Source organism: Marinobacter fonticola, assembly GCF_008122265.1.
Lineage (GTDB): Bacteria > Pseudomonadota > Gammaproteobacteria > Pseudomonadales > Oleiphilaceae > Marinobacter_A > Marinobacter_A fonticola.
The window spans coordinates 3,679,575-3,794,917 of record NZ_CP043042.1; the positions used below are offsets into that span (position 1 = coordinate 3,679,575).

At 58.7% G+C, this 115,343-nt stretch carries 106 protein-coding genes and 1 tRNA gene (1 of these 107 only partly in view); 68 read left to right on the plus strand and 39 right to left on the minus strand.

All coding sequences use genetic code 11. The annotated features are described in order from the left end of the window. Window positions 1-92: 92 nt before the first annotated feature. The 3 genes from FXO11_RS16385 to FXO11_RS16395 form a co-directional block, all read right to left on the minus strand. A complete protein-coding gene (locus FXO11_RS16385; RefSeq protein WP_148864028.1) occupies window positions 93-551 on the minus strand; it encodes an ATPase in 459 nt (152 codons plus the stop codon). 256 nt (window positions 552-807) lie between these two features. Continuing rightward, a complete protein-coding gene (locus tag FXO11_RS16390; protein WP_148864029.1) occupies window positions 808-1,110 on the minus strand; it encodes an ArsR family transcriptional regulator in 303 nt (100 codons plus the stop codon). Between the two features lie 147 nt (window positions 1,111-1,257). Then, window positions 1,258-1,569, minus strand: coding sequence for an antibiotic biosynthesis monooxygenase family protein (locus tag FXO11_RS16395; RefSeq protein WP_148864030.1), 312 nt, complete (start codon window positions 1,567-1,569; stop codon window positions 1,258-1,260). A 252-nt stretch (window positions 1,570-1,821) separates the two neighbouring features. On the opposite strand from FXO11_RS16395, the gene FXO11_RS16400 reads away from it, so the two are divergent. Next, window positions 1,822-2,679 (plus strand): PA4780 family RIO1-like protein kinase, encoded by an 858-nt coding sequence (locus FXO11_RS16400; protein ID WP_148864031.1) that lies wholly within the window; start codon window positions 1,822-1,824, stop codon window positions 2,677-2,679. A gap of 79 nt (window positions 2,680-2,758) precedes the next feature. Here the strand turns inward: FXO11_RS16400 and FXO11_RS16405 are convergent, their stop codons facing one another. Next, on the minus strand, window positions 2,759-3,064 hold the full coding sequence (locus tag FXO11_RS16405) for an antibiotic biosynthesis monooxygenase family protein (protein ID WP_148864032.1): 306 nt from the start codon (window positions 3,062-3,064) through the stop codon (window positions 2,759-2,761). 43 nt (window positions 3,065-3,107) lie between these two features. Next, window positions 3,108-3,848 carry a 23S rRNA pseudouridine(2604) synthase RluF gene (gene rluF / locus FXO11_RS16410; RefSeq protein ID WP_148864033.1) on the minus strand — a complete coding sequence of 247 codons (741 nt, stop codon included), beginning with the start codon at window positions 3,846-3,848 and terminating at the stop codon, window positions 3,108-3,110. A gap of 270 nt (window positions 3,849-4,118) precedes the next feature. Between rluF and FXO11_RS16415 the strand changes: the two genes are divergently transcribed. From FXO11_RS16415 to FXO11_RS16425, 3 genes are all read left to right on the plus strand, one after another. Beyond that, the gene (locus tag FXO11_RS16415; protein ID WP_148864034.1) at window positions 4,119-5,096 is read left to right on the plus strand and encodes a transposase; all 978 of its coding nucleotides are present in this window, start codon (window positions 4,119-4,121) and stop codon (window positions 5,094-5,096) included. Window positions 5,097-5,804: 708 nt separating this feature from the next. Beyond that, window positions 5,805-6,596 (plus strand): PEP-CTERM sorting domain-containing protein, encoded by a 792-nt coding sequence (locus FXO11_RS16420; RefSeq protein WP_148864035.1) that lies wholly within the window; start codon window positions 5,805-5,807, stop codon window positions 6,594-6,596. Window positions 6,597-6,714: 118 nt separating this feature from the next. Next, window positions 6,715-7,233 carry a transposase gene (locus FXO11_RS16425; RefSeq protein WP_168203190.1) on the plus strand — a complete coding sequence of 173 codons (519 nt, stop codon included), beginning with the start codon at window positions 6,715-6,717 and terminating at the stop codon, window positions 7,231-7,233. Between the two features lie 510 nt (window positions 7,234-7,743). On the opposite strand, the gene FXO11_RS16430 is transcribed toward FXO11_RS16425, so the two are convergent. The 3 genes from FXO11_RS16430 to FXO11_RS16440 all read right to left on the minus strand — a co-directional run bounded on the left by FXO11_RS16430 (window position 7,744) and on the right by FXO11_RS16440 (window position 9,365). Beyond that, entirely contained in the window at window positions 7,744-8,496 is a 753-nt protein-coding gene (locus FXO11_RS16430; RefSeq protein ID WP_148864037.1) for a hypothetical protein, read from the minus strand. A gap of 139 nt (window positions 8,497-8,635) precedes the next feature. Next, window positions 8,636-9,001 (minus strand): Rap1a/Tai family immunity protein, encoded by a 366-nt coding sequence (locus tag FXO11_RS16435; RefSeq protein ID WP_148864038.1) that lies wholly within the window; start codon window positions 8,999-9,001, stop codon window positions 8,636-8,638. 91 nt (window positions 9,002-9,092) lie between these two features. Continuing rightward, window positions 9,093-9,365 (minus strand): antitoxin, encoded by a 273-nt coding sequence (locus tag FXO11_RS16440; RefSeq protein WP_148864039.1) that lies wholly within the window; start codon window positions 9,363-9,365, stop codon window positions 9,093-9,095. A 637-nt stretch (window positions 9,366-10,002) separates the two neighbouring features. Here FXO11_RS16440 and FXO11_RS20675 point away from each other — a divergent pair. Both FXO11_RS20675 and FXO11_RS20680 read left to right on the plus strand, forming a co-directional pair. Continuing rightward, window positions 10,003-10,488 (plus strand): phage integrase N-terminal SAM-like domain-containing protein, encoded by a 486-nt coding sequence (locus FXO11_RS20675; protein WP_406565632.1) that lies wholly within the window; start codon window positions 10,003-10,005, stop codon window positions 10,486-10,488. 115 nt (window positions 10,489-10,603) lie between these two features. Further along, window positions 10,604-10,963 carry a tyrosine-type recombinase/integrase gene (locus FXO11_RS20680; RefSeq protein ID WP_406565633.1) on the plus strand — a complete coding sequence of 120 codons (360 nt, stop codon included), beginning with the start codon at window positions 10,604-10,606 and terminating at the stop codon, window positions 10,961-10,963. A gap of 16 nt (window positions 10,964-10,979) precedes the next feature. On the opposite strand, the gene FXO11_RS16455 is transcribed toward FXO11_RS20680, so the two are convergent. The 4 genes from FXO11_RS16455 to osmF form a co-directional block, all read right to left on the minus strand. Beyond that, window positions 10,980-11,723, minus strand: a complete 744-nt coding sequence (locus tag FXO11_RS16455; protein ID WP_148864041.1) for an ABC transporter permease — start codon at window positions 11,721-11,723, stop codon at window positions 10,980-10,982. Beyond that, on the minus strand, window positions 11,723-12,670 hold the full coding sequence (locus FXO11_RS16460) for an ABC transporter ATP-binding protein (protein ID WP_148864042.1): 948 nt from the start codon (window positions 12,668-12,670) through the stop codon (window positions 11,723-11,725). Before FXO11_RS16460 ends, FXO11_RS16455 begins: the two co-directional genes overlap by 1 nt. Before the next feature lie 84 nt (window positions 12,671-12,754). Then, window positions 12,755-13,942: an ABC transporter permease gene (locus FXO11_RS16465; protein WP_227545942.1), complete on the minus strand. Its 1,188-nt coding sequence runs from the start codon at window positions 13,940-13,942 to the stop codon at window positions 12,755-12,757. Window positions 13,943-13,946: 4 nt separating this feature from the next. Then, window positions 13,947-14,870: a glycine betaine ABC transporter substrate-binding protein OsmF gene (osmF, locus tag FXO11_RS16470; protein WP_148864044.1), complete on the minus strand. Its 924-nt coding sequence runs from the start codon at window positions 14,868-14,870 to the stop codon at window positions 13,947-13,949. Between the two features lie 764 nt (window positions 14,871-15,634). Between osmF and FXO11_RS16475 the strand changes: the two genes are divergently transcribed. The 5 genes from FXO11_RS16475 (at window position 15,635) to FXO11_RS16495 (ending at window position 21,857) form a co-directional block, all read left to right on the plus strand. After that, window positions 15,635-17,557 (plus strand): PrkA family serine protein kinase, encoded by a 1,923-nt coding sequence (locus tag FXO11_RS16475; RefSeq protein WP_148864045.1) that lies wholly within the window; start codon window positions 15,635-15,637, stop codon window positions 17,555-17,557. A 247-nt stretch (window positions 17,558-17,804) separates the two neighbouring features. Continuing rightward, on the plus strand, window positions 17,805-19,097 hold the full coding sequence (locus FXO11_RS16480) for a YeaH/YhbH family protein (RefSeq protein WP_148864046.1): 1,293 nt from the start codon (window positions 17,805-17,807) through the stop codon (window positions 19,095-19,097). Next, window positions 19,094-20,635, plus strand: a complete 1,542-nt coding sequence (locus FXO11_RS16485; RefSeq protein ID WP_148864047.1) for a SpoVR family protein — start codon at window positions 19,094-19,096, stop codon at window positions 20,633-20,635. Before FXO11_RS16480 ends, FXO11_RS16485 begins: the two co-directional genes overlap by 4 nt. A 114-nt stretch (window positions 20,636-20,749) precedes the next feature. Then, complete coding sequence (locus FXO11_RS16490; RefSeq protein ID WP_148864048.1) at window positions 20,750-21,118, plus strand: CidA/LrgA family protein; 369 nt, start codon at window positions 20,750-20,752, stop codon at window positions 21,116-21,118. Then, the gene (locus FXO11_RS16495; RefSeq protein ID WP_148864049.1) at window positions 21,111-21,857 is read left to right on the plus strand and encodes an LrgB family protein; all 747 of its coding nucleotides are present in this window, start codon (window positions 21,111-21,113) and stop codon (window positions 21,855-21,857) included. The genes FXO11_RS16490 and FXO11_RS16495 overlap by 8 nt, the downstream gene beginning before the upstream one ends. Window positions 21,858-21,873: 16 nt before the next feature. Here FXO11_RS16495 and FXO11_RS16500 read toward each other — a convergent pair whose 3' ends face one another. Together FXO11_RS16500 and FXO11_RS16505 are read right to left on the minus strand one after the other, a co-directional pair. Beyond that, entirely contained in the window at window positions 21,874-22,332 is a 459-nt protein-coding gene (locus FXO11_RS16500; protein WP_148864050.1) for an EVE domain-containing protein, read from the minus strand. Between the two features lie 189 nt (window positions 22,333-22,521). Further along, window positions 22,522-24,039 carry a ShlB/FhaC/HecB family hemolysin secretion/activation protein gene (locus tag FXO11_RS16505; protein ID WP_148864051.1) on the minus strand — a complete coding sequence of 506 codons (1,518 nt, stop codon included), beginning with the start codon at window positions 24,037-24,039 and terminating at the stop codon, window positions 22,522-22,524. Window positions 24,040-24,164: 125 nt separating this feature from the next. Between FXO11_RS16505 and FXO11_RS16510 the strand changes: the two genes are divergently transcribed. Together FXO11_RS16510 and FXO11_RS16515 are read left to right on the plus strand one after the other, a co-directional pair. After that, window positions 24,165-25,139: a FecR family protein gene (locus tag FXO11_RS16510; protein WP_148864052.1), complete on the plus strand. Its 975-nt coding sequence runs from the start codon at window positions 24,165-24,167 to the stop codon at window positions 25,137-25,139. Between the two features lie 25 nt (window positions 25,140-25,164). Continuing rightward, window positions 25,165-27,951 (plus strand): EAL domain-containing protein, encoded by a 2,787-nt coding sequence (locus tag FXO11_RS16515; protein ID WP_148864053.1) that lies wholly within the window; start codon window positions 25,165-25,167, stop codon window positions 27,949-27,951. A gap of 73 nt (window positions 27,952-28,024) precedes the next feature. Here FXO11_RS16515 and FXO11_RS16520 read toward each other — a convergent pair whose 3' ends face one another. Both FXO11_RS16520 and FXO11_RS16525 read right to left on the minus strand, forming a co-directional pair. After that, window positions 28,025-28,354: an antibiotic biosynthesis monooxygenase family protein gene (locus tag FXO11_RS16520; protein ID WP_148864054.1), complete on the minus strand. Its 330-nt coding sequence runs from the start codon at window positions 28,352-28,354 to the stop codon at window positions 28,025-28,027. Further along, on the minus strand, window positions 28,347-28,952 hold the full coding sequence (locus tag FXO11_RS16525) for a DJ-1/PfpI family protein (RefSeq protein ID WP_148864055.1): 606 nt from the start codon (window positions 28,950-28,952) through the stop codon (window positions 28,347-28,349). Before FXO11_RS16525 ends, FXO11_RS16520 begins: the two co-directional genes overlap by 8 nt. A gap of 320 nt (window positions 28,953-29,272) precedes the next feature. Between FXO11_RS16525 and FXO11_RS16530 the strand changes: the two genes are divergently transcribed. The 14 genes from FXO11_RS16530 (at window position 29,273) to gntR (ending at window position 43,797) form a co-directional block, all read left to right on the plus strand. Further along, window positions 29,273-30,046, plus strand: coding sequence for an ABC transporter ATP-binding protein (locus FXO11_RS16530; protein ID WP_202980241.1), 774 nt, complete (start codon window positions 29,273-29,275; stop codon window positions 30,044-30,046). Then, the gene (locus FXO11_RS16535) at window positions 30,036-30,755 is read left to right on the plus strand and encodes an ABC transporter ATP-binding protein (RefSeq protein WP_148864056.1); all 720 of its coding nucleotides are present in this window, start codon (window positions 30,036-30,038) and stop codon (window positions 30,753-30,755) included. Before FXO11_RS16530 ends, FXO11_RS16535 begins: the two co-directional genes overlap by 11 nt. Window positions 30,756-30,831: 76 nt before the next feature. Further along, window positions 30,832-32,094: an ABC transporter substrate-binding protein gene (locus FXO11_RS16540; protein WP_148864057.1), complete on the plus strand. Its 1,263-nt coding sequence runs from the start codon at window positions 30,832-30,834 to the stop codon at window positions 32,092-32,094. A gap of 77 nt (window positions 32,095-32,171) precedes the next feature. Then, window positions 32,172-33,050, plus strand: a complete 879-nt coding sequence (locus FXO11_RS16545; RefSeq protein WP_168203234.1) for a branched-chain amino acid ABC transporter permease — start codon at window positions 32,172-32,174, stop codon at window positions 33,048-33,050. A 7-nt stretch (window positions 33,051-33,057) separates the two neighbouring features. After that, on the plus strand, window positions 33,058-33,969 hold the full coding sequence (locus FXO11_RS16550) for a branched-chain amino acid ABC transporter permease (RefSeq protein WP_148864059.1): 912 nt from the start codon (window positions 33,058-33,060) through the stop codon (window positions 33,967-33,969). A gap of 84 nt (window positions 33,970-34,053) precedes the next feature. Next, on the plus strand, window positions 34,054-35,814 hold the full coding sequence (locus FXO11_RS16555; protein ID WP_148864060.1) for an ABC transporter transmembrane domain-containing protein: 1,761 nt from the start codon (window positions 34,054-34,056) through the stop codon (window positions 35,812-35,814). 70 nt (window positions 35,815-35,884) lie between these two features. Beyond that, the gene (locus FXO11_RS16560; RefSeq protein ID WP_148864061.1) at window positions 35,885-36,817 is read left to right on the plus strand and encodes a cation diffusion facilitator family transporter; all 933 of its coding nucleotides are present in this window, start codon (window positions 35,885-35,887) and stop codon (window positions 36,815-36,817) included. A gap of 73 nt (window positions 36,818-36,890) precedes the next feature. After that, window positions 36,891-37,280, plus strand: a complete 390-nt coding sequence (locus FXO11_RS16565; protein ID WP_168203191.1) for a DUF2946 domain-containing protein — start codon at window positions 36,891-36,893, stop codon at window positions 37,278-37,280. 121 nt (window positions 37,281-37,401) lie between these two features. After that, window positions 37,402-38,796 carry a PepSY-associated TM helix domain-containing protein gene (locus FXO11_RS16570; RefSeq protein WP_148864063.1) on the plus strand — a complete coding sequence of 465 codons (1,395 nt, stop codon included), beginning with the start codon at window positions 37,402-37,404 and terminating at the stop codon, window positions 38,794-38,796. A 207-nt stretch (window positions 38,797-39,003) separates the two neighbouring features. Next, entirely contained in the window at window positions 39,004-40,017 is a 1,014-nt protein-coding gene (locus FXO11_RS16575; RefSeq protein ID WP_148864064.1) for a TRAP transporter substrate-binding protein, read from the plus strand. A gap of 95 nt (window positions 40,018-40,112) precedes the next feature. After that, the gene (locus FXO11_RS16580) at window positions 40,113-40,691 is read left to right on the plus strand and encodes a TRAP transporter small permease subunit (protein WP_148864065.1); all 579 of its coding nucleotides are present in this window, start codon (window positions 40,113-40,115) and stop codon (window positions 40,689-40,691) included. Then, window positions 40,691-42,007: a TRAP transporter large permease gene (locus FXO11_RS16585; protein WP_148864066.1), complete on the plus strand. Its 1,317-nt coding sequence runs from the start codon at window positions 40,691-40,693 to the stop codon at window positions 42,005-42,007. The genes FXO11_RS16580 and FXO11_RS16585 overlap by 1 nt, the downstream gene beginning before the upstream one ends. Before the next feature lies 1 nt (window position 42,008). Next, on the plus strand, window positions 42,009-42,524 hold the full coding sequence (locus tag FXO11_RS16590; protein WP_148864067.1) for a gluconokinase: 516 nt from the start codon (window positions 42,009-42,011) through the stop codon (window positions 42,522-42,524). Window positions 42,525-42,798: 274 nt separating this feature from the next. Then, window positions 42,799-43,797 carry a gluconate operon transcriptional repressor GntR gene (gene gntR / locus FXO11_RS16595; RefSeq protein WP_148864068.1) on the plus strand — a complete coding sequence of 333 codons (999 nt, stop codon included), beginning with the start codon at window positions 42,799-42,801 and terminating at the stop codon, window positions 43,795-43,797. A 12-nt stretch (window positions 43,798-43,809) separates the two neighbouring features. Here gntR and FXO11_RS16600 read toward each other — a convergent pair whose 3' ends face one another. The 3 genes from FXO11_RS16600 to sodC form a co-directional block, all read right to left on the minus strand. Continuing rightward, the gene (locus tag FXO11_RS16600) at window positions 43,810-45,462 is read right to left on the minus strand and encodes an FMN-binding glutamate synthase family protein (protein WP_148864069.1); all 1,653 of its coding nucleotides are present in this window, start codon (window positions 45,460-45,462) and stop codon (window positions 43,810-43,812) included. Window positions 45,463-45,574: 112 nt separating this feature from the next. After that, window positions 45,575-46,174 carry a superoxide dismutase family protein gene (locus FXO11_RS16605; protein WP_148864070.1) on the minus strand — a complete coding sequence of 200 codons (600 nt, stop codon included), beginning with the start codon at window positions 46,172-46,174 and terminating at the stop codon, window positions 45,575-45,577. A gap of 100 nt (window positions 46,175-46,274) precedes the next feature. Beyond that, complete coding sequence (gene sodC, locus FXO11_RS16610) at window positions 46,275-46,805, minus strand: superoxide dismutase family protein (RefSeq protein WP_148864956.1); 531 nt, start codon at window positions 46,803-46,805, stop codon at window positions 46,275-46,277. Between the two features lie 452 nt (window positions 46,806-47,257). Between sodC and FXO11_RS16615 the strand changes: the two genes are divergently transcribed. Next, a complete protein-coding gene (locus FXO11_RS16615) occupies window positions 47,258-48,682 on the plus strand; it encodes a DHA2 family efflux MFS transporter permease subunit (RefSeq protein WP_168203192.1) in 1,425 nt (474 codons plus the stop codon). A 45-nt stretch (window positions 48,683-48,727) separates the two neighbouring features. Here FXO11_RS16615 and FXO11_RS16620 read toward each other — a convergent pair whose 3' ends face one another. Beyond that, entirely contained in the window at window positions 48,728-50,314 is a 1,587-nt protein-coding gene (locus FXO11_RS16620; RefSeq protein ID WP_148864072.1) for an ABC-F family ATPase, read from the minus strand. Between the two features lie 231 nt (window positions 50,315-50,545). Here FXO11_RS16620 and FXO11_RS16625 point away from each other — a divergent pair, with 231 nt between their 5' ends. From FXO11_RS16625 to FXO11_RS16675, 11 genes are all read left to right on the plus strand, one after another. After that, complete coding sequence (locus FXO11_RS16625; RefSeq protein ID WP_148864073.1) at window positions 50,546-51,505, plus strand: sugar-binding transcriptional regulator; 960 nt, start codon at window positions 50,546-50,548, stop codon at window positions 51,503-51,505. 151 nt (window positions 51,506-51,656) lie between these two features. Next, window positions 51,657-52,982 (plus strand): ABC transporter substrate-binding protein, encoded by a 1,326-nt coding sequence (locus FXO11_RS16630; RefSeq protein ID WP_148864074.1) that lies wholly within the window; start codon window positions 51,657-51,659, stop codon window positions 52,980-52,982. Window positions 52,983-53,096: 114 nt separating this feature from the next. After that, complete coding sequence (locus FXO11_RS16635) at window positions 53,097-53,987, plus strand: carbohydrate ABC transporter permease (protein ID WP_148864075.1); 891 nt, start codon at window positions 53,097-53,099, stop codon at window positions 53,985-53,987. 13 nt (window positions 53,988-54,000) lie between these two features. Further along, window positions 54,001-54,819: a carbohydrate ABC transporter permease gene (locus tag FXO11_RS16640; protein WP_148864076.1), complete on the plus strand. Its 819-nt coding sequence runs from the start codon at window positions 54,001-54,003 to the stop codon at window positions 54,817-54,819. Window positions 54,820-54,895: 76 nt separating this feature from the next. After that, window positions 54,896-56,041 (plus strand): ABC transporter ATP-binding protein, encoded by a 1,146-nt coding sequence (locus tag FXO11_RS16645; RefSeq protein ID WP_148864077.1) that lies wholly within the window; start codon window positions 54,896-54,898, stop codon window positions 56,039-56,041. Window positions 56,042-56,048: 7 nt separating this feature from the next. Beyond that, the gene (locus tag FXO11_RS16650) at window positions 56,049-56,744 is read left to right on the plus strand and encodes an HAD family hydrolase (protein WP_148864078.1); all 696 of its coding nucleotides are present in this window, start codon (window positions 56,049-56,051) and stop codon (window positions 56,742-56,744) included. Then, window positions 56,741-57,394, plus strand: coding sequence for a nucleoside triphosphate hydrolase (locus FXO11_RS16655; protein WP_148864079.1), 654 nt, complete (start codon window positions 56,741-56,743; stop codon window positions 57,392-57,394). Before FXO11_RS16650 ends, FXO11_RS16655 begins: the two co-directional genes overlap by 4 nt. Before the next feature lie 48 nt (window positions 57,395-57,442). Next, window positions 57,443-58,918 (plus strand): mannitol dehydrogenase family protein, encoded by a 1,476-nt coding sequence (locus tag FXO11_RS16660; RefSeq protein WP_148864080.1) that lies wholly within the window; start codon window positions 57,443-57,445, stop codon window positions 58,916-58,918. Between the two features lie 68 nt (window positions 58,919-58,986). Next, on the plus strand, window positions 58,987-60,483 hold the full coding sequence (gene xylB, locus FXO11_RS16665; RefSeq protein ID WP_148864081.1) for a xylulokinase: 1,497 nt from the start codon (window positions 58,987-58,989) through the stop codon (window positions 60,481-60,483). Between the two features lie 54 nt (window positions 60,484-60,537). Further along, the gene (tal, locus tag FXO11_RS16670; protein ID WP_148864082.1) at window positions 60,538-61,494 is read left to right on the plus strand and encodes a transaldolase; all 957 of its coding nucleotides are present in this window, start codon (window positions 60,538-60,540) and stop codon (window positions 61,492-61,494) included. A gap of 217 nt (window positions 61,495-61,711) precedes the next feature. Further along, entirely contained in the window at window positions 61,712-62,599 is an 888-nt protein-coding gene (locus tag FXO11_RS16675; protein WP_148864083.1) for an AEC family transporter, read from the plus strand. Between the two features lie 15 nt (window positions 62,600-62,614). On the opposite strand, the gene FXO11_RS16680 is transcribed toward FXO11_RS16675, so the two are convergent. The 4 genes from FXO11_RS16680 to FXO11_RS16700 form a co-directional block, all read right to left on the minus strand. Next, window positions 62,615-63,313, minus strand: a complete 699-nt coding sequence (locus FXO11_RS16680) for an aspartate/glutamate racemase family protein (protein WP_148864084.1) — start codon at window positions 63,311-63,313, stop codon at window positions 62,615-62,617. After that, on the minus strand, window positions 63,310-67,917 hold the full coding sequence (locus FXO11_RS16685; RefSeq protein ID WP_148864085.1) for a CHASE domain-containing protein: 4,608 nt from the start codon (window positions 67,915-67,917) through the stop codon (window positions 63,310-63,312). Before FXO11_RS16685 ends, FXO11_RS16680 begins: the two co-directional genes overlap by 4 nt. Before the next feature lie 441 nt (window positions 67,918-68,358). Then, window positions 68,359-69,291 (minus strand): DMT family transporter, encoded by a 933-nt coding sequence (locus FXO11_RS16695; RefSeq protein WP_202980242.1) that lies wholly within the window; start codon window positions 69,289-69,291, stop codon window positions 68,359-68,361. 126 nt (window positions 69,292-69,417) lie between these two features. Beyond that, on the minus strand, window positions 69,418-70,110 hold the full coding sequence (locus tag FXO11_RS16700) for a Crp/Fnr family transcriptional regulator (protein ID WP_148864087.1): 693 nt from the start codon (window positions 70,108-70,110) through the stop codon (window positions 69,418-69,420). 99 nt (window positions 70,111-70,209) lie between these two features. On the opposite strand from FXO11_RS16700, the gene FXO11_RS16705 reads away from it, so the two are divergent. The 3 genes from FXO11_RS16705 to FXO11_RS16715 all read left to right on the plus strand — a co-directional run bounded on the left by FXO11_RS16705 (window position 70,210) and on the right by FXO11_RS16715 (window position 73,654). Continuing rightward, complete coding sequence (locus FXO11_RS16705) at window positions 70,210-70,995, plus strand: class II aldolase/adducin family protein (RefSeq protein WP_148864088.1); 786 nt, start codon at window positions 70,210-70,212, stop codon at window positions 70,993-70,995. A gap of 30 nt (window positions 70,996-71,025) precedes the next feature. Then, window positions 71,026-71,622 carry an HD domain-containing protein gene (locus FXO11_RS16710; RefSeq protein ID WP_148864958.1) on the plus strand — a complete coding sequence of 199 codons (597 nt, stop codon included), beginning with the start codon at window positions 71,026-71,028 and terminating at the stop codon, window positions 71,620-71,622. A gap of 544 nt (window positions 71,623-72,166) precedes the next feature. Next, window positions 72,167-73,654: a WS/DGAT/MGAT family O-acyltransferase gene (locus FXO11_RS16715; protein WP_148864089.1), complete on the plus strand. Its 1,488-nt coding sequence runs from the start codon at window positions 72,167-72,169 to the stop codon at window positions 73,652-73,654. A 26-nt stretch (window positions 73,655-73,680) separates the two neighbouring features. On the opposite strand, the gene FXO11_RS16720 is transcribed toward FXO11_RS16715, so the two are convergent. Both FXO11_RS16720 and FXO11_RS16725 read right to left on the minus strand, forming a co-directional pair. Continuing rightward, entirely contained in the window at window positions 73,681-74,148 is a 468-nt protein-coding gene (locus FXO11_RS16720; protein ID WP_148864090.1) for a hypothetical protein, read from the minus strand. Next, a complete protein-coding gene (locus tag FXO11_RS16725; protein ID WP_148864091.1) occupies window positions 74,145-74,786 on the minus strand; it encodes a TetR family transcriptional regulator in 642 nt (213 codons plus the stop codon). The genes FXO11_RS16720 and FXO11_RS16725 overlap by 4 nt, the downstream gene beginning before the upstream one ends. Window positions 74,787-75,071: 285 nt before the next feature. On the opposite strand from FXO11_RS16725, the gene FXO11_RS16730 reads away from it, so the two are divergent. The 3 genes from FXO11_RS16730 to FXO11_RS16740 all read left to right on the plus strand — a co-directional run bounded on the left by FXO11_RS16730 (window position 75,072) and on the right by FXO11_RS16740 (window position 78,706). After that, window positions 75,072-76,175: a ferredoxin reductase gene (locus tag FXO11_RS16730; protein ID WP_148864092.1), complete on the plus strand. Its 1,104-nt coding sequence runs from the start codon at window positions 75,072-75,074 to the stop codon at window positions 76,173-76,175. A gap of 66 nt (window positions 76,176-76,241) precedes the next feature. Continuing rightward, entirely contained in the window at window positions 76,242-77,324 is a 1,083-nt protein-coding gene (locus FXO11_RS16735) for a fatty acid desaturase family protein (RefSeq protein ID WP_148864093.1), read from the plus strand. Window positions 77,325-77,491: 167 nt separating this feature from the next. Further along, complete coding sequence (locus tag FXO11_RS16740; RefSeq protein ID WP_148864094.1) at window positions 77,492-78,706, plus strand: transporter substrate-binding domain-containing protein; 1,215 nt, start codon at window positions 77,492-77,494, stop codon at window positions 78,704-78,706. Window positions 78,707-78,761: 55 nt separating this feature from the next. Here the strand turns inward: FXO11_RS16740 and FXO11_RS16745 are convergent, their stop codons facing one another. From FXO11_RS16745 to FXO11_RS16755, 3 genes are all read right to left on the minus strand, one after another. Continuing rightward, entirely contained in the window at window positions 78,762-80,402 is a 1,641-nt protein-coding gene (locus FXO11_RS16745) for an HAD family hydrolase (protein ID WP_148864959.1), read from the minus strand. 106 nt (window positions 80,403-80,508) lie between these two features. Further along, a complete protein-coding gene (locus FXO11_RS16750; RefSeq protein WP_148864095.1) occupies window positions 80,509-81,072 on the minus strand; it encodes a DUF2845 domain-containing protein in 564 nt (187 codons plus the stop codon). A gap of 134 nt (window positions 81,073-81,206) precedes the next feature. Further along, a complete protein-coding gene (locus FXO11_RS16755; RefSeq protein WP_148864096.1) occupies window positions 81,207-82,127 on the minus strand; it encodes an AEC family transporter in 921 nt (306 codons plus the stop codon). Between the two features lie 112 nt (window positions 82,128-82,239). Here FXO11_RS16755 and FXO11_RS16760 point away from each other — a divergent pair, with 112 nt between their 5' ends. From FXO11_RS16760 to FXO11_RS16795, 8 genes are all read left to right on the plus strand, one after another. Further along, on the plus strand, window positions 82,240-82,680 hold the full coding sequence (locus FXO11_RS16760; protein ID WP_148864097.1) for a hypothetical protein: 441 nt from the start codon (window positions 82,240-82,242) through the stop codon (window positions 82,678-82,680). Between the two features lie 396 nt (window positions 82,681-83,076). Continuing rightward, a complete protein-coding gene (gene sufB / locus FXO11_RS16765) occupies window positions 83,077-84,525 on the plus strand; it encodes a Fe-S cluster assembly protein SufB (protein ID WP_148864098.1) in 1,449 nt (482 codons plus the stop codon). Window positions 84,526-84,603: 78 nt separating this feature from the next. After that, a complete protein-coding gene (sufC, locus tag FXO11_RS16770; RefSeq protein WP_148864099.1) occupies window positions 84,604-85,371 on the plus strand; it encodes a Fe-S cluster assembly ATPase SufC in 768 nt (255 codons plus the stop codon). Between the two features lie 12 nt (window positions 85,372-85,383). Then, window positions 85,384-86,670: a Fe-S cluster assembly protein SufD gene (sufD, locus tag FXO11_RS16775; RefSeq protein WP_148864960.1), complete on the plus strand. Its 1,287-nt coding sequence runs from the start codon at window positions 85,384-85,386 to the stop codon at window positions 86,668-86,670. A 5-nt stretch (window positions 86,671-86,675) separates the two neighbouring features. Then, window positions 86,676-87,920 (plus strand): aminotransferase class V-fold PLP-dependent enzyme, encoded by a 1,245-nt coding sequence (locus tag FXO11_RS16780; protein WP_148864100.1) that lies wholly within the window; start codon window positions 86,676-86,678, stop codon window positions 87,918-87,920. Between the two features lie 74 nt (window positions 87,921-87,994). Then, window positions 87,995-88,348, plus strand: a complete 354-nt coding sequence (locus FXO11_RS16785) for a HesB/IscA family protein (RefSeq protein WP_148864961.1) — start codon at window positions 87,995-87,997, stop codon at window positions 88,346-88,348. Between the two features lie 29 nt (window positions 88,349-88,377). Then, window positions 88,378-88,920 carry a putative Fe-S cluster assembly protein SufT gene (sufT, locus tag FXO11_RS16790; protein WP_148864101.1) on the plus strand — a complete coding sequence of 181 codons (543 nt, stop codon included), beginning with the start codon at window positions 88,378-88,380 and terminating at the stop codon, window positions 88,918-88,920. Between the two features lie 82 nt (window positions 88,921-89,002). Next, on the plus strand, window positions 89,003-89,461 hold the full coding sequence (locus tag FXO11_RS16795; RefSeq protein ID WP_148864102.1) for a SufE family protein: 459 nt from the start codon (window positions 89,003-89,005) through the stop codon (window positions 89,459-89,461). A 37-nt stretch (window positions 89,462-89,498) separates the two neighbouring features. Here the strand turns inward: FXO11_RS16795 and FXO11_RS16800 are convergent, their stop codons facing one another. Both FXO11_RS16800 and FXO11_RS16805 read right to left on the minus strand, forming a co-directional pair. Then, window positions 89,499-90,707, minus strand: coding sequence for a flagellar assembly protein T N-terminal domain-containing protein (locus FXO11_RS16800; protein ID WP_227545947.1), 1,209 nt, complete (start codon window positions 90,705-90,707; stop codon window positions 89,499-89,501). A 12-nt stretch (window positions 90,708-90,719) separates the two neighbouring features. Beyond that, window positions 90,720-91,253 (minus strand): LPP20 family lipoprotein, encoded by a 534-nt coding sequence (locus FXO11_RS16805; protein ID WP_148864103.1) that lies wholly within the window; start codon window positions 91,251-91,253, stop codon window positions 90,720-90,722. A gap of 349 nt (window positions 91,254-91,602) precedes the next feature. On the opposite strand from FXO11_RS16805, the gene traF reads away from it, so the two are divergent. The 6 genes from traF (at window position 91,603) to pntB (ending at window position 99,991) form a co-directional block, all read left to right on the plus strand. After that, window positions 91,603-92,835, plus strand: a complete 1,233-nt coding sequence (traF, locus tag FXO11_RS16810; RefSeq protein WP_148864104.1) for a conjugal transfer protein TraF — start codon at window positions 91,603-91,605, stop codon at window positions 92,833-92,835. A 516-nt stretch (window positions 92,836-93,351) separates the two neighbouring features. Further along, a complete protein-coding gene (locus FXO11_RS16815) occupies window positions 93,352-94,497 on the plus strand; it encodes a multifunctional CCA tRNA nucleotidyl transferase/2'3'-cyclic phosphodiesterase/2'nucleotidase/phosphatase (protein ID WP_148864105.1) in 1,146 nt (381 codons plus the stop codon). Beyond that, the gene (locus tag FXO11_RS16820; protein WP_148864106.1) at window positions 94,490-95,233 is read left to right on the plus strand and encodes a pteridine reductase; all 744 of its coding nucleotides are present in this window, start codon (window positions 94,490-94,492) and stop codon (window positions 95,231-95,233) included. Before FXO11_RS16815 ends, FXO11_RS16820 begins: the two co-directional genes overlap by 8 nt. Window positions 95,234-95,335: 102 nt before the next feature. Beyond that, window positions 95,336-96,514 carry an acetyl-CoA C-acetyltransferase gene (locus FXO11_RS16825; RefSeq protein WP_148864107.1) on the plus strand — a complete coding sequence of 393 codons (1,179 nt, stop codon included), beginning with the start codon at window positions 95,336-95,338 and terminating at the stop codon, window positions 96,512-96,514. Window positions 96,515-97,013: 499 nt separating this feature from the next. Beyond that, window positions 97,014-98,582 (plus strand): Re/Si-specific NAD(P)(+) transhydrogenase subunit alpha, encoded by a 1,569-nt coding sequence (locus FXO11_RS16830; RefSeq protein WP_148864108.1) that lies wholly within the window; start codon window positions 97,014-97,016, stop codon window positions 98,580-98,582. An 11-nt stretch (window positions 98,583-98,593) separates the two neighbouring features. Next, a complete protein-coding gene (gene pntB, locus FXO11_RS16835; protein WP_148864109.1) occupies window positions 98,594-99,991 on the plus strand; it encodes a Re/Si-specific NAD(P)(+) transhydrogenase subunit beta in 1,398 nt (465 codons plus the stop codon). An 84-nt stretch (window positions 99,992-100,075) separates the two neighbouring features. On the opposite strand, the gene FXO11_RS16840 is transcribed toward pntB, so the two are convergent. From FXO11_RS16840 to FXO11_RS16850, 3 genes are all read right to left on the minus strand, one after another. Continuing rightward, a complete protein-coding gene (locus FXO11_RS16840; protein ID WP_148864110.1) occupies window positions 100,076-100,540 on the minus strand; it encodes a tRNA (cytidine(34)-2'-O)-methyltransferase in 465 nt (154 codons plus the stop codon). Window positions 100,541-100,639: 99 nt separating this feature from the next. Beyond that, window positions 100,640-101,140, minus strand: a complete 501-nt coding sequence (secB, locus tag FXO11_RS16845) for a protein-export chaperone SecB (RefSeq protein WP_148864111.1) — start codon at window positions 101,138-101,140, stop codon at window positions 100,640-100,642. Between the two features lie 169 nt (window positions 101,141-101,309). Then, window positions 101,310-101,726 carry a rhodanese-like domain-containing protein gene (locus FXO11_RS16850; RefSeq protein ID WP_148864112.1) on the minus strand — a complete coding sequence of 139 codons (417 nt, stop codon included), beginning with the start codon at window positions 101,724-101,726 and terminating at the stop codon, window positions 101,310-101,312. A gap of 222 nt (window positions 101,727-101,948) precedes the next feature. Between FXO11_RS16850 and gpmI the strand changes: the two genes are divergently transcribed. From gpmI to FXO11_RS16870, 4 genes are all read left to right on the plus strand, one after another. After that, window positions 101,949-103,496 carry a 2,3-bisphosphoglycerate-independent phosphoglycerate mutase gene (gene gpmI / locus FXO11_RS16855; RefSeq protein WP_148864113.1) on the plus strand — a complete coding sequence of 516 codons (1,548 nt, stop codon included), beginning with the start codon at window positions 101,949-101,951 and terminating at the stop codon, window positions 103,494-103,496. 104 nt (window positions 103,497-103,600) lie between these two features. Beyond that, window positions 103,601-104,725, plus strand: coding sequence for a murein hydrolase activator EnvC family protein (locus FXO11_RS16860; RefSeq protein WP_227545948.1), 1,125 nt, complete (start codon window positions 103,601-103,603; stop codon window positions 104,723-104,725). A gap of 150 nt (window positions 104,726-104,875) precedes the next feature. Beyond that, window positions 104,876-106,306: a S41 family peptidase gene (locus FXO11_RS16865; protein ID WP_148864114.1), complete on the plus strand. Its 1,431-nt coding sequence runs from the start codon at window positions 104,876-104,878 to the stop codon at window positions 106,304-106,306. Continuing rightward, a complete protein-coding gene (locus FXO11_RS16870; protein ID WP_227545949.1) occupies window positions 106,303-107,139 on the plus strand; it encodes a divergent polysaccharide deacetylase family protein in 837 nt (278 codons plus the stop codon). The genes FXO11_RS16865 and FXO11_RS16870 overlap by 4 nt, the downstream gene beginning before the upstream one ends. A gap of 149 nt (window positions 107,140-107,288) precedes the next feature. Here FXO11_RS16870 and hisF read toward each other — a convergent pair whose 3' ends face one another. The 5 genes from hisF to FXO11_RS16895 all read right to left on the minus strand — a co-directional run bounded on the left by hisF (window position 107,289) and on the right by FXO11_RS16895 (window position 110,733). Next, window positions 107,289-108,062 (minus strand): imidazole glycerol phosphate synthase subunit HisF, encoded by a 774-nt coding sequence (gene hisF, locus FXO11_RS16875; RefSeq protein ID WP_148864115.1) that lies wholly within the window; start codon window positions 108,060-108,062, stop codon window positions 107,289-107,291. 2 nt (window positions 108,063-108,064) lie between these two features. Next, complete coding sequence (hisA, locus tag FXO11_RS16880; RefSeq protein ID WP_148864116.1) at window positions 108,065-108,805, minus strand: 1-(5-phosphoribosyl)-5-[(5-phosphoribosylamino)methylideneamino]imidazole-4-carboxamide isomerase; 741 nt, start codon at window positions 108,803-108,805, stop codon at window positions 108,065-108,067. 36 nt (window positions 108,806-108,841) lie between these two features. Beyond that, entirely contained in the window at window positions 108,842-109,486 is a 645-nt protein-coding gene (hisH, locus tag FXO11_RS16885; protein ID WP_148864117.1) for an imidazole glycerol phosphate synthase subunit HisH, read from the minus strand. Window positions 109,487-109,560: 74 nt separating this feature from the next. Next, the gene (gene hisB, locus FXO11_RS16890) at window positions 109,561-110,154 is read right to left on the minus strand and encodes an imidazoleglycerol-phosphate dehydratase HisB (RefSeq protein WP_148864118.1); all 594 of its coding nucleotides are present in this window, start codon (window positions 110,152-110,154) and stop codon (window positions 109,561-109,563) included. A 117-nt stretch (window positions 110,155-110,271) separates the two neighbouring features. Beyond that, complete coding sequence (locus FXO11_RS16895; protein ID WP_148864119.1) at window positions 110,272-110,733, minus strand: SRPBCC family protein; 462 nt, start codon at window positions 110,731-110,733, stop codon at window positions 110,272-110,274. 323 nt (window positions 110,734-111,056) lie between these two features. On the opposite strand from FXO11_RS16895, the gene FXO11_RS16900 reads away from it, so the two are divergent. From FXO11_RS16900 to hsdR, 5 genes are all read left to right on the plus strand, one after another. Beyond that, window positions 111,057-113,279, plus strand: coding sequence for an AsmA family protein (locus FXO11_RS16900; RefSeq protein ID WP_148864120.1), 2,223 nt, complete (start codon window positions 111,057-111,059; stop codon window positions 113,277-113,279). Next, a complete protein-coding gene (gene mutY, locus FXO11_RS16905; protein WP_148864121.1) occupies window positions 113,276-114,340 on the plus strand; it encodes an A/G-specific adenine glycosylase in 1,065 nt (354 codons plus the stop codon). Before FXO11_RS16900 ends, mutY begins: the two co-directional genes overlap by 4 nt. A 103-nt stretch (window positions 114,341-114,443) precedes the next feature. Further along, entirely contained in the window at window positions 114,444-114,722 is a 279-nt protein-coding gene (locus FXO11_RS16910; RefSeq protein WP_148864122.1) for an oxidative damage protection protein, read from the plus strand. 137 nt (window positions 114,723-114,859) lie between these two features. Continuing rightward, window positions 114,860-114,935: transfer RNA gene (locus tag FXO11_RS16915), tRNA-Phe, on the plus strand. A 186-nt stretch (window positions 114,936-115,121) separates the two neighbouring features. Further along, window positions 115,122-115,343, plus strand: the 5' end (the start) of a protein-coding gene (gene hsdR, locus FXO11_RS16920) for an EcoAI/FtnUII family type I restriction enzme subunit R (RefSeq protein WP_148864123.1). The gene runs 2,199 nt beyond the window's last position; 222 of the gene's 2,421 nt are visible here — the first part of the coding sequence; its start codon is at window positions 115,122-115,124; its stop codon lies off the right edge, out of view.

Below are 115,343 nucleotides of genomic sequence, written 5' to 3' on the forward strand. Positions count from 1 at the left end.
TAAAGCTCAATGACAAATGAGGCAATTCCGGCACTAACGGCGCCGCTAGACACGCCTGGATGACATCGCGATGATGTGTCCCGGTTGGGCGACTAGACGTCGTCCATGCTGCGCACCTGGCGGGCCAAACGCATGGATTCGTTTTCCTCCATGTCCAGCAGCTCTTGCACCAGGTCCGACGCTTCGCGTAATTCGGCCTTGCGCAGCAGTGATTTATAGAGCTCCATCAATTCATCGTGGAAGCTGAAAATTTCCCGGGCTATCTCGTCGAAACCCAACTGCGCATAGTGCGTATCGCTCTTACGGCGAGAATCGATAGGCTGGTGGTTGAAGAAATCGTAAAGGCGGGTCTTCAGCACCTTCGGATCGGCCTGCTTTTCAAATTCGGCCGTAATCCGAGCCAGCTCCGACTCGTGCTCGGACAGGTAGGTCAGCAAAGCGCTGGCCCGTTCATTCTCGTTGGTCTCGGCCGAATCCTGCAGCGAGCGCGAGAGGTGGGCATGGAGCTGTCGGGCCCAATCGATGAGATCTTCAAAGGTCTTAATTTCCATTCGCTGGCCTCCTTACCGGATTCAATATTCGCACATCCGACACGTCGCTGACCCTCGCTTGGGATGTCGAACGGGGCCGCTTGCACGGACAGTAAACGCGAAATTCGTTCGACACGCCTCGTCTCGGTCATCCCTTCAAACCGTCGAATGTGCATCGTTCCTTTACTCATACTGTAGTTCTTTGGGGAGAGAGACAACAGAAAACCGAAGAACCTGAACGAAAATTAAAGCGCTAAAAACCCGGGGAGGCGGTCAATCAGGAGACGGCGGTGAATCGGGGCGGATCGATCCGGGTCGACTTACAGCGCGGACATTTGCCGGGCTTACGAGCCTTACGCCGATCCTCGAAGCGATAGCCACAGGCATTGCACGCGGCGGGAATCGTCGCCACGCGCCCGGACTTTTTCAGCTCATCCAGATGCGCATAGATGTCTTTTTCCGTCAGGCGCACCCATTTGGAGAGATCGCTGGCATTGCACTCGACCTCTTCCAGGATGGCAAGAATGTCCTGTCGAATCGTAATCGTACGCTCAGCGGGTACTCTCTCAGGTCCTGTCATAACCAGTTTAGTTCCAGCTATCAACACGTCGTCAAAGCCCGGCACGGCTTATCGCACCGGATGGTCGCACTAGTGTGGACGAACTGGCGCCTTGGCCGGACACTCGTGCCCTAGGTGTTAGCAAGCACTACTAGGTGTTAGCAAGCACTAGTTGTTAGGAAGCACCACCCATTCAGGTTCGTCGAACTCCCCGATAGCTCTAATCTCGCAAAACGGCGCCGCGCTTTTGATGATGTCTGCCACTTCGGGATTATGCTGTCCTTCCATGGCGTCGCGGCTGGCTTTGGTATCCCAGTGGGCGATGGCGATCAACTTTTTCGGATCGTCTATCTTGCGATGCAGCTCGGTACCACGGGCCCCAGCCGCCTGCTGGATCAAACGGCTGGCCCTGACCCAGGCGTCCGCATAATCCTCCGCAGTGTAACCATCCTTGATGTGGACTTCGAAAATGTATTTCATAGTCGGCTCCGTCAACACTTGAACACTGAATAATGCAAACCTGAAACTCTTGTGCTCATCGCAAGCCTAACGTGAATGCGGGGTGCCGCGCTAATACCCATGATGGGCCAACCGGGCTTGAAACAGGCGTAAGAATTTCTACCAGCTTGTTTCCGTGATGAAACCACAGCAAATTGCCCGTCATTCTGCGAAACTGGGCAACTGTATTTGGCTTTGCGCGGTTCAGGCCGCTCTACTGACACTTAAGGATTTATGAAGACACCGAAGAGATTGCAGCCCCTAGTCGATGATGGGCTGATTGACGACGTCGTCGCGCAGCTGATGAGCGGCAAAGAAGCGCAAGTCTATGTCGTGCTTAGTGGCGACCAGCGGCTTTGTGCCAAGGTGTTCAAAGAGGCTAGCAAGCGTAGCTTCAAGCAGGCTGTGCAATATCAGGAGGGCCGTCAGGTTCGTAACAGCCGCCGCGCCCGCGCCATGTCGAAGAAAACCCGCTACGGCCAGAAGGAGCAGGAAGACGCCTGGCTGAACGCCGAAGTCGACGCGCTATATCGGCTCGCGGCAGCGGGCGTGCGCGTCCCCAAGCCACACGCATTCGTCGACGGTGTACTGCTGATGGAACTGGTAGCGGACAGCGACGGTGCCGCCGCCCCGCGCCTCGACGACGTGTCCTTCAGCCCGAAGCAGGCAAGAGACTACCACGACCGCATTGTCAGAGAGGTGGTGCGCATGCTCTGTGCCGGTCTGGTTCATGGCGACCTATCCGAATTCAATGTACTGGTGGACGAGAACGGGCCCGTCATTATCGACCTGCCCCAAGCCGTCAATGCCGCTGGCAACAACAACGCCGCCCGCATGCTGGAACGGGACGTGGACAATATGCGCCGCTATTTTGCCCGCTTCGACCCTGAGCTGCTAAAAACCGACTACGGCAAAGAGATCTGGTCCTTGTACGAGAGCGGCGACCTCTATCCCGATAGCCGACTCACCGGCTGCTTCGAACACGATTCCGCCAGTGCCGACATGGAGGAGCTGATGGCCGTCATTGAGGCCGCGCGGGAAGAAGAGGCAGAACGTCTGGAACGGGAGCGGTTAAGGGACAGCGAGGACTGAGGGCCCGGTCCAAGTTTGGAAACCAACAACCTCCCGAACGGGCTCGACAGAAGACGAACTGGCGCTAATTAATAGCAATCTACAGGGCAACAACGTCGTGATGGAGGGCGATTGCCTCGTAGCGCACCATAAGCGCCTTTACTGGGTCGGGAACCACGGCTTGCTCGAAGTTTGGGCCCGCAAACATCTTTACGGCTTCGAGAGATTCGAACCAGAATATGGTTGTGAACTCGACCTCTTCGCCAGCCTCGCGCCGGAGTAGATTGGTGTCGATATAGCCACTGACACCCTGCGTGACTTTCGGCAGAACAACATCCCGGAAAAGCTCTTCATAGGCCGCAGCATTATCCGGGGTGGTCCATCCTTTCCATATTCGAGCAATCACCTCGACGTCTCCTTGCTTGTAAAGTCTTAGGGTGGGCGTCCTTTTAGTCGTTACTTTTGGATGATGAACCCTGCTTTCGTTTATCCGATCCGGCAATAGACTGATTGATTTCAGCCATTTCTTTCGGCGTCAAATTACGCCATTGCCCAGGCTTTAGGGCATCCAATGAAACGCTCATAATACGGGTTCGCTTCAGCCTTGTTACTTCATAACCAAAATGGTCACACATTCTCCGTATCTGGCGATTCATTCCCTGCGTTAGAATAATTTTAAAGACAAAGCGGCTAAGAACTATCACTTTGCATGGTTTGGTAACGGTATTTAGAATAGGGACGCCCTTCGCCATTAACTCTGCAAACTGCGCATTCAACGGCTTGTCTACAGTGACAATATATTCCTTTTCATGAGCATTTTCCGCGCGCAGAATTTTATTGACGATATCCCCGTCACTAGTCAGAAAAATTAGCCCTTCAGAATCCTTATCCAAACGGCCTATCGGGAAAATGCGTTTTTTATGGCGAATGGCATCAATAATATTGCCTTGCACCTTCGATTCTGTGGTGCATGTAATACCCACCGGCTTGTGATAAGCGATATAAACCCGATCAGATTTATCAGCGGCTCTATTGCGGATGCGCTTACCTTCCGCCATAACGACATCACCAGGCAAGACTTTAGTCCCCAACGCCGGACATTTGCCATTAATGGTCACCAGTCTTTGTTCTATTAATTTGTCTGCCTCACGGCGGGAACAATAGCCTGACTCGCTTATAAATTTATTCAAGCGGCGTCCGTCATTCGCGCTAACGTTTCTGCTCTTATGCTTGCCTGCGTTCCTACTCAACCAAGTACCCTGTCTATGCTCTGAACCATGGGAAGCTACTCTGACATAGAGACACGAAGCGGTCCAAGGAAATGAGCAAAAGCGCTGGGGCGAAAGCCTTAAGAAGAAAGGGAAGTCTTAAAGTCTTAAGGACACCCAACGAAACCATAGCCCCGCCCAACAACTTCTGATACTGTCTATCCATACAGCTACCGAAAGAAGGGAATGCCAATGCCCCGGGCAAGGAAAGCCCAAGTCGCCGTCGAAGCGACGCCGTACTACCACTGCGTCAGCCGCTGTGTCCGACGCGCCTTTCTCTGTGGCCAGGATCCTCTGACCGGTCAGGATTTCTCACACCGGAGGGCCTGGATAGAAACCCGCCTGCTCAAACTCGCTACGGTGTTTGCACTGGACGTCTGTGCTTATGCGGTGATGAGTAACCATGTCCATCTGGTCCTGCATATCAATCAAGCGGAGGCCGACCAATGGTCCTTGCGGTCAACCATCGAACGATGGCACCACCTGTTCAAGGGCACGATCTTCAGTCAACGCTATCTCCAGGGTGAGTCCCTACGAGACATCGAGCAGCAGATATTGGAGGAGCAAGTCGAGATTTGGCGGGCGCGGTTGCAGGACATCAGTTGGTTCATGCGTTGTCTGAACGAAGACATCGCCCGGCGGGCCAACCTTGAAGATAATTGTACCGGCCGATTCTGGGAAGGTCGTTTCAAATCCCAGGCCCTGCTTGACGAGCAGGCCCTGGCCGCCTGCCTGGCCTACGTCGATCTCAATCCCATACGCGCCGGCATCGCCAAGATGCCAGAGACGAGCGATTTCACATCAGTCCGAATCCGGGTGCGGCAGTATCTGAACGATACCGATAACCTGCCTGGCCTGTTTCCGTTTGCAGGCTACCCACGACAGGACATGCCGGTGGGCCTACCCTTCCGGCTGGAGGACTACCTGGAACTAGTCGATTGGACGGGCCGCCAACTCAGGGCCGGCAAAAAAGGCCACATCCCCGAAAACGTACCCCCTATCCTGGACCGCCTCGCCATTGAACCCAAACATTGGCTCTACATGAGTCGCAGCTTTGAAAGCCAGTTCAAAGGACTGGTTGGCACAGCGTTCAATCTGAAGGCGGCCTGTCAGCAATTGGGCTACCGACGGACCGTGGGCCTGGGCCGTTGCCAAATGCTGTTGGGGTAGCCCCGCTCAACCTACCTTCCTTCGCATCCAATACCTGCTCTCCTCGAGCGGCGGCAGCCGCCTTTTGTTCAGAAAGCCGCATTGCTTGGTTGAATAGCCCTACAAGACGCAAAGCCGTGACGATTCTCCATTTCGCCGGGTCAAACCGGAAAGTTAAGGCAAATTTTGCTGTAAAGACTGAGCGAGGCCTCCGGCTTAGAGTGGGTGTCCTTTTAAGAAGGGTGTCCTTTTAAGTAAATACGCGAATCTCCACTGCTTGCTCCTGGGTCAACATAGATGCGGCTCAAAAAAAGCCGCTATTGTCGCCCAGGGGGCCAGTTTTACTTCGACGTCAGGGGTCATTTTTACATCGGCGGTGACAGCCAAACAGGAAGTAGCGCTGATTCTTCATTTCGCTGGGCCAAACTGGAGAGTTTGGGCGGGATGTGTGCGCGGTCTTGGAGCGGGCGCCCTTTTAAGTACTTTTAAGCACGGTCTTTATCTTTTTAAGTACTTTTAAGTATTTAAGTAAAACCTTTAAGCAGGACTCTAGTTTTCTAATTAGACAGGGCTAATAATTTGCGCTATCAATTCACATTACGGCAGTAAGTTGGGTTTTTTATAAGGTTCTGAAGCCAAGCTGTCTCCCTCCTTTCGTTTGTACCCTCCTTCGCTACCTGCATTTAAGAGCTTCTTATTACTAGGTTATACTTATACGGAGACAAAATAATGAAAAGCATCGTTCTATTTCTCGTCTTTAGCTTTTTTTGCACCTTCTCTCATGCAACTGCAATCTTTTCCTGGTTCCCAAACTTCTCTGTTTTTTCTCTGCGTGTAGCAAACGCCATTCCACCAGCTGGCCCATACGCGTCGGGAGCGAAAGTTATTACTGCAGTGGTTGATCCTGATCCTTCCACTATCTATTCAGGGCGATTTAACCTCAACTACGACCCAAGTCAGCTCCAATTTATCCCCGTGGCAGGCCAGAGCTATGGCTGGCTCGGCGATTGGGGCAATGATCCCTCAGCTACACCAGCACCACCGCTTCCAGAAAATCCCGAGCAGTTTGTCTATGCCGACACACTCGAGCCTGATCTTCAGGCCCCAAATAGCGGCCTGACCAGTTCTGTAGAGACGAGTGCGTCTGGATCAATCGTAGTTGAATTTGATTGGGGCGATTTAGGGTTTGAATCAGATGAGCCCTACAATTTCTTTGCGATCAACTTCGCGCTTCTAGATAACAGCCTGAGACCCGTCGCAGTCCCCAATGGAACCTTCGGCGCTGCGCTGAGTATGGGTCTCAGCTCAGCCACGCCTGATACGTCTGCTCCCAACTATGCTATTTGTCAGCCACAGTCTCAGGTTGGCGAGCGAGAATTCTGCTCAACCGACCAGCGCTTTCCGGATTTCGCTCTTGTGCCGGAACCCTCAACGGTTGCTCTCTTAACTACTGCTTTACTGGGCCTACTATGGCGTAAAGGGAAACTTAGGGCCGGCGTCCTTTTAAGACATTCCTTTTAAGTATTTTAGAGTGGGTGTCCTTTTAAGGGTTTTTGAGTTCAAGCCGATTCCAGACAAAACATCCCAGAAGATTAAAGACTTGCTGGCCCGACGCAGCCAGCTTCTGGAGATGTCCACGATGGAGAAAAACCGTCTCCAGATACTCCCGAAAGCGCTGCATCGTTCCATCAAAAGCGTGCTCAGGATGCTTCAGAATCAGATTGAGACCATCACCCGACAGATCGAACAGGAGGTGGCCAAAGTCGATCACTGGCGAATCAAAACGGAGATCATGACCAGTGTGCCGGGCGTCGGCAAAGTCCTTGCCTACACCCTGCTCAGTGAGCTTCCAGAACTCGGTTCTTTGAACCGAAAAGAGATTGCTGCACTGGTTGGTGTCGCGCCCATCAACCGGGACAGCGGCAAGCTTAATGGCAAACGACGAATACGGGGAGGACGTCACAGAGTGCGCACGGTGATGTTCATGGCCATGCTCTCATCCATCCAGTGCAACCCGGTTTTCAAACGCTTCTACGAGCACTTGAAGGCCCAGGGGAAACTGCCCAAAGTCGCCCTCATTGCCTGTATGAGAAAGATGATTGTGGTGCTCAATACGATGGTCAAAAATCAGGAGGCGTGGCGTGAAAAAATGGCTTAATTTATCGGATTGACACCACAGTCACTTGTTAAATTATTGATATGATTGAACCATATAACATTAAAGCTACCACGAACAGGCTTAGTATTCCGAAATAAAGGAGAGGCGTTTTCATCTTCTTGAGCTGAAGTTCCGCGTACGCATGCTCAATCATTTGACGCCTAGTCTTCTGCGAGTTTTCTCTCAGCGCCAAAAGCTCGGCTGGGAAGTGGTGCGCGCCCAAATCAATGGCTCGAAATGAGATGTATATCGAGATCACGCTAGCAACGAGGGCTATGTAGTCATTGCTTATACCAGCGCAACCAACTGCCAGTCCAAACGCGAGAGTGCCCACTACCACCTCGAGATGCATCTCCCAGTTTCGCAATTTCTTCACGAGTTGCTCTCGATCCACACTCTACCCCTCAAGCAAGAATCTGTTGCCGACAATTTAACGCTTGAGTTGAGGGGCGTTTGTGGAGCACGCGCAGCGTGCGGAAAAAACGTCCCTCTCCAACGATTTGTTGGGCGTCATTTGAACTCCTCCAATACCTTTCTAGCCAGATGCAGATAATGCCGGTGATCGAATAGCAATTGCTTGGGTATATTGTAGACCTTGATTCCGCTTTCCGAGTTCACACAGAAGACGGGCTCGAACGATGCGACCTGCTGAGCCTCGATCATGATTTCGATGCGCCTCTTCCCTCCAAGCTCGCTCTCCGGCGCTCCTGACAAGTGATCCAAGCGACGAAATTCATCAACTTGGTCCTGGGAGGTGATGATGCCTGGGGGAACGTACAACGGAATTCGATGTGCGGCTGGATCCCTTAAGACCGCCAAATCTAGGCCCCACGATTTCATCGCTGATAGATGGTTCGCATGAGGAGTTGACCGGTCTCCGACGGCTTTAAGAAATTTATCGCCGAAAAGGTGGACTTTCATTCTGGCGCCAGAATCTTCTGTTGTACCAGGGAAGACTTGAAGCTCGAATTGAAGGATCCACGCCAAGTTATCTAGAGCGCCCCTCAAATTCAGGTAGTATCCATTCAAATGAAGCGCTGCCTCTGTCGCCACATCGGCTGAAAGTGCGTCCCGCTTTGCGGCAAAGCAAGTGCGCTCCAAATATTCCCGGCAGTGGCGAAGAACATAATGTCTTGCTCCCAGCCCGCTTTTCAGATGCGTTAGGGCTTCGGGGGTCGAAAGCCAGTCGCGGGCATCGAATATTCGAGTTTCCAAATTTGACTCAAGAAATCGAAGACGCTGAAATTTCTCTGGCTTTAGCACGATGCTTTCCTATGACGCTCAACGCCATGCTCAGCTGCGCGCGTAAGCGCGTCCGGTGTAGGCCCGTAGGGCCGGAACGAACTGCAGCTACTGGTTATGACCTGCTTCAGCTCGACAGAATAGACGCAGAGCACCCCAGTCACTCGCACGGATATGCTTCTTGGAAGGCTGTCATGGCCAGCAAAGTTTCTGGATAATGAAGCTTTGCGGGATTATCACGCAAAAACGACGTGACTATTCGAATAGCCTGACCGTTATCGATGCCTCCTTCTGGGAAGCATACTATAGAGCTACTGCTCCCCATAAGTTGCATTGTGTTTCTTACCCCTTGAACCATCCCCATACACACTCCCACATTGAATGGGCTCTGCACATTCTTGGTATCAAGAAATCTTTCTGCGCTTAGACATTGCTCCAGTAGTCTATTGCCATCAGCCTGAGCAAATGTTGAAAAGAAGAAAAAAATAATAGCCATTGCTGCAAGATTCAGGTTTCGAAAGGCCATTTTTTCTCCTTGTATTCATAACGCCCGCCATCACCGGTGACAAAACCAGAGCGAAGCGGAGGTTTTGGCATCCGGTGCATGGCCTGGTTAGCTATCGATCCTCGCGCAAGCGGCCTTCCACATATTTATGAAGGATGCTGGCAACAAGTGTCTGGTAGGGGATGCCTTCTGCCAGGGCTTTCTTCTGGAGCCCCCTAAGATCCTTTGAGGATAGTCTGATGTTAATGCGGGCATCTTTCTTGAACATGGCCTCGGCGTACTGTTGATGCCGCAATTTCCTGTCTTCACTGGCTGGCGACCGCTGCAGCTCTCCTGCATCGAATGCATCCAGAATTTCCTGCTCTTCTTTATCCAGCCTACTCATTTTGGACCTCCCAAATAGGTTCTGGTCGCTTTCCGGCTCGGGATGATCGTTTTCAGAAAAACCTCATCCTCTGACTCCACAAAGGGCACCAAATACGCATACCCCTCGATCTCAATCACATGAATTTGTTGCCCCGGATATCGCTCCTGATTCGGATGCTCGAACGTATCCAGGATGCCTCCAACCGAGATATGCAAAACCACATCCTCGAAAGAGACGCTCCTTTCTGCTTGGAGAAGCTTGTTCTTCTCTGGGTTCCATGTGATAGGTTTCATGGGTCAAAAGATAGCACATTGTGTGCTTTCTGTACTCACTAGCTAACATTTGTATATGAGTTCCGAAGACCGATATCCCCGCGACCGATATCTCATTTCCAAATTTCGCTTCAAACTAGTCTGCGGCCCTTGGCATGTCAACGTTCCAGACACACCTAGGAAAACATTCATTTCCGACAAAACGGTCGTCACGACCGATATCCCCGTTTTTCACGCACCGTCCAACCTATTGAAACAACTGGCAAACATGGCCATTTCACTGTACCTCTCAAAAATCACGGTCGCGACGACCGTTTTTCCAGTTGCTCATGCTCGCCGAGAACCCTAAGCTGTACATACATACAGCCAAAGGACTAGCCATCATGGAAGATGTCGCACCTCCCCTCCCCGCTCAACCAAAGCGATTCATGGATCGCTTACGCGCGTTCATGCGAGCACGCCACCTCGCTTACCGAACCGAGAAAACCTACTGCCTATGGATTCGCGACTTCATTCGCTTTAGTGGGCGCCGTCACCCGGAGAGTATGGGACCAAAGGATGTCGATACTTGGCTCAGCTACCTGGCAAATGAACGGAACGTTTCCATCAATACCCAAAAGACGGCACTGAACGCTGTTGTCTTTATGTATCAGCAGTTCTTGCAGATTGAGCTCGGCTCCCTTCAATTCCAGAAAACGTCTTGTGGACGGAAGCTGCCCGCCGTCTTTACTCACGACGAAGCCATGGCCGTGCTCAACAATATGAGGGGCGTTCACTACATGCTTAGTGCGCTGATGTATGGGGCGGGCTTGCGAGTAATGGAAGCGGTAAGACTGCGCGTTCAGGATATCGACTTTAGCGAAGGCTGATAAGTGGCGCCGGACTTTACTGCCGCAATCCCTGATTCAGCCACTGAAAGCCCAGGCCGATTACGCGCTGGCTCTGCACCAACAGGATTTGCAGGATGGGTTTGGAGAGGTCTACATGCCCTTTGCCTTGGACCGAAAGTATCCAGCTGCCGCCAAAAGCCCCGCCTGGCAGTATGTTTTTCCAGCCCCGAGGCGCTCTGTCGATCCTCGGTCGAGCATAATCCGACGTCATCATATGGGCGAACAACAGGTCCGCCGGGCAGTCTCCACGGCACTCAAGGAATCAGGCATTCTCAAGAAAGCCAGCTGCCATACGTTTCGCCACAGCTTCGCAACCAATCTGCTTAAGGCCGGCACGGATATTCGCAATATTCAGGAATTGATGGGGCACAACGATATCAGCACCACTATGATTTACACGCACGTGATAGGAAGCCATGAGCGTTGTGTTGCAAGCCCGCTTGACATAGGTTGATCAGCAACGAAGTGTGTCAGGCCGCAACCTGCAATGAAAACCGCCGATCCCAAACCCGCTCAAGCGCTTCGAACAGACTATCCGTCGTCAGGGCCAGCAACCCGATCAGAATCGCACCCTGCAACACATAGGCGGTATTCCCATTGACCAGCCCCGCAATCACCGGATCGCCCAGCGTACGCGCGCCGATGGTCGAGCCTATAGCGGCAGTGGCAATGTTGATGGTGACGGAGGTGCGGATACCGGCGAGGATCACCCGGCCAGCCAGCGGCAACTCCACCTGAAACAGCACCTGCATGGACGACATACCCATACCCCGACCGGCCTCGCGCACGGCTGGATCGATACCCTCCAGACCCGCCAGTGTATTACGCAGAATGGGGAGCAGGCCGTAGAGGATCAGGGCGACGAGGATCGGCGCCTCGCCGAAGCCCAGAACCGGTACGGCCAACGCGAGCACGGCAACAGGCGGAAAGGTCTGGCCAATGGAGGCGATCTGGCTGACCAAGGGTAGGAAATCCCTGCCCGAGGAACGGGTGGCGAAGATGCCGCCAGCTACAGCCGCGAGGGTGCCGATGGTGGCTGAGATAAGCACCAGCACGAGATGGTTCTGCAATAGGAACAGAAAGCTTTCGCGCTCGTAGATCACGCGTTGCTTGTCCGGCTGAATCCAGTGGAATAGCGGCTCCAGCACCGGCATGGCAGCGCTCAGACCGATCAGAAGAACAGCCAGCAGTAACGGGGACAGCCAGGTGCGCATCAGGCGCCTCCCTGGATGACGCGCTCTCTCGAGATAATGCCGGTCTCCTCGCCGCGGGCATTGAACACGGCGACCTGCGGCAGATCCTGCCAGAGCATCACCGACAAGGCCAGGCGGACACTGTCGTCTTCCTTGATACCATCGGCGCCCGGTTCGCTCGCCTTGGGTTGGGCGTGAGGCGTCATCAACTCGCTGACCGGGCGCAACCCCATGAGCTTGAGGCCGCGGTCCTGCTTGCCGACGAGGTTCTCGACAAAGTCGGAGGCCGGCCGGCGCAGGATGTTTTCGGGGGTGTCGTGCTGGATGATACGGCCCTGATCCATGACTGCGATGCGGGTGGCCAGTTTCAGAGCCTCGTCGATATCGTGGGTGACGAAGACGGTCGTCTTGCGCACCTGTCTCTGGATACGCAACATTTCCAGCTGCAGATTTTCCCGTGTGATGGCGTCGAGCGCACCGAAGGGCTCGTCCATCAGCAGAATGTTGGGATCGGCCGCCAGCGCCCGCGCCACACCGACACGCTGCGCCTGCCCGCCGGAAAGTTGCTGCGGATACTTGTTGCCGTAGGTGGCCGGGTCCAGTTCCAGCAGCGACAGCAGCTCGTTGACGCGTTCGTCGATACGCTCTTTCGGCCATTTCAGCAGCTGCGGCACCAACGCGATATTGCGCGCGACGGTCCAGTGGGGGAATAGTCCGGTACCCTGAATGACATAGCCCATGTTGAGGCGCAGCTTCTGCAGGTCCATGCCGGTGATGTCTTCGCCGTCAACCAGGATTTCGCCGGCGCTGTGCGGTAACAGGCGATTGATCATCCGTAGCGTGGTGGATTTACCACAGCCCGAGCTGCCCACCAGCACACACACCTCGCCAGTTTCGATGGTCAGGTCGATCCTGTCCACGGCGACGATATCGCCAAAGCGCCGTGTGACATTTTTCAGTTCGATCATCCGGACAGTTCCTTTTCGTTGTCGGACAGCCGCAAGTCGTTATCAGACAGCCGCAAGTCATTTTCGGGCAGACATAGGCCGTGTTCAGGCCGTGGCAGGTGTACGTTTAAGGCTGTTGCCCAGCATGGTGAGCAACGCATCGGCCGCCAAGGCCAACGCAATGGTCGGCAGCGCTCCCAGCAGCACCAAATCCATCGCCGCCTGTCCCAATCCCTGGAAAATGAAGCCACCAAAGCCACCGGCGCCGATCAGCGCTGCCACGGCGGTCAGACCGATAGCTTGGATGGTGGTGATGCGCACACCTTCAATGATCACCGGCAAGGCCAGGGGCAGCTTGACCTGGCGGAACAGCTGGCGTTCGGTCATACCCATGCCCCGGCCGGCATCCACCAGGGATTCGGGCACTTCGGTCAGGGCGACGAAGGTATTGCGCACCATCGGCAACAGGCTGTAGGCAATCAGCGCCAGCAGGGCCGGTGCCCAGCCGATGCCGCGAATACCCATATCCTGCAAAACCGGGAAGGCCGATGACAACGCGCTAAGCGGCGCGATCAGGAGACCGAAAACGGCCAGACTTGGTATAGTCTGCAGGAAACTAACGACACCCAGGATGGGCCGCCGCCAACGTGGGCTGCGGATCATCTTCAGCGCCAGCAGGAAAGCCAGGCAAAGACTGATACCCACGGCGCCGAGGGCCAGCGTTAGATGGGTCCAAAGCGCCTGCTCGAACTTGGCCGGTTGCGCATTGAACTCCCGGACCAGCGACAGACTTTCCAGCCCGTCGCTGGTAAAAATCGCCAGCCAACTACCCACAATAAACAGCAGTAGGACAAGCTGAAGCCCGCGGCCCGCTCTGAGCCGCCCGAGGACTTCAACCAGCATCAGCGATAGGAAAAATAACAGACACCACAAGCCCGCCCCGATCGACGAGCGAGCATAGGGCGCGTCCTCAGGCAGATGGCGCGCAGCGAAGGTCTCGAGCAGCGCGGGCAGCATCGCCAAGGCAAGGCCGATGATGCCGGCCAGCAACACGAAACGATTGCGTAACGGCATGACCGAAAGCAGGATGGCACCGATCAGAGTGCCGGACACCAACGCCGCACCGACCCAGCCGACGGCGGACAGCAAGCCATGCCCGGTACCCGGCACAATGCGGTTGGGCTGAATGGTGCCGAAATCGAGGCCCCAGACCAGCACCAAGGCTAGAAGCCCCAGTGCTGGTATGACGCGATTCGGCAGGATACGGCTCGAAAAAAGCTTGATAGCGGGCAAATCCTCAGTCCTGAGGCAATGAATCCAGATAATCCCGGGCCACTTTCTCGGCTGGTACGCCATTGACGGCGACCTGGCCGTTCAGGCGCTGGAGGGTTTCCAGGTCGAGGGATTCGAAGATGGGCGCGAGCACGTCGCGGATCTTGGGATAGGTGTCCAACACGTCCGCCCGCACGATCGGAGCGGGCTGGTAGACCGGCTGAACACCTTTGGTGTCTTCCATGACTTTGAGGTCGAGCGCATTGAGGCCGCCGTCGGTGCCGTAGGTCATGGCGCCGTTGACGTCGTTATTGTTTAACGCCGCAGCGCGCAGTGTCGCAGCGGTGTTGCCACCGGAAAGGATCAGCAACTGGTCGGAGCCCAGCTTGAAACCATAAGCGTCCTGAAAGGCCGGTAAAGCGCTGGCGGATTCGACAAACTCGGAGCTGGCCGCAAATTTGAAGTCGCCGCCATCGTTAATATAGGCCGCCAGATCCTCCAGGGTCTTCAGCGCGTGCTCTTCCGCCAGGTCGCCACGGACGCTCATCGCCCAGGTGTTATTGGCGTCGGCCGGCTTCAGCCAGATGATGTTGTGCGCCTCCTTATCCAATTTGGCGGCCTGTTCATAGGCTTTGCCGGCGTCCCTCCAAATATCCCGGTCGGCCTGGTCGTGGAAGAATGCCGCATTACCGGTGTACTCCGGATAGAGATCTATTTCGCCCGCCTTGATCGCGTTACGCACAATATTGGTAGCGCCGAGCTGAAGGCGGTTTTCCACGGGTATGCCCGCGTTTTCCAGGCTCTGCAGAATCATCTGGCCCAGTACGGCGCCCTCGGTATCGATCTTGGAGGAGACGACCACAGGATCGGCAGCCAACACAGGCCCGGCGGTCAGCATCAATGCGAGTGCCGCGACGCGGCGAAAACGGGAGATAAGGGACACGGCCATTCCTCTTGGTCGTTAGAATTTTTCAGTCGTTAGGACTTTTCAGTCGTTAGACTTTTCAGTTGTTTGGGCTGTCTCATTCGTTAGGACTTTTTCGGTCGTTAGCACTTGTCCACGCGTTAGAACTTCTGGTTTTCAGAGCTTTTCATTAACCGACTCGATCGCCGGAACGGCCTTCACTGTCACAGAGACCCCGGCCATCAAGTCCGTTCGTTCACTTTTGTACCGGGCTTGTACTCTTTTGTACTGCTTTGTACTGCACCAGTCCTTAGTCTATTGGACACATCTACGAAGGCAAGGCCGAATTGGCTTTAGGCATACGCTCGTTCGAAACAACGGCAAAAGCCCATTGGAAACGGCGTTAAAAGAGCGATTGTCCGCCATTTTTCGCCCTCTTTCGCTATTTTTAAAAAACCCAATTGGCGCTTTGAAACGCCAACTTTCTGCCCTAGTATCGAGGTGGCCAGTTCAAAATAAGCGGCCTTGGAGGCTGCCTCCAAAGTTTCTTAGAAACGAAATGAACCCGAAACAAATACGCTTTGTAACTGTCCAAGTTTTTGAGTCTGAACTAAGCTGAAATTAGTCTTGAACGAAGCGCAAGACCGTCTGACCGGAATTTGACCACCGGCGTATTCGGGTTCAGACAACTCCTAACTTCCATTTTCCAACGACCAACCTGGGACGCCGGTGCAAGGCGACTCTGAGATCTAGATCGGAGAACTTTTTAGTGTAGTTTTTTGCGATAATCATGCGAGCGAGGGGCTTATATGAGCATTCTGCAGCACTTCAAGGATAGGTATGAATCTACTCAGGAGGAGGAATTTTCCCTTGAGGAATACCTGGAGATCTGCAAAAGAGATCCATCCGCTTATGCGACTGCCGCTGAGAGAATGTTGATGGCTATCGGCGAGCCAGAAAAGATAGACACCGCCCGAGATCCGCGCCTTTCACGTATATTTTCCAACAAAGTCATCAAGCGCTATCCGGAGTTCTCCGAGTTCTACGGCATGGAAGAGGCCGTGGAGAATATTGTTTCCTTCTTTAAACACGCAGCCCAGGGCCTGGAAGAAAAGAAACAGATCCTATATCTGCTGGGTCCGGTGGGCGGCGGTAAATCCTCCCTGGCGGAAAAGCTTAAACAACTGATGCAGAAGGTGCCGTTCTACGCGATCAAGGGATCGCCGGTGAACGAGTCGCCGTTGGGCCTGTTCGATCCCCAGGAAGATGGCCCTATCCTGGACGAGGAATTCGGCATTCCCGCTCGCTACCTCAAGTCGATCATGTCGCCCTGGGCGGTGAAACGGCTGCATGAGTACGGCGGCGATATCGGTCAGTTCCGGGTGGTTAAGCGCTATCCGTCGGTACTGGACCAGATCGGCGTCTCCAAAACCGAACCCGGCGATGACAATAACCAGGACATCTCCGCCCTGGTGGGCAAGGTCAACATCCGCATGCTGGAAGAGTTCTCCCAGGATGATCCGGATGCCTACAGCTTCTCTGGCGGCCTGAGTAAGGCCAATCAGGGGCTGATGGAATTCGTCGAGATGTTCAAGGCCCCCATTAAAGTATTGCATCCGTTGCTGACCGCCACTCAGGAAGGCAACTACAACACCACCGAAGGCATGGGCTCAGTCCCGTTCGACGGCGTTATCCTGGCCCACTCCAACGAATCCGAGTGGCAGACCTTCCGCAACAACAAGCACAACGAGGCGTTCCTCGACCGGGTCTACATCGTCAAGGTGCCTTATTGCCTGCGGGTGAGCGAGGAAATCGACATCTATGGCAAGCTGCTACGCCATAGTTCGCTGAAGGGCGCGCCCTGCGCTCCGGACACGCTGGATATGCTCGCCCAGTTTTCGATCCTCTCGCGCCTGAAGGAGCCGGAAAACTCCAGCATCTTCTCCAAGATGCGGGTCTACGATGGCCAGAACATCAAGGACACCGATCCCAAGGCCAAGTCGATCCAGGAGTACCGCGACTCAGCCGGCGTCAACGAGGGGATGGACGGTCTTTCCACCCGTTTCGCCTTCAAGATCCTGTCCAAGGTGTTCAACTTCGACACCACGGAAATCGCGGCCAACCCAGTGCACCTGCTCTACGTGCTGGAGAAGCAGATCGAGCAAGAGCAGTTCCCCAACGAAGTGCAGGAACGCTACCTGCGGTTCATCAAGGAATACCTGGCGCCGCACTATGTCGAATTCATCGGCAAGGAAATTCAGACCGCGTATCTGGAAAGCTACAGCGAGTACGGCCAGAACCTGTTCGACCGCTACGTGACCTATGCCGACTTCTGGATACAGGATCAGGAGTATCGCGACCCTGAAACCGGCGAAATCCTCAACCGCTCTGCCATCAACGACGAGCTGGAGAAGATCGAAAAGCCGGCCGGCATCAGCAACCCGAAGGATTTCCGCAACGAGGTGGTCAACTTCGTCCTGCGGGCACGCGCCAACAACCAGGGCCAGAACCCATCCTGGCTCAGCTACGAGAAGCTGCGCGCCGTGATCGAGAAGAAGATGTTCTCCAACACCGAGGACCTGCTTCCGGTCATCTCCTTCAATCCGAAGGCGTCGCAGGAAGACCAGAAAAAACACAAACAGTTCGTCGAAAGGATGGTCGAACGCGGTTACACCGAAAAGCAGGTCCGCCTGCTTGCCGAATGGTACCTGCGGGTAAGGAAGTCCCAGTAACAAAGTGGCCGCTGGCTGCCTAAAGACACGCAACAGCGGCCCTTAACCAGGTTAGGAGTCAAGAAGAGACTCAACGAGGCTCCTTGAAACTGACTCGAGGCCGGGGACGCACCAGGATGCATGAAGTGCAAGGCGCCCGGAGCGCAGCCAGCGAGGCATACCTACTTGGTAGGAGAGCTGGTGAGTTCCTCGCAACGCCGCAAGTCTTGTATCCAGGGGCGTCCTCCACCAGAAGCTGGAGAGTGTTATGGGGATGACCCACATCGTCGATCGCCGACTTAACGGCAAAAACAAGAGCGCCGTCAACCGCGAGCGGTTCCTGCGGCGCTACCGTCACCACATCAAGAAAGCGGTGGCCGAAGCCGTTCAACGGCGCTCGATTACCGATATTGAACGTGGCGAGAACGTCAGTATCCCATCCCGGGATATTGAAGAACCGATTTTCCACCATGGCCGGGGCGGCAATCGCGAGATGGTGCACCCGGGCAACAAGGAATTCGTCACCGGCGACACCTTACCCAAACCTCAGGGCGGCGGTGGCGGCCAGGGTCAGGGACAGGCCAGCCCGGACGGGGAAGGCATGGACGAGTTTGCCTTCCAGATCACCCAGGACGAGTTCCTCGATTTTCTGTTCGACGATTTGGAACTGCCCAACCTCGCCCGCAAGAAACTCAAAGATACTGAGGCCTTCAAGTACGAACGCGCCGGGTTTAGCTCCCAGGGTATCCCGGCCAAACTCGATGTGGTCCGCTCCCTGCGCGGCGCCCATGCTCGCCGTCTAGGCCTGGGCGGCGCCCGCAAACGCAAACTGCGCGAACTTGAAGCACAGCTGGCCGAACTGAAAGCCCAGCCCCAGGAACCGGACCCCGCGTTCAGTCCACAGGACCAGATTGAAGCCCTGGAGGCCGAGATCAAGCGCCTGAAGAGCAACCTGCGCCGGATTCCCTGGATCGATGAAATCGACCTGCGCTACCGTCAGCACATCAAGAAACCGAAGCCGGCCACCAGCGCCGTCATGTTCTGTTTGATGGATGTATCCGGGTCTATGACCCAGATGCATAAGGACATCGCCAAGCGCTTCTTCATCCTGCTTTACCTGTTCCTGAAGAAGAACTACAAGCGCATCGATGTGGTGTTCATTCGTCATCACACCAGCGCCAAGGAAGTCGACGAGGAGGAGTTCTTCTACTCCCGCGAAACCGGCGGCACCATTGTCTCCAGTGCATTGAAAATGATGAAACAGATCATCGACGCGCGCTATTCCCCATCGGAATGGAACATCTACGCGGCCCAGGCGTCGGATGGCGATAACTGGAACGACGACTCGCCCATCTGCGGCAAGATTCTGTCCGAACAGATTCTCCCGCTGGTGCAGTACTACTCTTATGTGGAGATCACGCCCCAGGATCACCAGATGCTCTGGTACGAGTACGAAAAGATCATGGAGAAAGACCCGCATAGCTTCGCCATGCAACAGATCGCGGACCCGGGCGATATCTATCCGGTGTTCCGCCAGTTGTTCGAGAGGAAAGCGGCATGACCGGAACCGTCGACAAACCACCCGTTGCCAACGAACCGATTTCCACCACCTCCGAATGGACGTTCGACCTGGTACGGCGTTACCAGGAAGAGATCGACAAGTGCGCCGAAGAATTCGGTCTGGACACCTACCCGAACCAGATTGAGGTCATCAGCGCCGAGCAGATGATGGATGCCTACAGCTCGGTGGGCATGCCCGTGGGCTACCATCACTGGTCCTTTGGCAAACAGTTCCTGAACACGTCCAAGGGCTATCAGCGCGGGCAGATGGGGCTGGCGTACGAGATCGTCATCAACTCCGACCCCTGTATCGCGTATCTGATGGAGGAAAACACGCTGCCGATGCAGGCGCTGGTCATTGCCCATGCGTCTTACGGGCACAACTCCTTTTTTAAGGGCAACTACCTGTTCCGCACCTGGACCGATGCCAGCGCGATCATCGATTACCTGGTCTTCGCCCGCAATTACCTGGCCGAATGCGAAGAGAGGCATGGGCTGGAGGCGGTGGAGCAGATTCTCGACTCCTGCCACGCGTTGATGAATTTCGGCGTCGACCGCTACAAGCGTCCGGCGCCGATTTCGGCCACCGAGGAACAACGGCGCCAGCAAGAACGCGAGGAATACCTGCAACGCCAGATCAACGACCTGTGGCGCACCATTCCGAAGATGGGGGACGACGACGAAGAGAGTAACCGGCGCCAGCGCTATCCGTCTGAGCCGCAGGAAAACCTGCTTTACTTCATCGAGAAGAACGCGCCGCTACTGGAAACCTGGCAGCGGGAAATCATCCGCATCGTGCGCAAGATTGCGCAGTACTTCTATCCCCAGCGCCAGACCCAGGTGATGAACGAGGGCTGGGCCAGCTTCTGGCACTACACCCTGCTCCACCGGCTGTACGAGAAGGGTCTGGTGACCGATGGGTTTATGCTGGAGTTCCTGCAGAGTCATACGGCAGTGATCTACCAGCCACCTTTCGACAGCCCCTGGTACTCGGGCCTGAACCCGTACACCCTGGGCTTCTCCATGTATACCGATCTGCGCCGTATCTGCGAGAACCCGACAGATGAAGACCGGGAGTGGTTCCCGGACCTGGCGGGCACCGACTGGGTGGAAACCCTGCATTTCGCCATGCGCAACTTCAAAGACGAAAGCTTCATCCATCAATTTCTCTCACCTAAGGTGATGCGCGATCTCAAGCTGTTCGCCATCTCCGACAACCAGGAAGAGGATGTTTACCGCATTACCGCCATCCACAACGAGCCGGGCTACCGCGAGCTGAGAGAAAAGCTGGCGCGACAGTACAACCTCAGTTATCGCGAGCCCAACATTCAGGTCTGGAACGTCGATGTTCGCGGCGACCGCTCGCTGACCTTGCGGCATGTACCGTCGGACAGCATTCCGCTGGGTGAGAGCACCAGCGAGGTTTTACGCCATGTGCATCGCCTCTGGGGCTTCGACGTGCGCTTGGAAAGCGTCGAGGATGGCGCCGTCGTAAACGAGTTCCACTGCCCGCCACGCAAGCTCGACAACGAGGAGTAACACGTCCCTGCAGCTCATCCCGGTCATCGGGCCGGGGTGACATTCCCTGCCAGGGGTGATGTCATAGTCCGAGACGGAAACCATCGATCACAACCCATTGGACTTGAACCATCCATGCATTTTCTCAATGGCATCACCATTCTGCTGGTTTACCAGCTGGTGGGCGAAGTTACCGTTCGCCTGTTCGGCCTGACCATTCCGGGGCCCGTGCTGGGCATGATTCTGTTATTCGTGACCCTCATTATCCGCGGCCATGTGGGCCAATCGCTGGATGCCTCCACCAGCGCCCTGCTCGGTCACCTGTCGCTGCTGTTCGTGCCCGCCGGCGTGGGCATGATGGTCTATTTCAGCCGCATCATGAACGAGTGGCTGCCTATTGCCATGGCGCTGGTGCTCAGCACGGTCCTCACCATGGTTGTGACCGCCTTGACCATGCTCGGCATCCAGCGCCTGGCCGCCAGGCGGAGCCGTGACAATGGTTGAAACAGGCCTGACCCAAATCTGGGTTTATCTCTCCACGTCGCCCCTCCTGGGACTGACGGCCACCTTGGTCGCCTATGGCCTGGCCCACCGGCTGTATGTGTGGGCCAACAGCAATCCGCTGCTCAATCCGGTGATCACCACCATCGGCATGCTGATCGTGTTCCTGCTGTTGACCGGGACAAGTTATGAGGAATACTTCGAGGGCGGCCAGTTCATTCATTTTTTGCTGGGTCCGGCTACGGTGGCGTTGGCCGTTCCCCTTTACGAACAGCTTTCGCGATTGCGCGCGGTCTGGATTCCCGTGCTGGTCGCGCTGTTGGCCGGGGTGATCGTAGGTGCGCTGAGCTCTATGGCCATCGCCTGGATCTTCGGCGCCTCGCCTGAAACCATTCTCTCTCTGGCGCCCAAATCGGTGACCGCACCGGTGGCCATGGGTATCTCAGACGCCATTGGCGGTTTACCCTCGTTGACGGCGGTACTCGTGGTTGTGACGGGGATTATCGGCGCGTTGCTCGGCACCAAACTGTTCGAGCTCCTGCGCATTGGGGACGATGGCGTGAAAGGCATTGCCATGGGCGTCTCGGCCCACGGCATTGGCACCGCCCGGGCGTTTCAGGTCAGCCCGATGATGGGCGCTTTTTCAGGGCTCGCCATGGCCCTGTCGGCCTTCGCCACGGCGGTGTTGTTGCCGGGAATGATTGACCTGGTGCGGGCTATTTTTCCCGGGTGGCTATCGTAAAGCCCCCAAAAAGCCACTAACCGGCCATAGACAAGATGTGCTCCCACTGCGCTTCGGTGACCGGCATCACCGAGAGCCGGGCGCCTTTTTTCACCAACGGCAGATCGGCCAGCGCCGTTTCTTGCTTCAGCCGCTGTAGCGGAATCACGTCATCGAATTTGCGCTCGAACACCATATCCACGGCTTTCCAGCGCGGCTTGTCCGGCGCACTTTTGGCGTCGAAATACGGTGACTGCTCGTCGAACTGGGTCGGGTCAGGATAGGCGGAGCGCACCACACGGAGCGTGCCCGCCACACCGATCAGCTTGCAGCTGGAGTGGTACATAAAGACGTGGTCGCCGGTTTCCATCTCTGCCAGGAAGTTCCGAGCCTGGTAGTTGCGCACACCGTCCCAGGCAATCGGTTTGTCCGGCGCCCTGGCAAAATCATCGATACCGCACTCATCGGGTTCGCTCTTGACCAGCCAATGCGCCATCGTCCGTCCCTCTAATAGAAAGCACCTAACACTAGCAGATACATAAAGCTCGAAAGCTCCTAAAACTTGAGAGCACCTAAAGTTTGAAAGTACCTAAAACCAAAAAATATCGGAAGCTGGGAAGTACGGAAAGCCGGAGAGTACTGAGTACTGAAGCGACAAAGCACCGAAAACTAGAGGCACCAAAAACTAGAAAGTAACCGAAAGCCGCCCCGTCAGCCGGGCATCGTTGTCGCGGTACTCGGACTCCACCGTCAACGGTTTGCCGTATTCGGCGTAGGCGGCGAATTGACGCCCCAAAAAGCGCAAGCCTATACCGGACGCAGCGGCCGACTCGGTTTCATCGTTTGCGTTCTGCCGGGCGGCCGCCAGACCATAGTAGATGTACGGCACCAACCGGCTACCTTGCAGGATGCCGTCAGCGGCATAGGCGCGACGCAATTCGAGCTTGCCACCGGCACCGGAATCCCCGCTGAACTCCCCCGGCTCGTAGGCTCGCGCAAAACGGGTACCGCCGATGGAAAAGCGCTGGGAGTATGGCAATTCGTAGGGCGAGTACTGGACAGCAATATCCCCCCGCAGCGAGAAATCAGCCGGCAGCCCCCGCCAGTAGGTGTACTCGGCCAGCAACACCTGGTAGCTCAGATCGATATCGCTACCCGCATCTGTGCCCGTGCGTTTCGCGCCGAACGCATCGACCCCGAAGCGGGTTTCGATCTCTATTCGGGAGGTCTGGCCCCGTCCGCGCAGATAGGTCTGAACGCCCAGCAAAGCCATCCGCAGGCTTTCGTCGATCTCGGTCTCGCCCTCATGACGCCGGGTGTAGTCGCGGACGATCGCACTGCCGTATAGGCTCAAATCCCGCGTACGTTCATCGACCAGCGTCTGCCACCACAAGAAACGCCCCCAGTTGCGTCGATAGACCGGCGCCTCCACATCCCCGTAGTCCTGCGGCACCGACTTGGCGTTGCTGAAATCGAGGTAGATGGACGCAACCTCCGAAGTGGGCAAGCGCATACCGGCGCCCACGCTGCGATAGCCATCCGAATCGGCGGTGTGCAGGGCCGATACGTAGAGTTCGCTGATATCTTGCGACAACCCGTAGACAGAAACCGTACCGCCGATCAGGTGCTGCCCGAGCCGCTGACTGCCCTCGGCGCTATAGGTTAAGCGCCCGCCGATGCGTGGCCCGATCTTCGCTCGCAGCGTATGGGCCGCACTGTCGCTTTGCGAGGGCTCGACGGCCGAGGACAGACCAATCGACAGCCGGCCCTCGATATCCCTGACGATAGCGTCAATGTTGGCCTTTGATACGGCCGGTCGCTCCATCAGCGGGCTCAGCCGGTCCCGGACTTCACGCTGGATCTCAAGACTCCCGCCTTCGACCTCGATCCGGCCAATGTAAGGTTCGTCCACGGCCAGGCGAACCACCTGCGCCGTGTCCTCATGACGCTGGGCGCGAATCACCGGGCGTAGATAGCCCTGACGCACGTAATAATCGGAGACGCGCTCGCGTAGCTGGTCGTAGCCGTCCGGTCCGATGTTCTGGCCGAGATGGTCCAGATAGGTGGGAAGTAGCTGGCCAACATCGAACGCACTGACGCCCTCAAAAACCACCGCCCCAATAGCTGCACTTTCGTGGGCCCGCGCAAACGGCACACCGGCAACCAGGCATAGGCAGATACAAAATATGACGTTATTTAGCACAGCTTACGTCGCCTTCGAATAATGATTATGTAAAGCTTTGCAGTCTAACGGCACTCGCTAATTTGAGATGTAAAGAATTGTTGAATGTTGCTAACTTAGAAATATGACGTCGGGGGTAAATCGACATGCTGGGATGTAGTAGCACGGGCCGGGTATTCGGCCCGTTCTTTCTTGGCGTTTTCCTTCTTTTGAACATGCTTACGGCGTTCGCGGCGGAATCCGTACGGGTGACTTCCGTTACCGGCGATGTGGAGTTTCGTCCCACCTCGGACGCACCTTGGCAGACAGTCACCACAGGCATGTCCCTACCGGTACCTGCGGACATTCGAACCCAACCAAACGGCGAGGCCATCGTCGAACAGGCGGGCTCGACATTCCAGGTCAAGAGCAACTCTCAGGTCTCCCTGCAGGCAACGCCGAACAACCGCGATGGACTGGTATCCAAAGTCAAACAGTGGTTTGGCACGGTCTTTTACTCGGTTGAGCGCAAGCCCGACGAGTTCAGCGTCGAGACGCCCTTTCTGGTGTCTACCGTCAAAGGCACGCGTTTCGTCATCGTCTCCGGCGAATCGGCCTCTTTCGTGACGCTGGTGGAAGGCTCTCTGGAGGTGATGGACATCGACAGCGGCCAGCGCGAATTGCTGATGCCCGGCGATGTGGTAAGTTCCGGGTCGGAACGGGCCGGCGTCCAGTCTTTTCAATCCGAGACCCGCACCCGGACCACATCTACGGCCGAGACACCAAGCCTAAACGGACAGCCGCAAGGTGATGACACCGAGGCCGAGCGGGCGTTCGAGGGCGCCCTGGGCAATCTGGCGGAGATCGCCACGGAGCAACAGGTCGTCGAAGACATGGCGCAGGACGACATGACCGGCCCCGACGACGATATACCGGGCCGCGATGACAGTATGGATCCCCTGCCGCCGCCTGTCGACGGTGGCGATGATGACGTTCCCCCGCCAGAAGCTCCCGGTCCCGAAGAGCCAAGTCCTGGCCCCGGTCCTGAGCCTGAGCCTGAACCTGAGCCCGAGCCTGAACCTAGTCCAGGGCCGGGCCCAGGAAAGCCGGGCGATGACGACGATGACGATGACGACGACTAAACATCATTTACCACTGTGAAATCGTATGCGCCATGACCATCGTTCGGGCCGGTTCCGAATCCTCCTGGCGACGCTTGTCGCCGGGGGAGTCTTCTTTGCATTATGGGCCTCCGGTAGCTTGCACCGCGCGGACCTTGTGCTGCGAGACAACCTCGTTCAATGGACGTTGATACAGCGCGTTCAAACTAACCTGACGCTGGTCGAAATTGATGCCGAGAGCTTGAGAGCCGTTGGCCAGTGGCCCTGGCCACGATCGATATACACCGAAGCCATCCGCCAAATGGACGATGCCGGCGTCCAATCGCTGGTTCTCGACATCGACTTTAGCGCACGGTCCACCCCCGATAACGACCGGGCGCTCGCCACCGCGCTTGACCGGATCAAAGACAGCACCGGCGTTTACCTACCGGTTTTTCTCCAGCGCCGCTCCCATGGCGACCAGACTCTGCTGCTGAGCCAGCCGTTGCCGGCGTTCCGCGACTACGTGGATCAGGTATCGGTCAACATGTACCCTGAAGGAGACGGACTGGTACGCCACTTATCCACGGGCTTTCACTGGAATGGCACGTTCTATCCGGGCGTGTGGAATGCATTGGCGACACAGAACGACGCCGCAACCTGGATCGATTTCAGTATCGATCCGCAATCCTTTCACTATGTCAGCTTTGTCGACCTGATCGAGGGCAAGGTTCCACACCGTTTCCTTGAGGGGCGGGACGTCATTGTCGGGGCGACGGCAATCGAACTGGGAGACATCCTCGCGACGCCTATCCATCGCGCGCTACCGGGCGCCGTGATACAGGCCCTAGGCACCGAGACACTAAGACGCGGCGGGTTATACACGCTGAACCCCGTGCCGCAGGTGCTATTCCTGGTGCTGGTTTGGCTATTGTCGGCGCTGCTATTCAACCGCACACGCTGGCATCTCGGTCTTCAGGTTATCGCTGGCTTCTCACTGCTATGGGCAGGCCTGTTTATTGTCCTGTACCGTCAGGCCGGACTGATGCTGCCGATTATCGAACTGCCGGTGCTGACCGTCTTGGTCTATATCGCCATCAATCTGGCCAAGCTCGACAAGGCCACGCTAGAGGGCTTCTGGCTCCAGATAACGCTGCGTGACAATCAGGCCTTGCTGGACAGAATCGTGGCTACCACCAACGACTGCATTCTCTGTGCCGATCCCTCCGGCAGCATTATCCGGGTCAACCATTCGTTTCTGCATTTGTGCGGCATGGATGAATCCGGGCTACTGGAGACGCCCATTGCCACCCGCTTACCCGATGCCCGGCACGGGCTGGTGACGCTACCGGACAAGCCCTTCGATACCCACCTGGTTGACGAGTCCGGCCGTCACATTCCCGTGGAGGCCACCGTCAGCCGGGTGGACTTGTCGTCCAGCCCCATCTTCACGGTGGTACTGCGGGATTTGCGTGAACGGGTGGCACGCGAAAACGAGTTGAAGTACCGCGCCACATACGACGCGCTGACAGGCCTGTTCAAGCGGTCGGCCTTCTTTGAACGTGTCAACGCGAGTGTTGGCCGGCATGACACCGGTTGTCTGATCACTCTGAACATCGATTACTTCCACGAGGTCAACGATACTTACGGCCACGCGGTGGGTGACCGATTGCTGAAAGCCGTCGCCGAAAGACTCCAACTGGAAATGGGCGAAATCGCTCATGGTGCGCGGGTCGATGGCAACAGCTTCGCACTCTGGCTTCCGGGCCTGCGGTTTGCCGCCGGCGGGGAGCAGTTCTGCATCTATCTACTCCAGGCGCTGGAAAGACCGTTCCATATGAACTCGTCGGAGACGATCACGATTCAGATTACCGGTACGTTGGGCGTCGCCGAATACCGCGCTCCGTCTAACACGGCGTCTACAACGGCGAAAGGTCAAGCGGGTCATGAGGACAATCTCGCTGAAGAGCTGTTGCGGCATGCGGGCGACGCCATGCGCCTGGGCAAGCAAGAAGCCGTGGCCATCCGCTGCTACAGCGAGGATGACGGCGAGGCAGCGATCAAGCGTCTGAAGCTGGTGCCCGCCATCCGCAAGAACATCCAGGACGATGCCTTCCAACTGGTCTATCAGCCCAAACTCGCGTTGCCGAATCTGGTGCCAATCGGATGCGAGGCCTTGCTTCGCTGGCCCTCGAATAGGGACGAGTTCGTGCCGGTGCCCACCATTATTGAAGTGGCGGAAAATTCCCGCCAGATTGCGCCACTCACTCAGTGGGTTGTGGAAACGATCCTCAAACAGGAGTCGGCGTGGGAGGCAGCCCAACGCCCTCGGAACGTGGCCGTCAACCTGTCCGCCCGGATTTTCCAGGATGCCGGTTTCGTCTATGATTTGAAGGAACTTCTGCTGTCCGGCAGTGGCTACTTTCAGTTTGAATGCGAATTGACGGAGACGGCCTTACTATCGAACAAAGACCAGGCTTTAAAACTGATCCACGAGCTAGTGGATGCCGGGATCACCCTCGCCATCGACGACTATGGCACTGGTTTTTCCTCACTCAGCTACCTGCAGGAATTACGGGCCAACGTGCTGAAAATCGACAGGCAGTTCGTCACCCATATCCAGCAGCATCCGAGCAATCAGGTTATCGTCCAGTCCACCATCAATATGGCCCATGAGCTGGGCATGCACGTGGTGGCCGAAGGCGTGGAGACGGCCGAGGACGAAGCCTTCCTACGAGAGGCCCGTTGCGATCTGGTACAGGGCTACCACTATGCCCGCCCGCTGCCGCTGAATGAGTTCGACGCCTGGCTGGAACAACGGCGCTCACCGCTCGCTCAGTCTCAGACTTCTTGATTTAGGCCTTACCAGCGCTTGTCTTACCAGCCCCTGTCTTACCTTGCCAGCCCTTGTCTTGCCAATCCTTATCTTACCAACTATAGGCGCGCTCGACCCGGGCGATACGCACTGAATAATGGGCGTACCAGACATCCTGGCCTCGGCGCTGCGCAATCCGGTGCTGGGCATGCTGTTTCCAGTTGCGGATAGAGTCGAGGTCGCGCCAATAGGACACCGTGATCCCCACGTCTTCACGAGCCGACTCCACGCCCAAGAACCCGGGCTGCTCGGCGGCCAGCTCGACCATGCGCTGGGCCATGGCATCATAGCCGTGGTCGCCTTCGGCTCTTAGAGACGTGAAAATCACCGCGTAATAAGGGGGTTCGGGCGTTTCGGCAATCAGGGGTAGATCGTCAGCCATTTTCAGTCCAATCGAATTCCATCTGTCGTGCGGTTTTGACGGCCAGCTCGCGGCCGGCAAGGCGCTCCACCAAGTGTAGACTCATATCGATACCGGCGGAGATGCCGCCGGAGGTTACCACGCTGCCCTGGTCGATCCAGCGGCGGCCCGGTAAGACGTTCACCCCGGGAAAAGCCTGTCGCAAATCGTCTAAATCTTCCCAATGCGTGGTCGCTGTGCGCCCGTTGAGCAAACCGGCTTCTGCCAGCAGGAAGGCGCCGGTGCAGACCGAGGCGGTGAGCGGGGCTTTATTGGCCGTCTGCTCGATCCAGCGAATGACGGCAGGCTTTTCCAGCTCCGCAGCGACCACACCGCCAGGAACGATGAGCAGATCGACATCCGGATGCTCTGCGATCGTATGATCGGCTTCGATGCGCAAACCGGCGCGCGTCGTAACCCGCCCCCCGTACCGGGAAATGGTGACGACCGAGAAAGGTTCCGGCCCCACGGGCTGGGTCCGGCGATGCACGCGGGAGGCTGTGGTGAAGACCTCGTAGGGTCCGGCAAAATCCAGCACTTCGACCTCATCGAAAACGAACAGCCCTACTCGCGTTGTCATGGCGCCTGCTCCTCGAATGCCTCATCTATAGCTATGAATGCCCTATCCATAGCTATGACAGTACCGCTCGGAAAGACCAGGCACCAGATAGCGGCAAAAAAATTTGCGCCCCCGAAAGCGGTAGTGCTCAGCGCAGCATTCAAGCACACGATGCAAACGTCTAACATCGTCCGCTTGACAGCTAACCCACTGACCGTCTTAACTCAAACGACGCGGCGCTGGTAATTGTGGCAGCGCAGCGCTAGGATTTTTTTCAATAACAATAACAACCTGGGCTCGACTGATGCCGGACCCAGGCATGACATTTGGAACCGCAATCCGTGAGCGACGCAGCCCAGGCGAGCCGGTATATTCTTGAGACCCGTGGTCTGACTAAGGACTTTAAGGGCTTTACCGCCGTTAAAGACATCAACCTCAAGGTCAAGACCGGCACGATTCACGCCCTAATCGGCCCCAACGGCGCCGGCAAAACCACCTTTTTCAATCTGCTGACCAAGTTTCTCGCACCCAGTGCGGGTTCGATCCATTTCGATGGACACGACATCACCAAACGACGCCCGGCAGATATTGCCCAGCGTGGGGTTATCCGTTCATTCCAGATTTCCGCCGTTTTTCCCCATCTCAGCGCCCGGGAGAACGTGCGCATTGCCTTGCAGCGCCAGTTGGGCGTTTCCTATCAGTTCTGGCGCCCGATCAAGGTTCTCAACCAATTGAACGAGAAGGCCGATGCCCTGCTGGAGCAAGTCGGCTTGCGCGACTTCGCCGAAACCAAGGCGGTCGAGTTGGCCTACGGTCGCAAGCGTGCGCTGGAAATTGCCACCACCATCGCCCTCGAACCTAAACTGATGCTACTGGACGAGCCCACCCAGGGCATGAGTGCGGAGGATGTGGGCACGGTCACCGACCTGATCGGCCGCGTGGTGGAAGGCCGCACCATCGTTATGGTCGAGCACAACCTTAACGTCGTCTCGACCCTGGCGGATCGGATCACCGTGCTCAATCGCGGCGAGATCCTGGCGGAAGGCGATTACGACGACGTCTCCAACAACCCGCAGGTGATGGAAGCGTATATGGGAACCACCCATGCCGAGTGACAACCGCGTCGAAATGCTGAAGATCGAGGACCTCCATGCCTGGTATGGCGAGTCCCACATCCTGCACGGCATGAACCTGACGGTGCACGAGGGCGAGGTGATTACCCTGCTGGGCCGCAACGGCTCGGGCCGGACGACGACACTCAAGGCCATCCTGGGGCTGGTCGGCAAGCGTAAGGGATCGATAAAGCTCCACGGCCAGGAAACGATCAACCTGCCCACCCACCGTATCGCTCACGTCGGTCGCCTGGGCTATTGCCCGGAGGAACGCGGCATCTTCGCCAGCCTGAATGTCGACGAAAACCTGGCCCTGCCGCCGACCCTGGCCGATGGCGGCTTGTCCGCGGACGAGATCTACCGCATGTTCCCCAACCTCAAAGAACGCCGCCACAGCCAGGGCTCGAAGCTGTCTGGTGGCGAGCAGCAGATGCTGGCCATCGCCCGTATCCTACGCACCGGCGCCAAGCTGTTGTTGTTGGACGAGATCACCGAAGGTCTGGCGCCAGTCATCCTGCGCTCGCTGGACAAGGTGATCCGCCAGCTCAGGGAACAGGGCTTTACCATCGTACTGGTGGAACAGAATTTTCATTTTGCCGCGCCCCTGGCCGACCGGCATTACGTGATCGAACACGGCCGCGTGGTCGAGCAAATCGATGCGGATGAACTGGAAGAAAAACGGGAGCAGTTGAACAGGCACCTGAGTGTCTGAACAAGAGGGCACAGCCCGCCGCCCATTAACGGGACTGACCCACATTCGAACAAAAATAGCGATGAGGGCAAGGACAATGTTCAACCTGAAGACGACGTTCAACCCAAAAACCGCGTTCAACCAACGCAACCTTCTCACAGGCATCGTGACGGCAGTCGGTCTTACGTTGGCGGCTGGTCCGCTCAGCGCACAGGAAGGACTATCAGACGACAAGGTCCGCATCGGCGTCCTGAGCGATATGTCCGGCGTCTACAAATCATTGGAAGGCCCCGGCGCGGTGATCGCCGCCGAGATGGCCATCGAGGATTTCGGCGGCAAAGTCCTGGACAAGCCGATCGACATTATTTCTGCAGACCACCAGAACAAGCCGGATATCGGCGCCAGCACGGCGCGGGAATGGATCGACGCAGAACAGGTGGACATGATCACTGCGCTGGATAACTCCGCGGTCGCCTTGGCGGTGCAGGGCCTGGCTTCAGACAAGAAGATTATCACCATGGATACCGGCGCCGGCACAACCGCCCTGACCGAGGAGCAGTGCACGCCCTACGGTATCCATTACGTTTACGATACTCACGCCCTGCCAGTCGGCACGGCTACCGCCATGGTCAAGAACGGCGGCGAAAAGTGGTTCTTCATTACCGCCGATTACGCGTTCGGCCACTCGCTGCAGCAGAACACCTCCGATGTCGTGAAAGAGCTGGGCGGTGAAGTGGTGGGCAACGTCAATGCACCGCTGGGAACCAATGACTTCTCCTCCTACCTACTGCAGGCGCAGTCTTCCGGTGCCGACGTCATCGGCCTGGCCAATGCCGGCCAGGACACCGTGAACGCCATCAAACAGGCCAACCAGTTCCGTATCGTCCAGAGCGGCCAGAAACTGGCGGGAATGCTGGTATTCATTACCGACGTGCAGAGCATGGGCCTGGATATCGCCCAGGGACTGCAGTTCACTACTGCCTTCGTGTGGAATCAGGACGATGAAAAGGAGAAGTGGTCACGCCGTTTCTTCGATCGCCATGGCGCCATGCCCACTATGGTGCAAGCAGGCGTTTACTCCGCCGTGACCAACTACCTCAAAGCCATCGATGCCATTGGTACCGATGACTCCGACGCGGTGCGCAAGCAGTTGGGAGAAATGAAACTGAATGACATGTTCGTCAAGGACGGTGAGATTCTTGCCAACGGCCTGATGCTGCACGACATGTACCTGGTGGAAGCCAAGAAGCCCGGCGAGTCCAGCGAGGAGTGGGATCTACTGCGCGTGGTCTCGAAGATCCCGGCGGAGGATGCCTACATTCCGCTGTCGGAAAGCAAGTGCGAACTGGTCAATAAGTAAACCAACCTGACGGGGCGGCCCTGCCGCCCTCAGATGTCTTCCAGAAAGGAGTATCGGGTGTGTCGATCCAGGTGATCATGGCCCAGGCGCTGCTGGGGCTCAACGTAGGCGTGTTTTACGCCATGCTGAGTCTCGGACTGGCGGTCATTTTTGGCCTGCTCAACATTATCAATTTCGCCCACGGGGCTATGTATATGCTGGGCGCGTTTGTCGCACTGATCGGCTACACGATGCTGGACGACTGGTTCGGCATCAGCCTGCAGATCGGGTTCTGGGCGTCGCTGATCGTCGTGCCGGCGTTTGTTGGTCTGCTGGGGATCGTTATCGAGCGAACCATGCTCAAGCGGCTCTATGAACTGGATCATATCTACGGCTTGCTGCTGACCTTCGGTATCACGCTGATCCTGCAGGGGCTGTTCTCCAACTATTTCAATGTATCCGGAACGCCCTATCCCGGCCAGCCGGAAATTCTGGCGGGGGTACTCAACCTGGGCTTCATGTATTTCCCCACCTACCGGCTGTTCGCCATTGTCTTCTCGCTGGTCGTGTGCTTCGCCACTTGGTATGTCATCGAGCACACGCGGCTGGGGTCGCGTCTGCGGGCGGGCGTGGAGAACTCGCCGCTGACCCAGGCCTTCGGCCTCAACGTGCCGCTGATGATCACCCTCACCTTCGGCTTTGGCTGCGCTCTGGCAGGACTGGCCGGGGTGTTAGCGGCGCCGATCTACTCCGTCAGCCCGCTGATGGGCGCCGATCTGATTATCGTGGTGTTCGCGGTGGTGGTCATTGGCGGTATGGGGTCGATCATGGGCGCCATACTCTCCGGCCTGGCCCTGGGCATGGTTGAAGGGCTGACCAAGGTGATCTATCCGCCGGCCGCCAGCACCGTTATTTTCTTCCTCATGGTCCTGGTGCTGCTGTTCCGGCCCGCCGGCCTCTTCGGCAAGGAGAAGTGAGCCCATCATGATCAACCGCGCACTCTGGATCATCATGCTCGTTGCCGGCCTGACGGCGCCTTTTTTCGCGTATCCAATCTTCGTCATGGACCTGCTCTGCTTTGCCCTGTTCGCCTGTGCCTTCAATCTGCTGCTGGGCTATGTGGGATTGCTGTCCTTCGGTCATGCGGCGTTCTTCGGTGGGGCGGCCTACATCACCGGGCACGCGATCAAGGTCTGGGGTTTCCCGCCGCTGGTCGGAATTGTCACCGGCGCCGCCTTTGCCATGGTGCTGGGCGCCGCCTTCGGCTACCTGGCCATCCGTCGCCAGGGCATCTACTTCGCCATGATTACCCTGGCCCTGGCGCAGATCATCTACTTCATGGCGCTGCAATTGCCCTTTACCGGCGGCGAAAACGGACTGCAGGGCATTCCCCGTGGAAACCTGCTGGGCTTCATCGACCTGAACGATTCGCTGACCATGTATTATTTTGTTTTCGCGATCTTCCTAACCGGTTTTTGCATTATCCATCGCACCATTCACTCGCCATTTGGCGAGGTATTGCAGGCGATCAGGGAGAACGAGGCCCGTGCCCTGTCGCTCGGCTACGACGTGGATCGCTTCAAGCTGCAGGCCTTCGTCATCTCCGCCACCATGGCGGGTTTGGCGGGCGCGACCAAGGCGGTGGTCTTCCAGTTTGCGGCCTTGACCAGCGCCCACTGGCAGACCTCCGGCGAGGTGATCCTGATGACGCTCGTTGGCGGCCTGGGCACGGTGTTCGGCCCGGTGGTCGGCGCTCTGATCGTCGGGGCACTCAGTCACGAACTGGGGTCGTTTGGGTCCTGGGTGCAGGTAATCCTGGGGACGATATTCGTGGTCTGCGTGCTTACCTTCCGGCGGGGAATCGTCGGTGAGCTTGAGCGCCTGGTACGCAAGTAGATTGCGGGCGCCATCGCGCCATGACTTCACTCGCGGCCCAATCAGTGTAAGGTAATGGGCCGTCGATCCCATTGCCGAGCCACCATGCCGTCAGACCGCCGCAAAGCTCTGAAACTCGCTATCGATTTTGTTGCACCCTACCGTAAGGCGGTCGCTGGCGCTTTCGTTGCGCTGGTGTTTACGGCGGGTATTACCCTGTCGCTGGGCCAGGGTATCCGGCTGCTGGTGGATCAGGGGTTCGTGACCGGGTCGGCGGAGTTGCTGAACCGTTCGGTGCTGATCTTTTTCGGATTGATCGTCTGCCTGGCAGTGGGCACCTTTGTGCGCTTCTATTTGGTGTCCTGGATCGGCGAGCGTGTTGTGGCGGATATCCGCAAGCAGGTTTTCAACCATCTGGTGGAGCTGCATCCAGGTTTCTTCGAGACCAACCGCGGGCTGGAAATCCAGTCGCGCCTGACCGCCGACACCACGGTGCTGCAATCGGTGATCGGCTCCACCATTTCCGTCGCCCTGCGCAACCTTTTCATGCTGGTGGGCGGCATTATCCTGCTGTTCATCACCAACCCTAAGCTCACCTCCATTGTGATGCTGGGTGTGCCGCTGGTCGTCGCGCCTATTCTGGTCTTTGGCCGCCGGGTGCGCAGCCTGTCCCGTCAAAGTCAGGACCGCATCGCGGACGTGGGCAGCTACGTGGGCGAGATCCTGGGCCAGATTAAGATCGTTCAAGCCTATAACCACCAATCCCAGGACAAGGCCCGTTTTTCAGACGTGGCCGAGCATGCCTTCGATGTCGCCAAACAGCGGGTGACCCAGCGTGCCTGGCTGATTGCCATTGTGATCCTGCTGATTTTGGGTGCGGTGGGTATCATGCTGTGGGTCGGGGGCAAGGATGTGCTGGCCGGGACTATTTCTGGCGGGGAGTTGGCCGCCTTCCTGTTCTATAGCCTGATCGTCGGAATGTCTGTGGGCTCGCTGAGTGAGGTCATTGGCGAATTGCAACGGGCCGCCGGTGCCGCAGCCCGGATTGTGGAGCTGCTTCAGACTGAAAACGAGATTACGCCGCCAGCCTCTGGCGCACGAAAACTGCCGGCCGGAATCAGAGGTCAGATCGACATCGAGTCACTCCGCTTTGCTTATCCGGGCCGCCCGAACGTGGACGTCATCGACGGCATCGACCTGAATATCCGCGCTGGAGAAACCCTGGCGCTGGTCGGCCCGTCGGGGGCCGGAAAGTCGACCATGTTCGACCTGCTACTGCGTTTCTTCGACCCTAAAAGCGGCCGGATATGCATCGACGGTCAGCCCATTGATCAGCTCGATCCCAAAGACCTGCGTCGCTGCTTTGCCCTGGTCTCCCAAACCCCTTCGCTGTTCTACGGCACCGTCGCCGACAATATCCGCTACGGCCGTCCCCACGCCACGCAGGAAGACGTGGAAACCGCCGCCAAGGTCGCCCACGCCCACGATTTCATCTGTGCTCTGCCCGACGGCTACCAGACCCGGCTTGGCGATAGCGGCATGGGCCTCTCCGGAGGCCAGCAACAACGCATCGCCATCGCCCGCGCCCTGATCATCGATGCGCCAATCCTATTGCTTGACGAGGCCACCAGCGCCCTGGACGCGCAAAGCGAGCACCTGATCCAGCAGGCGTTGCCCAAGCTCATGGCCAACCGCACGACGTTGGTCATCGCCCATCGACTGGCGACCATCAAACACGCCGACCGGATTGTCGTGTTGGACCAAGGTCGTTTGCATGGCATCGGCCCACATCATGAGTTGATCAAGACCGATGCGCTGTACGCGCGTTTGGCTGAGTTGCAGTTCAGAGAGCCAGAGGGCGCGTAGCGCCTGAAAAAAGCGGTATGCTAGCCCTCACATGAGTCAAGCCCACCCGAGATAAGGAATCCTGAACACCATGGCCGGTTCCAGCAAAAAAGTGATCTATGCGGCCCTCGTGGGCAATTTCCTGATCGCGTGCACCAAGTTCGTGGCAGCGGTGATCACCGGCAGTTCGGCGATGTTTTCCGAGGGTATTCACTCGCTAGTGGATACCGGCAATCAGGTCTTGCTGCTATATGGCCTGAAGCGCTCCTCGCGGCCCGCCGATACTCGTTTCCCCTTCGGCCACGGCAAGGAGATCTATTTCTGGAGCTTCGTGGTGGCCATCCTGATTTTCGCGGTGGGTTCGGGGGTTTCCATCTACGAGGGCGTGCGGCACATCCTCCACCCGGTGCCGATCGAGAATCCGTCCATCAACTACATCGTGTTGGGGCTGGGTATTCTGTTTGAAGGCGCGGCCTGGTATTTCGCATTTACCGAATTTTCCCGGGCCAAGGGCAAGTGGGGCTACTTCGAGGCGGTCCGCCGCGGTAAGGATCCGACACTGTTTGTGGTGCTGTTCGAAGATTCGGCGGCCATGCTCGGCCTATTGGTCGCCATGGCCGGAATCTACCTTGCGGACCATACGGGCCTCCTCTGGCTGGACGGCTTGGCCTCCGTAATCATTGGCCTGATCCTGGGCGGCACCGCGATCTGGCTAGCGTATGAAACCAAGGGCCTTTTGATCGGCGAGTCGGCCAACCAGGCGGTGATCGCCGGTATTCGCAAGATCGCCACCGAAACCCCTCAAGTCGAGCGCGTGAACGAGCTATTGACCATGCACATGGGCCCGGATTTCGTGCTGGTCAACCTGAGTGCAAAGTTCACGCCCCAGAACTCGGTGACCGAGCTGGAAAAGGTGATCGCCGATCTGGATCATCGGATCAAGGCTGCCTATCCTCAAGCCAAGCGCATCTTTGTCGAGGCGGAGTCGCTGCAGGCCCACACCGCCCCGAGCGAGCATCACTAAGGAATAGGCTGCTTTGACCCGCTCGCACGTTCAAAAGTCACCTCGCCCACCCCTGGGCACGACGCGGCGACGCATGCGCTACGCGGCGTGGCTGGCGCTGGTCTCGATGCTGCTGATTTTTGTCGGGCCGTTGTATTCAAACAGTCAGGCATTGCTGAGCGCACAAACGCATCCCGATCCGCCGCCCGGCTTCGATCCCCATGCCGAGGGCGCCTATTGCGGCGAAATACCCGCAACCGGCCAAGACGTTCAGCAAGCGCCCGCTCACTCGCCCATGCTCCATGCGGAGTGCGGATACTGCATTCTGCTGTCCCATACACCGCCCCCGGCACCGACCTCCCTGGACGCTGTAACGCCACCGTTCTGGTCCGCGCCGCTCCCCCTTCCTGCCCAAGAAGCAACCTACAGCTTCCGCCCCTACGGAATCGCCCAGGTGCGAGCGCCACCCTCGATCATCGTCTGAACCTTGCTGTTTTAAACATTCTTGAACCGCAGCAGCGGCCGTGCGCACGGAGCCGGAGAACAGGCAAACGGCGTGCGTCGCTTGCTCTGTGGTGGTCAACATCAAGTTAGACAGGTGATTCATGCCGAACGACTCAACACTCACCCCAGGGGTGAACACGCGCCCAACCACGGCCGGTAAAAGCGAAACCGCCCGCTGGTTCTATCCCCTTATCCTGCGACTCCACTTCTATATCGGGCTGTTGGTGGGCCCCTTCATTCTCGTTGCAGCGCTGTCCGGTGGGCTCTACGCCATCTCGCCGCAGTTCGAGGACATGCTCTATGCCTCCGCTCTCAATGGCGAAGCCGACGGCGACCCGCAATCCCTGGCCGCGCAGATCGGAGCGGCCCGAAGCGTCGTCCCCGATCTCACGCTGGCTGCCGTGCGCCCAGCCCCTGAACCCGGCAAGACCTCCCGGATCATGTTCTCCGATCCATCGCTGGACATCTATGAGCATCGGGCGATTTTCGTCGATCCTATTACCCTCGAAATCAAGGGCAATCTGGCCGTTTACGGCACTGGCGCCCTTCCGTTAAGGATCTGGATCGATTATCTGCACCGCAACCTGCACCTGGGCGAGTTCGGCCGGCACTATAGCGAGCTGGCCGCCTCCTGGCTGTGGATAGCGGCGCTGGGCGGGCTCACGCTCTGGATCATGGGCCGCCGAAAGCGCAATCAGGCGCCCGCCCTGAGAGCCACCGACGCTATCCCGTCCGGCCAGCGCCGTAAACGCCATGCCGCTCTCGGGCTGACATTGCTGCTCGGCTTCCTGTTTCTCTCGGTGACCGGTTTGACCTGGTCGAAATGGGCCGGCGGCAACATTGCGGACCTGCGTGCGGCCCTGGATTGGGGCACGCCCAGCGTGAATGCTCAACTCGACACGCCAACGCCGGCCGTATCCGATCAGGCACAGCAGGCTGCCGTATTCGACGGTGTCCTGGCCGTCGCCAGGAACGCAGGCATTGACGCCGGCCTACTGGAAATCCAGCCCAGCAACGACCCGCAGCGAGCGTGGAAAGTGCGCGAGATCGACCGCACGTGGCCAACACAGGTAGATTCGGTCGCCGTGGACCCGAGCACCTTCGGCATCGTGGATCAGGCCAATTTCGTCGATTTTCCCATCGCCGCCAAGCTGACGCGCTGGGGCATCGACTTGCACATGGGAACGCTGTTCGGCGTAGCTAACCAGCTACTGATGCTGGGCCTGGCCCTGGGACTCTGCACGATGATCGTCTGGGGCTACCGGATGTGGTGGACACGCCGGCCGCTACCGCGCGCGTCATCCGCCACCAAGGCCACACGGCTAACCACCCATTGGCTCCGTGCGCCGATATCCGCCCGCCTACTGATTGTCATAGTGACCGCTTTCCTGGGTTGGGCATTGCCGGTCATGGGCGTCAGCCTGGCGGCGTTCCTGATTCTGGATGTCTTGCTGATGCTGTATTACGCTCGCCAAACAGCCCGCGTGAGCGCTTAATTTTGCTCGCCTCCGGCAGTGAACCCACTGCCGGAGACCGCCCTTCCATTCAGTCACTCCACCCTGACGGCGCCCTCCACGAATCCGCCACTTGGCAACATTAAGATCGTCCCCGCCTCTTGCATGCCCAAAAATCATGCAATAAACTTCGCAAATGTTACCGGTAACATATACCGTAAAAACAACAACCCCGCAGGAGAGAATGCTATGCCCTCGCTCAAACATTTAGCTGCCGGTGTCCTGTCAGCCACCTTCGCCTTCAACGCCGTGGCGGCTGATTACACATTCAAATTCCAATCGTCCGACCCATCCGGGGTAAAGAACTTCGAGATCAAACAGGAATGGGCTGACCGAGTCGAGAAAATGACCGGTGGCCGGGTCGAGATCGAGATCCTTCCGGTGGGTAGCGTGGTCAGCCACACGGAAACCCTGGGCGCCATGAAGATGGGTGTCCTCGACGGCCATATCTCTGTCACCGGTTACTTTTCGGGCCAGGACCCCGCCTTCGGTCTGATCGGCAACACCGTTGGCGCTTGGTCCAGCCCGGATCAGCTGATCGATTATATTTACTACGGCGGCGGCTATGAGCTGATGAACGAGCTCTACAAGCCCTACGGCGTCAAGTTCGTGGGTGGCGCCGCGACTGGTCTGGAATCCTTCGTATCCAAGAAGCCGCTGGACGGCGTGGACGACCTGAAGGGACTGAAACTGCGCGCACCGGAAGGCCTGGTGCAATCCGTCTTCGCCGCTGCCGGTGCCTCACCGGTCAACCTGCCGGGCTCCGAGGTCTACACCGCTCTGAGCAAAGGCGTGATCGACGCGGCCGACTACACCGTCTTCTCCACCAATCAGGAAGCGGGTCTGAATGAAATTGCGCCGCATCCGGTCTACCCCGGTTTCCACTCGCTGCCGCTACTGGAAATCGCCATGAACCTGAAGGAGTGGAACGAGCTGCCGGACGACATCCAGACGATCATGACCGTCTCCGCCCGCGACTTCGCCCAGGACATCAGCACCCAGCTGGCCATGGCCGACCAGAAGGCGGTGAAGGAAGCGCGTAACGACCCGGATATCACGATTCACGATTGGTCCGCAGAGGAACGCCGCAAGTTCCGCAACGTCGCCCGCGACCAGTGGAAGACGTATGCCGAGCAGTCGCCCAACGCCGAAAAAGTCTACACGTCGGTGACGAGCTACCTGGAATCCCAGGGTCTTCTCTAAGCGGGTCTGATTCAGACCCGTTCAACCCTTTCCTGACATTTGCCATCGGCCTGTGCGTCATGAGGTGATCATGACCACGGGTCTGGAGTCGCCCTATGTCCGAGCACACGCCCAACATGGAACAGACGGACCGACCGCCCGATAACTCTGACGAGGATATCGGGTCGACCTGGCTCGACCGCGCCATCGTCTGGCTGGGTAAGAAGTTAAGTCTGGTCTTTGCCCTGATTGTCGTCGTCTCTGCCTACGAGATTGCCCGGCGCTATCTTTTTGACTCGCCCACGCTGTGGGTGCACGAAACGGTCACTTTTGCCGGAGCTTCCCTGTTCGTGCTGGGCGGCCTGTACGCTTTCGCCACCAATCGCCACGTGCGGGTGGTGCTGATTTACGATGCGGTACCTGCGAAGGTGCGCCGCTGGCTGGATGTGCTGCACCAGATCCTGGGTTTGGCCTTCTGCACCATGCTGCTCTACGGCAGCTGGTTTATGGCCAAGGATGCCGTGCGAGCGCCGTGGGGCGCCTGGCGCCTGGAAACTTCCGGCTCCGCATGGAATCCGCCCTTCCCGGCCTATCTCAAGGTCATTATTTTCGTCGCCGTGACCGTGTTGACGTTGCAGTTCATTCTGCACCTGATCCGCGACCTGCGCCGTGTCGCCCGTGGAGGTGATGCCTGATGTTTGAACTCGCTTCCATCGGTATCGGCTACGGCAGCCTGCTGATGCTGGTGATGCTGATTTTGCTATTGCTCACCGGCATGCAGCTCGCCTTCGCCACCGGTCTCGTTGCCCTGGTCTTCGCCCTGGGCTGGTTCGGCCCGGATGCCCTGGCCATCGTCAGTAGCCGGCTCTACAGCTTTATTGGTAGTTATGTCTTTCTCGCGGTCCCCATGTTCGTATTGATGGCCTCGCTACTGGACCATTCGGGCATCGCCAAAGACCTGTTCGACGCCATGGCCCGTTTTGGCCGCAAATTGCGTGGCGGCGTCGCCATCCAGACCCTGATCGTGGCGATTATTCTTGCCTCCATGTCCGGCGTGATCGGCGGCGAGACGGTTTTGCTTGGCATCCTCGCCCTGCCGCAGATGCTGCGTCTGGGCTACGACCGGAAACTGGCCATCGGCACCACCTGTGCCGGCGGTGCACTGGGCACCATGCTGCCGCCGAGTATCGTGCTGATTATCTATGGCCTGACCGCCAACGTCTCCATCGGCGATCTGTTCAAGGGCGCCTTCCTACCCGCCTTGATTCTGGCATTGCTCTACATGGGCTACGTGCTGGTGCGAGTCTGGCTGAAACCGGAGATGGCGCCCGTGCCATCGGACACAGACGAGCCGGAAACCCCGGCGCCAAACTTCTTCAAGGCGCTGTTCTTCCCCATTCTGTCGGTGGTCGTCGTCCTCGGCAGCATCTACGGCGGTATTGCCTCGGTCACCGAAGCTTCGGCGTTGGGGGTGCTGGGCATCGCCATTTCCACCGCCATTCGTGGCGAGCTGAACCTGACCATGATGCGCAAGGCCACCATCAGTACCCTGCGCGTATGCGGCATGATCATCTGGATCGGCATCGGCGCCACCGCGCTGGTGGGCGTCTACAACCTGATGGGCGGCATCGACTTCGTGCGCGAGATGGTGCTTACCGTCAGCGGTGGCGACGGCCTGATGACCATCCTGTTCATGATGCTGATCCTGCTGATTCTCGGCATGTTCCTCGACTGGGTGGGCGTTGCCCTGCTGACTATGCCGATCTTCGTGCCCATCGTGACGGAACTGGGCTACAGCCCGATTTGGTTCGGCGTGGTGTTCTGCATGAACATGCAGGTGTCGTTCCTGTCACCGCCCTTCGGTCCGGCGGCCTTCTACCTCAAGACAGTCACGCCGCCCGACATTTCCCTGGGCGAGATCTTCCGGTCGTTGCTGCCGTTCATCGGTCTTCAGATCGTCGCACTGGCTCTGCTGATCGCCTTCCCGCAACTCGCGCTATGGTGGCAATGACATGACGGTACGCAAGATTGTGGTGATGGGCGTCTCCGGCAGCGGCAAGAGCCTGGTGGGCCAGCGTCTGGGCGACCTGCTCGATGTGCCGTTCTTCGATGCGGACGACTATCACAGCGACGCGAACGTACAGAAGATGGCTAACGGCGTTCCGCTGACCGACGAAGACCGGCGCGGCTGGCTGGCCGACCTGGCGGACCTGATCCGCCGGGAATCCGGCTTGGTGCTCGCTTGCTCCGCCCTGAAGAAAACCTATCGGGACCAGCTGAGAACCGGTGATCCGGCGTTGAAGTTCCTCTACCTGAAAGGCGATTTCGAGACCATCTGGTCGCGCCATTCCCAGCGGGAGGATCATTACTTTACGGGCCAGGATATGCTGAAGAGTCAGTTTCTGTCGTTGGAGGAGCCTGATGCGAACGAAGCTTACATTGTCGATATCTCGGCAACGCCCGAAGCGGTTTTGCAGCAATGTATGAAAGCCCTGGGCATTAAGCCGAGGAATGATTTAGACCGATGATCCTTTAGCCGTCAGGCACTTTGTCAGATGGAAGCGAAGGGATACCCTCGCTGAAAGAGGGGCATGGACGCCCCGGTCGTCGTGGCTGGCCAGGGATGGCCATCCACGACGAAAGAAGCGAGGGTATCCCTTCGCTTCAGACTCGAGTGATCGAGTGCCGGCAGCCGCCTGACGTCGTTAGTAGGTTACGAGCAAAAGCCCGCAGACTTTCGGCCACCTTGATATGACGTATCATGGACAGCGCTGTAAACGTAAGGAACCTCTAATTACAACAATGCCAAAGAAACGCAGACCCACATTACAGGATATCGCCGACCGGGTCGGCGCCACGAAAATGACTGTCAGCCGTTGCCTGCGCGGGGGCGACAACGTGTCAGAGAAGATGCGCGAGCGTATTTTCGCAGTGGCCGAAGACCTAGGGTATATCCCCAACCGGGCGCCGGACATCCTCTCCAAAGCCACCAGCCGGGCCATCGGTATCCTGTTGCCATCGCTGACCAACCAGGTGTTTGCGGACGTCATCAAGGGCATCGAAACGGTTACCGAGCCGGCAGGCTATCACCTGATGCTATCTCACTACGGCTATAGCCCGGACGTGGAGGAGCGCAGTCTGTCTTCCCTGCTCTCCTACAATGTCGACGGCGTGATCCTGTCTGACAGCCAGCACACTCCGCGCACCCTACGCATGCTGGAGACGGCCGGCGTTCCCACGGTTGAGCTCATGGATACGCATCTCAAGCCCTTCCAGCAAGCCGTCGGTTTCAACAACGTCCTGGCCGCCTACGACATGGTCAGCGAGATGATCCGCCGGGGACGCAGGCATGTGGTCTATCTGGCAGTGCGGCTGGATGCCCGGACCTTACAGCGGCAGGAAGGCTACACGCGGGCCATGGAAGAACATGGACTGGAGCCCGTGACCCTTCGCAGTGAGCAGCGCTCCTCCTTCTCCGTCGGGGCGACATTGATGACCCATATTCTGGAACAGAACCCCGAAGCTGACGGCATCTTCTGCACCAACGACGACGTCGCTATCGGCGCCTACTTCGAATGCCAGCGCCGGGGAATGATCGTACCTGACCAAATGGCGATTGCCGGTTTCCACGGCCACGACGTGGGTCAGGCCATGACGCCCCGGCTCGCCAGTGTGGTCACGCCCCGTGAAGCCCTCGGACAGCGTGCGGCCGAAGAGTTGCTGGCCCGGCTATCGGGCCAGCCCATGTCGGAACCGGTCATCGACCTGGGTTACCGGATCGAGGCCGGCGGAACACTCTGATTCCAGCTTCCGCTAACCTCGAGCGATCACGCGGTGATGGCTCGGTCCCGTTTCCCTCAGGGCCTTGAAGGTATCTGGCGAGGCCGCCGCCCACCACTCCGCATAGGGCGTGGACTCTGGCTCGTCAATCAAGGCATTGGGTTCGAGAAACTCGTGAATAAAGTCCATCGTCTGGATCGCATTGGGACCGCGGCGATGGTAGAGATGATGCGGTCGCAACTCATTGGGATGATCCAGTCCGGCCGCACCGACCAGCTCGCCGAGTCGTTTCAGGGTATTGCGCTGAAAATGATAGACCCGCTCGGCCTTATCATCGATCACCAGGCCCCGTTGGCGACTGGGGTTCTGGGTGGCGACGCCGGTGGGACAAGTATCCGTATGGCAGCGCTTGGTCATCACGCACCCCAGCGAGAACATAAAGGCCCGCGCCGCATTGCACCAATCCGCTCCCAGCGCCAGATTGTTAGCCATGGAAAAAGCGCTGAATACTTTGCCGCTTGCGCCAATCGCTATTTCGTCCCGCAGCCCACTCCCCACGAGCGCATTGCGTACCATAATGAGACCGTCGCGCAACGGCAGACCGACATGGTCCGAGAACTCTTCCGGCGCGGCGCCCGTACCGCCTTCAGCGCCGTCTACCACGATAAAATCCGGTCGGATACCCGTCTTTAGACTAGCCTTGCACACCGCCAGCAATTCCCAGGGATGGCCAACGCACAGCTTAATGCCCACCGGCTTGCCGTCGGAAAGTTCGCGCAGTCGCGCAATAAATTGCATCAGCCCAACCGGTGTATCGAACTCTGGGTGAGCGCCGGGCGAAACGCATTCCTCCCCAACTTCGATCTGGCGCGCCTTGGCGATTTCGGAGGTCACCTTAGCCCCCGGCAATACGCCACCGTGACCGGGCTTGGCGCCCTGACTGAGCTTGATCTCAATCATCTTCACCTGATCGGTCTGCGCGGTCTCCCGGAATAAACCCGGATCGAACCGGCCCTCCTTGTCGCGGCAGCCGAAGTAACCGGTGCCCAACTCCCAGACCAGATCGCCATTGTAGGCGCGATGATGCTCGCTGAGCCCACCCTCACCGGTGTCGTGATAGAACCCGCCCATTTCCGCACCCTTGTTTAGGGCCCTGATTGCCTTACCGCTGAGAGAACCAAAGCTCATCGCCGATACGTTGAGCAGAGAGGCTTCGTAAGGCCGTTTACACTGACTGTTGCCGATTTTCGTGCGGAATTGCGTACCATCCAGGGTCTTGGCCGCCATGGAATGGGTGGTCATTTCGTACTCTTCGCCGTAAAAGTCGAGATCGGAACCGAAAGGCTGGGAATCCACCGTATTTTTGGCGCGCTCGTAGACAATCGAGCGTTGATGCCGGTTGAACGGACGGCCCGTAAGATTGCCTTCGACGATGTACTGGCGCAGAAAGGGGCGCAGCTCTTCGGAAATCCACCGGCCATGGGCAAGAAGCGGGTAGTTGCGCATCAGGGTGTGCTTGGATTGGAACAGGTTCCAGATACCGAGCACTGACAAAGGCCCGAGAATGAGCAGCGCCCAGGCCCAAGCCGACCCTGAAAATGCGGCCACGGCAGCCACTACCGCCAGCGCAAGGACGGTACCGAACAGCCCGAAGCGGGCGCAGTATTCCTTTAGTCTCCCTGACACTGTGTCGAACGTACTCCTATGCTTTAGGCGCTGTTTTAAGCGCTAGTGCACTGCTTGATTAATTCGCTGACTTACTGAGTTCCTGAGAACCCTAGTAGCGGCGCGGCGGCGATCATTCGGCCACAGCACTGCGGATAACGCCACAGGCCACCCGTGAGCCGCTACCACCATTGGGTTCAGGCTCATCGCTGTAGTTGTCCGGGTCAGCATGTACGACCAATGCACGGCTCTCGAGATCCCTCAGCCGTAACCTCGGCGCGAAAATGGGGTGTTCGGCAAGACCGTCCTGATTCACGTAGAGATTAGGCAAGTCGCCCAGATGACCTTCGTCGAACGGGCCGCCGTGATTCCCTTTGAAGCCGGGATCCAGGTGGTCGCCGGCAGCGCCCGCGGCCACCGGTTCGGGATGAGCGTCGTAGTCGTCAACGCTGCGCTCCTCATCGCAACTGGGATTTTCATGCACGTGGAAACCGTGCAATCCCGGTTCGAGGCCCTTGAGGCTGGGCTCGAACAAAAGGCCGTCGGACACCTCGGTGACCCGGACCGTGCCCATTACCTTTTCGTCCTGTTCGCCGAGCGTGGCCTCGCGAATAGTCACTTGCATTGTCCTGCCCTGCACATCGGCCGTTTCATCCGTCGGCACCTGCTCCGCAGATGCCGCCGATGAGACAGCCAGCAACAAGGTTAATGCAATGCGTTTAACGTCCGCCATGGTGCTATCTCCTCGAATCTAGTCCTTGACTCTAGCGGGGCTCTGCCACCAGCCGATGGCCAGTCACTTCGTACAGAGACATGGTCGTGGGACGGGAGAGCTACTCGTCCCCGTTCTGGATAACGCCGCAGGCGACCCGTGAGCCTCCGCCCCCGAGTTTCTCAGGCTCATACGAGTAATTGTCACCGCCGGAGTGAATCATCAGCGCACGGTCATTCACCTCCCCGTAATCCAGGCGCGGCGCCAGAACGGGAACCGTGACCTTGCCGGAATCGTCGACGTACAACGCGGGCAAGTCGCCTAAATGCCCCTCTTCATACGGCCCCTTATGCTGACCGTCGCTGGGATTCACATGACCGCCGGCGCTGGCTGCGGCCGTCATCTTGCCGTCTTTTTTAGCCGGTTCGCAGTTGGGGTTTTGATGCAGGTGAAAACCATGCAGGCCGGTTTCGAGCCCCTCCAGATCCGGCTCAAACAGAACGCCATCCTCATGATCGCGGACCGTAATGGTGCCAATGGACTGGCCAATGCCATCGGCGCTGACCTTGTGCATTTCCACTTCTATACTCTCGCCTTCAAGGTTTTGAGCCTGGGCCTGGCTCAACCCGAGAACGCCGGCAAACGACAACATGGACACAAGCAAAGCGCGGCGGGCGGGACGTTGGCGGCGTTGTGAAAACCGCGATGGAAAGCGTAGTGAAAAAGAGGGTGAAAAACGTGATGAAAAAAGCTGTAGCGGCATGAGAATCCTCCTCATTCCGACCTGAAGAATGGGTCGATGTGTGAGTTCCTTCAATGTTGATGTAGCACAGCGACTTCACTTCTTTCAAATCGTCCGAGCGGCGCCTCGCGTCGGTTTTAACGGTAGATAGGGACGGCTGTAAGGTCGCGGCAGCGCGTTACGATTTGGTCATCTGACACGAGACACGAACTCTTTGAATCGATACAATCGTTAGCAACCAATCTAATTAGACGTTCGACAACCTCATGCGTCTACGATGGCGACAAGCCCGGCGATCCGCGCAAGCCATTCTCTGCCCGCTTGTCAGACGACACAAACACGCCAGGCAGACTATCACCGCGATGCCACAAGACGTCCAAACGCTTCAGTCCCGCCATGGGGAACGCTACAAATGGAAGGTCATGCTCACCGTCATGCTGGGCACGATGACCATGGCGCTGTCGTCCACCATTGTGAACGTCGCATTGCCGGATATCATGAGCGACTTCGCTATTGGCCACACGACCGTGCAGTGGCTGGTCACCGCTTTCCTCGCAAGCATGGCCGTGGGGATGTTGCTAAACGCCTGGGCTGTCGAGCGCTTCGGCGCAAGACGAACGTACCTGACCACGCTCGTGCTATTTATGGGCGCAGCTCTTGTCGGTGGTTTCGGGCCCTCGTTCGAGGTGCTGGTTGGCGTGCGTATTACACAAGGCTTGCTGGCGGGCATGGTCCAGCCACTGGCGCTGGTGCTGATGTACGCAGTATTCCCCATACGCCAGCGCGGGCAGGCTATGGGTTTATACGCTATGGGCGTCGTTCTGGGACCGTCATTTGGCCCGGTTATCGGCGGCTGGCTGGTGGATCTTTTCTCCTGGCGCGCGGTGTTCCTGATCGTGCTGCCATTCTGCCTGGTATCGCTTTGGCTGGCGTGGCGCTACGTCGCAACGCCCACCGAGCCGCCGGTGAAGATAAAATTCGATATGGTTGGCCTGATCTTGCTCTCTGGCTGGTTGGTCGCACTGCTCTGGGGACTGGCGGAAGGGCCGCGCACCGGCTGGAGCAGCCCGCGCGTACTGATCGCCCTCGGCCTGGCGGCCGGGCTGTTCGCCGGCTTCATCGCGTGCCAAATGCTACGCCAATCTCCGCTGCTTGCGCTTAAGGTCTTCGCCTACCCGGGCTTCGGCCCGGCGTTCCTGGTGGCCATGCTCACCGGCGCCGGCCTGTTTGCCTCGGTCTATCTGCTGCCGATGCTGGTACAGACCGCAATGGGACAGTCCGCATCCGTTGCCGGCTCGCTGCTACTACCCGCCGGCATCGCAATGGCCCTGACCTTCCCCGTGGTTGGCCGGATGACGGACCGCCTGTCGCCGGTGATGCTGGTCGGCATCGGACTCATCCTCTTTGCCGGCTCCTGTTTTGTACTCACCTTTGCCGGGCCGGGCTTTTCATTGATCACGATCGCGTTGATGGCCGCCGTCGGCCGCATCGGCCTCGCCATGACCATGCCGCCGGTCGTCGTCCAGGCACTAAGCGTGCTGCCGCCAGCGCTCATGAACCAGGGCACAGGCCTGGTCAGCTTTGCCCGGCAGTTTGGCGGCGCCCTGGGCGTGAGTGTCTCGGCTATCCTGCTGCAACAGCACAGCCAGCTGATGATGACGCTGGGCTATCCCCAAGCGGCGGCTGGCTACCAAGATGCCTTCGCCCTATTCACCGTGTTGTATTTGCTGGGTTTCATACCCTTGGCGCGCCTGCCCAAGCGTCGTGAGGAACCGGCGTCTGCCTGATCTATATTGCGAACACTCCAGCAAGGACAACGCGCCGCTCTTGGGTCAGAAAATTCCCTGACTACGCAGGTAATCGTCGTAGGAGCCGCTGAAGTCGGTCACGCCATCGGCGCGCAGTTCGACAATGCGCGTGGCCAGCGACGAGACGAACTCCCGGTCGTGGCTGACGAAAACCAGCGTGCCCGGGTAGTTTTCCAGCGCCAGGTTCAGGGCCTCGATGGATTCCATATCCAGGTGGTTGGTGGGCTCATCCATCAACAGCACATTGGGCCGCTGCAGAATCAGCTTGCCGAACAGCATGCGCCCCTGCTCGCCACCGGAAATCACCTTCACGGACTTGCCGATATCGTCGCCGGAGAACAGCATGCGGCCCAGGGTACCGCGCACCAGCTGGTCGCCACCGGTGGTCCACTGCGACATCCACTCGGTCAGGGTCATGTCCTCGGCGAAGTCGGCGGTGTGATCCTGGGCGAAGTAGCCGACCTGGGCGCTGTCGGTCCATTTCACTTCGCCCTGCTCCGGCGTCAGGTCGCCCGCCAGGCACTGCAGCAATGTGGTCTTGCCGATGCCGTTAGGGCCGATGATCGCAACACGCTCGCCTGCATCGACCTGCAGATTCAAGCGCGAGAACAGGGGCTTGTCGTCGAAGCCCTTGGACATCTCTTTCAGCGTCACTGCCTGGCGGTGCAGCTTCTTCTCCTGGTCGAAGCGGATAAACGGGCTTACCCGGCTGGAGGGCTTGACCTCTTCCAATTGAATCTTGTCGATCTGGCGGGCCCGTGACGTCGCCTGCTTGGCCTTGGAGGCGTTGGCGGAGAAACGGCTGACGAACTGCTGCAACTCGGCAATCTGGGCCTTCTTCTTGGCGTTGTCCGATAGCATACGCTCACGGGCCTGGGTCGCAGCAGTCATGTACTCGTCGTAGTTGCCAGGGAACAGGCGCAGCTCACCGTAATCCAGGTCCGCCATGTGGGTACATACGCTGTTCAGGAAATGGCGGTCGTGGGAGATGATGATCATGGTGCTGTTACGCGCCACCAGTATGCTTTCCAGCCAGCGGATGGTGTTGATATCCAAGTGGTTGGTGGGCTCGTCCAGCAACAGTACGTCCGGATCGGAGAACAGCGCCTGGGCCAGCAGCACGCGCAGTTTCCAGCCGGGTGCCAGGGCACTCATGGGGCCGTTATGCTGCTCGATGGGGATATCCAGCCCCAGCAACAGTTCACCGGCACGGGAGTCGGCGGTGTAGCCGTCCATCTCGGCGAACTGGACCTCCAGGTCCGCCACGGCCATGCCGTCCTCCTCGCTCATTTCCGCAAGGGAATAGATACGGTCGCGCTCCGCCTTAACCTGCCACAGTTCCTCGTGGCCCATGATCACGGTGTCGATTACCGTGCAGCTCTCATAGGCGAACTGGTCCTGGCGCAGCTTGCCCAGGCGCGTGTTGGGCTCGAGCATCACTTGCCCGACCGACGGCTCCAAGTCGCCGCCGAGGATTTTCATGAAAGTGGATTTGCCGCAGCCGTTGGCGCCGATCAAACCGTAGCGGTTGCCGTTACCAAATTTGACGGAGACGTTTTCGAACAGGGGCTTGGCCCCGAACTGCATGGTGATATTGGCGGTGGAGATCAAGACAAAAACCTATAGGAGAGGGCCTGGCGGAGGGCCGGCGCAAAAGGCCGATATTGTACAGGTTTGCGTTGGGAAAAGGAGATCCGCGCTGGAGATAGGCATTGTGGATTTCCGCAGCGGCCGCCAGCCCGGGCAGCATCCATGTTATCGGTCTACGGTCACAGCCTTATTGTGAATCGCGGACGCCCTTGCGATGATCAGTGGCTCTTTTTTGAAACCCAGAGAGCCTCAATGGATAAATTCGAACTCAAACTCGACCAGGCCGCCCGTGCCGCCTGGCTTTCCTATGTGGGTGGCCAGACCCAGGACGAGATCGCGGCGCAGCTCGGCGTTTCCCGCCCCGGTGTGCAGCGTTTACTGGCCCTGGCGCGCCAGGAGGGCCTGGTTAAGGTGCATATCGACCATCCGATCTCCAACTGCATGACCCTGTCCCAGGCCATTCGCGACCAGTTCGGCCTTGAGTTCTGCGATGTGGTGCCCGCCGAGCCCGAAGCCGCCAACAGCAGCGCTCACTACATCGCCGTGGCCGGTTGCGACCGCATCACCCGCTACCTGGAGCAAAGCGATCCGCTGACGCTCTCGCTCGGCTCCGGCCGGACCGTTCGAGCGACGGTGGAAGCCGTCAGCCGCATGGACCGCCCCCAGCACCGGTTCGTCTCATTAGTGGGCAACGTCGCCCGGGACGGCTCGTCCAACCGCTATGACGGCGTCACCGCCCTGGCCGACAAAACCGCCAGTGAGCGCTTCCTGTTACCCGCCCCCGTCGTTGCGGGCTCGGTGGAAGAGCGTGATGCGCTACTCAGCCAGCGGCTGTTCCGGGCGATTGCCGAAGTGGCGAAGGCGTCCGAAGCCGCATTCATCGGCGTCGGTAGAATCGATCGCCAGGCCACCCTGTTCCAGGATCACTTCATCAACGAAGCCGAGTTAGACGAATTGCTAAGCCACCAGGCCGTAGGCGAACTGCTGGGCTGGCCCATGGACCAGGCCGGACACGTGATCGACTGCTCCATCACCCGGCGCATCACCAGCCTGCCGCTGGAAAGCTTCGATAGTCAGCTCCTGGTAGCCATGGCGGGCGGACGGGGCAAAGGCCCTGCTATCCTGGCAGCCCTTCGTGGTGGCTGGCTCAAGGGGCTGATCACCGATGAAACAGCAGCGCGTCACGTTGTGGAAGCCGGGTGTTCAACTTGAGCTCATTCCGGAGGGCTTTACCCGCCGGCATTGGCCCTTGTATTTTTTTCGCCCTTGACTGATCATTTGTTCAGTCGTAGATTCAATTGATCAGAACGACGAACAAGGCTTCGGAAAACAACACCAATACCTCCCAAACAAGGAGCAAGCCATGAAGCTCGCTTACGCACTGCCCCTCGCAGGCATTGCGGCCTTTAGTACGACGGTCCTCAGTCCGTCCGCCGCACACGCCGAAACCCTGACCGTGGCGACCGTGAACAACAATGACATGGTCATCATGCAACGCCTCTCCAGCGCCTTCGAGGAAGCCCATCCGGATATCGACCTGGAATGGGTGGTGCTGGAAGAAAATGTACTGCGCCAACGCCTGACCACCGATATCGCCACCAATGGCGGTCAGTTCGATGTCATGACTATCGGCACCTACGAGGCACCTATCTGGGCCGAGCGGGAATGGCTGGCACCGCTGGACGACTGGCCTGAAGACTATAAAGAAGAGGATCTGCTCAAGCCGGTAGTCGACGGCCTGAGTCACGACGGCAAGCCCTATGCCCTGCCGTTTTATGCCGAAAGCTCGATGATGTATTACCGCAAGGACCTGTTCGAGCAGGCGGGCATCGAAATGACCGAGCAGCCCACGTGGCCAGAAGTGCGCGAATGGGCCGGCAAGGTCAAGGACCCGGACAAAGGCATCGCCGGCATCTGTCTGCGCGGCAAGCCGGGCTGGGGCGAGAACATGGCTTTAGTCACTACCCTGGTGAACACCCACGGTGGCCGCTGGTTCAACATGGACTGGGAGCCGGAAATCGATTCCGAGGCCTGGACCCAGGCGATCAATTTCTACGTCGACCTGCTCAACGAACACGGCCCGGCAGGCGCCAGCTCCAACGGCTTCAACGAGAACCTGGCGCTGTTCTCCCAGGGCAAGTGCGGCATGTGGGTAGATGCCACCTCCGCGGCTGGCAAGCTCTATAACCCGAACGAATCCAAAGTGGCCGACAAGCTCGGCTTCGCCCCGGCACCGGTGGCCGAAACCCCGAAGGGTTCTCACTGGTTGTGGTCCTGGGCACTCGCCATCCCGGCGTCGTCGAATGCCAAGGATGCCGCGAAGGCGTTCATTACCTGGGCGACCTCCCAGGAATACATCGCCATGGTCGGCGAGAAGGAAGGCTGGACCAGCGTGCCGCCCGGCACCCGCGAATCTACCTACGCCAACGAGAAATACCAAGAAGCAGCGCCGTTTGCCGACTTTGTCCTGGAGGCGATCCGCGAAGCCGATCCCACGGATTCCACACTTAAACCATCGCCCTATACCGGCGTGCAGATCGTGGGCATACCGGAGTTCCAGTCCATCGGCACCCAAGTTGGCCAGATGGTCGCTGCAGCGCTCACCGGCGAGATGTCCGTAGAACAGGCCCTGAGCAATGCCCAGCGCGCCACACGGCGCACGATGGAACGCGCAGGCTACATTAAATAGGCCGACTGGGCGGAGGGCGGTTCGCACGCCGTCTTCCCCCGGCCTGGACGTTTAATCTGAGCTCCAGGCCGGCTGCGTTGCAGCCGGCCACAACCCTCGACGCCGGAAACGACCATGACCAAACCTCGAGCCGCCGGGCGCACCGTCGGCGGATTGCGGCCACTGGCGCTACAGGCCCCCGCCGTTACGCTACTGCTAATGTGGATGCTGGTACCGCTGGGGATGACCCTGTGGTTCTCACTGCAACGCTATAACCTGCTGATGCCGGGCATGACCGGATTCGCCGGCCTGGAAAACTACGAATACCTGTTTACCGACCCTGCATTGTGGTCGGCGATGGGCACCACCCTGCTGATGGTTGGCTGGATACTGGTCATTACCGTGGTCGGCGGCACGCTGTTGGCGGTTCTCTTCCAACAGGAATTCTTCGGCCGCGGCATCGCCCGGGTTCTGGTAATCTCCCCGTTCTTCGTCATGCCCACGGTCAGTGCCCTGGTTTGGAAGAACATGATGATGCATCCGGCCAACGGCGTACTGGCCTGGCTGGCGGAACTGTTCGGCATGCAGCCGGTCGACTGGTTTTCGTCACTACCACTGACGTCGGTTGTCACCATCGTGGCCTGGGAATGGCTGCCTTTTGCCCTGCTGATCCTGCTGACCGCCATGCAATCGCTCGACGAAGATCAGGTCGAAGCCGCCCGCATGGATGGCGCCGGCCCCTTCTCGATTTTCTTCTTCATCACCCTGCCCCACCTGAAACGGGCGATCAGCGTGGTGATCATGATCGAGATGATCTTCCTGCTCACCATTTTCGCCGAGATCTTCGTGACCACGTCCGGCGGCCCCGGGCTTGCCACAACCAACCTGGCCTACCTGATCTACCTCCAGGCATTGCTGGATTTCGACGTGGGCATGGCATCCGCCGGCGGAGTCGTCGCCATCATCCTCGCCAACATCGTTGCCATCTTCCTGGTGAGGATGGTTGCGAAGAATCTGGAAGAGTGAAACGCAGCCCCCTATGAACAACTCGACACTCAAACGCTTCTGCATTGGTCTGCTGGCCTGGGTCATCGCCTTCGTGATTTTCTTCCCCATCTTCTGGATGGTGCTGACCGGCTTCAAGACCGAGGCGGATGCTGTTGCCGACCCGACGCTGATCTTTTCCCCCACACTGGACAGCTACGCGGAAGTCCAGCAACGGGCGGATTACTTCAAGTTTGCCTGGAATAGCGCTGCCGTCTCTTTAGGCTCCACTCTCCTGGCGCTGATCATCGCCATCCCTTCGGCCTATTCCATGTCATTCCTGCCGACCAAGCGCACCAAGGCTACCTTGCTATGGATGCTATCCACCAAGATGCTACCGCCCGTCGGCGTGCTCATGCCGATCTACCTGATATTCCGTGATGTCGGCCTGCTCGATACGGTGACCGGGCTGATCATCGTGTACACCCTGATGAACCTGCCGATTGTGGTGTGGATGCTCTACACCTTCTTTAAGGACCTGCCCAAGGACATCCTTGAGGCGGGGCGTATGGACGGTGCCAGCACCTTGCAGGAAGTCGTTTATCTGCTGTTGCCGCTGACGCTCCCGGGCATTGCCTCCACCGGCTTGCTCTCCGTGATCCTGAGCTGGAACGAAGCATTCTGGAGCCTGAACCTGACCTCGTCTCAGGCCGCTCCGCTGACCGCCTATATCGCGTCGTTCTCCAGCCCCGAGGGGTTGTTCTGGGCCAAGCTGTCCGCCGCGTCCACCATGGCTATTGCGCCCATTCTGGTGTTCGGCTGGCTAACGCAGAAGCAGATGGTACGTGGCCTCACCTTCGGTGCCGTCAAATAGCCGTCTGCAATAAGCGCCGTCTTTAATACGAGCCGGCCTGTCATACCGGCCGACTTTTAATAAAAAAGGTTTGAACATGGCAACGCTTCAACTGAAAAACATCATCAAGGCCTTCGGCGACACCCATGTCATCAAGGGTGTGGATCTGGATGTGCAGGATAAGGAGTTCGTGGTCTTCGTCGGACCGTCGGGCTGCGGTAAGTCCACGCTGCTGCGCATTATTGCCGGCTTGGAAAGTGCGACCGACGGCGACATTCTGATCGACGGCAAACGCATCAATGACGTTGGCCCCGCCGAACGCGGCCTGGCCATGGTGTTCCAGAGCTACGCCCTCTACCCGCACATGACGGTCGAAGACAACATGGGCTTCAGCTTGCGCCTGGCAGGCGTATCCAAGCCCGAGCGTAAGGATAAAGTGCTGGCCGCCGCCCGCATCCTGCAACTGGAAGAACTGCTGCACCGCAAGCCCAAGGCCCTCTCGGGCGGTCAGCGCCAGCGGGTGGCTATCGGCCGCGCCATCGTACGCAATCCCAGCATTTTCCTGTTCGACGAGCCCCTATCCAACCTGGACGCGGCCCTGCGGGTGCAGATGCGCATCGAACTGGCGCGCCTGCATGATGAGTTGGACGCCACCATGATCTATGTGACCCATGACCAGATCGAAGCTATGACCATGGCTGACAAGATCGTGGTGCTACAGAAAGGCGAGGTGGAACAGGTGGGCTCGCCCATGGAACTGTATCACCACCCGCGCAACCGTTTCGTCGCCGGTTTTATCGGCTCGCCCACCATGAATTTTCTGGAGGTGGGCTACCAGGACACCAACGACGACGGTGTCAGCGTCATCCTGCCCGGCGGCGAAAGCTGTCGCGTGCCTGCCGACGGCACTCACCTGACGGCGAATACCGCGCTGGAGCTGGGCATTCGTCCGGAACACCTGAACCTGGAAGACCAAGGGCCTCTGAGCGGCAAGATCCAGGTGATCGAGCGCTTGGGCGGTGCGACGTCGCTGTATGTCCAAATGGATCAGGGCATGATCACTATCGTCGCCGACGGCGATATCGCTCATAAGGTCGGCGACACGGTCCGCTTTGGCTTCGAACCCTTCCGCGCCCACCTGTTCGACAACAGCGGCCTGGCCCTACCCAGCCTCCACCGGCACCCACTGACCGCGGTAAACCGTCAGGCCAACCGGGCACCGACCGAACCCAGCAGCAAGTGAGACCCCGATGGAAACCCTGATTTTCGACTGTGATGGCGTGCTGGTGGACAGCGAAGTGATCGCCGAAGCCACCCTGGTAGAGCAACTGCGAGACTGGCTGCCGGACCTGCAGTCCGACACGGTGTTGCGCCATGCCCTGGGCATGACCACCGAAGACATCCTGATCCACTTGGAGCAGCTCAGCGCCCACAGCCTTCCGCACGATGCCCTGCCCCGGATCGACGAAGCCATCGACGCGCGGCTGCTCAAGGAATTGAAAGCCATTGAGGGTGTGGCAGAGGCGGTATCGCGGCTCAATATGCCACTGGCTATCGTCTCCAACTCCAGGCGCCAGCGGGTGCTCAACTCCCTGAGCACCACCGGACTGGATGCCTGGCTGGGCAAATACCCGCTGTTCACTGCCGAGCAGGTCAGCCTGCCCAAGCCGGACCCGGCGGTCTACCTGCTGGCAGCGAAAGAAATGGGCCGCCGGCCGGAAGACTGCCTGGTGGTCGAAGACAGTGTCTCCGGCGTTACCGCTGCCAAAGGCGCGGGCATGACAGTGATTGGCTTTATCGGCGCCAGTCATATCGAGAACGGTCACGATGAAAGACTCAGGGAAGCGGGGGCGTGGGAAATTCTCACGGGCATGAATAGCCTGCAGGCACTGGTCGAGCGCTGGCGCCAGGAGCGAACACGCAAGACGAGGCACGCGGGGCCATGACGCCGGAACTTTACGAGTTGACGCAGCACATCCTGGAAGCGTCCAGTCAGCGGGACCGTTTCATGGTGGCGCTCGCCGGTCCGCCAGCGGCGGGCAAATCGACGCTAGCCGAAGCGCTCTGCCAATCGCTCAACTTGCAAGAAAACGGCATCGCGGCGGTCGTTCCCATGGATGGTTATCACTATGACAACGCCGTGCTTGAACCCCGAGGCCACCTGTTTATCAAGGGTGCACCGGAAACCTTCGACGCCGATGGCTTGATCCAGGACCTGGAACGCATCCGCCAGTGCAACCCGGTGGTCGCGGTACCGGTGTTCGACCGGCCTCTGGACCTGGCCCGCGCAGGCGGGCGGCTGATCATGCCGGAGCATAAGGTCGTGATCGTCGAAGGCAATTATCTGCTGCTGGACCGGGCACCCTGGTCCGCGCTGCACGGGCTGTTCGACTACACGGTCTTCCTCGATGTTCCGGACGAGACGCTGGAGCGCCGTCTGTTCCAGCGCTGGCTCGACATGGGCCAGGATCCGGACGGCGCGCTGGAGCGCACCCATCGAAAAGACATGCTGAACGCCCAGCTGATCAAAACACACTCCGTGACTCCGGACCGATACTGGACCGCTGACGCTAGTGCACTGTTTGGTTCGGCATGAAACCCAGGCATTCCCAGTTCACCCGACCTTTGCCCGAGGAGCATCCTCATGATGAACCTAAGCACCACCCATCTGGATCGGCTAGATAGTCGCGTCGCCACGCCGGGCTATGATCGCAGCAGTATCACCGCCGGCATTATTCATTTCGGCGTCGGGGGATTTCACCGGGCCCACCAGGCCATGTACCTCGATGACCTGATGAACCAAGGCCAGGGCCTGGACTGGGGGATCGTCGGCGTCGGCGTGATGCCCAATGACCGCACCATGCACGCTGCGCTTGCCGCCCAGGACTATCTCTACACGCTGGTGGTAAAGCATCCCGACGGCCAATACGACGCGCGGGTGATTGGTAGCCTGATCGGCTATCTGTATGCACCCGACGATCCCAACGCCGTGATCGAACGCATGGCGGACCCGGCTATACGCATTGTCTCGCTGACCGTCACCGAAGGCGGCTACAACTTCCATCCGGTGACCGGCGAGTTCAACGTCACCCATACCGACGTCCGCTACGACCTGGAGCACCCGGAAAAGCCCCGCACTACCTTCGGCCTGATTACCGAGGCATTGAGCCGTCGGCGCCAGCGCGGCATTCCGCCTTTCACCATCATGTCCTGCGACAATATCCAGGGTAACGGCGAAGTGGCCCACCGGATGTTTCTCGCCTTCGCTCGACAGCGGAACGCCGAGTTGGGCGACTGGATGGACCGGAACGTGGCCTTCCCCAACGCCATGGTTGACCGCATCACGCCGGTAACCACTGCCGCAGATATCAAAGACCTTAATGAGCGCTTCAGCATTGATGACCGCTGGCCAGTCGTCTGCGAACCATTCACCCAATGGGTACTCGAAGACCGCTTTGTCGATGGCCGGCCGCCATTGGAAGCCGTCGGCGTGCAGGTCGTGGAGAATGTGGAACCCTACGAACTGATGAAGCTGCGCCTGCTCAACGCCAGCCACCAGGCTTTATGCTATTTCGGTTACCTGAGCGGCTATCGCTACGCCCACGACGTCTGCCAGGACCCGCTGTTCGTCGACTTCCTAATGGGATACATGGAATGTGAAGGCTCGCCGACCCTGGCGGAAGTACCCGGCGTCGATCTGGCGGATTACCGCCGTACCCTGATTGAGCGCTTCGCCAACCCGGAGATCAAGGACACCCTGGCGCGCCTCTGCGCGGAGAGCTCCGACCGCATCCCCAAATGGCTATTGCCAGTCATTCGCCATCAACTGGAAACCGGCGGCGAGATGCATCGCGCGGCCGCCGTGGTCGCCAGTTGGGCCCGCTACGTGGAGGGCCAGGACGAAGCCGGCGAAGCCATCGCCGTGGTCGATCCGCTCAAGGATAGCCTGATGGACATCGCCGCCCACAACCGCAATAACCCGACCGCCTTTATCGAGAACCGCGAACTGTTCGGCGACCTGGTGGACAATCCACGCTTCCGCGACGCCTACCTGGACGCCCTTAACCGGCTGCACACCGAAGGCGCCCAGGCGACCGTGGACGCCCTGGTCAACGGCTGAGGACGACGTATGCACACGAGAAGTTTATCCTTGTGGCTGCCATGTTAGAGCCGGTCAGGGAGAATCCCATGTATGTAGGCGTGGACTGTGGAACCCAGAGCACCAAGGTGGTCGTGGTCGACTTGGCCAACGCCCGCATCCTCGGCGAAGCCAGCCGCCCCCACCGTTTGGCGGAAGGCGAGAACGGCCGCCGCGAGCAAGACCCCGAGGAATGGATGGAGGCCTTCTTCGGCGCCTTTGCTGAAGCGGTCGCGAACGCAACTATCGATAGCCGCGCGATCCGGGCGATCGGCATCTCCGGCCAGCAACACGGACTGGTCGCTCTGGATGCCGACGGCCAGCCGGTGCATCCCGCTAAGCTTTGGTGCGATACGGAAACCGCCCTCGAGAATGCCGTTTTGGTAGACCGGCTGGGCGGCGAAGCGGGCTGTCTGGATAAACTGGGGCTGGTGTTGCAGACGGGCTATACCGCATCGAAACTGGCCTGGCTGCGGAAAAAACACCCCGACGCCTACCAACGCATCGACAGCATCCTGCTGCCCCACGACTACCTGAATTTCCGGCTCACCGGTGAACGGGTCGCGGAAGCCGGCGATGCGTCCGGCACCGGCTATTTCGACACCCGCGCCCGCCGGTGGCGGCATGATGTGTTCAACGCCATAGCGCCGGAACTCGATCCCGAGAGCGTCCTGCCCCGGCTGATCGAATCTCACGAGCCCGCAGGCACGCTCACAGCGGCGATGGCACAGCGACTGGGACTCGCGGAAAACGTTCTGGTGTCCAGCGGCGGGGGCGACAACATGATGGGCGCTATCGGCACGGGCAATATCAAGCCCGGACGGGTCACCGTCAGCCTGGGCACGTCGGGCACCGTGTACGCCTTTTCCAACGAACCGGTGCTAAGCGACAACGCCACCATCGCCAATTTCTGCGCCAGCAGCGACGGCTGGTTGCCCCTGGCCTGCACCATGAACGTGACATCCGCCACTACGCTGGTCCGCAACCTGTTCGGCCTGGAGCTGGATACCTTCAGCAAGAACGTCGCCGATGCACCGGCCGGGGCCGAAGGCATTACCATACTGCCCTTCTTCAATGGCGAGCGAGTGCCCAACCTGCCTCACGCTACCGCCAGCTTCCTCGGCCTCACCAGCTTCAACGCAACTCAGGCGAACCTGTGTCGTGCGGTGGTGGAAAGTGCCACGTTTGGCCTGCGCTATGGGTTGGAGCTGCTGGGCGACCTGGCCAAGGATGCCAGCCAGATCCGCCTGATTGGTGGCGGCGCGCGCAGCCCGGTATGGCGCCAGATTGTCGCCGACGTGCTGGGCGTTGAGGTGATCTGCCCCCGGATCAACGAAGCGGCCGCCCTGGGCGCTGCCATCCAGGCCGCTTGGTGCGACGAACATGCCCGGGGTGGGCAAGCCACGCTCGCCAGTCTCTGCGAGCGGCTGGTGAGCCTGGATCAGGAGACCCGGACCCAGCCAGACCCGGAAATTCACGACACCTATCAGGCAGTGTATCGCCGTTACCGCACGGCCCTGGAGAAACGTCACGGCGTCACTCACTGAGCCCGCGAGCTCGAGCGTGGCGCCGACATCCCTCCGACGACAGGATAAGTGACCATGACACAACTCGATGCCCTTAAAAGCCATTCCCTGGTGGTGGCGGACACCGGCGATGTTAATGCCATCCGCCGCTACCAGCCTCACGACGCCACCACCAACCCATCGCTGATCCTCAAGGCCTTCGATTTGCCGGGCCATCAAAACCTGATCGATGAGACCCTAGCGGAAGTGAAACGGGAGGTCAGCGATTCTCAAACCCGTGTCGAACAGGCGGTTGATCGACTCTCCGTCGCCATCGGCAGCGAAATTGCCGGGCTCATTCCAGGGCGCATTTCCACCGAAGTGGCCGCCAGGCTCTCCTTCGATACCGGCGCCAGTATCCGCAAGGCCCATGACCTGATGTCGCTGTACGAACAACGTGGCGTGGGTCCGGAGCGGGTGCTAATCAAGCTGGCCTCCACCTGGGAAGGTATCCGCGCCGCCGAACAACTGGAACGGGAAGGCATCCAGTGCAACCTGACGCTGCTGTTCAGCGAAGCCCAGGCCCGCGCCTGTTTCGATGCCGGTGTACACCTGATGTCGCCGTTTGTCGGCCGGGTCACGGACTGGTACAAGGCGAGCACCGGCAAGGATTACGGGCCGGAGGATGACCCGGGCGTCCAGTTCGTCCGCAACGTCTGCAACATCGCCCGCACGTATGCCTACGATACGGTCGTCATGGGCGCCAGCTTCCGCAATACCGGACAGGTTCTGGCGTTAGCCGGCTGTAACCGGCTGACGATTTCCCCCGCCTTGCTGGAAGAGCTGGACGCCAGTGATGCCGGCGTGGAAAAACGGATCAGCGATATCGGCGAAGCCAGCGAGCGTCTGCCGTCACTTACGGAGTCAGAGTTCCGCTGGGGCCACAATCAGGATGCGATGGCCAACGATAAGCTGGCAGAGGGCATTCGGCGTTTTGCTGCGGATCAGGAGGTCCTGGAAAAGCGCATTGCTGAACGCATGGCTGGACAATAGAGCTCGTGCATAAAGGGAATGGATACCGGCGCTTCCGCTGTCCCTCCTCCAGCGCCGGCATCCATCCTCTTCTATCGAAGCCTCGAGTTATAACCAGCGCAGATTCATTCGTTACCTTTACACCAACGTCCTAATGCCGGATTCGCGCAAAGTCTGCAAACTGGCCATAATTGCCAAGCTAACGATTTCACGCATCCACGCCAAGGACACCCACTGAATGCTCGCCCAGATCATCTCGACCATGCTGCCGGTTTTTCTGATCGCCGGCTGCGGCACCCTCTATGGTCGATACCGCAGCCCGGACATTCAGGGGCTGAACACCCTCAACATGGAGTTGTTCGTACCCATGCTGGTGTTCGCCGTACTGGCGGACCAGAAGGCGCCACTACAGGCGTATGCCGACCTGGCAATCGCGGGTGTGGTCATCATATTGGGTTCTGGCGTGTTGCTCTGGCCATTGGCGAAGGTGCTCAACCTGAACATGCGGACCTTCCTGCCGCCGATGATGTTCAACAATTCAGGCAACATGGGAATCCCATTAATTGTGCTGGCGTTCGGCGAAGAGGCCCTGCCCGCGGCGATTGTGCTATTCATTGTCGAGATGCTGCTGCATTTTTCCATCGGCCTGCGCATGATCGATCCGCATACGCCGATCTGGCGTCTGCTGCGCCTACCGATCGTTGCCGCCAGTATCGCTGGTCTCGCCATCAATCTCGGCGGCGTCCCCCTGCCCCAATGGCTGCTGGAAACGCTGAACATGCTCGGTGGGGTATGTGTTCCGCTGATGCTGTTCGCACTGGGTGTACGTATGCTGGATGTGGATTTCAGCGCGTGGAAAATGGGGCTGCTGGGCGCCGTAGCCTGCCCTGCCAGCGGCCTGATCCTGGCTTGGCCCATGATCGCCTGGCTCGATCTGCCCCCGCTCCAGATCGCGGCGCTCTGGGTATTCGCCGCTTTGCCGCCTGCGGTCCTGAACTACATCGTCGCCGAGCAATACCGCCAGGAACCCCATAACGTGGCGTCCCTGGTGCTGATCGGCAACCTGGGCAGTCTCGTAGTCATGCCGATTGTGCTGGGACTGGTTTTTGCCCACGTCCAAGCCTGAAGATCAGACTGGCGATCAGAGATCCATCAACGCCAACCTAACGGCTTCCTCCGCGTGAATCTGCGCGGTGTCGTAGAGAGGGACCGCGGTATGTTCCGGTCCCACTAGTAGGGCGATTTCGGTGCAGCCCAGGACAATGGCTTCGGCACCCCGCTCGTGCAGATGGTCGATGCATTTCAGGTAGCGCTGGCGTGACTCGTCGCGGATGACGCCCAGACACAGTTCCTCGAAGATGATGTGGTGGATCATGGCCTGCTCGTCGTCCGACGGCACCAGCACGTCCATTTCGTACCGGTCGCGCATGGGGCCCTTGTAGAAATCCTGCTCCATAGTGTAGCGAGTGCCGAGCAGGCCCACATGACGTACGCCATCGGCCTTCAGCTTTTCCGCTGTGGCATCGGCGATGTGAAGCAAGGGAATGGAAATCGCCGCCTGAATCTCCGGCGCCACCTTGTGCATGGTGTTGGTGCCGATCAGCAGGAAATCCGCACCGCCCGCCTCAACCGACTGAGCGGCCTTGGACAGCAGTCGCGCGGTTTCCGGCCAATCCCCGGACTTCTGCAGTGCCTCAATATCCGCAAAATCCACACTGTTCATCACGATCCGCGCCGAGTGCAGACCGCCCAGGGCCTGCTTGACGCCCTCGTTCAGAGCGCGGTAATAGCTCACCGTGGATTCCCAGCTCATTCCGCCTAATAGGCCGATGGTTTTCATAGAGCTCCTTGCAAGTCTGCTATGACAGTTTCCACCCAATCGTAGTCCAACCGTTGCATGGCGTCTTCTACCTCTGCCATGGTTTTAGCAGTTAAAAGACTACTGAGGGCCGTCCGGTATTGCGAAAACATAGTCTGAGCCCGCGGATTGTGTTGGGCCAGCAATTTGCGCAACTGCACCAGATCGTCATGGGTTATCGACGCTGACGGGTCTTCTTTCGAGTCGATTTGTTCCGTTTTCTGGAATCGCTTCAGCCAAGCCCCAACAGCATCGAGAACGCGCTCGTGTTCAGAGCGCACATAGTCCCAGAGCGCTTCGAGTTCACTTTCATCCCCTGTGCGCAACCCTTTCTCGAGGTGAAGCGCAATCTCGGCAAAGCGGGCGCCCCCCAATGTACCCACGGCGCCGCGCAAGGTATGAATGATGTTGGCGGCACTTTCCGTGTGCCCCGCCATCCAATGGGAATAGGCCTCTTCAAGGGGCGCATTGCCTTTTTCAGCCGTAGATTCAACCACGCTCAGGATCTCTGCCCTGGTCTCAGGGTCCGTTTCAAATAAGGCCTGTAAGTGGTCGAGATTCACGTCCCCAGAAGGGATGGGCTGCGCCTTGTCGGCGAAACCCGTCGCACCCGAAACGCCCAGCGCATGTCCACCGGCAAGAGTCGTAACACCTCGACGCAGGTGGGCACGGATGGTTCCGATAAGCTCATCTTCGTCAACCGGCTTGCCGATGAAACCGTTCATTCCGGCCCTTAGGCAAGTTGCCCTTTCAGTACCAAGCACGCCGGCTGACATAGCCAGGATCGGCAGGTCTACCTGCAATTGCTCACGGATAATACGTGTTGCTCCAATGCCATCAAGTACTGGCATTTGCACATCCATCAGGATGAGGTCATAGCCGTTAGGCGCCGATTTCAGCCTGTCTACGGCTTCCTGCCCGTCGGCGGCAACGGAAACCTTGGCGCCAGCGGCCTCCAGGAAACCTGACGCAACCACCTGATTAAGGTCATTGTCTTCAACGAGCAGCAGGTGGCAGCCTTGCAGGAGATTCTTTTCCGGCGTCCCTGACGTACTTGCGGTCGCGGTCCGCCCGTTGCGATTGACGAGCACCTCATGGATGCGATCATAGAGTTCAGAGCCGGTCACCGGTTTAAGCAGAACGGCATCCACCCATTCGGTTGCCTCTGACTTCGGCATGCTTTGCTGTGCATAGGCATCAAGCATCAGAATGATAATAGCGTTGTCGAATATCCGCTGCTGCCGTAGGGCGCGCGCCAACTCCAGCCCATCTGTGCCAGGCATCAGCCAGTCGATCAGGAAGACGTTGTAATCAGTCCCTGCTACCGAACCTTCGTCGACGCGATCGAGCAGCGCCTTTGCCGAGCGCTCCGTGTCGACCTGCCAACACCAGGCATTAAGGGTATTCTGGAGGTAGTGTCGGGACATCTCATTGTCGTCGACAACCAGCACACGCAGGTTATCGACCGTCGGTGACGAAGCCAGATCTGTCTTGAACAATGCAAGTTCCAACGGAAGGCTAACGATAAACTCACTGCCAATACCGGGCTGGCTGGATGCATGGATCTCGCCCTCCATCAGGTATATCAGCCTTCGCGTTATCGCCAGGCCCAATCCGGTGCCGCCGAAACGACGCGTCATGGAACTGTCGGCTTGGGTAAATTCCTCGAAGAGGTCTTCCATCTGCGCATTCGACATGCCAATACCGGTATCGCGGACTACGAATTCGAGGAGGGCTTGCTGCTCACTGCGCTCAACCAGGCGAATCAGCAACGACACCTCCCCCTGCTCGGTGAATTTGATGGCGTTACTGAGCAGGTTGATCAGCACCTGCCGTATGCGCAACTCATCACCAACAAGACCTTTTGGAACGTCAGGTTGAATGCCGATCGCTAGTTCAAGCTGCTTCTGGGAAGCATCGAGGGTCATGATCGATGCCAGGCTGGCCGCGAGATCATAAAGGCTGAAGGGTTCATGATTGATCGTCATCTTCCCAGCTTCGATCTTCGAGAAATCGAGGATGTCATTGAGGATGGCGAGCAAGGAACGACCAGCGGACTGAACCATCTTCACATAGCGTTGCTGTTCAGTATTCAAAGGGGTCTTTGAAAGTATCTGGGTCATACCCAGCATGGCATTCATGGGCGTGCGAATTTCATGACTCATGTTAGCCACGAATTCAGTCTTGGCCTTGCTGGCCGCTTCAGCCTCGCGCCGCGCATCCTCCAGGCGCTGCTCGGCGAGACGACTTTCTGTCACGTCCCTGAGAATGATCCCGAAATAAGTTGCATCGCCGGATCGCCATTTGGATAAGGAAAACTCGGCGGGAAAACGATCGCCGTTCTTGCGTACGCATTCGATCTGGAGAATCCGTTCCGACAGGGCTTCATTCGAGTTGCGGGCCAACGCGCTGAGTTCTTTGGTTTTTTGATGACTCTGCTCGGGCGGCACCAGCACAACCCACTGCCGGCCGACAATATCCTGTCGGGCATACCCGAAGATGATTGTCGCCGACCGGTTCCAGGATTGTATAAATCCCTCTCGGTTAACCATAAAAATGGCTTCCTTGGCACTCTCAGCCAATGTCGCAAATTTTCCTTCTGACGCCCGCCAAGCCGAAGTCATTTCGTTCGCCAGACTCAACGCCTTGGAACGGGTAACGGTCAGCGCGCGAACAAACGCAAAGAGCAGGAAGCTAATGAGAATTCCGCCCACCAGGACAATATGAGCCTTTTGATAATCGATGGTTCGGTCGAACGCGGGGAGCGCACGCACGCGGACGGTCCACACATGATCGGCAATTTGGATCCGCTTCACAGAGGAGCGCACACTGCGCGCGCCTTCGACATCCGTCTGCGCATAACTACGGTACAGCAATGCCTGCTCTTCAACTTCATTGGCGTCGAAGACGTCCACGCCGACTAGAGCGAACTGATTGCCGAGAATGCCCCGCATCAGGTCATTCATGCGAAAGGGACTGTATGTGTAGCCTTTTATCCGCTCCCGGCGCTGATTGAGAGTCTGCGGGAGTTCGTCACCACGGTATACCGGCAGATACATGAGGAAACCCGCCTGAACCCCCACGCCCGTTTCCTGCACTAGGGTAATCTTTCTTGAGATCGCAGCTTCCCCACTATCACGAGCTCTTATAAGTGCCCAGCGGCGGTTGGGTTCGGAGAACATGTCAAAACCATGAGCCCGCTGATTTCGCCAATCGTATGGTTCCAGGTAGGTGACCGGCGTATAGATCATGCGCGCACCCGCTGGATGAACCGTAAAGTCTGGGAAGCCTTGCCATCGTATGTAGTCCTGGAATGAATTGACTTGACGTGTCCCGACCAAGTATTCCGTGTATCCCACCCCCTGAATACCGGGGTAGCCGTCTTTCAGACGTAACTCGCCTACGTAGCGCTCCCAGTCACGCGCAGTCACTCCCCCGGCGACGTAGAACAACCCTGCAGCGCCACGCAAGACCTGCTGGTAGTCTCGCATTCGATCTGAAATTCGCGTCTCGATCGAAGACGCTATAAAGCTGAAACGGTCATCCGCTTTATTCACGATGTTCGTCATCGTCAGGTACCACGCGGCCGCCGTTAAGGCCAGGGCACCCATTAGCGTCATCCAGGGTGTCAGGAACCCCTTCAGGCTCTGACTGACGGGCTCGCCCCGCTCGCGAAGATCCGCAGCCAAAACCATGCCAGTCAAGACCCACAGCAACAGGAAGCAATCGAGCGCTATCAGGGACGCGTACGCGTCCCCAAAGATGAAGGGCCCTTCCCCACCCAGCGTCGCAATGAACGATATGGCGGCGATAGCCGCAGTGAGCAAAGACACACCCCTGAGGCCAAAATAGTAGGCCGTTATCGCCAGGCATGGCACATAGAGGAACGCCAGCAATTGCTTGGCCCCGCGGGTCCCGATTTCAGGAGAGAAAACGAAGAGACTGATCAAGGCTGTCGAAACAACCAACGCGACAGACACCCCCCAGTTGGGCCCATTGTTTTCATCATGAGTCACCTGGACCAGTGAAACGATGAGCGGGACCAGGACCAACAAGCCGACGACGTCGCCGATCCACCACGTCAGCCAGGCACTGAGAAGAGCATCCGTAGACACGAAACCAAAAAACAACAGGGCGGTGAGACCGATCGTCGCGCTGATAAAACACGCAATAACGGCAGAGGCGGCGAAACTGAACACATGGATGAGACGGTCAAAAGAAGAGGCACCGCGGGCAAACCGGTTTATGAGATACGCCGCCAGTACTGCTTCCAGCGTATTGCCAGCCGCAATGGTGGCCGATGTCATAAACGTCGTGGATAGGGCACCGTCCGGGGGAAAACTGAGGACATTGACCACAAACGCGCCAGCGGCGATGGCTGGCCATAGCCGCACGCCTCCGAGTACCAGCGCAGCAACAGCTACGCCGGTTGGCGGCCAAATTGGCGAGACGTTGGTGGCCACGAAGGCAAGATTTAAGCTATATACGCCGACAACGATATAGAAAGCAAAAAGAATCAGGCCGTATAGCCAAAGTCTCGCAGTACCTGTCTCCCCACGCTGGCACCTGGCATCCTTTCCGTACATCTTTCAGCCCATCCCGACATTGACTGAGCGATAGGTAACTTCAGCTCAAATCTATTCCGTCCTGAATCTTTGGCTTCAATAACGCCGCATCAGCTTGCTGAACGTAGCCTCGTCCCCCGCCTCGCTCTGCGCCGTTACGAATATAATAGCCGCATCTTGCCTCGAAGGACTCTGTTTTAGATGGAGACACGTTTCGTAGCCGTCCCGACCCGGCATTATCCTTAAATCCCGGAGAACGACCTGATCCCGTCCGGGTCCGTGAGCAGCCCCTACCAGCTATTTTAGATTAACGAGCGGCTGATCTGATTCCCTTTGAGGTTAGCACATTGAGCAACATCGCCAGCGTTATCCTATCGATTGCACGAGTCTTGGCGACCTTTGTCTCGGCATGGCCTGCGCGACATTAAGACTGGCGAGCGTGTCGTTACAGGTAGCCCGACCTCAGGTTGACTGCGCCTTTGTTCGCATTAGAAGACGCGCCGGGCGGCCGTCCACTAGCGCCAACCCGAGACCGATCAGCGCCATACCCGCGAAGTGTTTTGGCTCGAGCATCTCGTTGAGAAACGCGACCCCCAGCAGAATCGCACTCACGGGTATCAGAAAGGTGACCAGCAGCAGATTGGTCGCTCCCGCCGTGGCCAGGATACGGAAGTAGAGGATATAAGCCAGGGCGGTCGAGAGTACCGCCAGAGCGATGACCGCTGCCCAGGTTCCCGTACCAGGCGGGGTCAGATTCCAGGGACGGTCCAGGATCAACGCAACCGGGACGATCAGTACGGTAGAGGCCGTTACTTGGCCAGTCGCGGCAACCATCGGCTGAACGTTGAGGCGGCGAAAGCGTCTCCCGAAAACACCTCCAAAGGCATAAGCCAACGCAGCGCCTAGGATCGCGCATTGTGCCGCCACATCCTGACCAATACCCGACAGCACGTCCGGGCCGATGATGGATATCACGCCGGTAAAACCTACCATCAGACCGACCAACCGGGAACGCGTCATCTTCTCGTCCACCGTAAACAAATGCGCAACAACCAGCGTGAGTAAAGGAGTGGTGGCATTGAGAATAGAAGCCAGTCCGCTGGCGATATGTGTCTGTCCCCAAACGATGAGGCTAAACGGCACCATGTTGTTGATGAACCCCATACCGAAGAACGCCAGCCAGATCCTTGGCGTCGACGGCATGCGAAGGCCCATTAAGTGAACGACCAATAGTAGCGTTAATGCTGCCAACCCGACACGAAGCGCCACAATGGTAAATGGAGGCAACTCACGTACGGCCACGCCGACGAAGAAGAAAGAGCCGCCCCAAAGGACGGACAAGAGGACCAGCAACGTCCATTCCAGGCGCCCCATCGGCAAAAAGGATTCACTCATCGTCGGATCTCCAGATCATTCATTCGATGGCCTAAAGGCTAGATGAATGTGGGTCGGCCAACACTCCGGAACTTGCGCAAAATTTGTGGGCATGGATTTGTGGACAGCGGGCTTCGGCAAAACCGGTTAGTCCAGCGATAGCAGATGCTGTTCCAGCGCCACCGGATCGTTCACGGTGACACGGCCATAGGTGAAAGTGATGTGTCCTTCAGCCTCGAACGTCTTAAGCACCTTGTGCACGCCCTGGCGGGTCATTCCCATCATGTTGGCGATGTGCTCGCGGGTGAGGCGAAAAGTCACCGCATTGGCGCGGACGTAACCGCCGCTGTGCATCTGGGCGAGGAACAGCAGGCGGCGTCCTACTCTCGCCTGGGTACCGCGGAGCGCATCGTCCTCGATCATCGACATGGCGGCCCAAAGACGCTGGCTGAGCAGGTCCAGCACCACGGGGTAGCACTGCGGGTAACGCTGCATCAGTTCGCGAAAGTACTCACCGGGCAGGTCGGCGATGGTCGCCGCCTCGTGGGCACGGGCGCCATAGACTCTCGGCGTGCGCGGCGAAAATACCGTGTCGCCGAACCAGGTGCCATGATCGAAAATAATCAGCACCGCCTCCCGCCCCTCGGCGTTCACCGAACTGATTCGCACCGTGCCTTCGGCGATCACACAAATGCTGGATTGCAGGGTGCCTTTATCGTAGATCACCTCGTCCGGTTCGAAACGTCGGACACGGGCGTGGCCGGCAGCTTCGTCGATGGCGTCATCGGGAAAACCGGCGAAGATGGGACAGTGGCGGAGAACGGCGCGGGTATCGATCATCGGGCAAGTGTAAACCAATTGACAGAGTTCGCACCTCTCCCGGCTCTAGACTGACGGTATCAGTACAATAACGACGATACACCGCATGAGAGGTGAACCATGAATACCGCCGTCAATCCCCATCCGCCCACCGTCCCGTCGAAGCAAGAAAAAGTCACTGCCGAGGAATGGCAGCTACGAGTGGATCTTGCCGCCGCCTACCGGCTGATCGCCTTGCACGGCTGGGACGATCTGATCTTCACTCACATTTCCGCCCGCATTCCCGGCGACGAACATCATTTTCTGATCAATCCCTACGGCATGATGTTCGAGGAAATCACCGCCTCAAGCCTGGTACGGGTGGATCAGGAGGCGAATAAGCTGGACCCGGACGATTACGACATCAACCCGGCCGGCTTCACCATCCACAGCGCGATCCATGCGGTGCGTGAAGACGCCACCTGCGTCATGCACACCCATACGACTGCCGGCGTTGCAGTATCGGCACAGAAAGACGGCCTATTGCCGCTGTCTCAGCAGAGCCTGTTCCCCCTGGCCAGCCTGGCTTACCACGATTACGAAGGGGTCGCCCTGCGTGACGACGAAAAGTCCCGGCTACAAGCGGATCTGGGCGAATCGAGCTTCATGATCCTGCGCAATCACGGCCTGCTTACGGTAGGCAGCTCCATCGCCGACGCCTTCCTGGGTATGTTCATCCTGCAGCGGGCCTGCGAAATCCAGATCGATGCGCTGGCCGGCAACCGCGAGCTGACACCCATCCCCGGCGGCATTGTCGATACCATCAAGCAGCAGGCTGCCCAAGTCACCAAAGGCATGGGCGGCAACCTGGCCTGGCCGGGACTGCTACGCAAACTCGACCGTATCGATTCCAGCTTCCGCCAGTGATTTAAGGCCAATAATTTTAGGAGAGAGATGATGAACAGCGAAGACCAAGCCCACGCCCAGTTCACACACATGAAAGACGGTACGGCCGAAGACTGGCACACCATCGCCGCTTCCTTCGGCGATTTTGCCAAGTCCCTGCCGGATCGGATCATGGATCATTTGCGGTTGCTTGAAGGCGACTTCGGCGGTTTCAAGGTGGATCGCATGACCCACAGCCTGCAGACCGCCACCCTGGCCCACCGGGACGGCAAGGACGACGAATACGTGGTGTGTGCCTTGCTGCACGATATCGGCGACACCCTAGGCACCTACAACCATGCCGACGTGGCCGCGGTGCTACTGGAGCCATTCGTCAGCGAGGAGAACCATTGGATGGTCAAGCACCACGCGATCTTCCAGGGCTACTACTTCTTCCATCACCTGGGTCTGGACCCCAACATGCGGGAGAACTTCAAGGAACACCCGTATTACCAGCAGACTTTGGAGTTTGTGAGCAAATACGACTCTCCGGCATTCGATCCGGAGGCGGAAACCTTGCCCTTGTCCTACTTCGAACCGATGCTGCGCCAGGTATTTGCCAAGCCGCGCAAGTCGCTCTACAAGAAGGCGATGAGCGAAGAGGCCTGACGGCTAATCGTCGGATCCCGCATCGGTGGGAGGGGTGTCTCCATTCCCACCGGCGCGGCCCGAGCTTCGGTCGCCAGACTGCCGACGTAATGTTCAGCATCGCTTTGCCGCCTGGCTGACGCACCGGCGATTACCCACGGCTTACACCTCTGTCATTTACCGGATTTTAACGTGCGACCCGGCAAACAGCGTACTAGGGTTAATAGTGAGCGACGGAGTTGAACGGTGGAGCGACCTTCGATTCCAGCAGGAGTGGGTGACTGCTCCAGAGATGACGCCCCCGCACGGGCTTGTCTCAACTCACAGTCTTTTAGTCTGTTGCGTCTCCAACCTGGTGCCCGGTGATAACTGATCATTCCCACCCTAGATGATCAGTCTATTTTCACCGGGCCTTTTTTTGCCTGCCTTTTTGCCCGCCTGTTTTCAGCCCGTCATCATTTCCGTCACTCCGGCAACTGTGCTGAAAGGCCCACTTGGTTATACTCCGGCAAAACACACAATAACGATGCAAGTAAAACGAACTTGCCGACGAAACAGGAACACTATGAAACGCCTGAGCACCCTTGACGCCTCCTGGCTCGCCGTCGAGTCGGAAGATACGCCCATGCACGTGGGCACCCTGCAGATTTTCTCCCTGCCACCGGATGCCCCGGAGACCTTCCTCCGCGATATGGTCGCGCGCATGAAAGCCGACAGCGACGTGGCACCGCCTTGGAGCCACAAACTGGCCAACGCCGGTTTCCTGGGGCGTCTGCTGGCCCCGGCGTGGAAACTGGATAAGCACATCGACCTGGATTATCACGTACGCCACTCGGCCCTGCCGCGCCCCGGCAGCGAGCGCGAGCTGGGGGTGCTGGTATCGCGCCTGCACTCCCATCCGTTGGATTTCTCGCGACCACTTTGGGAATGTCACATTATCGAGGGTCTGGAAAACAACCGCTTTGGGCTCTACACCAAGATGCACCATTCAATGATCGATGGCATCAGTGGCGTGCGGCTGATGCAGCGCATCCTCTCGACCGATCCCAATGCCACTAACATGCTGGCGCCCTGGTCCGTGAAGCCGGTGCGCGGGCGCAGGGCCAGCGGCGACAATGCCGCCACCCTCAACTGGGCCTTCAACGAGGCCCTGCATGCGCTGAAGATCCAGGTGGATAGCGGCCCCAAACTGATTGGGGCCCTGACCCGATTGGTGAAGTCTGCCCGGCGCGAAGACGATCGTCTGACTGCGCCGTTTGTCGGGCCACGCTCGATGCTGAACGGCCGCGTGACCGGCCAGCGCCGGCTTGCCACTCAGCACTACCAGTTGGACCGGCTCAAGCAATTGGCCAAGCACGCGGATGCGTCGCTCAACGATATCGTGCTCTACCTGTGCGGGACCGCGCTGCGGCGTTTCCTCATGGAGCAAGGTAAGCTGCCGAACACGCCCTTGACCGCGGGCATACCGGTTAATATCCGGCCCGCGGACGATCACGGCACCGGCACCGCCATCAGCTTCATGATCGCCAGCCTGGCGACAAATGAAGTGGGGCCGCTGGAGCGGCTGGAGAGCATCAAGGCCTCCACCGGCAGCGCCAAGGCGCATCTGCAGAGCCTACCGCGCAGTGCGCTCAACCAGTACACCATGCTGATGATGTCGCCCTACATCCTGCAGTTGATGACAGGGCTGGGTGGGCGCATGCGGCCAGCCTTCAATATCACGATCTCGAACGTGCCCGGTCCGGAAGAGCCCTTGTACTACGAGGGGGCCAAGCTGGAGGCGATGTATCCGGTATCGCTGATCGCCCATGGCGGGGCATTGAACATCACCTGCCTGAGTTATGCCGGATCCCTGAATTTCGGCTACACCGGCTGCCGGGACACGTTGCCGAGCATGCAGCGGCTGGCGGTTTACACCGGTGATGCACTGGACGAGCTGGAGCTGCTACTTCTGCCAAAGAAACCAGCGCCCAAACCTCGAACGGTTACGGCGAAACGCCAACCGGCGAAGGCAAGAGCATCCGGGGCCAAGTCAGGTACTGTCGTCAAATAACCAAGTACTGTTCGTCAAATAAAAGGTCAGGTACTGCCGTCAAATAAGTGGATATCCTCGATCACCAGCAGGACCAGCTTGGGTTGGTCCTGCTCCCGCACATAGCCCACCAGAACGTACGCTTCCCCGTACTCGAAAGCGCAGCGGCCATTGCCCTGGTAAACGGTGACGGCCTGCAATCGATCAAGTGGCGGCTGATCCAGGCTGTCCTCGGCGAACGCCCCCAACCGTAGACGTTCGCAGCCGATGAAGCGGCCCAACGGGCTTGCCTCGATCAGCAGTGGCTGGTAACGGTTGGCGTCCTGCATTTCGGACAGCATCAGGTCGTCCAAGACCTCCAGATTCCAGTGGCGGGAAACGCCATCGATCAGCTTCGAGAAGCTGGCGACCTGCTGCTTCTGCTCGTCGCCGGCCTCCGGCTGATAGAACACCACCCAGGCCGCCGCCGTGGCCAGCGCGATGAGTGTCCCCAGAAAACGCTGCCAGTGTTTCATACCTGTGATTCCTGTGTACGACTGTTCCAATGCGCCGCCCCCACAAAAATCAGTTGGAGAAATCGGGTCGTGCGCTGGCGGATCTGATTGATCTGGTATTCATCGTCAGGGGAAACCCCCAACAGGTCCGTTAAGGTGAAGGCCACCGTGCGCACAACCAAGTCGCACGTCAGCTCCAGATCACTGTCGCTCAGATGGTCCGCCAGACGCATCCGGCGCAGATCGTTGGCGAGTTCGCTGCCAAAAAAGCGTATCTCGCTGCGGATGCCGTCCTGCACCGCCCGGCTTTCCCCCGCCAGGCCCTGGGCCATAAAGAAGAAAAAGCTGCGATTGGCTTCGACATGGCTGATGAAGATGGTCACCGACTCCTCGATCAGTTTGTCCGCATGCACCACATTACCCCGCGCCTCTCGCATCATGCGCCGCAGCACCAAGCCAAGCTGGTCCACCAGTTGCAGACCGAGATCGTCCATGTTGCGGAAGTGACGATAGAAGGATGTAGGAACGACTTCGGCCTGGCGGGCCACCTCCCGGATGCCGAGGCTGGCAAAGTGCCGACCTTTACCCACTAGCGCCAGCGTTGCGTCCAGCAGTTTGTCGCGGGTTTCCCCCGGTTTGCGCCGTTGTCGCTGTGTCATGGCGTCCTGATTATCTCGGCTTAAAAGACAACAAGTGTACACATCCATTCGGTTCAGCGGAAACGGGAGCCGTCATATTAGGCCAACCGATGCGCTGAACCGGGTCAAACCGCTTTCCGTGATGTCGTATAAATTCATAAATTCAAAATATTACAGCACGTTACGCTCAAATAAAGACCGAGAGCCGAACTGATTGACAGCGTCGCCAGCACGTGTGTACAGTCGTACACATATTGTGAACACACGTACACAAGCAAAATTGAACGGCAGATGAGGAGAGACGCCATGCTGTCGACTGTAAACACCCGTGCACCACTTCGCTGGCTGGGCAAACAGCTTTTCAACAGGGATGATCCTGGCGCGTTTTTCGATCCGCTGCTGGCCGCGCTCAACCCCATGTGGGTACGCGGCTTCGTGCCCGCGCGTTTGGTCGAAGTGACGGACGAAGCCCGGGACACCCGGAGCTTTCACCTGCGCCCTTCACCCCGCTGGCGCGGATTCAATGCGGGGCAGCATATCAATGTCATCGTGGAAGCCGACGGCGTCCGGCATCACCGCACGTTTACCATCGCCAGTACGCCGCGCCAGTGGGCCTCCGATGGCACGGTCACCTTGACCATCAAGCGCCTCGCCGGGGGCCGCATCACCAACTGGATGCACGACAACCTCTGCGGCGGCGAGGTTATGGGTGTGAGCCAGGCCTTCGGCGACTTCAACCTGCCGGAGACCGACCGGCCTCTGCTGTACATCGCGGGCGGTAGCGGTATCACGCCGGTACTGAGTCATTTGGCCACCTTGGCCGACCGCGACGTCCGTGCGCCGGTGACGCTGCTCTACTACGTGCGCTCCCAGGCCGACATCATCGGCGCCGGGGTTCTTTACGCCCTTGCGGCCCGCTGGCCCGCCCTAACGCTCAAAATCTTCAAGACCGAGGAAGAGGGGGAGCCGGCCCTGATGAACGAGGCACATCTCGATTCGGTAACAGGCCTTGACGCACGACAGATCTACCTGTGCGGTCCCAAAGGCCTGATGACCCTGGCCGCTGATGTGCTGAATCGGGCCGGTGTTGCCGAAAGCCAGATTCAGACCACCTTCTTTAGCGCCCCATTCGCCGTAGCGGCGGATACGCCATTGGGTGGCGCCGTGACCTTCGGCAAGACCGACAAAACCGTCGAGTCCGAAGGCGACGCACCGCTGCTGGAGATTGCCGAGGCCGCAGAGCTGAAACCGGCCTACGGCTGCCGTATGGGCATCTGCCATCAATGCAGTTGCCGAAAGAACTCGGGCACCGTTGTCAACCGCCTCACCGGCAAGGCCTCCGGCCCCGGCGAGGAAACCATCCAGCTTTGCATTTCCGTGCCCCAGGGTCCGGTCACCGTGGACCTCTGATCTTTACTGCAACGCTGAACCCCCATTCGAACGGCCGGCGATAGCGTCGGCCGAAGGAGCCGAAACATGAAACAGCTGAACGAACAGCAATTGAACGAACTGGCCGAAGATCTCGATGCCATCCACGATGAAGTCATGGCTGATGTCGGCGAACGTGACGCCAAGTACATCCGCCGCATGATTCGCCTGCACCGCACGTTGGAAGTCGGCGGCCGGGCCATGATGCCGTTTGGCTTCATTCCGCCGGTGTTTGCCGCGGCGGTGGGATCGCTGAGTATTGCCAAGATCATCGAGAACATGGAAATCGGCCACAACGTGATGCACGGACAGTACGACTGGATGAACGATCCGTCGCTGCATTCCCAGACCTACGAATGGGACACCGTATGCACCGGTGATTCCTGGCGCCGCACCCACAACTACGAGCACCACACGTTCACCAATGTGATCGGCAAAGACCGGGATTACGGCTACGCGCTGCTGCGCCTGAGCGATGACAACAAGTGGAATCCGCTGCATCTGTTCCAGTTCGCCAACTACGCACTGCTGTCGGTATTCTTCCAGTGGGGCGTGGGCCTGCACGAACTGGAGTTCGAGCGCGTTCGCCGCCGCGAAATCAAGCTCTCGGAAAAGGCGGGCCTCCTCAAGGATTTCTTCCGCAAAGGCGGACGCCAGGCGTTCAAGGACTACCTGTTCTTCCCGCTGTTGACCTTCCCGGTCTTCCCCATCGTGCTGGCGGGAAACGTGAGCGCCAACCTGATCCGTAACCTGTGGTCGTCGTCCGTCATCTTTTGCGGACACTTTACCGAGGATGCGGAGACGTTCACCGAAGCGTCCATCGAAAACGAAACCCGTGGACACTGGTATCTGCGCCAGCTCACCGGGTCCAGCAACTTCACCGGCAGCAAGTGGGTGCATATCCTGAGCGGCCACCTGAGCCATCAGATCGAGCACCACGTGTTCCCGGACATTCCCGCGCACCGCTATCGGGAGATCGCGCCCCGGGTGGAGGCGATCTGTCACAAGTACGGCATCAAGTACAACACCGGCAGTTTTGGGCGCCAGTACTGGACCGTGCTCAAACGGATCGGGCAGTTCTCTCTACCGGACCGGGTGCGGACGCGGTTGTCGGCGCCGGCCGCGGCGTAAGGGCTGAGAGCGGCGTGAATTCGTTCGCGGCATCTACTGGCTTGAAACATATCGAGGAGCTTTGACGTCGCGCGCGGGAGGAGCGGCGCCCATCGAGAACTGTTACGCTTACGGAAACAGCGACGACATGGAATCCGTCGTGCGGTATGACATAAAAAGGACATATTATGCGGCTGGATGTACGCACCGCCTGTTCCCTAGGTTTGCTTCTTTTCGCTCACTGGGCTGTCGCCGATCAGCCGCTCGAGCTTTTTGCTTCTCCTGCACCACCCTATCAGTATGCCGCAGGTGGAACGGTTCAAGGCTCCACCGTTGAGGCCCTCCAATGCGCGCTCAAAGATTCTCCGTGGCGCCCACGCATTCACATGGTGCCGCAGCGCCGGGCGATCCATTCCCTGGAGCGAGGCACCATCGACGGCTACCTCGGCATGGCCGCTTCCGACGAGCTGGATCGCCATGCTGTGATCAGTGCGCCACTTGCGCTGGAAAAATGGTACCTGTATTCGAAGAAGCCCGTCTCGAGCCTGAGCGACATCCGCATCGGCAGCGTCGCAGGCAGTAACGAGGCCACCTGGCTGCAACGTCAAGGTTACCAAGCGGCGATGCAGGTCTCCTCGCTGGACCAGCTTGTGGCCCTGGTCGAACGGGGACGAATCGATGGGCTGGTCATCGATCAGCGAGTAATGGATGCGTACTTCGAAAGCGACGAAAAGCTTCAGCCTGCACCGGATCTCACCATGCAGTTCGTCCGCTTTGCACCTCTGGGCCTGTATCTGGGCAACAATTTCGTCAACGCCCATCCGGGCTTTTTACACACCTTCAATACCCGTCTGGACAGCTGCGTAACCTCGGGTTTCCAGTTGGAGTCTCACGAGCTCAGCGAGCTTCATAGGCAGACCAATAACCTCCTGAAGAGTCTTCAGCAGCACGTGGATCTGGAAGACGCTTTAAACCGTTCCGACAACAGTTACACCCTGGCTGAAATACTGATGATCGATCAGCTCTGGCAGCACTCCCTGACGAACAAGCCGACAGAGGAAGCCATAACCATCGCGGCCCGCCCGGCATCCCATGCTCTGAAAAAATGGCAAGCCAAACACGAAGGACGTATCTCTGAAATGATGCTAATGGACGACCAAGGGGCGCTGGTGGCGATAAGCCAACATACTAGCGATTTCTGGCAGGGTGACGAACCCAAATTCCGCGAAGTGGTTGCCCAGGTTGGAGACGAGTTGTTCATTGGTCCGGTCCGCTTCGATGCCTCATCGCAGCGTTTTCAAGTGACCGCCTCAAAAGCCATCTTCGACGACCGAAGCGGCGAACTTATTGGCGCTATCGCCGTCGGAGTGGATATTGAAAAAGCGCTGTCCGGACTGCAATAGACCCCGTCTGGACTGAGCAGCCCTCACCTGCGGGCATTCGTCTGACTAAATACGGTTACGGCGGTCCAACCTCACAGGCCAGCACCAGCGCCCAGAACTCCGAGAAATCATTCACCACCACATCGGGCTTGTGCGGATGGCGATGGGTGCCGGGAAAGATGTTCTGCAGCCAGGGCAAGTCCCAGAGCGCACCATTGAAGAAGACGCCAGTCATGCCCGCTCGCTTGGCGGCGATGATGTCGGTGGTGCTGTCACCCACGTACCAAACGCTCGGCCCCACAGGGTATTTCAGGTTTTCGGTCGCGAGGATCAACTGATCCGGGTGGGGTTTGCGTAAAGGCGTATCGTCCCCGCAGACTTCCGTGTCGAACAGGTGCTGCCAGCCGGTACCCTCCACCGCCGCCAGTTCGTGCTCGAAGAATTCGCGGTCACGGTTGGTGATCACGCCCACCTGGATGCCGAGCTGACGCAGGCCGTCCAGCATCTGGCTAACTCGCGGCTCGAACGCGGACACATTGCCGTAGTGATTGCGGTAATGTCGGTTGAAGGCCTTGTGGGCGACCGCTTTGGCGTCCTCGTCGTCGCCGAACAGGACCTCGAAGATGTCGGTGCGGGAGATCTTGCGGTCCGCCATGACTTTAGGATGCAACTGGGAGAACTCCCGGACGTAGGCCACCAGTTTGGCGTCTTCCGGGGTCTTACTGTCTTCCGGCTCGAGCATCCGATCCATCAGGCCAAGCTCGCGGAACTCCGGCAGCATGTCGTCGACGGCGTGGTACATCGCATCCAGCGTATCCACCAGGGTGGCGTGCCAGTCGAACAGGATCACCTCCGGACGGATCAGCTTGGCCGCCGCCGGGTGCCAGTCGGGCTCCTGGCGTGGCTCAGGCGGCTTAGGCGGCGGAAAGGCCGGCGGTCGCACTTCGTCCACCGGGCGCTTGAAGGTCCCTTCCGGGAAAGCGGCCAGCTCATCCATCAGCTGCTCGAAGCTCTCGATAATGAGGGTTGGCCGGTCGTGCTTGCGAAACCAGCTCTCGATCCGGTGATGCTCCCAGGCGGCGCCGTTGTAAAACACGGGCGTCACGCCAGCATTGTTGGCGGTCACCATATCGGTATAACCATCGCCCACGTACCAAATGTCGGCACCCGGCTGAAGACCCAGCTTGCGGGTTCCGCTGACCAGCACTTCGGGGTCGGGCTTGTAGTGCACCACGTCATCCGCACAGATGGTGGCGTCGAACAACTCGCGCCAACGGCCGTCTTCCAGAGTTTCTAGTTCGGTGTTGAGAAATTCCCGGTTGCGGTTAGTCGCCACCACCAGCTTGATCCCCAGGTCACGGCAGGCGCGAACGTACTGGTAAACACCCTCTTGGAAAGGCTTTACCTGACCGAAATACTTGCGATAACACTGATTGTAGGCGTGGTGGGCAATAGACTTGGCTTGCCGGTTGTCGCCGAAAATCGCGTTGAAGATATCTGTGCGGGATACCCGGCGTTCGGCCAGAATGCGCGGATGTAGGCGGCGGAAGATACGGATGTAGCGCACGAGGCGGGCGTCGTCGGCGTTGTTACAGTCATCCTCGGGCAACAAATGCTCGACCAGCCCGAGATCTTCCAACTGCGGCAGCATGTCCTCCATGGCGCTGAACATGGCGTCGTGGGTGTCCACTAGCGTGCCGTGCCAGTCGAAAAGCATGGCCGCGGGTACGGCCAGTCCGTCGTCACGAGTCCGCAATGGCGAGCCTCCTTGCCGGTGAACATGAATGTGGGGCGGATAATAATTACTGTAAAAATAGCCGGTTTTATTGCGGCTTACCTGCCGATTCCACATCGGTGATACGTCCGTCACGGAAAGTCACGATCCGGCGGAACTGGTTGCTGCCGAATTCGTACATCCACTCCTCCACGGGATAAACGCCCTGGAGACCACTGCGCCGTTCGGAATAGCGGGAATACGCGTCCGACGCTACCCAGGTGACCCGCTTGGACAGCGGTTCGCCACAGCGCCTGACCACCTCGAATTCGCTCATGCCCTCGTTGAGTACACGGGGATTGCAGTCGCCCGCGGCGCCGGGCAGGAAACCGTAACCCAGGCTGTCCTCGCTCTGTAGCCGGCCATTGCGAAAAACCAGCCGACGGATGAAGCTGCTGGGCCCGGGGTTGTAGTACCAGTGCTCGACGGTCTGAACAATGCCGATACCGGGCAGCGACGCCTCGGGGTAAACGGCCACGTAGTCGGGCTCGCCACAGCGCTCCTCCACCTCGACCGGCCAGTCGCCTTCATCCACCAGTCCGGTGCCGCAGCGAAAGGCAGCTTGACCCAGGCTCGGCAGCAAGGCCAGCAACAGCACCGCGAATAAGCGCATAGGTCGATCCTTGCAGAACATGAGATCCTCACAGCATAGTCCATCGCCGGGATCGTTAGTTCCTATACAACGCGTCCTAATGCCCTTGAACACGAGTGACCCTTAACAAAAATTCGTCGCCTGCCAGAGCCCGTCTAGTTAAGAAAAATTGCCACCATCACCGGGATATAGGCCAGCGCGAACAGCGTGCTCAGCAGGGTTGTCCCTGCGGCCTGGCGTGGCGAGGCCTCCAATAATGTCGCAATCACCACCGTATTCGCGGCAATCGGCGTGATCGATACCAGGAAGATCGCGCGGTAGACCGCATCGCCGTAAAACCCCAGCCATTGGCTGTCTATCCACCAGAACAGCAGCGCTACCACCGGCCAGACCACGAACTTGCCGAAAAAGGCGAGGGCGGTAAAACGCACATTGCCCATAAGACCGCGGAAGTTGAGGATGCTCATACCCACGATCATCATGCCAAGGATGCTGTAGGCGCCGCGCAGATTGTCGAAAAGCGGCACGAACACCTCGGGAATGCCAACGCCGTTCAGATTGAGGGCGACACCCAGCAGGAAGGCATAAATAGAAGGCAGGCGAGCGACACGTTTAAGGCAGTCCCGGGCACTGTATTGGCCGCGCCCCGCCAGATAGTAACCCACCGAGTTTTCGAATAGCGTCGTGCCCAACATGCACACGATGTAGAGGGCCAGCCCCTTCTCGCCGAATAGAAGAAGCGCCACAGGTATCCCAAAATAGCCCGTATTGCCCGTCCCCACCGCCAGCGGGATGATACTGGCGCTACCGTCCGTCAGCACGCGCTTGCCGATCCAGAGATGGAGCAGACTAATGCCGGTACAGAATCCGAAGACAATCGCCGGCATCAGCAGTACTTCCGGCGACAGCGGCGCCGCCATTACCCCGGAGAAGATGACGGAGGGCGTGACGATGTAAAGCATGATGCCCGCAATATGACGGCCGCTGGCCTCCAGGTAGCGTCCGGCAACCCACCCGAGGGCTACCGTCACATACAGTGGCAGCAGTTTGACGAACAACGACAGGACAATAGCCATTGGGGCGGGCCAACCTCTGGAGAAAAGCAGTGGATCACAGCATGTTGCTTGCAGGTGGCATAGCATAGAGCATGTTGATCCTCCAGCCACGCTCTGTTCCGGGAATACCGCAATGTTTTCGACGCGTTACCTGCTCGTCAGCCTGCTGATGTCTGTGCTGTCGCTTTCCGCCAATGCGGACACCCTGCCCGCCCCGGACAGCGTCGAGCCGAAAACCCGGGCTTTCATGCAGCAGGTCGCCGATGGCCGGGTCGCCGAGGCCTACAGCGGTCTGGCGCCCTACCTGGGCGTCTCGCGGGAGCCGTTCGATGCCTCGGCCAGGGAAGCCGACAGCTATTTCCGGAAAGTTCACGACCGCGCCGGCAAAACCCTGGACACGGTCCGGGTCAGGCGCGAGGCCATCGACGACCATTTCTACCGGGAAACCTGGCTGCAGAAATTTTCCGAGGCTGCCATGGCTTGGCAGTTCACCTTCTACCGGGCCACCGACGGCTGGAAACTGGTCGGTGTCAGTTACACCACAGATATTGAATCGCTCTATAGCCTTTATTAAAAAACCCACATTCATAGCTCAGCACTATACATCACTCGGTAACCCATTCAGGCAAACTACGTTATACTACGCGGCCTCCGGGAGTATGGCGCCCATCCGAGCGGTCAACGCCGCCCACGATTGCGCACGTGGGAGTCATCGTTTTGGCGTCCACTTTAATACCTGACTATTTTACTCTGATATTGTACAATTCTCCCCTAGATGACCCTCCTATAAGAAGAAACGCGGGCGCCAACGGAGCCGTAGCCGAAAAAACGGAACCCTCTGTAGCATCCGCAAAACAACGTTGGGCCAAAGAATTCGGACAGGCCGCTGGCCAAAAACGTCCCCGAGATAAACCGAGCCTCAGAGCTCGCACATGAATAACCTGCACTTGAGAGAGACGGAGCGACGATCATGGCGAACACCGACAAGCAGGTGAACGAGCTGATCAAACGGGAATACGAACATGGGTTCGTAACCGAAATCGAAGCTGAAACCTTCGAACCCGGCCTGAATGAAGATGTGATCCGGCGCCTTTCCGCCATCAAGAAAGAGCCGGAATTCATGCTGGAGTGGCGCCTGAAAGCGTACCGTCGCTGGCTGGATATGGAAGAGCCGGACTGGGCGCACGTGGGCTACCCAAAGATCGACTACAACTCGATCTCCTACTACTCCGCGCCGAAAAGAAAAGAAGATATGCCGCAGAGCCTGGACGAAGTCGATCCGGAGCTGCTGAAGACCTATGAAAAGCTGGGTATCCCGCTGCACGAACGGGAAAAGCTGGCCGGCGTCGCCGTCGATGCGGTATTCGACTCGGTATCGGTCGCAACCACGTTCAAAGAGCCGTTGGCCAAAGCCGGCGTCATCTTCTGCTCGATCTCCGAGGCGATCCAGGATTACCCGGAACTGGTACAGAAGTACTTGGGTTCCGTGGTGCCGGCGGGCGACAACTTCTTCGCCGGGTTGAATTCAGCGGTCTTCTCCGATGGCACCTTCGTCTACATTCCGAAGGGCGTGCGCTGCCCCATGGAGCTGTCGACCTATTTCCGCATCAACGCGGCCAACACCGGTCAGTTCGAACGTACACTGATCATCGCCGAAGAAGGCAGCCACGTCAGCTACCTGGAAGGCTGCACCGCGCCGATGCGGGACGAAAACCAGCTCCACGCGGCAGTGGTTGAACTGGTCGCCCTGGACGACGCGCAGATCAAGTACTCCACTGTGCAGAACTGGTATCCCGGCGACGAAGACGGCAAGGGTGGGATATTCAACTTCGTGACCAAGCGCGGTGCCTGCATCGGCAAGAATTCCAAGATTTCCTGGACTCAGGTTGAAACCGGTTCCGCCGTCACCTGGAAGTATCCCAGCTGTGTGCTGCGCGGCGAGAACAGCGTCGGCGAGTTTTACTCCGTGGCGCTGACCAACAACTACCAGCAGGCCGACACCGGCACCAAGATGATCCACCTGGGCAAGAACACCTCCAGCACGATCATCTCTAAGGGTATTTCCGCCGGTCGCTCCAGCAATGCCTATCGCGGGCTGGTGCGTTTCGGACCGGGCGCCGAGGGCGCGCGCAACTTTACCCAGTGCGACTCCCTGCTGATCGGCGACCAATGCGCCGCCCACACGTTCCCGTACATCGAGAGCAAGAACAAGGGCGCCATCGTCGAGCACGAGGCCACCACCTCCAAGGTCAGCGACGAGCAGATGTTCCTCTGCCGCCAGCGCGGCATCGATCCGGAACAGGCGGTCTCCATGATCGTCAACGGCTTCTGCAAGGAAGTGTTCAAGGAGCTGCCGATGGAGTTCGCGGTGGAAGCCGGCAAACTGCTGGAAGTCAGCCTTGAAGGGTCAGTCGGCTAATAACGGCTAAGAAGTAAGACCGCGACGGGATACACGGTTTACACGTTTACAGAATCAAGACGAGAGAGAACGCAATCCATGCTGAGCATCCGAAACCTGCACGCCTCCGTCGAAGGCAAGGAAATCCTCAAAGGGATTAACCTGGAGATCAATCCCGGCGAAGTTCACGCCATTATGGGCCCCAATGGCTCGGGCAAGAGCACGCTTTCCGCGGTGCTGGCGGGAAATGAAACCTTCGAGGTCACCGAAGGTGAAATCCTGCTGGACGGCAAGGATCTGCTCGAACTGGAAACCGAGGAACGCGCACGCGAAGGCATCTTTCTCGCGTTCCAGTATCCGGTGGAGATTCCGGGTGTCAGCAACCTGCAGTTCCTGCGCACCGCCGTCAACGCCATGCGTACCCATCGTGGCGAGGACGAGCTCAGCGCGGTCGATTTCATGAAGCTGGCCAAGGAAACCTCCAAACAGGTGGACCTGGACCCGGATTTCCTCAAGCGCGGCGTCAATGAAGGCTTCTCCGGCGGTGAGAAGAAGCGCAACGAGATCCTCCAGGCCCTGCTGCTGGAACCGCGCCTGGCGATTCTCGACGAAACCGACTCCGGCCTGGACATCGACGCGCTAAAAGTGGTCGCCGATGGCGTCAACGCCCTGCGCTCGCCGGACCGCGCCGTACTGATGGTCACCCATTACCAGCGCCTGCTGAATCACATCGTGCCGGATCACGTGCACGTGCTGGCGGGCGGCAAGATCGTCAAGTCCGGCGGCCGTGAACTGGCGCTGGAACTGGAAGAACGCGGTTACGGCTGGCTCGGTATTAAAGACGCCGACGAAGCCGAGGCGAGCTAAGGGGTGGTTATGATGAAAGCAGCACCAACCCTTGCCGGCGCCTTTCTCGAAGCGGCAGACAGCAAGCTGCCGGAGCCGTTGCGCGCTCTGCGGGCCCAGCGCGGAAACGCCCTGGTGGATATGCCGCTGCCGACGCGCAAGACCGAGAACTGGAAGTACTCCAGCCGCTACCTCAAGCTGACGGACGAACTGGCGGCGGCGCTGCCTGCCGGCCGCAAGTCCGGCCCGGCCCTGGCGGTGGACGGCTACCATGTGGTGATCCACAACGGCGTCGTGGTGCCGGAAGCCAGCGACTTCCCGGATGTGGACGGCATCAGCATCAGCAGCTTTGCCGACCTGGACGACAGCACCGCCCAGAAGTTGGCCGAGCGCCTGGATAACACGCTGGACAACAACGCCGTGCAAATGGCGCGTCTGAATACCGCGCGCTTCGAGGACGGTCTTTATATCCGCCTGGAAAAAGGCGCTGTACTGGATCGCCCGCTGTTCGTGATCTGCGAAACCGATGCCGAAGCCAGCGGCTCGGTCTATCCGCGCATTTACTTGGATGCAGCCACCAACAGTCAGATGACCCTGGTGGAAGAATACATTTCCACGGGCGAGCAACAGGCACTCGTGGATGCAGTCACCGAATTCAGTCTGGCGGATGGCGCGAACATCACCAGCGTGCGCCTGTCGCTGGAAGGCGAAAACACCTATCACATCGGCGCCACCGGCGCGCGATTGCTGGGTCATGCCCGGCTGGACAGCCACTGCGTCGGTTTCGGGGGGCCGCTACGCCGGCACGACCTGCAGGTTCGCCTGGAAGAGTCCGGCGCCAACTGCCGCCTCAATGGCGTGGTCGTCACCCAGGGCAAGCAGCACTACGACAACCACACCACCATTGAGCACGTGGCACCACACTGCGACAGCGAGGAAACCTATCGCAACATCGCGGCGGACGAGTCCCATGCCATTTTCAATGGCCGCATCCATATCCATAAGGATGCGCAGAAATCCAACGCCAACATGAGCAACAAGAACCTGTTGCTCTCCACCGGTGCGGAAATCGATACCAAACCGGAACTGGAAATCTACGCGGACGACGTCAAGTGTGCCCACGGGGCGACTGTCGGCCAGCTTGACGACACCGCGCTGTTCTACTTGGTGTCTCGGGGCATTGACCGTCGCGAAGCCCATACCCTGCTGAGCATGGCGTTTATCAACGAACTGATCGAACAGATCCCGGTCGAAGCGGTACGGGAGACCGTTCAAGCACGACTCAACCGGTTTATCGAACAGACGTTCGAAGGAGCCTGAAATCGATGACGGATCTTGCGGCAGCCAAGAAAACCCTGGATGTGAATGCCATTCGCAAGGACTTCCCGATTCTGTCCCAGACAGTGAATGGCAAACCTCTGGTGTATCTGGATAACGGCGCATCGGCGCAGAAGCCGGTCGCCGTGCTGGACGCTATGGAGCGCTATTTCCGCGAGTGCCACTCCAATGTGCACCGTGGCGCTCATACCCTGGGCGACCGGGCCACCGCGGCTTTCGAAGGCGCCCGCGAAACCGTCCGCAACTTTATCAACGCCCGCAGCACCCGGGAAATCGTCTGGACCCGCGGTACCACCGAGGCCATTAATGTGGTGGCCAACGGCTTGGCTTCGCGCCTGCAGCCCGGCGACGAGATTCTGGTTAGCATGATGGAGCACCACGCCAACATCGTGCCCTGGCAAATGGTGGCCGAGCGCACCGGCGCCACCATCAAGCCAATCCAGGTGACGCCCCAGGGCGAGCTAGATATGGAGGCGTTCGACAGCCTGCTGACTGACAAGGCCAAGGTGCTGGCGGTCACTCACGTGTCCAACGTGCTGGGTACGGTCAATCCCATTAAGGAGCTGATCGCCAAGGCAAAAGCCAAAGGCCTGATCACCCTGATCGATGGCGCGCAGGCGGTACCCCATTATCGTCCGGATATGCAGGCGCTGGACTGCGACTTCTACGCCTTCTCCGGCCACAAACTGTTCGGCCCCACCGGCATCGGCGTGCTTTATGGCCGCGAATCGATGCTGGAGGATATTCCGCCGTTTATGGGCGGTGGCGAGATGATCGAGCGGGTAACCTTCGACAAGACCACATGGAACACCCTGCCCTACAAGTTCGAGGCTGGCACACCGCCGATTGCCGAAGCCGTCGGGCTGGGCGCTGCGATTGACTATGTTGAGGGCCTTGGCCGCGACGCGCTGGAAACGGCGGAACAGACCCTGTTACAGCGGGCCAACGAGCTGGTGAAAACCGTACCGGGCATGAGCGTGATTGGCACCGCGGCGCACAAAGTGCCGGTACTGTCCTTTAAAATCGACGGCTTGCACCCCAGTGATATAGGGACGCTGCTGGATCAGCAAGGCATCGCGATCCGCACCGGTCACCACTGTGCCATGCCGCTGATGGACTTCTATAGCGTGCCGGGCACCGCGCGAGCGTCCTTTGCGTTCTACAACACACTGGATGAAGTGGAGCAATTCTTCGCGGCCCTACACAAAATCCAGCGCTTGTTTGCCGAATAACGCGATTGAAGCCTGTCGTTAACTGAACTGTTCTCGCTGGTTGATTGGCTGGTTTGATTAATTGGAGATGAATGATGACGGCTGAAACTTTTTCCCCAACGGTCGGCGTGACGATGACCCCTGCGGCCGTTGCTCATGTGCGTAAGCAGCTCAACAACAAACCGGACGCCCGGGGTATCCGCCTGGCGATCCGCAAGAGCGGTTGTTCCGGATTTATGTACGAGACCGAGTGGGTCACCGAGCAGGGCGATGACGATGCCGTGTTCACCGTGGACAATGTCGACGTCTACGTCGAGCGCAAGCATCTGGCCGTCGTCAACGGCACGGAGATCGACTTCATCCGCGAAGGCCTGAACTCCATGTTCCATTTCCGCAATCCCAACGCCACCGCCGAGTGCGGTTGCGGCGAGAGCTTCTCCATCTCCTGAATAAACGCAACGCGAGGTGAATCCGATCCATGGCTGAACGCGAAGTTGTCCTGACCAAGCGCGAAGTAGAAGCACGGCTGGTACCTTCCGGGACCGAAATCATGATCCCGTCGGATGCCTTCGTGACCATCACCCAGTCGCTGGGCGGGACGTTCACCGTGGCCGTCAATGGCAACCTCGCGCGGATTGAGGGCCACGATGCCGACGCCCTTGGCAAGGAGCCGCCTCAGAGCAGCTACGAGACGCCCGAAGACGGCACGATCAACGAAAGCCAGGTCTGGGAAGCGATGCGTGGCTGCTACGACCCGGAGATCCCGGTGAACGTGGTGGAGCTCGGACTGATTTACGAATGCCAGGTGAGCAACGACGCCGATAACGGCAATCGGGTTTATATCAAGATGACGCTGACCGCCGCCGGATGCGGCATGGGTCCGGTCATTACCGACGACGTGAAGCGCAAGGTCGAGCACGTGCCCAATGTGGACAAGGTGACGGTCGAACTGACCTTCGATCCACCCTGGAACAACGAGATGTTGTCCGACGAGGCGAAGCTTGAGCTTGGGATGCTGTAAGCTTCGGAACTTGCACACGCCCATCTGATGGGGTTCACTTGCGTTCACCACATCCTAAGAGAATCGGACCCGACGAAACGTTATGACAGCTGCAGCCCAACAGTTCCTCGACAACCCCCTCGGCCAGGGCGTCACGCTCGATGACGTCCATGAAGCCTTCGAATTCCTGGACGACTGGGAAGAGCGCTACGCTTACATCATCGATCTGGGTAAGCAGTTACCGGCGTTTCCCGAGGAAGAAAAGGTCGAGGGGAACTATGTACACGGCTGCCAGAGCCAGGTGTGGCTGATCCACTACCTGGACCCTGAGAGCGGTCGCCTATTCCTGCTGATCGAAAGCGACGCGATGATCGTCCGCGGTCTGGCCGCCATTATCCTGATCGCCATCAATGGCAGGGAACCGAGAGATCTACTGGGCGTGGATATAGATGAGCTGTTCGAGAAGCTGGATCTGTTTCGCCACATCTCGCCCACACGCGGCAACGGCCTGCGCGCCATGATGGGCAAGATCCGGGATATTGCGGCGAAGGAAGCGGCCTGAGCCGCGCCTGACGGTCCGGCTATCCAGCTTGCAACCCTTACCAAATAATCGCGATATCATCCCGCTGCAAGTTATTTAGCCTACCCACTTGCGGCATCAATCCGCTGCTGAAATCCGGGTACACGTGATTCACGGTCATGCTAATTTCTGCATCACGCAACTCCGGTGTGGCTTGCGGCGAATCGAAGAAACGGTAGCTGCGATAAAGATGCAGCTCGTCCCCCGGACGCAAACCTGAAGTCGCGCCCGATGCCAGGTACACCTGCTGGCCTTCCACTCGGGTAATGCGCGTCATGAATGGCTGGCACGCTAAGGCCCGGTTCACCGAATGGCTCATTTCCTTCACGGTTTGCGCTACCGCTTTGCCGTACTCAGTACGGTCGAAGGCGCTTGAGCCAAAACCGGTTTTTTCGGTCATATCCGTATCCCACTTGGCGCTGGTCACGAAGCGTTTCTGATACACCGGTGAGCCGCTAAAACCATCGTATACCATCAGGTCGGCGACAAATTGCCGCTCCTGATTGGCCATACCCAAACCGCGCTGCATACGATCAAGAATGGAAGTCCCCCAGGCTTCCGGATCGGACATACGCATATCGCGGATAACCCCGGTGACCACAAACTGCACATCCAGCTCCCGGGCCACCTGAATGACATTGGTCAGACTGTTGTCGAAGCGCTGTTGTGTCGGCGCGTTAAGCAGATCGGGGAACATTTGCACTTGAGTGGCGTTGAAGATTTCCAGGTCACCGGTCTGGCTAAGCTGCATCTGCAGCTTTTGCGGCAGCACCGCGCCGGCATCGCTCACGCGGCCCATACGGGTGTGATCGGTATCGAGAATAGGGAATCCGGTAACGGCCACCCGCTTGCGCATACGTGCCGCATCCCGGGCTGCGCACTGCTGGGACGCCGACATCTCCGCCTCGACCGTCAAGCGCAGCAGGTTGCCGCTGCGGTGTTCTTCGATCACCCGAACCTGACGCGCCCGTGCCTGGGAGGCCACGGTCAACCGGGAATCGGTGAGCACGCCGTTTTCCATAGTGTCCTGACTGGCCACATGGGCTTCGTACTGCAGCGCCGCATCGCGCAGGGCCGCATTACGGGCCTCGGCACGGGCCGCATCGACGTTGCCGTTATCGATCATCGCGATACCGGTACCCTTCACCCAGGCCGCAGAGGCCCCAGTGCCGATCAGCAAAGAGAGGACCATCAGGCTCAGTCGCAATATTAATTTCATAGCGGGCATGCAGTTTACCGGTTACTCAAGATAGTAGAGTGAGTCCACGCTCTCGCTGTGGACGTCGCCTCGGCTGTCATCCCCCGTCGGCATGGGGATCGGACAACGCTCACGCACTTCGCGGTCATCGGACGTGGCCACACAAGCCCGGAAGCGCGGCTCTAGCCTAAGCTCCATCACTGACTCCACGACGCCGTCACTGTGCTCGTTAACAGCCACGACCTTGGCCCCGCGGATATAGCTATCCACATAGGCGCGGAAGTTGTCGCTGTGCAGCACGAAATCGTTCACCGTGGAGCTACCGTAGACCACCGTGCCATAGACACGCTCGGCCAACGCGCGATAGGCATCCAGCTTGGACGCACGACGAGCCAACAGGCGCTTGCGGGTATCCAGGCGATCGTTACTGGCATTCTCGTAGGTACCAAACCCGCTGACCCGAACAACGATGGGCTCCAACCGTTCGGAATCGATCTGCGACTGTTGCTGGGACTGGTTGGCACAACCGGCAAGTCCCGCCGCGAGCAGGCACAGGGTGATGGCAAAACGCTTCATGTAAGTTCTCCGGCGAATACGCTCGTTTGCCTCTCACCATGAAAAAATCAGGCCATAACCGCTAACACCCTGTTTAGCCGGCAGAAACCTCATTCTAGGTGAGCGAAACCCTAAACCACCGAAGCCAAGCGCCAAAAACCCGGCAAACATTCTCCGCTCCAATCCCGCGACCCCGATACATCGAGCAACATTTATGCGACGGGCCGTAACCGTGACCAAACAGTAACGGCCGATTCCCTGCTTTATAGTCGGTCGTTAGCGCCCAGAACCGCCTCGATAGCCGGTCCGCGCAGTGTAGTTACCCCTGCTGGGGACTCGACAGTATTTGAACAAACGGAGAACGCATTCGATGATGAAATCCCGCCTTATCCTGGCCATCGGCCTGGTGGCTGCTGCCAGCCAAGTCACCGCCGGCCCGCAGAGCTTCACCACCGCCCGTTCGTTCGCCATGGGAGGCACCGGCGTTGCGACGGCTCATCCGGCATCCGCAAGCACCGCCAACCCGGCCATGATGGCCATGAAGCAGCACGGCTGGGCCGACGACTTCGGGCTGATCCTGCCCTCGGTCAATGCCCGTGTGGCCGATGAAGAGGAAGTCGTCAACCAGATCGACGACATTCAGGACACGATCGATCAGCTCGATGCGCAAATCGACGCTAGAAATGACAGCGGTATCCGCGATAGTGCCGGCAGATTGGGAGACCAACTCGAGGAACTCAATCGTGACACGATGCGTGTCGACGCGGGTGTGGGTCTAAGCCTGGCCGTACCAACCTCGAAACTTTCCATAGGCGTATTCACCGCTGGAAGCCTTCGCGCTACCGCTCGCGGCAACGTTTCGGAAGACGACCTTGCCCTACTCGAGAGCTTTGAGATCGACCCGGACGAAGCCGAAAAATTCGACAACATTGGCGACGTACTTGACTCCAACGGCGTCATTATTGCGGCGGCCTATGCCGAAGTAGGCCTCAGCCTGGCCAAGGCCTTCGAGCTGAGTAACGACAACATCCTGTCGGTAGGCATCTCTCCCAAGTATGTCGAACTGCGTACGTTTGAATACATGCAGGAAGTCAGCGACTTCGAGGACGACGACTTCGATGCCGACGAATACCAAACCGAGAAGAGCGGCTTCAACGCCGATCTAGGTGCCGCCTACAGCTTCGGTGAGACCCAGAAATGGACTGCCGGCCTGGCTGTACGCAACATCGTCCCCATGGAACTGGACTCCCAGTCAGGCCGTACTTTCGAGCTGGACCCGAAAGTCACCGCGGGTATTGCCCACGCCGGCAACATGCATGTGATCACCGCCGAGCTGGATCTGACCGAAAACAAAGCCTTCGGCTACGAGGACGATACGCAGTGGGCCGCCCTGGGTGCCGAGTTCGACGTTTTCCGTGCGGTACAGCTGCGTGGCGGCATTCGCCAGAACCTGTCCAGCAACGATAACAACGACGGCATTGAAGAAAAGACCCAACTGACCTTCGGTGTCGGCCTGTCGCCGTTCGGCGCGCACCTGGAGATTTCCGGGCTCGTCAGCGATGCGGACGTAGGTGGCGCTATCGAGCTGGGCGCAGCCTTCTAAAGTCTCCTGAATAAGGAGCTATCCAGAGCTCCGGTCGAAGCGGATGGCGGTTCTCGCTGAAGTAGGGACAGGACGTCCCCAAGGAGCCTCTGAGCAAGTCCTGGATGCCTTCTGGCGCTCAGAGCGATTCGCAATCGAGGCGCGACTTAGCAGGAATACCGGGTGTCTTCCAAGAAGTCGCAACGCGGAGTGCGGATCGCTCTGAGCGCCCCTCTGGGCCATGCCTGAAGCCAGCACCTGCGGCGTTGCGGCTTTTGCCAAGGGCTACGGCCATTGCCGGCAAGCCGCGCCTTGCACCTGCTGGCTTCAGGCTTGGCAAAAGGCACCCAGGACTTGCTCAGAGGCTCCCCAATTGGCTGGCCAGGGATGGCCATCCAATTTGGCGCAAGCGAGGATCGCCATACGCTTCAGCCCTCCAAGATTCTGCATACCAGCAAACAAAACCCAATTTGCCTCCCTTCTCCCTGATCCCGATAATCGACTGAATAACGACGCTTTTCGGACCAGGATTATTCCATGCAAATCTATCTCGTCGGCGGTGCCGTCCGCGACGCTCTGCTCGGCCGGGCTATCAAGGACCGCGACTGGGTTGTGGTGGGCGCCACACCTGAAGCAATGAAAGCGAAAGGCTTCCGCCAGGTTGGCGCAGACTTCCCCGTCTTTTTGCACCCGCAAACCCACGAGGAATACGCCCTGGCCCGCACCGAGCGCAAGCACGGCCACGGATACCATGGTTTCGAGGTCCACAGCACGCCGGGCGTTACTCTCGAAGACGACCTGCGCCGCCGGGATCTGACCATCAACGCCATGGCGCAAGCCGAAGATGGCCGTCTCGTCGACCCTTTCGGCGGCCAGCAGGACCTTGAGCAACGGCTGCTGCGCCATGTGTCTCCGGCGTTTGCCGAAGATCCCCTGCGCATCTTGCGCGTCGCCCGCTTCGCCGCTCGCCTGGGCCCGCTAGGTTTCAGCGTTGCGCCGGAAACCCAGGCTTTGATGCAGCACATGGTGACCTCCGGCGAGGTAGGTTACCTCGTGCCCGAGCGCATCTGGCAGGAAACTCAGCGCGCCCTGCTTGAAACCGAGCCGACCACCTATTTCCGGGTTCTTCATGCCTGCGGTGCCTTATCCAAGTTAATCCCTCCGCTGGCGACGCTACTTGATGTAAACGATAATCCGCCGCCTCTCAAAGCCCTAACCAACGCCAGTCAGCACAGCAACAGCTCCGCGGTGCGATATGCCGCCCTGTTGGGAGGGCTGGATAGCGCTTTCGGAGTGGATGCCCTATCCCAGTCTCTGCGCGCGCCCAACGACTGTCAGGCCCTAGCTTCGCTGGTAGCGACAACGGCGGACGACCTACTGGGCGAGGCGAAAGAAGATGCCGGTTTGCTAATGGCGGTGCTGGATCGCAGTGATGCCTGGCGGCGGCCCGAACGCTTCGAGGATTTATTGACCGCAACGGACGCTCTGGGCGAGGCCACCGGCAGACAGCTCGCAAGCGGGCAGATCAGGCAAGCGCTGGTGGCAGCTCGCGCCGTCGATCCGCAGGCCCTGATGGCCCAGGGCCACAAAGGTAAAGCACTGGGCGACGCCATCCGCCGTACCCGAAGGGCGCGTATTGGGTCCGTACTCGAACAAAGCGCTGCAGGAGAGAACCATGACTGATTCGCCCGTCGCTCTGATTACAGGCGCGGCTCATCGTCTGGGCGCTGCCACCGCACGGCGCTTACACCTACGGGGTTTTCGCGTACTGATCCACTACCGGTCACGTCAAGCTGAGGCCCAGAGCCTTGCCGACGAGCTGAACCAGGATCGCGCGGAATCCGCCGCTATCCTGCAGGCGGACCTTGCCGACACGGACAGCGTCAAGCGACTGGCGAAAGACGCGTGCCGGCATTGGCGTCGACTCGACACACTGATCAACAATGCGTCGGTGTTCTACCCCACACCCACTTCCGAGGCCCGGATAGACGACTGGTCGCAGATGATGGACACCAACCTGCGCGCGCCTTTCCTGCTGGGTCAGGCCTGTCTTGAGAGCCTCCAGACCAGCCGGGGTTCGATCGTCAACCTGATCGACATCTACGCCGAGCGCCCTCTGGGCAACCATCCGATCTACTGCGCCAGTAAGGCGGGATTGGCTATGTTGACGCGGGCCTGGGCTAAGGACTTGGGCCCGGACGTGCGGGTTAACGGCGTTTCTCCTGGCGCCATTCTCTGGCCGGAGGACGAAAGCGCCGTAGAAAACAGTCACCGCGACCAGATTCTAGCCGCCACGTCGCTCAAACGTGTGGGTTCGGCCGAGGATATTGCCGGAGCCATTGCCTACCTGGTTTGCGACGCCCCTTATATCACCGGCCATATACTGCCGGTAGACGGCGGCCGTAGCCTTAATATCTAGTGTGCCTAAAACACAAGATCGTGGCCTGTCCGGGCTTCCGGACAACGAAAACGAGCTGATTCATATACAATGCCTGCATACTCAACTGAGGGAGTTATCATTATGCGCGACGTCGTTATTGCTGCTGCCCGTCGTACCGCGGTCGGTACTTTTGGAGGCGGCCTTTCCAGCCTGCGGGCAGATCAACTCGGAACCGCCGTCATCAAGGCGCTGCTGGACGAGACCGGTATCGTCGGCGACCAGGTCGACGAGGTTATCCTGGGCCAGGTCCTGACCGCCGGTTGCGGCCAGAACCCGGCGCGCCAAGCTTCTATTCACGCAGGCCTGCCCTCCGGCGTCCCAGCCATGACCATCAACAAGGTTTGCGGTTCCGGCCTCAAGGCGGTGCATATGGCGCTGCAATCCATCCGTTGCGGCGACGCCGACCTGATCATCGCTGGCGGCCAGGAGAGCATGAGCCAGGCCCCCCACGTGCTGCCCAACAGCCGCACCGGCCAGCGCATGGGTGACTGGAAGCTGCTCGACACCATGGTCCACGATGGCCTGTGGGACGCGTTCAATGGCTACCACATGGGCATGACCGCGGAGAACATCGTCGCCGAATTCGACATCTCCCGCGAAGAGCAGGACTACTTCGCCGCCGCGTCCCAGCAGAAGGCGGTTGCAGCGCAGAAAGCGGGCTACTTCGACAGCCAGATCGTGCCCATCACCATTCCCCAGCGTAAAGGCGACCCGATTACCATCGATCGTGACGAAGGCCCCCGCGACGGCGTGACGGGCGACGGCCTGGCCAAGCTGAAACCAGCCTTCAAGCCGGATGGCACGGTCACCGCCGGCAATGCGTCGTCCCTTAACGATGGCGCCGCGGCTGTGATCGTCTGCTCCGCCGAAAAAGCGCAGGAATTGGGTCTGACGCCGCTGGCCACCATTCGTGCCCACGCCAGCGCCGGGGTCGATCCGCAAATCATGGGCACCGGGCCGATTCCCGCCACGCAGCGCTGCCTGGAGCGGGCCGGCTGGAGCGCCGACGACCTGGACCTGATCGAAGCCAACGAGGCCTTCGCCGCTCAGGCGATTTCCGTCAATCGTAAGCTGGGGTGGGATACCGACAAGGTGAACGTCAACGGCGGCGCCATCGCCCTGGGCCACCCCATCGGCGCCTCCGGCTGCCGCGTACTGGTCACCCTGCTGCACGAAATGCAGCGCCGTCACGCCAAGAAAGGCCTGGCCACACTCTGCATCGGCGGCGGCATGGGCGTTGCCCTGGCTGTCGAGCGCTAAACAAGACTACCGTGGTCGCGAGCTTAATGGCTCGCAGGCCACGGCGCCTTTAAGACCCCAAACCGGGGTTGGTCTAATCCGCGTTAACCAACACATCAATCAACTGTGCCGCGGCTTCACGCATCGCCGGTACATGAGCTTGCAGCTCGTCCAAGCCGCAATTGAGATCGGCGCTCGTGGTTATCCGGGAGTAAGGCAGTCCCGGTGCCAGCGACGATGTCACCCTTAACGCTGGCCTCATTGCAGGTCGGCCGCTTCTTACCCATCGCATCAGAAGCCGCACACCCATCGCTCGTTAGCCGCAAAAAAGTGCAGTTTTCTAACTAAATCATCAAATGATCTGGAGTATCGGGCTGTGTAAAGCCATTATGTACGGTTCGACATACCGGGTTTGGCTTCGAGGATCACTCCAACTCGGATAGGATAGGCAACTTAATAACGCTTTAAAGCTACAGCGGCTACGCTGAAACCATCGACATCCAAACGGAGAACTCTATAGATGAAACTAGGCATCCCAAGAGAATGTCAGGCCGGGGAGCATCGGGTCGCTGCGACCCCGGCATCCGTCGCCAAGCTCATAAAACTCGGCCATGACGTTATCGTTGAAACCGGCGCGGGAGAAGCAGCGAAGTACGACGACGACGCTTACCGACAGGCTGGCGCTCAAATCGCTGAAAATGCGGAAGCGCTGTGGTCGGGCGCAGAATTCATACTCAAGGTAAGGCCGCCGACCTATGGCGCGAACGGCGATGGGGATGAAGTCAGTCTTCTCCAGAACAACACCCATATCCTCAGCTTCCTCTGGCCGGCCCAGAATCCGGAACTGCTCGATGCCCTGGCCGCCAAGAATGTCACGGCGTTTTCCATCGACGCCCTACCACGCATCAGCCGGGCGCAGAAAATGGATGCCCTCAGCGCTATGGGCAACATCGCCGGCTATCGTGCGGTGGTTGAGGCCGCCAATCACTTCGGCCGTTTCTTCACGGGGCAAGTGACTGCGGCGGGTAAGGTCCAGCCGGCCAAAGTCATGGTCATCGGTGCTGGCGTCGCAGGTCTCGCCGCCATTGGGGCTGCTCGCAGCATGGGCGCCATCGTCCGAGCTTTTGACACGCGTCTGGAAGTAAAAGAGCAGGTCGAAAGCATGGGCGCTGAATTCCTCGAACTGGATTTCGAGGAAGACGGCAGTGGTAGCGGCGGCTATGCCAAGCAGATGAGCCAGGAATTCATCGATGCGGAAATGGCCCTGTTCGCCGAACAAGCCCGTGACGTGGACATCATCATCACCACTGCACTGATACCCGGCAAACCCGCTCCGCGCCTGATCAGTGCCGATATGGCGCGCAGCATGAAACCCGGTAGCGTCATCGTCGATCTCGCTGCGGAGCGGGGCGGCAACTGCGAGCTGACCCAGGCCAACGAGGTGGTGATCGACAACAATGTCAGCATCGTCGGCTATACCGACCTTCCCAGCCGGATGGCCAGCGTCTCCAGCGATCTCTACGCCACGAACCTGACTCACCTGGTGAGCGAACTGACCCCGGAAAAAGACGGCCAGGTCCAGATCAACATGGAGGACACCGTGATTCGCGGCGTCACCGTAACCCATCAGGGCGAAGTGACATGGCCGCCGCCCCAGCCGGAACAACCCGCGCCACGTCCAGCTAAACCTAAAGCGGAACCCGAAGTAGAAACCGAGGAAACCCGGCGCCGCAAAGGGCGGGTCAAATCCTTCTGGAAAGGCGGGTTGCTTGTGGTCACCGCAGCAGCGCTATATGGCGTGGGCGCTTATGCACCGCAGAGCTTCCTGTCTCACTTCACGGTATTCGTGCTGGCCTGCTTCATCGGCTGGCAGGTGATCTGGAACGTCACAGCGTCCCTGCACACCCCCCTCATGAGCGTGACCAACGCCATCAGCGGAATCATTGTGATCGGCGCCATACTGCACTTGGCGCAGGCGCAGAATGTGGTGATCGGCATCCTTGCGTTTATCGCTGTGCTGATTGCCAGTATCAATGTTGGTGGGGGCTTCCGGGTCACCTATCGCATGCTCAAGATGTTTCATAAATAAGGAGTGCGACCATGTCTCAAGGATTGATTACTGTTGCCTATGTGGTTGCCAGCATTCTCTTTATCCTTAGCCTCGGCGGCCTGAGCCACCAGGAAACTGCCCGGCGCGGCAACATCTACGGCGTTGTCGGCATCCTGATCGCCGTAGTCGCCACGCTCGCCGGCACCCTGGACCAGGGTTGGATCGCCACCGCGTTGGCGATCGTGATTGGTGCCGGCGTCGGCATTACCATCGCCAATCGCGTGGAAATGACCCAGATGCCACAACTGGTGGCCCTGCTCCATAGCTTTGTGGGGCTCGCCGCAGTCCTGGTCGGCTTTGCCGGCTATGTGGAACCACTGGTTACCACCACCGGTACCGAGCACACCATCAAACTGGTCGAAGTATTCATCGGGATATTTGTCGGTGCCGTCACCTTCACCGGGTCACTGGTGGCCTGCGGCAAGCTTGACGGTCGTATCGATAGCAAGGCGCTCACGTTGCCGGGCCGCCACCTGATGAATCTCGCACTGGTTGGCTTGTGCCTGGCGTTGGGGGCTTGGTTCCTCGGCACAGATAGCGTGGTTCAGGGCCTCTTCGCGCTGACTATCATGACGGTATTGGCCTCGGTATTGGGCATCCACCTGATCATGGCCATCGGCGGGGCCGACATGCCCGTCGTCGTATCCATGCTCAACAGCTACTCGGGATGGGCCGCCGCGGCAATCGGCTTCATGCTGGGCAACGACTTGCTGATCGTCGTCGGCGCACTGGTCGGGAGTAGCGGCGCTATCCTCAGCTATATCATGTGTAAGGCGATGAATCGGTCGTTCGTTAGCGTCATCCTTGGCGGTTTCGGTCAGACGAGTAGTAGCTCCGCTGTAGCCGAAGGCGATCAAACAGTGCAGGAAACCAACATCGACGAGGTCTGCGAGGAGCTGCGCAATGCCGATTCGGTCATCATTGCTCCGGGCTACGGCATGGCGGTTGCTCAGGCGCAGAATGCCATCAGCGAGATCACCCAGCGCCTGCGCAAGCGGGGTGTCAATGTGCGTTTCGCTATCCATCCGGTCGCGGGCCGGCTCCCCGGCCACATGAACGTACTGTTGGCCGAGGCTCACGTGCCCTACGACATCGTGCTGGAGATGGATGAGATCAACGAGGACTTCGCCGATACCGACGTGGTTCTAGTCATCGGCGCCAACGACACGGTCAACCCCAGCGCGGCAGAAGATCCGAGCAGCCCGATTGCGGGTATGCCGGTATTGGAAGTCTGGAAAGCGCGGCGCGTAATCGTCCTGAAACGGGGGATGTCCACTGGCTACTCTGGTGTGGAGAACCCGCTTTTCTTCAAAGACAATACGCAGATGCTGTTTGGCGATGCCAAGGACAGTACCGACCGCATCATGGGCGGCTTGTCCAACGACTGACCCTTGAAGGGCTAACCCGAAAACCCTGCCGCTAAAGGCGCGACCAGACGGTCATCCAAGCCTTTAGCGGCAGCTTCGCGTTCCTTAACACCCGCCCTGAAAACCGGTCTGACGCCAGGCTTCATAGCAAACCACTGCCACCGCATTCGACAGATTAAGGCTGCGGGAGGTATTGCACATCGGCAAACGCAGAGCCCGCTCGATGGCGGGACCTTCCCGGATATCCGCAGGCAGACCCGCCGTCTCACTACCGAACAACAGCGCATCGCCCGCTTGAAACTGCACATCGCTGTAGTGGGTATTGGCTTTGGTCGTCAACGCAAAGATGCGTCGGTCGGGGTGCCGGTCAAGGAAGTTATCGAAATTCGGATAACGGCTCACATTGGCCAGATCGTGGTAGTCCAACCCTGCCCGCCGCAACTTGCGCTCCTCAAAATCAAAACCCAGCGGTTCTATTAGATGCAGGCGAAAGCCGGTATTGGCCGCCAGGCGGATGATGTTGCCGGTATTCGGCGCAATTTGAGGTTCGTGCAAAACGATATGGAACATGACGGGTTTAATTCATCGGGCGGAGGGAGGAAAAAGGCGGGAACGCGGGACCGACATTTATCGCCGGCCCCATCAAGTGCTCGACCCGTTAAGGGCTGATCAATGCTTCGGCTCTTCTTCGGCAGCCTGGCCTGCCGCTTCGTCCTGTTGACGCTTCAACGCCTGAGCATAGATCGCATCGAAGTTCACCGGCGCCAGCATCAGTCCCGGGAAGCTGCCCTTGTTGACAATGGTGTCAATGGATTCGCGAGCGTAGGGAAACAGGATGGTCGGACAGTAGGCGCCCAACATCTGACCAAGCTGCGGCCCTTCGATACCTTTCACCAAGAACACACCCGCCTGCTGGATCTCTACGATGTAAGCAACTTTCTCTTCCATCTTCGCCGTGATGGTTAGGGACAGCACGACTTCGTATTGGTTGTCGCTGATCTTATTGTGGGCCGTATTCAAGTCCAGGTTAACCTGAGGCTTCCACTGCTCCTGGAATACCGCTGGTGAGTTGGGAGACTCGAAAGACAGATCTTTGATATAGATACGCTGCAGCGCAAATTGCGGTTGGTTTGCGTTTTCGCCGCCTGCGGCCTGCTGGTTTTCAGCCATGTTCAATCCTTCCGATTCTATTCTGAGAGCACCGCGGTGCCTTTTCTTTTATAGTTGCGGGTGACGATAGAGACGCCACTATACCCGCTGCCCGATTCTATCGATGTGAAACAGTGCGCCAACTGCGCGGCAAATTCAACCGAAGCCCGGACTGCCACGCCAAACGCGTTTACTTCTTCTTCAGCGGCAGGTTGCTGCCTTTCCACTCGGAAATACCGCCGGCCAGACGAACGACGTTCTCGTAGCCATCCGTATTGAGCTGCTTCACGGCAGCGGCTGCATGCTGGCCCATCTTGTCCGCGACGATGATCTGCTTGTCCTTGTGCTTCTTCAGCTCGCCATGGCGATCCTTGAGCGCACTGAGGGGAATGTGGATCGAGCCGACGATGTGCCCCTCGGCAAAGTCCTTTCGCTCACGGATGTCCACTACGATCGCCTCGTCGCGGTTGATCAACGTAATCGCTGCCTGCGGACTGACTTTCTTGCCGCCGCGCCGGGTTTCCAGAAGGATCAGCCCAATCAGCAGCACCGCGAAGATCGAGACCAGAATGTAATGATTGACGATAAACTCAAAAGCTCTTTCCATTGGACAACCTGCTGCAGCCTGCGAACGATTAGGAACCTCCGATTAAGCCTGATGGCCGCGCTGCAAGCCTATAGGGGCTCGCCGATAGGCTGAATCGGAGGTTCCTTGGATGCGCGATTATACACACCCGCCGCCAGCGACAGAAGGCGCGGTCCATAGCCTGAAAAGTCGAAAGCAGGTAGACTCGAACACATTCATTTTCAACTCGATTCGGACCGAACGATGACAGCGACGCGAAAGACGACTGCACTGATTATTCTCGACGGCTGGGGCCACCGCGATCCCTCTGACGACAATGCCATCAGCAATGCCAACACCCCCTTCTGGGACAAGATTTGGCAGGAGCAGCCGAAGACGCTGATCAACACCTCCGGCATGTTCGTCGGCTTGCCCCAGGGCCAGATGGGCAACTCCGAAGTCGGTCACATGAACCTGGGCGCCGGCCGCGTTGTTTATCAAAGCCTGACCCGTATCGACAAAGACATCGAGGAAGGCACGTTCTCCGACAACAAAGCGCTGTGCGACGCCATCGACAAGGCGGTCGCCAACGGCAAAGCGGTCCACCTGCTGGGTTTGCTCTCGCCGGGCGGCGTCCATTGCCACGAAGACCACATCCTCGCCGCCACCGAAATCGCCAAAGCTCGCGGCGCCACGACAATCTACGTCCATGGGTTCCTCGACGGCCGGGACATGCCACCGCGTAGCGCCGAGCCGTCGTTGAAGAAGGCTGACGCCAAACTGCGGGAACTGGGCGTAGGTCGCGTCGCCTCCATCGTCGGCCGCTACTTTGCCATGGACCGGGATAATCGCTGGGATCGCGTGGAAGCCGCCTACAACCTGCTGACGACTGGCGAAGCCGAATTCGTCTCCGACAGCCCGGTCGAAGCGTTGCACGCCGCTTACGAACGTGGCGAGAACGACGAGTTCGTCAAGGCGACCCGCATCCAGGCCGAGGGCGAACCGGATGGCACCATTAACGACGGCGACAGCGTCATTTTCATGAACTTCCGCGCCGATCGTGCCCGGGAAATGACCCGGTGCTTCGTCGAGGACGACTTCGACGGCTTCAAGCGCACCAAGCGGCCAGCTCTGGCCGAGTTCGTGATGCTCACCGAATACTCCGCCGATATCGATACCACGTGCGCCTATCCGCCCGAAAAGCTGGTCAACAGCTTGGGCGAGTACATGGAAAAATTGGGTAGAACCCAGTTGCGTATCGCTGAAACCGAAAAATACGCCCACGTCACCTTCTTCTTCAGCGGCGGAAGAGAAGAGCCCTATAAAGGCGAAGAGCGCATTCTGGTCCCGTCACCTCGTGTCGCCACCTACGACCTGCAGCCGGAAATGAGTGCGCCGGAAGTGACCGACAAGCTGTGTGAAGCCATCCGTAGCGGCAAGTTCGACCTGGTGGTCTGCAACTACGCCAACGGCGACATGGTCGGCCACACTGGCAGCTACGACGCCGCCGTCAAAGCTGCCGAATGCATTGACCAATGCCTGACGAAGATCGCCGAGGCGCTGGATGATGCGGACGGCCAGGCCCTGATTACAGCCGACCACGGCAACTGCGAGCAAATGACCGACCCAAAATCCGGTCAGGTGCACACCGCACACACCACGGGCCCCGTGCCCCTGGTTTACCTGGGCAAGAGCGCAGTCAACTTCAAGGACGACGGCGCTCTGAGCGATGTAGCCCCTTCCCTGCTCACACTGATGCAGCTGGATCAGCCGGCAGAAATGGACGGCCACTCCCTGATCGAGCTGGATTAAACCTCTCCGGGTTAAGGCGATATAGCGTGATCCATGCGGCTAACCGGCAGTGCCGCCCCAAAACCCGTTGCTTGAGGCTAGCGCCCGCTTTATGCGCTAGCCTTTTGCTTGCCGTCTTTTTGGTTTTCTGCGCCACATCCACCATGGCCCAGGAAGCCGACTCCGTCTCTCCCGCTAAAATCAAAGCCCTCAAGGAAGAGATAGCCGAGATCGACGAATGGCTATCCGACGCCGAACAGGACCGTAGCGAGTTGGAACAAACCCTCTCACGCACCGAACGCCAGATCGGCCAGCTCAAGAGGGAGCGCAGGGAATTCCGGCGCAAGGCCGCCAACCAGCAACAAACCCTCGATCAACTGCGCGAACGCGAGCAGGAACTCGAGCAGGAACTCGATGCCAAGCGCGATGCCCTAAAGGCTCAGATCCGCGCCGCCTGGATGGCGGGCGATGCGCCCGCAGTCAAGGTACTGCTTAACGAGGTCGACCCTCAGAAACTGGCACGGGTCATGACCTACCACGAGTACCTCAGCCAATACACGCTCAAACAGCTGGAGGCCTTCAACCGCACGCTGAACGAGCTCAAAGCAACCCGGGGGAAGACCGCCGCGACCCAGCTTGAGCTGAAAAAAACCGAGCGTTCCCTGGCCAGTCGTCAGAAGGAACTAGAGCAACAAAGTAAGGAGCGCGAGCGAACGCTGGCACTTCTGGAATCGGATATCTCGCAGAAAAAATCCCAGCGCGAAAACCTGGCGGCCAACCGAGAGCGACTGGAAAAACTGCTTGAGGAAGTACAAGCCGCAATCGCTGAGATACCTACGCCAAAAGAATCACAACCTTTCTCAACATTGCGCGCTAAACTCCCGTGGCCAACCCGTGGTAAGGTGGTTACCGGTTTCGGAGAAAGCCTTCACAAGGGGCGTTTGCGCCACCATGGCCTGCTGATTGCCACCGATCACGACGCCGAGGTCAGGGCGGTCCATTATGGACGGGTGGTGTTTGCCAATTGGCTACGCGGTTTCGGGCTGATGACCATCGTCGACCACGGCAACGGCTACATGAGCCTCTACGGCCTGAATTCCAGCCTGCTGAAAAGTCCGGGGGACTGGGTCGACGCCGGGGAAACCATCGCCATAGCAGGCGAAAGCAACAGGGATTCCCGTTCTCAGCTATATTTCGAGATTCGGCATGACGGCAAGCCCCAGAATCCGACGAAGTGGCTTGCCCAATAAGCGAACGCCGGAAGGCCACATTCGGTAATGCCGTAATGGTGTCATAACAAAGAGGATGTTGAAGCGCAATGGTCGGCAACATCCTTTAAAAAGAGTGTCAGATCAGAGAAGGACGCTCTGTAGACAAGCACGCGAGTACAGGAAAACTGCATGAGACTGGCCAGACGTACTGCCTCCACCGCCCTTTTTTGCGCCACCTGCCTGTTGGCGTGGCCCGCCGTTAGTTTAGCGGACACCGATCCGGAAACCGGCGAGACCCTGCTAAAAGGCACCGCCGACGGCAAAGAGGTCACCGTACGCCTGCCGGACCCCGAGAAGCAGCTGCCACTCGAGGATCTGCGCAAGTTCACTGAAGTCTTTGGCCGCATCCGCGAAGCCTATGTGGAAGAGGTGGACGACCGCACGCTGCTGGAAAACGCCATCAAGGGCATGCTCTCCGGCCTTGACCCCCATTCCGCCTACCTGGAACCCCAGGCCTACGAAGAACTTGAGGAGAGCACCAGCGGCGAGTTCGGTGGCCTGGGTATCGAAGTGGGTATAGAAGATGGCTTCGTCCGCGTGATCGCGCCCATCGACGACACCCCTGCTCAGAAAGCAGGCGTGCAAGCCGGCGATATGATCATCAAGCTTGGCGACCAACCTGTTAAAGGCATGGGTCTGGAAGAAGCGGTCAGCTTGATGCGCGGCAAGCCGGGCACCACGATTACGCTAACGATTATTCGCGACCAAGGCAGCGCGCCCATCGAGATCGATGTAAAACGCGATATCATCAAGGTCACCAGCGTAAAATCACGCATGCTGGAGCCCGGCTACGGCTACCTACGCGTCACCCAGTTCCAAGCTGAAACCGGCCGGGAATTCGTCAGCGCCATCAATAAACTGGAAAACGAATACGGCGAAACCCTGAACGGCCTGATCATCGACCTGCGCAACAATCCGGGCGGTGTGCTCCAGGCTGCGGTCGAAGCTGCAGACGCGGTCCTGAACGAGGGCCTGATTGTCTACACCGAAGGCCGCATTCAGAGTTCCAAGCTTCGCTTCAGCGCCCAGCCGGGCGACGACAGCAACGGCGCCCCCATCGTGGTATTGATTAACGGTGGCTCCGCCTCTGCGTCGGAAATCCTTGCCGGCGCCCTGCAGGACCAGAAGCGTGCCGTTGTCATGGGCACCGAATCGTTTGGCAAGGGCTCGGTGCAGACCGTGGTGCCGCTGGACGACACCCACGCCATCAAATTGACCACGGCTCGCTACTACACGCCGAACGGCCGCTCTATTCAGGCCAAGGGAATACACCCCGATATCGTGGTGAAACAGGGCCGTCTCACGGAAGTGGACAACCAACCCTTCTTCACCGAGGCCGATCTCAGTGGTCACCTGGAAAATGGTGAGCAAGACGGGCGCGTCCCGGAAACGACCGACGGCGACACCGGCGGTGATAACGAGAACCCGGCGGTTACCAGCGAGCAAGGCCAGAAGTCATCCGGCGACAAACTGATCGCGCAGGACTACCAGTTGCGCACCGGCCTCAACCTGCTGAAAGGTCTACATATCCTCAAGTACAATGAGGCCAAATCGGAGTGAGTCTGGCGTGTCAAATTAGAGTAGTCCTGGGCGCGCTGGCGATAAGCCTGGTTGCGACCGGCTCGGCATCGGCAGGCACGGGCGAGCAGCAGCCGCCCACGATCGCCATTATCATCGACGACATGGGCCACGATCCGGTTCAGGGCGAGCGACTGACCGAGCTGGACCAGCCACTGACTCTGGCCTTCCTGCCTTATCGCCGTTATACCCGCACCCTCGCGGAAGCGGCTCATGCCCGGGGCAAGGAAATCATGCTCCATGCGCCCATGGCGAATACCCGCAACTACGCCCTGGGCCCGGGCGGCCTGACGCCAGAGATGAACCAACTCACAACGACGACGACCCTACGCCGTGCTCTGCAATCCATTCCCTACGTCCAGGGTGTGAACAACCACATGGGCAGCCTGTTGACCCAGCAACGCAACAACATGGACTGGATCATGTCTGAGCTGGTTCAGTATCCGTTGTACTTCGTCGATAGCCGCACCATCGCCAGCACTGTCGCCGCCGACAGTGCCGAAACTCATCGCGTGCCCAATTTGACCCGCGATGTCTTCCTGGATCACGAGCAAACCGAAGCATTCGTCGACCGCCAGTTCAAGCTATTAATCGAAACGGCCAAGCGCAACGGCACCGCTATCGGCATCGGACATCCGCACAAGGTTACCGTCGACTACCTGGAAAAAAATCTGCCCCTGCTTGATGCCCAAGGCATTGCAGTAGCCACCGTCAGCGGCCTATGGGCCATGCGCCACGATAATGCGCCGATGTTTGTGGAGATCAAACGGCCAGTCGTGGCGCCGTTGGCTAAGCGGAAGACAGACGGGGAGTAGAAGGAAAGATTTCGGGAGTCACGAAGCCTGAACTTGGCGGAGAGCTTGGATTGATACGGTTCACGTTGTTCACTGGCATCCTACGCGGGTGAGCGGGCACTCAAGCCAGACGTGGGATGCCGGTGAGGCTTGCCGACCGCTTCAACGCCCTAAAGTCGAACCTCAATCCCCTGCCCATGCATAAACTGCTTCGCCTCGGGAATCGTGTGCTGGCCGAAGTGGAAAATCGAAGCCGCCAGCACGGCATCGGCCCCGCCTTGCGTAACCCCATCGGCGAGATGCTGCAGCTCGCCCACACCGCCTGAAGCAATCACCGGCACGATCACCGAATCACTTACAGCGCGAGTCAGGCCCAAATCAAAACCAACCTTGGTGCCGTCCCGATCCATGCTGGTCAGCAAAAGCTCGCCAGCACCCAGTTCGACCATTTTTTTCGCCCACTCGACGGCATCCAGCCCAGTCGGCTTGCGCCCGCCGTGGGTGAAAATTTCCCAGCGCGGCACTGCGTCCTCTTCGCTGACCCGTTTGGCGTCGATGGCCACCACGATGCATTGACTACCGAAACGCTCGGCTGCCTCGCGCACAAATTCGGGGCTGAACACGGCCGCAGTGTTGATACTCACCTTGTCCGCACCGGCATTGAGCAGCTTGCGGATATCGTCAACGGTACGCACGCCGCCGCCCACGGTCAGCGGGATAAAGACCTGACTGGCCATCCGCTCGACGGTTTCATACGTGGTATCACGGCTCTCGTGGCTGGCCGTAATATCCAGAAAGGTAATCTCGTCGGCGCCCTGCTCGTTGTATTTGCGGGCGACTTCCACCGGGTCGCCGGCGTCGCGAATATCGACGAAGTTGACGCCTTTCACCACACGCCCCTTGTCCACATCAAGGCAGGGAATAATACGCTTGGCCAGTGCCATGATTATCGCTCCTGCTGCTGGTCACACCACGCCTGGGCTTCGGCCACATCCAGCGCGCCTTCGTAGATGGCGCGGCCGGTGATGGCCCCGAGGATGCCGCGCTGGGCTTCGGCGGACAGGCGTTTGATATCGTCCATATTGGTGACGCCGCCGGAGGCGATAACGGGAATACCGCAACTTTCGGCCAGGGTGGCAGTCTGCTCGACGTTGACGCCCTGCATCATGCCATCACGGCTGATATCGGTGTAGACGATGCTGTCCACGCCATCGTTGGCGAACTGCTTGGCCAGATCGGTGGCCATGACCTCGGAGACTTCCGCCCAGCCATCAGTGGCTACGCGGCCGTCCTTCGCATCCAACCCGACAATGATATGGCCGGGAAACCGGCGGCACATTTCGGTCACGAAAGCCGGTTCTTTCACCGCCTTGGTGCCGATGATGACCCACTGCACACCTGCTTTCAGGTAAGCCTCGATGGTTTCCGCAGAGCGGATGCCGCCGCCAATCTGAATCGGCAGATCCGGAAAGCGCTTGGCGATGGCATTGACGATCTCGCCGTTCACGGGCTCGCCGGCAAAAGCGCCATTCAGGTCGACCAGATGCAGACGGCGGGCGCCAGCGTCGACCCAGCGGGCCGCTACGTCTACCGGGTTGTCGGAGAAGACGGTGGAATCATCCATCCGGCCCTGGCGTAGGCGAACGCATTTACCGTCTTTGAGGTCGATGGCGGGGATAATCAGCATGGGCGTTTCAATCCAGTCGGGTGGTTAGGCCAAAGGCTACTGGCCTGACCATTGTACGAAGTTTTTCAGCAGTTGCAGGCCGGCGCGATGACTCTTCTCCGGGTGGAACTGCGTTGCGAAAACATTGTTGCGGGCGACGGCGGCAGCCAGATCCACACCGTAATGAGCGCGCCCGGCAATATCGGGATTGCCCTCGGCTTCGGCGTAGTAGCTATGAACGAAGTAGAAGCGGTCGCCGTCGGGAATGTTGTGCCAGAGCGGATGATCCTGGGTTTGCCAGACCTCGTTCCAACCCATATGCGGCACCTTCAGGCGTTCGCCCTGCTCGTCCTTGAGGTCGTTGCCGAAGAAACGCACTTCCGACGGAAACAGAGCGATGCCTTCCACACCCTTATTCTCTTCACTGCGGGCCATCAGCGCCTGCATGCCGACACAGATACCCAGCAGAGGACGGCCGTCAGCCACCAGGTCGCGCACCAGGGTATCCACGCCCTGCTTACGGATCTCCGCCATGCAGTCGCGGATGGCGCCAACCCCCGGCAGGATCACACGGTCCGCTTCACGGATGATGGATTCCTTGTCGGTAACATGGACGTGCATATCCGGCGCCACGTGCTCGACCGCCTTGCTGGCCGAATGGAGGTTACCCATACCGTAATCGATAATGGCAACGGACTTCATAATCAGGACAACTCCGGAAAGGATGGGCCGGCGGAGACTTGCTCAACCGGCCGGAATAACGGAACAGGTTCGTGCTAGAGCGAACCCTTGGTCGAGGCGATGACGCCAGCCATGCGGTCGTCATGTTCGACCGCCATGCGTAGCGCGCGCCCGAAGGCCTTGAATACCGTCTCGATCTGGTGGTGGGTGTTCTTGCCCTTCAGGTTATCGATGTGCAGGGTCACCATGGAATGGTTGACGAAACCGTGGAAGAACTCCTCGAACAGGTCCACATCGAAACCACCCACGCTTGCGCGGGTATAAGGCACCTCCATGCTCAGACCGGGGCGGCCGGACAGGTCGATCACCACCCGTGATAGCGCCTCGTCCAGCGGCACATAGGCATGGCCGTAGCGGCGAATACCTTTTTTGTCGCCTACAGCCTGGGTGAACGCCTGCCCCAGGGTGATACCGATGTCTTCCACGGTATGATGATCATCGATATGCAAATCACCCTTGCACACGATATCCAGATCGACCAGGCCATGACGGGCAATCTGGTCCATCATGTGCTCAAGGAACGGCACACCGGTATCGAAGTTGGACTTGCCGGTGCCATCCAGGTTGATGGCTACCGTGATCTGGGTTTCAAGGGTATTGCGTTCTACCCGCGCCTTGCGTTCGGCCATGGGGACTCCAGTGAAAAAGCCGGAAATTGGACAGCGCAAAGTATACCGCTTTATGCCGCCATTCTCACAGTCATTGGCAACGCATTAACGCTATCGCCACGATTGACCCGAAGATCGCTAGAACGCCTTTTTCAGGTTGTTCATATAGGTGTCCACTAGCCCATTGAATTCATGTTTGACGACCGGACTGATCGCCAGCTTGAGCAAGCTCGGTAACGGCAGCGTCAGCTCGGCGGTGGTCTGGAAACTGGCATGGGTCACGTCGTCGCCCTTGGCCGTGAGTGTCCAGGAACCGCGCACCACACCATTACCCTCGCCTTTTACCGGCTCCCAGGTAATCTTGCCTGTAGCCTTGTCTGCGTGATACTTGCTGGCGTAGACGGATTGGATCGAGTGCTTGTCCACGCCGATCTTTTCCATTTCCCAGCGATAGGCGTTGTCGCCCAGGTCCACCAGCTTGTCGACCTTGGGGAAATAACTTGCGGATTTAGGCACATCCGCCAGTAGGTCGAAAACGTCGTCGTAACCGCCGGGGATATCGATCTCACGGTTTAGTTCAATGGCAACAGTAATGGCCACCGGCAACTCCTCTTTGTCACGTTGTCTTTATTATGTCGGCCAGGCTTTAGCCCGAGCCCGTGGATACCGTTTCTCGGCACGCGGAAAATCCCAAAAGCGTCACAACCGGTCAACGTTTATTGTGTAGTCTATATCGCGCAAGTCGCAGTTTACCGGTAAAGGTCCCCAAATGAACATTCTGCAAGGTTGACCCGGTATGTGCCGCCTCGGGTGGGCTGAATGCATCCCCTGTCGTATGCTATGCGTAGGCTTTTGAAAATTACCGACTTTAGCGGGAACCGCCGACGCGCGCCCGCTTTCAACATCGTTGTAAGGAAACAGCCATGAAAGCGCTCCGTTACCTCCTGATCGCTGTCGTTGCCATTATTTTGCTAGTCGCAGCAGCGATCTTGATCGCCACACTGGTAATAGACCCGAACACCTACAAGCCGCAGATCGAAAAGGTCGTTGAGGATAAAACCAACCTCGACCTGATCCTGGAAGGCGACATCGGTTGGTCGTTCATCCCCATCGGGCTTGAGCTGAACAACGTCGAAGCCCGCCTGGAAGACAAACCGTTCGTCAAGCTGAACCGGCTTGTCGCTGAGGTGGACTTTTGGTCACTGATCACCATGTCGCCTGCGGTTGACCAATTTACCCTCGATGGCCTGGACGCCAACCTGGTCAAAAACGCCCAGGGCCAGGGTAACTGGGAGCGCATCATGCCCGAGGGCGAACCAAGCGAGGCGCCCACCGAGCCGCAACCGTCCGAACAACCGGCAACGGACACCGCAGCGACGGAAGACGGCGGCGAGAGCGAACCACTGCAATTCGAGGTCGAGGAAATCGGTATTTCCAATGCAGCGCTGCATTACACGGACGAAGCCACCGGCCAGTCCGTGACCATCGAAGACGTCAGCGTATCGGCGACCGGCATCGCGCTGGGCCAGACCTTCCCGCTCCAGGCCAGCTTCCGCTTCGCGACCAATCAGCCGGAGTTTGCCATCAACGCTCAGATCAGCGCTCAGATGACCGCCAATGAAGCGCTCAATCAGTTCCAGATCCAGGATCTGGACAGCAGCTTCGACATGACCGGCGAGCCCTTCGGCGGCGAAACCGTCAATGCCGGCGTCAGTGGCGATATCACCGCCAATCTGGATGCAGAGACCGCCAGTCTTTCCGACATTGCCGCCAGCTTCGCCAATGTCGATTTGACCACCAGCCTTGAAGTTCAGGGGTTCAGCGAGCCTAAGCTGGCCGGCCAACTGACCGTGGCGGAATTCTCGCCACGCGAACTACTCAAGGCGATGGGACAGTCCGACATCGAGACCAGCGACGAGGCAGTGCTGCAGAGCGCGTCCTTCTCCACGGATATCGGCGGCGAACCGGGTCAGATCGCATTGGACAACATGAACCTCTCACTGGACGAAACGACCTTTACCGGCCGCTTCGGCCTGGGGCTGGAGAACACCGCTATCAGTCTCAACCTGCAAGGCAACGCGTTGAACGTCGATCGTTACCTGCCACCCGAACCCGAAGGCGAACAGGCCAACGAGCCCGCGACGGAATCCTCCGGCGAAGCCCGGGGCGGCACCTCCACGGCCTCAGAGGCAGCCGCTCCGGAAAGCGAACTACTGCCACTTGAAACCCTGCGGGGGCTGGCGCTGGACATCAACTTTGGCCTGGGCGAACTGGTGGCCAGCAACCTGACCATTACCGATATCAGTTCCAAAATCACCGCCAATAATGGCCTGATTAAGGTGGAACAGTTCGGCGGCAATCTCTACGAAGGCGATTTCAACGTCACAGCCACCCTGGATGCACGCAAGGACAACCCCACCTGGAAAATATCCGAGCGCGCCAACAACATCCAGACCCTCTCATTGCTGACCGATCTGGCGGACATGACGCTGCTCTCCGGCGGCGCCAACCTCACGGCGGATATCACCACCCAGGGCAACCGCCTATCCGCGCTGAAGCAGAACGCTCAGGGCGAAGTCCGCTTCGACCTGGAGAAGGGCAGCTTCAACAAGATGAACCTGACGCAAATGGCTTGTCAGGGCATCGCGCTGGCCAACCGCGAAAGCTTGACCGCCACCGACTGGGGCGACTCCACACCGTTCAACGACATGAGCGGCCTGATCAAGATTGATGGCAACACCGTCAACAACACCAACCTTACCGCTGCACTCGCTGGCATGCGCCTGGACGGCAACGGCACCGTCAACATGCAATCCAGCCAACTGGATTACGAACTGGGCCTGCGCGTCGTGGGCGAGATCCACCGCGACGAGGCCTGCCGTGTGACCGAGTACGTCAAGGGCGCGGTAATCCCGGTAGAGTGCCGTGGCGACATTGCCGGCGAGCCGGCCAAGCTATGCTCCTTCGATGGCTCGCGTTTCCGCGACACCCTCAAGACGATGGCCGCCAACGCCGCCTCCGAAAAAGCGAAAAAAGAGTTGAATCGGGCGATCGACGATAAACTGGGCGAAAAGCTGGAAGAGAAGCTCGACAAGGAGAGTTCCGGTAAGGTCAAGGACGCGCTCAAGGGGCTGTTCAATCAATGACGGATAGCGTCGCCAGCCGGTTGCTCGAGTGGTACGACCAGCACGGCCGCAAGGAACTACCCTGGCATGAGAACCGGACACCCTATCGCGTATGGGTGTCCGAGATCATGCTACAGCAGACCCAGGTCGGCACGGTGATACCGTACTACCAGGCCTTCATGCTCCGCTTCCCGGATGTCGAAAGCCTGGCCGGAGCACCGGTGGATGACGTGCTCCAACACTGGTCGGGCCTGGGCTACTACGCCCGCGCCCGCAACCTGCAGAAAGCGGCCAAGACAGTCGTGAACGACCACGGCGGCGAATTCCCCGGCACCCAGGAAGAACTTGAGGCCCTGCCCGGTATTGGCCGCTCCACCGCGGCCGCCATCCTAGCCCAAGCCCGGGGCATCCGCGCGGCGATTCTCGATGGCAACGTTAAACGCGTCCTCGCCCGCTACCACGCCGTTCAGGGCTGGCCCGGCAAGACCGCCGTCCTCAACGAACTCTGGCACCACGCCGAGCACCATACGCCTAATGCACGCGTGCGCGATTACACTCAAGCGATCATGGACCTGGGCGCGCTCGTCTGCACCCGCCGCAAACCCGATTGCGGCCACTGTCCGCTCTACGATAACTGCGAAGCCTATGCTGAAGGTCTCACTGCCGCCCTACCCGAGCCCAAGCCGAAAAAAGCGCTACCGGAGAAGGAGACCTGGCTCCTGATGATCGAGGACGATGCCGGCAACCTGCTAATGGAACGCCGTCCACCGAGCGGCATCTGGGGCGGCCTCTGGAGCCTGCCGGAAATGGACACCGCGGTTACCTTGGACGAACTGCCGGAGGTGGCCGAGCGCCAACTGGGCATCGCCTGCGAAGACGCCGAACCGCTTAGCGGATTCCGCCATACCTTCAGCCACTATCACCTGCATATTCACCCGGTGCGGCTGCGGCATGCCGGGACCACCAGTGCCATGGACGATGCCAACCTGGCCTGGCACCCACGCATCGACGCCCCGGCCCTCGGCGTCCCGAGCCCAATCCGCAAACTGCTTACGCGCCCCGAGCAACCCACGCTCCTCTGATTCTGTTACCATCCTCGAATCAACGACTATCGGAATCTCTGATTAGATCTATTGCAGAATCGGCAATAGACCTAATCAGAGATTCCCCGACACAGGAGCGCCCATGAGCCGCACCGTATTCTGCCGCAAATACCAGAAGGAAATGGAAGGCCTCGAAACGCCCCCTATGCCCGGCCCCAAAGGTCAGGAGCTTTACGAAACGGTTTCGAAACAGGCGTGGCAGGAATGGCAGAGCCAGCAAACCATGCTGATCAACGAAAAACACCTGAACATGATCGACCCCTTCGCCCGTAAATACCTCAAAGCGCAAATGGAGAAGTTCCTGGATAACGAGCCCTACGAACAGGCCGAAGGTTTTGTACCACCGGAAGAGAAAGGCTGAGCGAAACCGGAATTGATCAAGCATTGAGCAAGGCACCGAAAACCGGGAAATTTTCTCCCAAACAGCCTTGACTCAAACCGGCCAAACCGGTTTAATAGCGCCCCGTTGCGGATACAACACTAGTTGTATGACACAACGCCCGGATAGCTCAGTCGGTAGAGCAGGGGATTGAAAATCCCCGTGTCGGTGGTTCGATTCCGCCTCCGGGCACCACGAATTCAGGAAAGCCGCTCAATCGAGCGGCTTTTTTTTGTTTCTGGCTCTTCAGCTTTTCTTCCGAAGAGTTTTGCTTTTCCAACCTGCTTCATAACTTCTGAAACCCGACAACTTCCGCTACTCTCGTTCAGGTAAAGCAACTCCGACACGAGCAGTTGCAATTCTGAAGTAACGGCGGCGCGCATGGATAAGAAGAAACTGACAGAAAGAGACATCTGCACCAAGTTCATCAATCCAGCCCTGGAGCAGGCCGGTTGGAATATCCAGACGCAAGTCCGTGAGGAATTCCCCGTTACCAACGGCCGCATCATTGTTCGGGGCCGAATGCACACCCGTGCACGACCTCGTCGTGCCGACTACGTGCTCAACTTCAAGAAGAACATTCCGATTGCCATCATCGAGGCG

Coding starts and splice junctions, on each gene's coding strand:
- FXO11_RS20675 (WP_406565632.1), top strand. CDS start 10,003: ATGGAAGATGTCGCACCTCCCCTCCCCGCTCAACCAAAGCGATTCATG.
- FXO11_RS16480 (WP_148864046.1), top strand. CDS start 17,805: ATGGGGATGACCCACATCGTCGATCGCCGACTTAACGGCAAAAACAAG.
- FXO11_RS16500 (WP_148864050.1), bottom strand. CDS start 22,332: ATGGCGCATTGGCTGGTCAAGAGCGAACCCGATGAGTGCGGTATCGAT.
- FXO11_RS16695 (WP_202980242.1), bottom strand. CDS start 69,291: ATGAGTGAATCCTTTTTGCCGATGGGGCGCCTGGAATGGACGTTGCTG.
- FXO11_RS16535 (WP_148864056.1), top strand. CDS start 30,036: ATGCCGAGTGACAACCGCGTCGAAATGCTGAAGATCGAGGACCTCCAT.
- FXO11_RS16575 (WP_148864064.1), top strand. CDS start 39,004: ATGCCCTCGCTCAAACATTTAGCTGCCGGTGTCCTGTCAGCCACCTTC.
- FXO11_RS16710 (WP_148864958.1), top strand. CDS start 71,026: ATGAACAGCGAAGACCAAGCCCACGCCCAGTTCACACACATGAAAGAC.
- hisF (WP_148864115.1), bottom strand. CDS start 108,062: ATGGCACTGGCCAAGCGTATTATTCCCTGCCTTGATGTGGACAAGGGG.
- FXO11_RS16560 (WP_148864061.1), top strand. CDS start 35,885: ATGGCCGGTTCCAGCAAAAAAGTGATCTATGCGGCCCTCGTGGGCAAT.
- traF (WP_148864104.1), top strand. CDS start 91,603: ATGATGAAATCCCGCCTTATCCTGGCCATCGGCCTGGTGGCTGCTGCC.
- FXO11_RS16660 (WP_148864080.1), top strand. CDS start 57,443: ATGATGAACCTAAGCACCACCCATCTGGATCGGCTAGATAGTCGCGTC.
- FXO11_RS16640 (WP_148864076.1), top strand. CDS start 54,001: ATGAACAACTCGACACTCAAACGCTTCTGCATTGGTCTGCTGGCCTGG.
- secB (WP_148864111.1), bottom strand. CDS start 101,140: ATGGCTGAAAACCAGCAGGCCGCAGGCGGCGAAAACGCAAACCAACCG.
- FXO11_RS16615 (WP_168203192.1), top strand. CDS start 47,258: ATGCCACAAGACGTCCAAACGCTTCAGTCCCGCCATGGGGAACGCTAC.
- hisB (WP_148864118.1), bottom strand. CDS start 110,154: ATGGCCGAACGCAAGGCGCGGGTAGAACGCAATACCCTTGAAACCCAG.
- sodC (WP_148864956.1), bottom strand. CDS start 46,805: ATGTTGTCGTTTGCCGGCGTTCTCGGGTTGAGCCAGGCCCAGGCTCAA.
- FXO11_RS16635 (WP_148864075.1), top strand. CDS start 53,097: ATGACCAAACCTCGAGCCGCCGGGCGCACCGTCGGCGGATTGCGGCCA.
- FXO11_RS16755 (WP_148864096.1), bottom strand. CDS start 82,127: ATGGCTATTGTCCTGTCGTTGTTCGTCAAACTGCTGCCACTGTATGTG.
- FXO11_RS16730 (WP_148864092.1), top strand. CDS start 75,072: ATGCTGTCGACTGTAAACACCCGTGCACCACTTCGCTGGCTGGGCAAA.
- FXO11_RS16455 (WP_148864041.1), bottom strand. CDS start 11,723: ATGCGCACCTGGCTGTCCCCGTTACTGCTGGCTGTTCTTCTGATCGGT.
- FXO11_RS16785 (WP_148864961.1), top strand. CDS start 87,995: ATGACGGCTGAAACTTTTTCCCCAACGGTCGGCGTGACGATGACCCCT.
- FXO11_RS16520 (WP_148864054.1), bottom strand. CDS start 28,354: ATGGCTGACGATCTACCCCTGATTGCCGAAACGCCCGAACCCCCTTAT.
- FXO11_RS16795 (WP_148864102.1), top strand. CDS start 89,003: ATGACAGCTGCAGCCCAACAGTTCCTCGACAACCCCCTCGGCCAGGGC.
- FXO11_RS16440 (WP_148864039.1), bottom strand. CDS start 9,365: ATGAGTAGGCTGGATAAAGAAGAGCAGGAAATTCTGGATGCATTCGAT.
- FXO11_RS16840 (WP_148864110.1), bottom strand. CDS start 100,540: ATGTTCCATATCGTTTTGCACGAACCTCAAATTGCGCCGAATACCGGC.
- FXO11_RS16485 (WP_148864047.1), top strand. CDS start 19,094: ATGACCGGAACCGTCGACAAACCACCCGTTGCCAACGAACCGATTTCC.
- sufT (WP_148864101.1), top strand. CDS start 88,378: ATGGCTGAACGCGAAGTTGTCCTGACCAAGCGCGAAGTAGAAGCACGG.
- sufC (WP_148864099.1), top strand. CDS start 84,604: ATGCTGAGCATCCGAAACCTGCACGCCTCCGTCGAAGGCAAGGAAATC.
- FXO11_RS16545 (WP_168203234.1), top strand. CDS start 32,172: ATGGCCCAGGCGCTGCTGGGGCTCAACGTAGGCGTGTTTTACGCCATG.
- FXO11_RS16605 (WP_148864070.1), bottom strand. CDS start 46,174: ATGGCGGACGTTAAACGCATTGCATTAACCTTGTTGCTGGCTGTCTCA.
- gntR (WP_148864068.1), top strand. CDS start 42,799: ATGCCAAAGAAACGCAGACCCACATTACAGGATATCGCCGACCGGGTC.
- FXO11_RS20680 (WP_406565633.1), top strand. CDS start 10,604: ATGCCCTTTGCCTTGGACCGAAAGTATCCAGCTGCCGCCAAAAGCCCC.
- FXO11_RS16625 (WP_148864073.1), top strand. CDS start 50,546: ATGGATAAATTCGAACTCAAACTCGACCAGGCCGCCCGTGCCGCCTGG.
- sufB (WP_148864098.1), top strand. CDS start 83,077: ATGGCGAACACCGACAAGCAGGTGAACGAGCTGATCAAACGGGAATAC.
- FXO11_RS16490 (WP_148864048.1), top strand. CDS start 20,750: ATGCATTTTCTCAATGGCATCACCATTCTGCTGGTTTACCAGCTGGTG.
- FXO11_RS16415 (WP_148864034.1), top strand. CDS start 4,119: ATGCCCCGGGCAAGGAAAGCCCAAGTCGCCGTCGAAGCGACGCCGTAC.
- FXO11_RS16390 (WP_148864029.1), bottom strand. CDS start 1,110: ATGACAGGACCTGAGAGAGTACCCGCTGAGCGTACGATTACGATTCGA.
- FXO11_RS16495 (WP_148864049.1), top strand. CDS start 21,111: ATGGTTGAAACAGGCCTGACCCAAATCTGGGTTTATCTCTCCACGTCG.
- osmF (WP_148864044.1), bottom strand. CDS start 14,870: ATGGCCGTGTCCCTTATCTCCCGTTTTCGCCGCGTCGCGGCACTCGCA.
- FXO11_RS16760 (WP_148864097.1), top strand. CDS start 82,240: ATGTTTTCGACGCGTTACCTGCTCGTCAGCCTGCTGATGTCTGTGCTG.
- FXO11_RS16475 (WP_148864045.1), top strand. CDS start 15,635: ATGAGCATTCTGCAGCACTTCAAGGATAGGTATGAATCTACTCAGGAG.
- FXO11_RS16460 (WP_148864042.1), bottom strand. CDS start 12,670: ATGATCGAACTGAAAAATGTCACACGGCGCTTTGGCGATATCGTCGCC.
- FXO11_RS16720 (WP_148864090.1), bottom strand. CDS start 74,148: ATGAAACACTGGCAGCGTTTTCTGGGGACACTCATCGCGCTGGCCACG.
- FXO11_RS16740 (WP_148864094.1), top strand. CDS start 77,492: ATGCGGCTGGATGTACGCACCGCCTGTTCCCTAGGTTTGCTTCTTTTC.
- FXO11_RS16700 (WP_148864087.1), bottom strand. CDS start 70,110: ATGATCGATACCCGCGCCGTTCTCCGCCACTGTCCCATCTTCGCCGGT.
- FXO11_RS16590 (WP_148864067.1), top strand. CDS start 42,009: ATGACGGTACGCAAGATTGTGGTGATGGGCGTCTCCGGCAGCGGCAAG.
- FXO11_RS16540 (WP_148864057.1), top strand. CDS start 30,832: ATGTTCAACCTGAAGACGACGTTCAACCCAAAAACCGCGTTCAACCAA.
- FXO11_RS16570 (WP_148864063.1), top strand. CDS start 37,402: ATGCCGAACGACTCAACACTCACCCCAGGGGTGAACACGCGCCCAACC.
- FXO11_RS16910 (WP_148864122.1), top strand. CDS start 114,444: ATGAGCCGCACCGTATTCTGCCGCAAATACCAGAAGGAAATGGAAGGC.
- FXO11_RS16800 (WP_227545947.1), bottom strand. CDS start 90,707: ATGCCCGCTATGAAATTAATATTGCGACTGAGCCTGATGGTCCTCTCT.
- FXO11_RS16685 (WP_148864085.1), bottom strand. CDS start 67,917: ATGTACGGAAAGGATGCCAGGTGCCAGCGTGGGGAGACAGGTACTGCG.
- FXO11_RS16655 (WP_148864079.1), top strand. CDS start 56,741: ATGACGCCGGAACTTTACGAGTTGACGCAGCACATCCTGGAAGCGTCC.
- FXO11_RS16735 (WP_148864093.1), top strand. CDS start 76,242: ATGAAACAGCTGAACGAACAGCAATTGAACGAACTGGCCGAAGATCTC.
- FXO11_RS16400 (WP_148864031.1), top strand. CDS start 1,822: ATGAAGACACCGAAGAGATTGCAGCCCCTAGTCGATGATGGGCTGATT.
- FXO11_RS16510 (WP_148864052.1), top strand. CDS start 24,165: ATGCTGGGATGTAGTAGCACGGGCCGGGTATTCGGCCCGTTCTTTCTT.
- FXO11_RS16815 (WP_148864105.1), top strand. CDS start 93,352: ATGCAAATCTATCTCGTCGGCGGTGCCGTCCGCGACGCTCTGCTCGGC.
- FXO11_RS16745 (WP_148864959.1), bottom strand. CDS start 80,402: ATGCTTTTCGACTGGCACGGCACGCTAGTGGACACCCACGACGCCATG.
- FXO11_RS16715 (WP_148864089.1), top strand. CDS start 72,167: ATGAAACGCCTGAGCACCCTTGACGCCTCCTGGCTCGCCGTCGAGTCG.
- FXO11_RS16585 (WP_148864066.1), top strand. CDS start 40,691: ATGTTTGAACTCGCTTCCATCGGTATCGGCTACGGCAGCCTGCTGATG.
- FXO11_RS16725 (WP_148864091.1), bottom strand. CDS start 74,786: ATGACACAGCGACAACGGCGCAAACCGGGGGAAACCCGCGACAAACTG.
- FXO11_RS16830 (WP_148864108.1), top strand. CDS start 97,014: ATGAAACTAGGCATCCCAAGAGAATGTCAGGCCGGGGAGCATCGGGTC.
- FXO11_RS16780 (WP_148864100.1), top strand. CDS start 86,676: ATGACGGATCTTGCGGCAGCCAAGAAAACCCTGGATGTGAATGCCATT.
- FXO11_RS16550 (WP_148864059.1), top strand. CDS start 33,058: ATGATCAACCGCGCACTCTGGATCATCATGCTCGTTGCCGGCCTGACG.
- FXO11_RS16820 (WP_148864106.1), top strand. CDS start 94,490: ATGACTGATTCGCCCGTCGCTCTGATTACAGGCGCGGCTCATCGTCTG.
- FXO11_RS16650 (WP_148864078.1), top strand. CDS start 56,049: ATGGAAACCCTGATTTTCGACTGTGATGGCGTGCTGGTGGACAGCGAA.
- FXO11_RS16805 (WP_148864103.1), bottom strand. CDS start 91,253: ATGAAGCGTTTTGCCATCACCCTGTGCCTGCTCGCGGCGGGACTTGCC.
- FXO11_RS16645 (WP_148864077.1), top strand. CDS start 54,896: ATGGCAACGCTTCAACTGAAAAACATCATCAAGGCCTTCGGCGACACC.
- FXO11_RS16385 (WP_148864028.1), bottom strand. CDS start 551: ATGGAAATTAAGACCTTTGAAGATCTCATCGATTGGGCCCGACAGCTC.
- hisH (WP_148864117.1), bottom strand. CDS start 109,486: ATGAAGTCCGTTGCCATTATCGATTACGGTATGGGTAACCTCCATTCG.
- tal (WP_148864082.1), top strand. CDS start 60,538: ATGACACAACTCGATGCCCTTAAAAGCCATTCCCTGGTGGTGGCGGAC.
- FXO11_RS16850 (WP_148864112.1), bottom strand. CDS start 101,726: ATGGAAAGAGCTTTTGAGTTTATCGTCAATCATTACATTCTGGTCTCG.
- hisA (WP_148864116.1), bottom strand. CDS start 108,805: ATGCTGATTATCCCCGCCATCGACCTCAAAGACGGTAAATGCGTTCGC.
- mutY (WP_148864121.1), top strand. CDS start 113,276: ATGACGGATAGCGTCGCCAGCCGGTTGCTCGAGTGGTACGACCAGCAC.
- FXO11_RS16680 (WP_148864084.1), bottom strand. CDS start 63,313: ATGAAAACCATCGGCCTATTAGGCGGAATGAGCTGGGAATCCACGGTG.
- xylB (WP_148864081.1), top strand. CDS start 58,987: ATGTATGTAGGCGTGGACTGTGGAACCCAGAGCACCAAGGTGGTCGTG.
- sufD (WP_148864960.1), top strand. CDS start 85,384: ATGAAAGCAGCACCAACCCTTGCCGGCGCCTTTCTCGAAGCGGCAGAC.
- FXO11_RS16515 (WP_148864053.1), top strand. CDS start 25,165: ATGCGCCATGACCATCGTTCGGGCCGGTTCCGAATCCTCCTGGCGACG.
- FXO11_RS16865 (WP_148864114.1), top strand. CDS start 104,876: ATGAGACTGGCCAGACGTACTGCCTCCACCGCCCTTTTTTGCGCCACC.
- FXO11_RS16675 (WP_148864083.1), top strand. CDS start 61,712: ATGCTCGCCCAGATCATCTCGACCATGCTGCCGGTTTTTCTGATCGCC.
- FXO11_RS16420 (WP_148864035.1), top strand. CDS start 5,805: ATGAAAAGCATCGTTCTATTTCTCGTCTTTAGCTTTTTTTGCACCTTC.
- FXO11_RS16900 (WP_148864120.1), top strand. CDS start 111,057: ATGAAAGCGCTCCGTTACCTCCTGATCGCTGTCGTTGCCATTATTTTG.
- pntB (WP_148864109.1), top strand. CDS start 98,594: ATGTCTCAAGGATTGATTACTGTTGCCTATGTGGTTGCCAGCATTCTC.
- FXO11_RS16630 (WP_148864074.1), top strand. CDS start 51,657: ATGAAGCTCGCTTACGCACTGCCCCTCGCAGGCATTGCGGCCTTTAGT.
- FXO11_RS16555 (WP_148864060.1), top strand. CDS start 34,054: ATGCCGTCAGACCGCCGCAAAGCTCTGAAACTCGCTATCGATTTTGTT.
- FXO11_RS16565 (WP_168203191.1), top strand. CDS start 36,891: ATGCGCTACGCGGCGTGGCTGGCGCTGGTCTCGATGCTGCTGATTTTT.
- FXO11_RS16395 (WP_148864030.1), bottom strand. CDS start 1,569: ATGAAATACATTTTCGAAGTCCACATCAAGGATGGTTACACTGCGGAG.
- FXO11_RS16435 (WP_148864038.1), bottom strand. CDS start 9,001: ATGGCCTTTCGAAACCTGAATCTTGCAGCAATGGCTATTATTTTTTTC.
- FXO11_RS16580 (WP_148864065.1), top strand. CDS start 40,113: ATGTCCGAGCACACGCCCAACATGGAACAGACGGACCGACCGCCCGAT.
- gpmI (WP_148864113.1), top strand. CDS start 101,949: ATGACAGCGACGCGAAAGACGACTGCACTGATTATTCTCGACGGCTGG.
- FXO11_RS16425 (WP_168203190.1), top strand. CDS start 6,715: ATGGAGAAAAACCGTCTCCAGATACTCCCGAAAGCGCTGCATCGTTCC.
- FXO11_RS16525 (WP_148864055.1), bottom strand. CDS start 28,952: ATGACAACGCGAGTAGGGCTGTTCGTTTTCGATGAGGTCGAAGTGCTG.
- FXO11_RS16825 (WP_148864107.1), top strand. CDS start 95,336: ATGCGCGACGTCGTTATTGCTGCTGCCCGTCGTACCGCGGTCGGTACT.
- FXO11_RS16705 (WP_148864088.1), top strand. CDS start 70,210: ATGAATACCGCCGTCAATCCCCATCCGCCCACCGTCCCGTCGAAGCAA.
- FXO11_RS16750 (WP_148864095.1), bottom strand. CDS start 81,072: ATGCGCTTATTCGCGGTGCTGTTGCTGGCCTTGCTGCCGAGCCTGGGT.